At 64.8% G+C, this 115343-nt stretch carries 97 protein-coding genes, 1 tRNA gene and 1 pseudogene; 48 read left to right on the forward strand and 51 right to left on the reverse strand.

The features are described 5' to 3' along the window. Nucleotides 1-37 precede the first annotated feature (37 nt). The 8 genes from G5V65_RS14785 to G5V65_RS14820 form a co-directional block, all read right to left on the reverse strand. Nucleotides 38-595, reverse strand: coding sequence for a glycosyltransferase (locus G5V65_RS14785; RefSeq protein WP_165051528.1), 558 nt, complete (start codon nucleotides 593-595; stop codon nucleotides 38-40). Next, nucleotides 592-1584 carry a glycosyltransferase gene (locus tag G5V65_RS14790; RefSeq protein ID WP_165051530.1) on the reverse strand — a complete coding sequence of 331 codons (993 nt, stop codon included), beginning with the start codon at nucleotides 1582-1584 and terminating at the stop codon, nucleotides 592-594. The genes G5V65_RS14785 and G5V65_RS14790 overlap by 4 nt, the downstream gene beginning before the upstream one ends. Further along, nucleotides 1584-2855, reverse strand: coding sequence for a Vi polysaccharide biosynthesis UDP-N-acetylglucosamine C-6 dehydrogenase TviB (gene tviB / locus G5V65_RS14795; RefSeq protein ID WP_165051532.1), 1272 nt, complete (start codon nucleotides 2853-2855; stop codon nucleotides 1584-1586). Before tviB ends, G5V65_RS14790 begins: the two co-directional genes overlap by 1 nt. After that, the gene (locus G5V65_RS14800; RefSeq protein WP_165051534.1) at nucleotides 2848-3660 is read right to left on the reverse strand and encodes a glycosyltransferase family 25 protein; all 813 of its coding nucleotides are present in this window, start codon (nucleotides 3658-3660) and stop codon (nucleotides 2848-2850) included. The genes tviB and G5V65_RS14800 overlap by 8 nt, the downstream gene beginning before the upstream one ends. A gap of 4 nt (nucleotides 3661-3664) precedes the next feature. Beyond that, nucleotides 3665-4696, reverse strand: a complete 1032-nt coding sequence (locus tag G5V65_RS14805; protein ID WP_165051537.1) for an NAD-dependent epimerase/dehydratase family protein — start codon at nucleotides 4694-4696, stop codon at nucleotides 3665-3667. A 174-nt stretch (nucleotides 4697-4870) separates the two neighbouring features. Beyond that, entirely contained in the window at nucleotides 4871-5656 is a 786-nt protein-coding gene (locus G5V65_RS14810; RefSeq protein ID WP_165051539.1) for a YdcF family protein, read from the reverse strand. Next, entirely contained in the window at nucleotides 5653-6771 is a 1119-nt protein-coding gene (locus tag G5V65_RS14815) for a glycosyltransferase family 4 protein (RefSeq protein ID WP_165051541.1), read from the reverse strand. Before G5V65_RS14815 ends, G5V65_RS14810 begins: the two co-directional genes overlap by 4 nt. 61 nt (nucleotides 6772-6832) lie before the next feature. Next, complete coding sequence (locus G5V65_RS14820; RefSeq protein ID WP_165051543.1) at nucleotides 6833-7732, reverse strand: ExeA family protein; 900 nt, start codon at nucleotides 7730-7732, stop codon at nucleotides 6833-6835. Between the two features lie 126 nt (nucleotides 7733-7858). Between G5V65_RS14820 and xrtD the strand changes: the two genes are divergently transcribed. Then, nucleotides 7859-9493 carry a VPLPA-CTERM-specific exosortase XrtD gene (gene xrtD, locus G5V65_RS14825; protein ID WP_165051545.1) on the forward strand — a complete coding sequence of 545 codons (1635 nt, stop codon included), beginning with the start codon at nucleotides 7859-7861 and terminating at the stop codon, nucleotides 9491-9493. Nucleotides 9494-9500: 7 nt separating this feature from the next. Here xrtD and G5V65_RS14830 read toward each other — a convergent pair whose 3' ends face one another. Continuing rightward, complete coding sequence (locus G5V65_RS14830; protein ID WP_165051548.1) at nucleotides 9501-10265, reverse strand: DeoR/GlpR family DNA-binding transcription regulator; 765 nt, start codon at nucleotides 10263-10265, stop codon at nucleotides 9501-9503. A gap of 278 nt (nucleotides 10266-10543) precedes the next feature. Here G5V65_RS14830 and glpD point away from each other — a divergent pair, with 278 nt between their 5' ends. The 10 genes from glpD to G5V65_RS14880 all read left to right on the forward strand — a co-directional run bounded on the left by glpD (nucleotide 10544) and on the right by G5V65_RS14880 (nucleotide 21581). Then, nucleotides 10544-12139 (forward strand): glycerol-3-phosphate dehydrogenase, encoded by a 1596-nt coding sequence (gene glpD, locus G5V65_RS14835; RefSeq protein ID WP_343162853.1) that lies wholly within the window; start codon nucleotides 10544-10546, stop codon nucleotides 12137-12139. 9 nt (nucleotides 12140-12148) lie between these two features. Next, nucleotides 12149-13237, forward strand: coding sequence for an ABC transporter ATP-binding protein (locus tag G5V65_RS14840; RefSeq protein ID WP_165051552.1), 1089 nt, complete (start codon nucleotides 12149-12151; stop codon nucleotides 13235-13237). A gap of 4 nt (nucleotides 13238-13241) precedes the next feature. Beyond that, entirely contained in the window at nucleotides 13242-14324 is a 1083-nt protein-coding gene (locus G5V65_RS14845) for an ABC transporter ATP-binding protein (RefSeq protein WP_165051554.1), read from the forward strand. Next, nucleotides 14324-15196 (forward strand): carbohydrate ABC transporter permease, encoded by an 873-nt coding sequence (locus tag G5V65_RS14850; protein WP_165051557.1) that lies wholly within the window; start codon nucleotides 14324-14326, stop codon nucleotides 15194-15196. Before G5V65_RS14845 ends, G5V65_RS14850 begins: the two co-directional genes overlap by 1 nt. Nucleotide 15197: 1 nt before the next feature. Then, on the forward strand, nucleotides 15198-16001 hold the full coding sequence (locus tag G5V65_RS14855) for a carbohydrate ABC transporter permease (protein ID WP_165051559.1): 804 nt from the start codon (nucleotides 15198-15200) through the stop codon (nucleotides 15999-16001). A gap of 2 nt (nucleotides 16002-16003) precedes the next feature. After that, nucleotides 16004-16459 carry a hypothetical protein gene (locus G5V65_RS14860; protein WP_165051561.1) on the forward strand — a complete coding sequence of 152 codons (456 nt, stop codon included), beginning with the start codon at nucleotides 16004-16006 and terminating at the stop codon, nucleotides 16457-16459. A 134-nt stretch (nucleotides 16460-16593) separates the two neighbouring features. Continuing rightward, nucleotides 16594-16857: a DUF2160 domain-containing protein gene (locus tag G5V65_RS14865; protein ID WP_241250592.1), complete on the forward strand. Its 264-nt coding sequence runs from the start codon at nucleotides 16594-16596 to the stop codon at nucleotides 16855-16857. A gap of 92 nt (nucleotides 16858-16949) precedes the next feature. After that, nucleotides 16950-18677, forward strand: coding sequence for an ABC transporter substrate-binding protein (locus tag G5V65_RS14870; protein ID WP_165051565.1), 1728 nt, complete (start codon nucleotides 16950-16952; stop codon nucleotides 18675-18677). Nucleotides 18678-18825: 148 nt separating this feature from the next. Beyond that, nucleotides 18826-20310 (forward strand): glycerol kinase GlpK, encoded by a 1485-nt coding sequence (glpK, locus tag G5V65_RS14875; RefSeq protein ID WP_165051568.1) that lies wholly within the window; start codon nucleotides 18826-18828, stop codon nucleotides 20308-20310. Nucleotides 20311-20441: 131 nt separating this feature from the next. Beyond that, complete coding sequence (locus tag G5V65_RS14880) at nucleotides 20442-21581, forward strand: iron-containing alcohol dehydrogenase (protein WP_165051570.1); 1140 nt, start codon at nucleotides 20442-20444, stop codon at nucleotides 21579-21581. A 123-nt stretch (nucleotides 21582-21704) separates the two neighbouring features. Here the strand turns inward: G5V65_RS14880 and galE are convergent, their stop codons facing one another. Then, entirely contained in the window at nucleotides 21705-22682 is a 978-nt protein-coding gene (gene galE, locus G5V65_RS14885) for a UDP-glucose 4-epimerase GalE (RefSeq protein WP_165051572.1), read from the reverse strand. A gap of 35 nt (nucleotides 22683-22717) precedes the next feature. Next, nucleotides 22718-22846 (reverse strand): hypothetical protein, encoded by a 129-nt coding sequence (locus G5V65_RS22720; protein ID WP_277602961.1) that lies wholly within the window; start codon nucleotides 22844-22846, stop codon nucleotides 22718-22720. 16 nt (nucleotides 22847-22862) lie between these two features. On the opposite strand from G5V65_RS22720, the gene G5V65_RS14890 reads away from it, so the two are divergent. Beyond that, nucleotides 22863-24170: a DUF2793 domain-containing protein gene (locus tag G5V65_RS14890; protein ID WP_165051575.1), complete on the forward strand. Its 1308-nt coding sequence runs from the start codon at nucleotides 22863-22865 to the stop codon at nucleotides 24168-24170. Between the two features lie 130 nt (nucleotides 24171-24300). Then, nucleotides 24301-25605 (forward strand): UDP-glucose dehydrogenase family protein, encoded by a 1305-nt coding sequence (locus G5V65_RS14895; RefSeq protein WP_165051577.1) that lies wholly within the window; start codon nucleotides 24301-24303, stop codon nucleotides 25603-25605. A 165-nt stretch (nucleotides 25606-25770) separates the two neighbouring features. Here the strand turns inward: G5V65_RS14895 and G5V65_RS14900 are convergent, their stop codons facing one another. The 12 genes from G5V65_RS14900 to G5V65_RS14955 all read right to left on the reverse strand — a co-directional run bounded on the left by G5V65_RS14900 (nucleotide 25771) and on the right by G5V65_RS14955 (nucleotide 34508). Then, nucleotides 25771-26547 (reverse strand): succinate dehydrogenase iron-sulfur subunit, encoded by a 777-nt coding sequence (locus tag G5V65_RS14900; RefSeq protein ID WP_165051579.1) that lies wholly within the window; start codon nucleotides 26545-26547, stop codon nucleotides 25771-25773. Between the two features lie 3 nt (nucleotides 26548-26550). Further along, the gene (locus G5V65_RS14905) at nucleotides 26551-26847 is read right to left on the reverse strand and encodes a hypothetical protein (RefSeq protein ID WP_241250586.1); all 297 of its coding nucleotides are present in this window, start codon (nucleotides 26845-26847) and stop codon (nucleotides 26551-26553) included. Beyond that, nucleotides 26844-27284: a hypothetical protein gene (locus tag G5V65_RS14910; protein WP_241250587.1), complete on the reverse strand. Its 441-nt coding sequence runs from the start codon at nucleotides 27282-27284 to the stop codon at nucleotides 26844-26846. The genes G5V65_RS14905 and G5V65_RS14910 overlap by 4 nt, the downstream gene beginning before the upstream one ends. Then, on the reverse strand, nucleotides 27284-29086 hold the full coding sequence (gene sdhA, locus G5V65_RS14915; protein WP_165051581.1) for a succinate dehydrogenase flavoprotein subunit: 1803 nt from the start codon (nucleotides 29084-29086) through the stop codon (nucleotides 27284-27286). Before sdhA ends, G5V65_RS14910 begins: the two co-directional genes overlap by 1 nt. A 14-nt stretch (nucleotides 29087-29100) precedes the next feature. Next, the gene (gene sdhD / locus G5V65_RS14920) at nucleotides 29101-29472 is read right to left on the reverse strand and encodes a succinate dehydrogenase, hydrophobic membrane anchor protein (protein ID WP_165051583.1); all 372 of its coding nucleotides are present in this window, start codon (nucleotides 29470-29472) and stop codon (nucleotides 29101-29103) included. A 14-nt stretch (nucleotides 29473-29486) separates the two neighbouring features. Beyond that, nucleotides 29487-29870 carry a succinate dehydrogenase, cytochrome b556 subunit gene (sdhC, locus tag G5V65_RS14925; RefSeq protein WP_165051585.1) on the reverse strand — a complete coding sequence of 128 codons (384 nt, stop codon included), beginning with the start codon at nucleotides 29868-29870 and terminating at the stop codon, nucleotides 29487-29489. Nucleotides 29871-30065: 195 nt separating this feature from the next. Beyond that, complete coding sequence (locus G5V65_RS14930; protein ID WP_165051587.1) at nucleotides 30066-30872, reverse strand: DUF4344 domain-containing metallopeptidase; 807 nt, start codon at nucleotides 30870-30872, stop codon at nucleotides 30066-30068. 56 nt (nucleotides 30873-30928) lie between these two features. Then, nucleotides 30929-31960, reverse strand: coding sequence for a MaoC family dehydratase (locus G5V65_RS14935; protein ID WP_165051589.1), 1032 nt, complete (start codon nucleotides 31958-31960; stop codon nucleotides 30929-30931). Between the two features lie 35 nt (nucleotides 31961-31995). Next, nucleotides 31996-32199, reverse strand: a complete 204-nt coding sequence (locus G5V65_RS14940) for a DUF1737 domain-containing protein (protein ID WP_165051591.1) — start codon at nucleotides 32197-32199, stop codon at nucleotides 31996-31998. 15 nt (nucleotides 32200-32214) lie between these two features. Beyond that, nucleotides 32215-32763, reverse strand: coding sequence for an NnrU family protein (locus tag G5V65_RS14945; protein ID WP_165051593.1), 549 nt, complete (start codon nucleotides 32761-32763; stop codon nucleotides 32215-32217). Between the two features lie 40 nt (nucleotides 32764-32803). Continuing rightward, nucleotides 32804-33667, reverse strand: coding sequence for an HpcH/HpaI aldolase/citrate lyase family protein (locus G5V65_RS14950; protein WP_165051596.1), 864 nt, complete (start codon nucleotides 33665-33667; stop codon nucleotides 32804-32806). Nucleotides 33668-33758: 91 nt separating this feature from the next. Then, nucleotides 33759-34508, reverse strand: coding sequence for a sulfite exporter TauE/SafE family protein (locus tag G5V65_RS14955; protein WP_165051598.1), 750 nt, complete (start codon nucleotides 34506-34508; stop codon nucleotides 33759-33761). Nucleotides 34509-34681: 173 nt separating this feature from the next. Here G5V65_RS14955 and mdh point away from each other — a divergent pair, with 173 nt between their 5' ends. The 12 genes and pseudogenes from mdh to lpdA all read left to right on the forward strand — a co-directional run bounded on the left by mdh (nucleotide 34682) and on the right by lpdA (nucleotide 48082). Next, nucleotides 34682-35644, forward strand: a complete 963-nt coding sequence (gene mdh / locus G5V65_RS14960; protein ID WP_165051600.1) for a malate dehydrogenase — start codon at nucleotides 34682-34684, stop codon at nucleotides 35642-35644. 76 nt (nucleotides 35645-35720) lie between these two features. Next, the gene (locus G5V65_RS14965) at nucleotides 35721-35888 is read left to right on the forward strand and encodes a hypothetical protein (RefSeq protein WP_165051602.1); all 168 of its coding nucleotides are present in this window, start codon (nucleotides 35721-35723) and stop codon (nucleotides 35886-35888) included. Nucleotides 35889-35905: 17 nt separating this feature from the next. Further along, on the forward strand, nucleotides 35906-37108 hold the full coding sequence (locus G5V65_RS14970) for a hypothetical protein (RefSeq protein ID WP_165051605.1): 1203 nt from the start codon (nucleotides 35906-35908) through the stop codon (nucleotides 37106-37108). A 283-nt stretch (nucleotides 37109-37391) separates the two neighbouring features. Continuing rightward, nucleotides 37392-38624, forward strand: a complete 1233-nt coding sequence (pepT, locus tag G5V65_RS14975) for a peptidase T (RefSeq protein ID WP_165051607.1) — start codon at nucleotides 37392-37394, stop codon at nucleotides 38622-38624. Further along, a complete protein-coding gene (locus G5V65_RS14980; protein ID WP_165051609.1) occupies nucleotides 38621-39283 on the forward strand; it encodes a class I SAM-dependent methyltransferase in 663 nt (220 codons plus the stop codon). The genes pepT and G5V65_RS14980 overlap by 4 nt, the downstream gene beginning before the upstream one ends. Before the next feature lie 268 nt (nucleotides 39284-39551). Continuing rightward, nucleotides 39552-40745 (forward strand): ADP-forming succinate--CoA ligase subunit beta, encoded by a 1194-nt coding sequence (gene sucC, locus G5V65_RS14985; RefSeq protein ID WP_165051612.1) that lies wholly within the window; start codon nucleotides 39552-39554, stop codon nucleotides 40743-40745. Between the two features lie 4 nt (nucleotides 40746-40749). Next, the gene (sucD, locus tag G5V65_RS14990) at nucleotides 40750-41634 is read left to right on the forward strand and encodes a succinate--CoA ligase subunit alpha (RefSeq protein ID WP_165051614.1); all 885 of its coding nucleotides are present in this window, start codon (nucleotides 40750-40752) and stop codon (nucleotides 41632-41634) included. Between the two features lie 23 nt (nucleotides 41635-41657). Further along, nucleotides 41658-41798 (forward strand): hypothetical protein, encoded by a 141-nt coding sequence (locus G5V65_RS14995; protein WP_165051616.1) that lies wholly within the window; start codon nucleotides 41658-41660, stop codon nucleotides 41796-41798. A 64-nt stretch (nucleotides 41799-41862) separates the two neighbouring features. Further along, complete coding sequence (locus tag G5V65_RS15000) at nucleotides 41863-44829, forward strand: 2-oxoglutarate dehydrogenase E1 component (protein ID WP_165051618.1); 2967 nt, start codon at nucleotides 41863-41865, stop codon at nucleotides 44827-44829. Between the two features lie 67 nt (nucleotides 44830-44896). Beyond that, a pseudogene (odhB, locus tag G5V65_RS15005) lies at nucleotides 44897-46126 on the forward strand (2-oxoglutarate dehydrogenase complex dihydrolipoyllysine-residue succinyltransferase); the annotation flags it as partial. 85 nt (nucleotides 46127-46211) lie between these two features. Then, nucleotides 46212-46607 carry an MAPEG family protein gene (locus G5V65_RS15010; RefSeq protein WP_165051621.1) on the forward strand — a complete coding sequence of 132 codons (396 nt, stop codon included), beginning with the start codon at nucleotides 46212-46214 and terminating at the stop codon, nucleotides 46605-46607. Between the two features lie 86 nt (nucleotides 46608-46693). After that, nucleotides 46694-48082 carry a dihydrolipoyl dehydrogenase gene (gene lpdA, locus G5V65_RS15015; RefSeq protein ID WP_165051623.1) on the forward strand — a complete coding sequence of 463 codons (1389 nt, stop codon included), beginning with the start codon at nucleotides 46694-46696 and terminating at the stop codon, nucleotides 48080-48082. Nucleotides 48083-48204: 122 nt separating this feature from the next. Here the strand turns inward: lpdA and G5V65_RS15020 are convergent, their stop codons facing one another. Genes G5V65_RS15020 through G5V65_RS15030 form a run of 3 tightly spaced genes read right to left on the reverse strand, consistent with a single transcriptional unit; the run spans nucleotide 48205 to nucleotide 50709 of the window. Beyond that, a complete protein-coding gene (locus G5V65_RS15020; RefSeq protein WP_165051625.1) occupies nucleotides 48205-49332 on the reverse strand; it encodes an MFS transporter in 1128 nt (375 codons plus the stop codon). A 7-nt stretch (nucleotides 49333-49339) separates the two neighbouring features. Continuing rightward, nucleotides 49340-49990 carry a GntR family transcriptional regulator gene (locus G5V65_RS15025; RefSeq protein WP_165051627.1) on the reverse strand — a complete coding sequence of 217 codons (651 nt, stop codon included), beginning with the start codon at nucleotides 49988-49990 and terminating at the stop codon, nucleotides 49340-49342. Between the two features lie 32 nt (nucleotides 49991-50022). Beyond that, the gene (locus G5V65_RS15030; protein WP_165051629.1) at nucleotides 50023-50709 is read right to left on the reverse strand and encodes a M48 family metallopeptidase; all 687 of its coding nucleotides are present in this window, start codon (nucleotides 50707-50709) and stop codon (nucleotides 50023-50025) included. A 152-nt stretch (nucleotides 50710-50861) separates the two neighbouring features. On the opposite strand from G5V65_RS15030, the gene G5V65_RS15035 reads away from it, so the two are divergent. Further along, complete coding sequence (locus tag G5V65_RS15035; RefSeq protein WP_165051631.1) at nucleotides 50862-51197, forward strand: TIGR02300 family protein; 336 nt, start codon at nucleotides 50862-50864, stop codon at nucleotides 51195-51197. A gap of 106 nt (nucleotides 51198-51303) precedes the next feature. Further along, nucleotides 51304-51379: transfer RNA gene (locus tag G5V65_RS15040), tRNA-Ala, on the forward strand. Nucleotides 51380-51640: 261 nt separating this feature from the next. Here G5V65_RS15040 and G5V65_RS15045 read toward each other — a convergent pair. Together G5V65_RS15045 and G5V65_RS15050 are read right to left on the reverse strand one after the other, a co-directional pair. Next, entirely contained in the window at nucleotides 51641-52759 is a 1119-nt protein-coding gene (locus G5V65_RS15045) for a hypothetical protein (protein ID WP_165051633.1), read from the reverse strand. A 98-nt stretch (nucleotides 52760-52857) separates the two neighbouring features. Continuing rightward, a complete protein-coding gene (locus G5V65_RS15050) occupies nucleotides 52858-53454 on the reverse strand; it encodes a polysaccharide biosynthesis/export family protein (RefSeq protein WP_165051634.1) in 597 nt (198 codons plus the stop codon). Between the two features lie 525 nt (nucleotides 53455-53979). Here G5V65_RS15050 and G5V65_RS15055 point away from each other — a divergent pair. From G5V65_RS15055 to G5V65_RS15070, 4 genes are all read left to right on the forward strand, one after another. Continuing rightward, nucleotides 53980-60312 (forward strand): type I polyketide synthase, encoded by a 6333-nt coding sequence (locus G5V65_RS15055; RefSeq protein WP_165051636.1) that lies wholly within the window; start codon nucleotides 53980-53982, stop codon nucleotides 60310-60312. Between the two features lie 14 nt (nucleotides 60313-60326). Continuing rightward, a complete protein-coding gene (locus tag G5V65_RS15060) occupies nucleotides 60327-64904 on the forward strand; it encodes a MupA/Atu3671 family FMN-dependent luciferase-like monooxygenase (protein WP_165051638.1) in 4578 nt (1525 codons plus the stop codon). A 71-nt stretch (nucleotides 64905-64975) separates the two neighbouring features. Continuing rightward, nucleotides 64976-65560 carry a 4'-phosphopantetheinyl transferase superfamily protein gene (locus G5V65_RS15065; RefSeq protein WP_165051640.1) on the forward strand — a complete coding sequence of 195 codons (585 nt, stop codon included), beginning with the start codon at nucleotides 64976-64978 and terminating at the stop codon, nucleotides 65558-65560. Next, entirely contained in the window at nucleotides 65557-66507 is a 951-nt protein-coding gene (locus G5V65_RS15070; protein ID WP_165051642.1) for a hypothetical protein, read from the forward strand. The genes G5V65_RS15065 and G5V65_RS15070 overlap by 4 nt, the downstream gene beginning before the upstream one ends. 37 nt (nucleotides 66508-66544) lie before the next feature. Here the strand turns inward: G5V65_RS15070 and G5V65_RS15075 are convergent, their stop codons facing one another. Next, nucleotides 66545-68101 (reverse strand): hypothetical protein, encoded by a 1557-nt coding sequence (locus tag G5V65_RS15075; protein WP_241250588.1) that lies wholly within the window; start codon nucleotides 68099-68101, stop codon nucleotides 66545-66547. Between the two features lie 148 nt (nucleotides 68102-68249). Beyond that, entirely contained in the window at nucleotides 68250-69737 is a 1488-nt protein-coding gene (locus G5V65_RS15080) for a UbiA family prenyltransferase (protein ID WP_165051644.1), read from the reverse strand. A 338-nt stretch (nucleotides 69738-70075) separates the two neighbouring features. On the opposite strand from G5V65_RS15080, the gene G5V65_RS15085 reads away from it, so the two are divergent. Next, nucleotides 70076-71872, forward strand: a complete 1797-nt coding sequence (locus G5V65_RS15085) for an ATP-binding cassette domain-containing protein (RefSeq protein ID WP_165051647.1) — start codon at nucleotides 70076-70078, stop codon at nucleotides 71870-71872. 26 nt (nucleotides 71873-71898) lie between these two features. Here the strand turns inward: G5V65_RS15085 and G5V65_RS15090 are convergent, their stop codons facing one another. Next, nucleotides 71899-73443 carry a hypothetical protein gene (locus G5V65_RS15090; protein WP_165051649.1) on the reverse strand — a complete coding sequence of 515 codons (1545 nt, stop codon included), beginning with the start codon at nucleotides 73441-73443 and terminating at the stop codon, nucleotides 71899-71901. Between the two features lie 304 nt (nucleotides 73444-73747). Between G5V65_RS15090 and G5V65_RS15095 the strand changes: the two genes are divergently transcribed. The 3 genes from G5V65_RS15095 to G5V65_RS15105 all read left to right on the forward strand — a co-directional run bounded on the left by G5V65_RS15095 (nucleotide 73748) and on the right by G5V65_RS15105 (nucleotide 76651). Beyond that, nucleotides 73748-74731, forward strand: a complete 984-nt coding sequence (locus G5V65_RS15095; RefSeq protein ID WP_165051651.1) for a glycosyltransferase family 2 protein — start codon at nucleotides 73748-73750, stop codon at nucleotides 74729-74731. Nucleotides 74732-74739: 8 nt separating this feature from the next. Continuing rightward, nucleotides 74740-75723: a glycosyltransferase family 2 protein gene (locus G5V65_RS15100; RefSeq protein WP_165051741.1), complete on the forward strand. Its 984-nt coding sequence runs from the start codon at nucleotides 74740-74742 to the stop codon at nucleotides 75721-75723. A gap of 76 nt (nucleotides 75724-75799) precedes the next feature. Next, on the forward strand, nucleotides 75800-76651 hold the full coding sequence (locus tag G5V65_RS15105) for a glycosyltransferase family 2 protein (protein ID WP_343162854.1): 852 nt from the start codon (nucleotides 75800-75802) through the stop codon (nucleotides 76649-76651). Here G5V65_RS15105 and G5V65_RS15110 read toward each other — a convergent pair. Next, nucleotides 76648-77532 carry a class I SAM-dependent methyltransferase gene (locus G5V65_RS15110; protein WP_165051653.1) on the reverse strand — a complete coding sequence of 295 codons (885 nt, stop codon included), beginning with the start codon at nucleotides 77530-77532 and terminating at the stop codon, nucleotides 76648-76650. The two genes, G5V65_RS15105 and G5V65_RS15110, sit on opposite strands and share 4 nt — an antisense overlap. A gap of 201 nt (nucleotides 77533-77733) precedes the next feature. Here G5V65_RS15110 and G5V65_RS15115 point away from each other — a divergent pair, with 201 nt between their 5' ends. Next, complete coding sequence (locus G5V65_RS15115) at nucleotides 77734-78657, forward strand: hypothetical protein (RefSeq protein ID WP_165051654.1); 924 nt, start codon at nucleotides 77734-77736, stop codon at nucleotides 78655-78657. Nucleotides 78658-78663: 6 nt separating this feature from the next. Here G5V65_RS15115 and G5V65_RS15120 read toward each other — a convergent pair whose 3' ends face one another. The 3 genes from G5V65_RS15120 to G5V65_RS15130 are packed head-to-tail and all read right to left on the reverse strand — an operon-like array spanning nucleotide 78664 to nucleotide 81821. Further along, a complete protein-coding gene (locus G5V65_RS15120; RefSeq protein WP_165051656.1) occupies nucleotides 78664-79581 on the reverse strand; it encodes an NAD-dependent epimerase/dehydratase family protein in 918 nt (305 codons plus the stop codon). Between the two features lie 12 nt (nucleotides 79582-79593). Further along, nucleotides 79594-80571: a polysaccharide deacetylase family protein gene (locus tag G5V65_RS15125; RefSeq protein ID WP_165051659.1), complete on the reverse strand. Its 978-nt coding sequence runs from the start codon at nucleotides 80569-80571 to the stop codon at nucleotides 79594-79596. Then, a complete protein-coding gene (locus tag G5V65_RS15130) occupies nucleotides 80568-81821 on the reverse strand; it encodes a glycosyltransferase (protein ID WP_206526815.1) in 1254 nt (417 codons plus the stop codon). Before G5V65_RS15130 ends, G5V65_RS15125 begins: the two co-directional genes overlap by 4 nt. A gap of 254 nt (nucleotides 81822-82075) precedes the next feature. Between G5V65_RS15130 and G5V65_RS15135 the strand changes: the two genes are divergently transcribed. Then, nucleotides 82076-83236, forward strand: a complete 1161-nt coding sequence (locus G5V65_RS15135; protein WP_165051661.1) for a glycosyltransferase — start codon at nucleotides 82076-82078, stop codon at nucleotides 83234-83236. 34 nt (nucleotides 83237-83270) lie between these two features. Here G5V65_RS15135 and G5V65_RS15140 read toward each other — a convergent pair whose 3' ends face one another. The 3 genes from G5V65_RS15140 to G5V65_RS15150 are packed head-to-tail and all read right to left on the reverse strand — an operon-like array spanning nucleotide 83271 to nucleotide 86730. Next, the gene (locus G5V65_RS15140) at nucleotides 83271-84095 is read right to left on the reverse strand and encodes a tyrosine-protein kinase family protein (RefSeq protein ID WP_165051663.1); all 825 of its coding nucleotides are present in this window, start codon (nucleotides 84093-84095) and stop codon (nucleotides 83271-83273) included. A gap of 11 nt (nucleotides 84096-84106) precedes the next feature. Beyond that, entirely contained in the window at nucleotides 84107-85663 is a 1557-nt protein-coding gene (locus G5V65_RS15145) for a GumC family protein (protein ID WP_165051666.1), read from the reverse strand. Further along, entirely contained in the window at nucleotides 85660-86730 is a 1071-nt protein-coding gene (locus G5V65_RS15150; RefSeq protein ID WP_165051668.1) for an ExeA family protein, read from the reverse strand. Before G5V65_RS15150 ends, G5V65_RS15145 begins: the two co-directional genes overlap by 4 nt. A 673-nt stretch (nucleotides 86731-87403) precedes the next feature. Between G5V65_RS15150 and G5V65_RS15155 the strand changes: the two genes are divergently transcribed. Then, on the forward strand, nucleotides 87404-87634 hold the full coding sequence (locus tag G5V65_RS15155; protein ID WP_165051670.1) for a hypothetical protein: 231 nt from the start codon (nucleotides 87404-87406) through the stop codon (nucleotides 87632-87634). Between the two features lie 74 nt (nucleotides 87635-87708). Here G5V65_RS15155 and G5V65_RS15160 read toward each other — a convergent pair whose 3' ends face one another. Next, complete coding sequence (locus G5V65_RS15160; RefSeq protein WP_165051672.1) at nucleotides 87709-88401, reverse strand: sugar transferase; 693 nt, start codon at nucleotides 88399-88401, stop codon at nucleotides 87709-87711. A 790-nt stretch (nucleotides 88402-89191) separates the two neighbouring features. Here G5V65_RS15160 and G5V65_RS15165 point away from each other — a divergent pair. Beyond that, the gene (locus G5V65_RS15165) at nucleotides 89192-91192 is read left to right on the forward strand and encodes a calcium-binding protein (protein WP_165051674.1); all 2001 of its coding nucleotides are present in this window, start codon (nucleotides 89192-89194) and stop codon (nucleotides 91190-91192) included. Nucleotides 91193-91241: 49 nt separating this feature from the next. Here G5V65_RS15165 and G5V65_RS15170 read toward each other — a convergent pair whose 3' ends face one another. The 7 genes from G5V65_RS15170 to G5V65_RS15200 all read right to left on the reverse strand — a co-directional run bounded on the left by G5V65_RS15170 (nucleotide 91242) and on the right by G5V65_RS15200 (nucleotide 98548). Then, on the reverse strand, nucleotides 91242-92048 hold the full coding sequence (locus tag G5V65_RS15170) for a WecB/TagA/CpsF family glycosyltransferase (RefSeq protein WP_165051676.1): 807 nt from the start codon (nucleotides 92046-92048) through the stop codon (nucleotides 91242-91244). After that, on the reverse strand, nucleotides 92048-92917 hold the full coding sequence (locus G5V65_RS15175) for a hypothetical protein (RefSeq protein ID WP_165051679.1): 870 nt from the start codon (nucleotides 92915-92917) through the stop codon (nucleotides 92048-92050). The genes G5V65_RS15170 and G5V65_RS15175 overlap by 1 nt, the downstream gene beginning before the upstream one ends. 14 nt (nucleotides 92918-92931) lie before the next feature. After that, nucleotides 92932-94041: a Gfo/Idh/MocA family protein gene (locus G5V65_RS15180; protein WP_165051680.1), complete on the reverse strand. Its 1110-nt coding sequence runs from the start codon at nucleotides 94039-94041 to the stop codon at nucleotides 92932-92934. Nucleotides 94042-94410: 369 nt separating this feature from the next. After that, a complete protein-coding gene (locus G5V65_RS15185) occupies nucleotides 94411-95928 on the reverse strand; it encodes a tripartite tricarboxylate transporter permease (RefSeq protein WP_165051682.1) in 1518 nt (505 codons plus the stop codon). A 1-nt stretch (nucleotide 95929) separates the two neighbouring features. Then, nucleotides 95930-96418, reverse strand: coding sequence for a tripartite tricarboxylate transporter TctB family protein (locus G5V65_RS15190; RefSeq protein ID WP_165051685.1), 489 nt, complete (start codon nucleotides 96416-96418; stop codon nucleotides 95930-95932). Next, a complete protein-coding gene (locus G5V65_RS15195) occupies nucleotides 96415-97359 on the reverse strand; it encodes a Bug family tripartite tricarboxylate transporter substrate binding protein (RefSeq protein ID WP_165051688.1) in 945 nt (314 codons plus the stop codon). Before G5V65_RS15195 ends, G5V65_RS15190 begins: the two co-directional genes overlap by 4 nt. A 97-nt stretch (nucleotides 97360-97456) precedes the next feature. Continuing rightward, the gene (locus G5V65_RS15200; RefSeq protein ID WP_165051690.1) at nucleotides 97457-98548 is read right to left on the reverse strand and encodes an ABC transporter substrate-binding protein; all 1092 of its coding nucleotides are present in this window, start codon (nucleotides 98546-98548) and stop codon (nucleotides 97457-97459) included. A 73-nt stretch (nucleotides 98549-98621) separates the two neighbouring features. Here G5V65_RS15200 and G5V65_RS15205 point away from each other — a divergent pair, with 73 nt between their 5' ends. Further along, complete coding sequence (locus tag G5V65_RS15205) at nucleotides 98622-99296, forward strand: response regulator transcription factor (protein ID WP_165051692.1); 675 nt, start codon at nucleotides 98622-98624, stop codon at nucleotides 99294-99296. Further along, nucleotides 99293-100681 carry a sensor histidine kinase gene (locus G5V65_RS15210; RefSeq protein ID WP_165051694.1) on the forward strand — a complete coding sequence of 463 codons (1389 nt, stop codon included), beginning with the start codon at nucleotides 99293-99295 and terminating at the stop codon, nucleotides 100679-100681. Before G5V65_RS15205 ends, G5V65_RS15210 begins: the two co-directional genes overlap by 4 nt. 18 nt (nucleotides 100682-100699) lie before the next feature. On the opposite strand, the gene G5V65_RS15215 is transcribed toward G5V65_RS15210, so the two are convergent. Both G5V65_RS15215 and ade read right to left on the reverse strand, forming a co-directional pair. After that, nucleotides 100700-101359, reverse strand: coding sequence for an exopolysaccharide biosynthesis protein (locus G5V65_RS15215; protein WP_165051696.1), 660 nt, complete (start codon nucleotides 101357-101359; stop codon nucleotides 100700-100702). Between the two features lie 89 nt (nucleotides 101360-101448). Next, complete coding sequence (ade, locus tag G5V65_RS15220; RefSeq protein WP_394352249.1) at nucleotides 101449-103161, reverse strand: adenine deaminase; 1713 nt, start codon at nucleotides 103159-103161, stop codon at nucleotides 101449-101451. Nucleotides 103162-103268: 107 nt separating this feature from the next. On the opposite strand from ade, the gene G5V65_RS15225 reads away from it, so the two are divergent. Continuing rightward, nucleotides 103269-104189: a DMT family transporter gene (locus G5V65_RS15225; RefSeq protein WP_165051699.1), complete on the forward strand. Its 921-nt coding sequence runs from the start codon at nucleotides 103269-103271 to the stop codon at nucleotides 104187-104189. Between the two features lie 30 nt (nucleotides 104190-104219). Here G5V65_RS15225 and ettA read toward each other — a convergent pair whose 3' ends face one another. After that, nucleotides 104220-105875, reverse strand: coding sequence for an energy-dependent translational throttle protein EttA (gene ettA / locus G5V65_RS15230; RefSeq protein ID WP_165051701.1), 1656 nt, complete (start codon nucleotides 105873-105875; stop codon nucleotides 104220-104222). Nucleotides 105876-105989: 114 nt separating this feature from the next. Here ettA and G5V65_RS15235 point away from each other — a divergent pair, with 114 nt between their 5' ends. After that, a complete protein-coding gene (locus G5V65_RS15235) occupies nucleotides 105990-106586 on the forward strand; it encodes a nicotinate-nucleotide adenylyltransferase (RefSeq protein ID WP_165051703.1) in 597 nt (198 codons plus the stop codon). 73 nt (nucleotides 106587-106659) lie between these two features. Beyond that, nucleotides 106660-108135 carry a D-alanyl-D-alanine carboxypeptidase/D-alanyl-D-alanine endopeptidase gene (gene dacB, locus G5V65_RS15240; protein WP_165051705.1) on the forward strand — a complete coding sequence of 492 codons (1476 nt, stop codon included), beginning with the start codon at nucleotides 106660-106662 and terminating at the stop codon, nucleotides 108133-108135. A gap of 6 nt (nucleotides 108136-108141) precedes the next feature. On the opposite strand, the gene G5V65_RS15245 is transcribed toward dacB, so the two are convergent. Continuing rightward, on the reverse strand, nucleotides 108142-108561 hold the full coding sequence (locus G5V65_RS15245) for a tellurite resistance TerB family protein (protein ID WP_165051707.1): 420 nt from the start codon (nucleotides 108559-108561) through the stop codon (nucleotides 108142-108144). Between the two features lie 150 nt (nucleotides 108562-108711). On the opposite strand from G5V65_RS15245, the gene G5V65_RS15250 reads away from it, so the two are divergent. From G5V65_RS15250 to G5V65_RS15260, 3 genes are all read left to right on the forward strand, one after another. Further along, nucleotides 108712-110292: a lysine--tRNA ligase gene (locus tag G5V65_RS15250; RefSeq protein ID WP_165051710.1), complete on the forward strand. Its 1581-nt coding sequence runs from the start codon at nucleotides 108712-108714 to the stop codon at nucleotides 110290-110292. Nucleotides 110293-110370: 78 nt separating this feature from the next. Continuing rightward, nucleotides 110371-110772 carry a DUF4864 domain-containing protein gene (locus tag G5V65_RS15255; protein ID WP_165051712.1) on the forward strand — a complete coding sequence of 134 codons (402 nt, stop codon included), beginning with the start codon at nucleotides 110371-110373 and terminating at the stop codon, nucleotides 110770-110772. Nucleotides 110773-110853: 81 nt separating this feature from the next. Continuing rightward, the gene (locus tag G5V65_RS15260) at nucleotides 110854-113142 is read left to right on the forward strand and encodes a glycosyl hydrolase family 28-related protein (protein ID WP_165051714.1); all 2289 of its coding nucleotides are present in this window, start codon (nucleotides 110854-110856) and stop codon (nucleotides 113140-113142) included. Between the two features lie 3 nt (nucleotides 113143-113145). On the opposite strand, the gene G5V65_RS15265 is transcribed toward G5V65_RS15260, so the two are convergent. Then, nucleotides 113146-113634 (reverse strand): pyridoxamine 5'-phosphate oxidase family protein, encoded by a 489-nt coding sequence (locus G5V65_RS15265; protein WP_165051716.1) that lies wholly within the window; start codon nucleotides 113632-113634, stop codon nucleotides 113146-113148. 78 nt (nucleotides 113635-113712) lie between these two features. Here G5V65_RS15265 and G5V65_RS15270 point away from each other — a divergent pair, with 78 nt between their 5' ends. Continuing rightward, nucleotides 113713-115338, forward strand: coding sequence for a SulP family inorganic anion transporter (locus tag G5V65_RS15270; protein ID WP_165051718.1), 1626 nt, complete (start codon nucleotides 113713-113715; stop codon nucleotides 115336-115338). Nucleotides 115339-115343 lie beyond the last annotated feature (5 nt).

Genomic DNA, 115343 nt, shown 5'->3' on the forward strand with positions numbered 1-115343 from the left:
GCCGTCAACGCCATGATTTATATGCGAAATATCACGATTACGACAGCGAAATCAGCGACTTACTTGGAGAATGTGGGGCAAAATCATCAGTCGGAATGGGCAACAGAACCTTCAGCAAGGCCGCCCTGATTGCCGTGCAGCATCCCGCGATGTATCGGTTTGAGTCCGACCCCGTCACACGGATATTCCCCAACTGCGTGACGTTGCTGTGGTTCAATTCCCCGTCCGTGATGATCATGTCATTGATCGTCACCATCAGCTTCGGATCAGCCCGGAATTCCGCCTCTACCGTCGCCAGCTTTTCGGGCAGCCAGACATCGTCCTGATCGCTCAGGAAGATCACCTCGCCCGAACACAGCGACAGCGCCTTCTCGAAGTTGCGCGCGAAACCCAGATTCTCCGGGTTGCGGATCACCCGCACGGCAAAGGGGGCGGTGGCGGCAAAGGCATCGAGGATCGCCAGCGTGGCATCCTTCGATCCGTCATCGCAGACGACCAGTTCATCGGGCAGCCTTGTCTGGGCGCTGAAACTGTCCAGTTGCTCGCGCAGGAATTTGGCCCCGTTGTAGGTGGCCATGGCGATGGAGATTTTCATTTGTATAGCCGCATCGTTCTGAACCGTGTTTCCGCAAGCCATGCCATGGCGTAGGCAGGGAACCGCATCGACGCCAGACCTTTCCAGAAGGCCGCGCGGTCCGTGAGGTAGTCCCGCTGCGCACCAAGCCGCCAAAGCCTGTGCCGCAGCATCCTTGCGATGGTCTGGCGGTCCGGATGCTCCGACCGATCAAGATCGGCCAGCCTTTGGGAAAGCGTCGCGATACGGCGCGTCATCAGCCTGACGCGCTGCGCGCGCCAATCCGGCTGCTTCCTGCTCTGAACGAAAGACACCCCGACATCGGTTCGATACAGGACCAGAGGCTCGTCAATGTATCGCAATCCCCCGACCAGCGCCGCCCGAAAGCCGAGGATGATATCCTCATAGGTCTCGACATGGACGATAGGACCGAACCGCTGGAAGAAATCCCTGCGAAACGCGCCGGTCGCGCCGATGTAGATGGCCATTGCATATGCCAACTGGCGCGGATCGGGATCGTCGCTCTGCACGGGCGGCGCGAATGGCCCCCCCTGTTTTCCCGCCGCGTCAATGGTTTGCGTGCTCGAATGAACCAGCACGGCGCGCGGGTCTTCCTGCAACCGACGCACCAGAGTTGCCGTGCGCTGCGGCAGGGAAATGTCATCTCCCGCCGCAAACACGATGATCTCTGCCTCGACCATGCCGAAAACCAGATTGTAATGCGGGATCACCCCCATGTTCTGCGCGTTCCTGCGCAGGATCACGCGGTGCGGGCCGCGATAGGCATCAACCAGATCCTGCATGATCTCGAAGGTGCGATCCGTCGAACAATCATCCGACAGGATGATCTCCAGCGGCTGATAGGTCTGGGCAAAGGCACCCAATACGGCGTCGCGAATGAAGGCTTCCTGATTGTAGGCAAACAGCGTCATCGTGACGGTCGGATTGCGGGGTGGCGGCGCAGCCTCGCGCGCGCCAGTGCCGCCGTTCTGATCGCCGGAACCGCCCATCACAACCTCAGATCGCTTTCATCCGCCCCGAAGACGGATTTCAGGTCGCAGAACACATGCGCCGCGCGGCCATGGGCGCGCAGCGCCGCCGGGCCGCGCTTGCGATATTCCTCATGCGCCACGGCCAGCAGCACGCCGTCATAGGCCCCGGGCGCGGGGTCTGCCAGCGGCTCCAGCCCGTATTCCGCCCGCGCCTCAGCCGGATCGACCCAGGGGTCATGCACATCGACCGCGATGCCGTAATCCTGCAATTCGCGGATCACATCCACCACGCGGGTGTTGCGCAGGTCGGGGCAGTTCTCCTTGAAGGCCAGCCCCAGCACCAGAACCCGCGCCCCTTCCACCTGGATGCGCCGCTTCAGCATGGCCTTGACCATGCGCCCCGCCACATAGGCCCCCATCCCGTCATTGATCCGCCGCCCGGCCAGGATGACCTGCGGATGATAACCCAGCGCCTCGGCCTTGTGGGTCAGGTAATAGGGGTCCACCCCGATGCAATGCCCGCCCACCAGCCCGGGCCGGAAGGGCAGGAAGTTCCACTTCGTCCCCGCCGCATCCAGCACCGCCCCGGTATCCAGCCCCATCCGGTTGAAGATGATCGCCAGTTCGTTCACCAGCGCGATGTTCAGGTCGCGCTGGGTGTTCTCGATCACCTTCGCGGCCTCGGCCACCCGGATCGAGGGCGCGCGGTAGGTGCCCGCCGTGATGATCCCGGCATAAAGCGCATCCACCGCCGCCGCCGCCTCGGGCGTCGATCCCGATGTCACCTTGCGGATCGTGGTCAGCCGATGCGCCCGGTCGCCCGGATTGATCCGCTCGGGGCTATAGCCGCAGTGGAAATCGCGGTTGAAGCGCAGGCCCGAGGCGCGTTCCAGCACAGGCACGCAATCCTCTTCCGTGGCGCCCGGATAGACGGTGGATTCATAGATCACCAGATCACCCGGCTTCAGCGCCCGCCCCACGGTTTCCGACGCCCGGAGGAGCGGCCCCAGATCAGGCCGCTTGTGGCTGTCGATGGGCGTGGGCACGGTCACGATGAAGATCCGCGCCGCCCGCAGCGCCGCAGGATCCGCGCTCAGCGTCAGGTGCCGCGCCTCAGCCAGTTCCGCCGCCTCCACCTCGCGCGTGTGGTCCTGCCCGGCGGCCAGCGCCGCGATGCGGGCGGGGTTGATGTCAAAGCCGATCACCGCCCGCTTCTTGCCGAACTCCACCGCCAGCGGCAGCCCGACATAGCCCAGCCCGATCACGGCAAGGGTCGCCTGATCATCCATGCGGGTGCCCCCCTGCGGGAAATCTCGGGTTCGCGGCCAAGAGCGGCGAGGGCGCGTCCGAGACGATGATGTTGCGGCTGTGGATCTGCCGCAGCAGCCAGCGCCGCACCGCCACGATGCTGGAGACAAGCGGGATCCGGTTCGCGGCATCGGTGATGCGCCGCTTCAGCGTCCTTGCGCGGAAATGTTCAAGCGAGGATGGGAAAGGCCGCACCGAACAGGGGGTCGGATGCAGGATTCTGACATGGTTGATCATGCCCTCGTCATGGAAACCGCGAAAATCATCGGCCAGATACCGCACCGGCATGTTGCCCGCCGCGATCCCGGCCGCCGCGGCCCGTTCGATGACATAGGCCGCCGCCGTCCGCACATCCGCCATGTCGAAGGGCACCAGCAGATCCAGCCCGCGCCTGCTCGTCAGGGCCTCATGGCGCGAAAACGCGGTCTTCACCATCACCGGGTTGTAAAGCGAGATGACCTCGCCCAGCCGCAGCTTGCCGCCGATCTCGGCCACGATCGCATCGAAATCCGGCGGCAGGACGATGTCATCCTCCACCACCACAGCCCAGGGCAGCCCTTCCTCCACGATCCGCCGACAGGCCGCCACATGCGACAAGGCGCAGCCGATCTGCGGCGAGGGATAGGCCTTCTCATGCCGCCCGTCCCCGCCCGGATCATCGCGGTTCAGCCGCGTGCCATCCACGCCGATGACCTCGCTCGGCAGTCTCGATATGCGGGCGACATGGGCAATGACATAGCGATGTCGCTCTGCCAGTCGCGGTATGGCGGCGATAAAGACCTTCATCCCCTCATTTCCCGTAATAGTCGCGGAACCAGTCCACGAAACGCCCGATGCCGTCGCGGAAATCGGTCCGGGGGCGATAGCCCGTCAGGCGTTGCAGCAGGCCCGCATCCGCCCAGGTCGCGGGCACGTCGCCCATCTGCATCGGCATGTAATTCCGCCGCGCCTTCCGGCCGAGGCAATCCTCGATCGCCTCGATGAAATCCAGCAGCCGCACCTTCTCGGAATTGCCGATATTGACGATGCGGAAGGGGGCAACGGGGGAAAGACTGTCGCCCTCGGCCACCGCATCGCCCGCTGCGGGGCGCTCCGGCACGGCGTCGATCAGCAGCCGGATCGCGCGCACCAGATCATCGACATAGGTGAAATCGCGATACATCTCGCCATGGTTGTAGATGTCGATGGGCCGGTCCTCGAGGATCGCATCCACGAATTTGAACAATGCCAGATCAGGCCGCCCCCAGGGGCCATAGACGGTGAAGAAGCGGAACATCGTCGTGGGCAGGGTCCACAGATGGGCATAGGCATGGCCCATGCTTTCCGTGGCCTTCTTCGTCGCGGCATAGATCGTCAGCTGGGTATCGGCCTTCTCGGTCTCCGAAAACGGCATCTCCTCATTCGCGCCATAGACGGATGAGGTGGAGGCCATCAGCAGATGCCCCACCTGCAGCCGCCGCGCGGCCTCCATCACGTTGAAGGTGCCGATGACATTGGCATCCAGATAGGCGCGCGGATTCTCAAGGCTGTAGCGCACCCCCGCCTGGGCGGCGAGGTGGATGATCACCTCGGGGCGAAAGGCATCGGCCACCGCATCGAAACGCGCCTGATCCTCCAGCAGGGCCTCATCCGCCGAAAACTGCGGATGCTGCAACAGCATCGCATGGCGGCGCTGCTTCAGCGCGACGTCATAGTAGTCCGTCATCCCGTCATAGCCATGGACGCGAAAGCCCTCGGCCAGCAGAAGCCGCGCCAGATGAAAGCCGATGAACCCGGCCGTCCCCGTGATCAAGACCCGCTTGCCCGCCGCCGCATCCGCCATGCCTGTCCCGCCGTCCCTCCGGCCCGCCCCATCCGGGGCGACCGAGTAATTAACATGAATTAATTCTTGCTCAGCCTCTTAACGGCGACCGGGGCATGAGTCTATCGGCCAGCCGCCCGGCATCGCGGCAAGCCGCCGCCGCATGGCGGGAAAGGCGCAGTTGCGGGCGGTGCTTCAGGGCGCGGCCAGCCGATAGGCGGCCAGCGCCACCCATTCCCGGATCGCCAGGTTCAGCAGCGCAAGATTGCGCAGCGGCTCCCAGCCGATCCCGTCGGCAAGCCCCGTGCTGCGGAAATCCACGGGCCAGGCCACCAGGCCCGGCCAGCCCTCCGCGCCAAAGCGCGGCAGCGCGCGCGGCATGTGAAAGGCGCTGGTGACCAGAATCCAGGTCTCCTCCGGGCGCGGGTCGGCCAAAGCCAGGCCCAGCCGGGCATTCTCGGCCGTGTTGCGCGATCCCGTCTCGGCCAGAAGCCGCCCCGGCGCGATGCCCTGCGCGGCCAGGAACCGCGCGGCCACCTCGGCCTCGGCCGGGCCGGACCGCCCCGCCCCGTCGCGCAGCCGCCCGCCCGATCCCAGAAGCACCACCCGCGCCTCGGGAAAGCGTCGCGCCAGCATCGCCGCCGCCGCCAGCCGCTCACCCGCCTCGCCCAGTTGCGCCCCGCCCCAGCGGTCCGTCGCCGCCATGTCCTCGGCCCCGCCGGGCACCAGAATGCCGTCCACCCGCTCCAAAGCAGGCGCGGCGGGAAAGCGCGCCTCCAGCGGGGCCAGCAGCCAGGATCCCAGCGGCAGCACCGCCACCACCAGCGCCCCGACGATCAGCCCCGCCAGCAGGTGCCGCGCCTGCGCCAGCCGTCCCCGCCGCAGCGCAAGCCAGGCCAGCACCAGCAGGGCAAAGCCCCAAAGCTCCACCCGCAAAAGCGCCCCCGCCACCTCGCTCAGCACAAAGAACGCGCCGTTCATCGCCCCGGCAGCCCGGCCAGCGCCTGCCGATAGGCGGCCACGACGATGGCCTCGTCGAATTCGCGCTCCATCTTGGCACGCGCCGCCTGCCCCATCCCCTCCTGCGCCGCCCGTGGCAGCGCCAGAAAGCGCCGCATCGCCGCAGCCAGGCTTTCCGCATCGCGCGGCGCGCAGAAGAGGCCCGTCACCCCATCCTCCACCACCGCGCGGCAGCCCGGCACGTCGGTGGCGATCACCGGCCGCCCCATGGCCGATGCCTCGATCAGCGTGCGCGGCGCGCCCTCGCGGTAAGAGGGCAGCACGACACAGCTTGCCGCCCGCAGAAAGGGCCGCACATCCTCCTGCGTGCCCAGATAGTCGATCACGCCCGCGCGCTGCCAGGCCGCCACATCCGCCGGCCCGATGGCCGTGCGGTTGTCCGCCCCCGCCGCGCCGATCAGCTGAAACCGCGCCTCGGGCCGCTCGGCCCGGATGCGCCGCGCCGCCTCGACATATTCCAGCACGCCCTTGTCGCGCAGCAGGCGCGCGATCATCAGAAAGACCGGCGCCGCCTCTTGCGCCCCGGTCCCGCCCGGCATCGGGCGGAAATGATCCAGGTTGATCCCCGATCCCGGCAGCACCCGGTCCTGCCCCGGCGCGACCAGCCCCCGATCCAGGAACAGCGCCCGGTCATCCTCGTTCTGGAAGAACACGACCGGCAGCCCCGCAAAGGCCCGGCGATACAGCCCCTCGGCCACCAGCTTCAGCATCCCCCCCGACAGGAAGGCCGTGCCCAGCCCGGTGACATTGGGCAGGAACGCCACCCCCGCCCGCCGCGCGGCGATGGCCCCGAAGATGTTGTTCTTGATCGTGAAACCCAGCACGGCATCGGGCCGCTCGCGCCGGAAGATCGCCTGGAACCGGCGCATCAGGCCCAGATCGGCCAGCGGGTTCAGGCCCTTCACGCTCATCTCCAGCGGCAGGAACCGGCAGCCCGCCGCCTCCAGCGCGGCGACGCTGTCATCTGGCGGGGCCAGCACCGTCACGCCATGCCCGTCGGCCAGCAGCGCCTCGACCAGCGGCCGCCGGAAATGCCAGACATTCCAGGCCGCATTCACGGTGATCAGGATGTTCATGTTCCCGGTCCACAGCCCCCGGCCGCCCCCGGCAATCGACCGCCCGCGCCTTCCATCCGCCTCAGTCCTTCGATGCGGTCCGCATCCGCGTCACCGGTACCACCGGCTCCGCCGCCGGCGGCAGCACCACCTGCCCGCCAAAGAACACGCCGTCCTTGATCACCTGCTGCACGGTCATCCGGTCGATCCGGTCATTGCCCTTGCTGAAGGCATAGACCATCGCGAAATCGCAAAGCTGGTTCACCTGCCGCGCGATGCCCGTCGTGCGTTCATGGATCAGTTCCACCGCCTCGTCCGAGAACAGGTCGACATCCCCCCCCACGGCCTGCAGACGGTGGCGGATATAGTCGCCCGTCGTCTCCACATCCATCACCGGCAGATGCGACGCCGCCCCGATCCGATGCGCCAGCGGCTGCAGTTCCGGCGCGACGATCCGGTCGCGCAGGCCCGACAGCCCCACGAGGAAGACCTGCAGCAGTTCATCCGTGCCGGTATTCATGTTGGTCAGCGTGCGGATCTGCTCCAGCGCATTGTCCGACAGGTTCTGCGCCTCGTCAAAGACCAGAACCACCCGCCGCCCGGCGGCATATTCCCGGATCAGCCGCGCCTCGAAGCGGGCGAAAAGCTCTACCATCGTATCGGTCGGGGCCGCCTGTTCGCCCAGCGCCAGCAGCACCCAGGGCAGCACATCCTCGGCCGCGCCCCGCACCTGCGACACCACGCCAAAGACCACGTCATCCCCCACGCTGCGCAACATGTGCTGGATCAGCAGGGTCTTGCCGGTGCCCACCTCGCCCGTCACCAGCGTGATGGGCGCCTTGGTCACGATGGAATATTCCATCAGGGAATAGGCCCGCCGATGGCTCGACGACCAGAACAGAAGCCCGGGATCCGGGGCTATGGCAAAGGGCCGGGCCTTCAGCCCGAAATAGCCCGTGTAGATGTCAAGGATCGTTCCCATCCGCGAACATACCTCTTCTTGATCTTGACTGCGGTCACGACGATTCCCCCCCACCTATTTACAACGGCGCGGTTGTCGCATGTAGTATCGTAAATTTAACACAGACTAACGAAGAATGCCCGCCGGATGCACAGCCGCCAGATCACCTCTGCCCCGACGACCCGCCTGCCCCTGAACTGGGCGGGCCTTGCCTGGCTTGCGCTGGCGCTGGTTGGGGCGGCGCTGCTGTTCTGGCCCGGCATCGCCCTTCTGCTGACCGTCTGGCAGACCCCCGATTACAGCCATGGTCCGCTGATCCCCGTCCTCTCCGGCCTGCTTTTCCTGCGCCAGCTGAAGACCGAGCCGGTCCTGCATGGCCCCGTCAACCGCTGGCCCGGTCTTGTGCTTCTGGTCCTGTCGGTCACCTTCGGCCTTCTGGGCCAGATGGTCGACACCCCCATGGTCACCGCCATCGCCCTGATCGTCTGGTTCGGCGCAATCCTGCTTGTCTGCTTCGGCTGGGACCAGGGCCGCCGATTCTGGCCGCCGATCCTGCATCTCTGCTTCATGCTGCCGCTGCCCGGCACGATCTATTACAAGATCTCGATCACGCTGCAGCTCATCTCGGCCGAACTGGGCGTCTGGCTGCTCCGGCTGGCCGATGTCCCGGTCTTCCTTGACGGCTACATCATTGATCTGGGCGTGCTGAAACTCCACGTGGCCGAGGCCTGTTCCGGCCTGCGCTATCTCTTCCCCATCCTCAGCTTCTCCTACATCTTCGCGATCCTCTTCCAGGGTTCGCTCCTGACCAAGGGGATCATGCTGCTCTCCGCCGCCCCCATCGCGGTGCTGATGAATTCGGCCCGCATCGCCATCGCAGGCATGATCGTGCAGTATCAGGGGGCCGAGCATCTGGAGGGCTTCTCGCATTTCTTCGAAGGCTGGGTCATCTTCCTTCTGTCCATCATCATGCTCTTCGGCCTGGCCCGGCTGCTTCTGATGTTCCGCCGGGACCGGATCACGCTGGTCGATGCGCTGGATCTGGATTTCTCGGGCCTCATGCCGCAGGCCCGCCGCATCGCCCTGATCGAACCCAGCCGCGCCTTCGCAGCCTTCGCCATCCTCACCTTCGGCGCGGCGGCGCTCTGGCAGGTCTTCCCCACCGTGCGCAGCGTCGAACCCCCGCGTGCCGAATTCGCCTCCTTCCCCGATCAGATCGGCGATTGGGTGGGCGGCAGACGGCTGGCCCTCGATCCCGAGGTAGCCCGCGCCCTGGGCGCGCAGGACTATGTCCTTGCCAATTTCACCAATTCCCGCAGCGAGCAGGTCGAACTCTTTGCCGCATGGTTCCGCGACCAGACCCTCAGCGGCGCGCATTCGCCCGAGGTCTGCCTTCCCAATGCCGGCTGGGAATTCGCCGCCTTCGACAGGCGCGACATCGGCGCCGAACTTGGCCTCGACAAGCCCTTCCCGATCAACCGCGCCATCGTCCAGAACGGCGAACAACGGCTTCTCGTCTATTACTACTTCGTCCAGAACGGCCGCCAGATCGCCTGGGATTTCGGCTCGAAGCTCTGGCTCTTCTGGGACAGCATCCGCCACGGGCGCAAGGATGGGGGGCTGATCCGTCTGGTCACCGCCATCCCCAAGGGCGAACCCGTCGAAACGGCGGACCGCCGCCTTCAGGACATGGCCCGCGAACTCGACCAGCGCCTTGCCCGCTTCTTCCCCGCGGCCGATGCACGCGCCCAGCCGCAGATGACGCCCATCCCTGCGCCCTGAGGCCCGCTCAGGCCGGGGCGACAACCACCTCCGTGCCCCATTCCAGGCATTTCCGCTCCAGGTCCGCGGGCAGGGGCCGGTCGGTGAACAGCACCGTCACCTCGGCCAGCGAGGCAAGCCGCGCCGGCGCGCTCCGATCCAGCTTGGAATGATCGCAGACCAGAAACACCTTCCGCGCCTGCCGGATGATCGCCTTCGACACCCGCACCTCGGCCAGGTCGAAATCCAGCAGATCCCCGTCCCGATCCAGCGCCGAGGCCCCGATCACCGCATAATCCACCTTGAACTGTTCGAAGAACTGCGTCGTCAGCTCCCCCACCAGCCCGCCATCCGACCGGCGCAGCGCGCCGCCCGCCACCATGATCTCGCAACCCGGATTGGCGGCCAGCGTATTGGCCACGTTCATGTTGTTCGTCACGACCGTGATGTTGCGATGCGCCAGCAATTCCTGCGCCACCGCCTCGGTCGTGGTGCCAAGGTTCATGATCAGGCTGCAATTCTCGGGGATCGCCGCCGCGCAGGCGCGCGCAATGGCGGCCTTCGCCCCCTCGTTCATCCGCCGCCGCTGCTCATAGCCCAGATTGGCCACCCCGGTCTTCGGCACCGCGCCGCCATGCACGCGGTCCAGATGCCCCATATCGGCCAGTTCCGAAAGATCCCGCCGGATTGTCTGCAGCGTCACATCGAAGCGCTGCGCCAGATCCTCCACCACCACCCGCCCCTCGGCGCGCGCCAGTTCCAGAATCTCGCTCTGCCGAAAGCTCAGCGCCATCGCGCGTTCCTTTTCCTTCGCCGGATAACCGCGCAGTTTCGTTATCCCGCGCGACCCGATCAAGCCGGAAAATTCTCTGCGCGCGCAGGCAGAAACCTTGCCGCAGCGCAGCGCGAAAATGCGCGCTTTAGCGGCAATCCCTTGATAATCAGCACTTTACGCAAGGTCACTTGCGCGCCAATGTTCGCTTTCTATAAAATCGCGCAAAAGCGAAAAAAGTGGATTGACCTATGAGTAAGATTCGTAACACCCTCTCAACCGCTAGGGAGGAGACTGGCGTGACCACAGGGCAACGGCCTGAAACGGCTGACCTCTTCATCATCGGCGGCGGCATCAACGGCTGCGGCATTGCGCGCGACGCCACGGGGCGCGGCCTCTCGGTCGTGCTGGCCGAACAGAACGATCTTGCCTCCGCCACCTCCTCCGCTTCGACCAAGCTCTTCCACGGCGGGTTGCGCTATCTCGAATATTTCGAATTCCGCCTCGTCCGCGAAGCGCTGGAGGAACGCGAAACCCTCCTCGTCGCCATGCCCCACATCTCGTGGCCCATGCGCTTCGTCCTGCCCTACCACCCCGACATGCGCTTCGAAGGCGACACGCCCACGGGCCGCCTCCTCTCGCGCATCATGCCGTGGATGAAGGGCCGCCGCCCCGCATGGCTCATCCGCCTTGGCCTGTTCCTCTATGACACGCTGGGCGGCCGCAAGATCCTGCCCGCCACCCGCACGCTGGACCTGACGCGCGATCCGGCGGGCAAGCCGCTGCAATCCCGCTTCCACCACGCCTATGAATATTCCGACTGCTGGGTGGAGGATTCCAAGCTCGTCTCCCTCAACGCCCGCGACGCCGCCCAGCGCGGCGCGACGGTGCTGACCCGCACCCGCGTCACCTCGGCCACACGGGCAGGCGATCTGTGGGAAATCGTGACCGAAGGCCCCGAAGGCAGCCGCACCCACCACGCCCGCGCGCTGGTGAATGCAGGCGGCCCCTGGGTCGAAGACGTGATCCGCAACGTCGCCCGCATCAATTCCTCCGAAGGCGTCCGCCTCGTGCGCGGCTCGCATATCGTCACGAAGAAACTCTACGACCACGACCGCTGCTATTTCTTCCAGGGCACCGATGGCCGCATCATCTTCGCCATCCCGTATGAGCAGGACTTCACCCTGATCGGCACCACCGACAAGGACCACAAGGCCGCCCCGAAAGACGCCACCTGCACGGATGAGGAACGCGATTACCTGCTGAAATTCGCCTCGCAATACTTCGCCAAGCCCGTCACCGTGAAGGACGTGGTCTGGACTTATTCCGGCGTCCGTCCCCTCTACAACGACGGCGCGAAATCCGCGACGGCGGCGACCCGCGACTATGTCCTCTCGCTCGACGGCAACGGCGCACCGCTTCTGAACGTCTTCGGCGGCAAGATCACGACCTACCGCCGCCTCGCCGAATCCGCGCTGGAGAAACTCCAACCCTTCTTCCCGCAGGCCACCGGCCCCTGGACCGCCCGCGTCGCCCTGCCGGGTGGCGATTTCGCCCATGACGCCGTCCCCGCCCTGACCGCCGCGCTGAAATCGCGCTTCCCCTTCCTGACCGATTACTGGGCCGCCCGCCTGATCCGCGCCTACGGGTCCGAAGCGGAAACCCTGCTCGGCAACGCGCAAACCGCCGCCGACCTCGGCCGCGACTTCGGCGCCACCCTGACCGAGGCCGAGGTGCGCTGGCTCATGCAGCACGAATTCGCCCGCGCCGCCGCAGACATCGTCTGGCGGCGCACCAAACTCGGCCTTCGCCTGTCGAAGGACCAGATCGCTGCGCTTGACGCTTACATGTCAGGCGCCGCAACCCACGGGGCGGTCAGCCCCGCGGCGGAATGAGGGGGACCTATGGCGCTTGAACTACAAGCCGTCAGCCGTGTCGTGAAGGGGCAGGTGCATATCGCCCCCACGACGCTGACGCTGGAAAAGGGGACGATGAACGTCCTCCTCGGCCCCACGCTGTCGGGCAAGACCTCGCTGATGCGCCTGATGGCGGGGCTGGATGCCCCCACCACGGGCCGCATCCTCTGGCACGGCACCGACGTGACGGGCGTCCGCGTGCAGGACCGCAAGGTCGCGATGGTCTATCAGCAGTTCATCAACTACCCCGGCCTGACCGTCTATGAAAACATCGCCTCGCCCATGCGCCTGATGGGCAAGGACCGCGCCGCGATCGACCGCGCCGTCCGCGAAACGGCGGAAATGCTGAAACTCACCCCCATGCTCGACCGCAAACCGCTGGAACTTTCCGGCGGCCAGCAACAACGCTGCGCACTCGCCCGCGCGCTGGTCAAGGGCGCGGGCCTCGTCCTGCTCGACGAACCGCTGGCAAACCTCGACTACAAGCTCCGCGAAGAACTCCGCGCCGAAATCCCCCGCATCTTCGAAGAATCCGGCGCGATCTTCGTCTACGCCACCACCGAACCGGAGGAAGCCCTCCTCCTCGGCGGCAACACCGCCACGCTGTGGGAAGGCCGCGTCACCCAATTCGGCCCCACCCCCACCGTCTACCGCCAACCCGCCGACGCCACGACCGCGCGCGTGTTCTCCGATCCGCCGATGAACTTCGTCTCCTGCTTCAAGCAAGGCCACCGCATCAACTTCGGCGGCAACGCCAACGCCCCCGCAGACGGCGCCTTCGCGTCACTGCCGGATGGCCGCTACACCGCAGGCTTCCGCGCCAACCACCTGCACCTGAACACCCATTCCGGGCAGGCCGTGGAATTCCGCTGCACCCTCGGCGTCACGGAAATCACGGGCTCCGAGACCTTCCTCCACCTGACGCATGGCACCGACCGCTGGGTCGGCCTCGTCCACGGGGTCCACGACCTGGCACCGGGGTCCGAGGTCAGCGTCTGGCTCGACCCCACCCATGTCTACATCTTCGACGCCGAAGGACGCCTTGCCGCGCCCGCGGCCTATGCGGCGGCGGCCTGATCCCATGTCCCAGATCACCCTCAAGAACCTCGCCCACAGCTACCACGCCAACCCGCGCGGCGAACAGGACTTCGCGCTGAAGGAGATGGACCACGTCTGGGACGACGGCGGCGCCTATGCGCTGCTCGGCTCCTCCGGCTGTGGCAAGACCACGCTCCTCAACATCATCTCCGGCCTCCTGCGCCCAAGCCAAGGCCGCGTCCTCTTCGGCGACCGCGACGTGACCGACGCCGAAACGGCGGAAAGGAACATCGCGCAGGTCTTCCAGTTCCCGGTCGTCTACGACACCATGACCGTGCGCGAAAACCTCGCCTTCCCGCTGCGCAACCGGGGCATGGACGCCGCCTACATCAAGGCCCGCGTCACCCAGATCGCCGCCATGATCGGCATGGACCACATCCTCGACCGCAAGGCGCGCGGCCTCACCGCCGACGCCAAACAGAAGATCTCCCTCGGTCGCGGCATGGTGCGCGAAGACGTCAACGCGATCCTCTTCGACGAACCGCTGACCGTCATCGACCCCCACATGAAATGGGAACTCCGCACGCAGCTGAAACAGCTGCACCGCGAATTCGGCCATACGATGATCTACGTCACCCATGACCAGACCGAGGCGCTGACATTCGCCGACAAGGTCGTCGTCATGTATGACGGCCGCGTCGTGCAGATGGGCACGCCCGAAGAACTCTTCGAAACCCCCGCCCATACCTTCGTGGGCTATTTCATCGGCTCGCCGGGCATGAACCTTCTGCCCGCCGAAATACGGGGCGGCACCGCGCAGCTGCAAGGCGCCGCCGTCCCGCTGGGTGCGGCCTACGGGCCAATTTCGGGTCGCACCCAGATCGGAATCCGCCCCGAATACTGCGTCCTGACCGAAGGTGACGGCCTGCCCATCACCATCAAACGGGTCGAGGATGTGGGCCGCCACCGCATCATCCGGGGCGATGTCGCGGGCAGCACGGTCAACGTGATCGCGCCCGAAGGCATGGCCGTCGGCGCGTCCCTGACCCATGTCCGCTTCACGCCGGACCGCATCAACGTCTATGCCGACGACTGGCGCGTCGCACCGATCGGGGGGGCCGTCTGATGGACAAGACCCAGAACAACAAGGCGTGGTTCCTTGTCCTTCCGGTCCTCGTGATCGTCGCCTTCTCGGCCATCATCCCGCTGATGACGGTCGTCAACTACTCGGTCAACGACACCTTCGGCGACAATCAGTTCTTCTGGGCCGGGCTGGAATGGTTCGAGGAAATGGTCACCTCCGACCGCCTGCACGAAGCGCTTGGCCGCCAGATCCTCTTCTCCGCCATCATCCTCGCGATCGAGGTGCCTCTGGGCATCTACATCGCGCTCAACATGCCGAAAAAGGGCTTCTGGGCCTCGGTCTGCCTCGTCCTCATGGCGCTGCCGTTGCTCATTCCCTTCAACGTCGTCGGCACCATCTGGCAGATCTTCGGCCGCGTCGATATCGGCCTCCTGGGCCATTACCTCGCGGAACTGGGCATCGACTACAACTACACCAACGATCCGCTTGACGCCTGGATCACCGTCATCGTCATGGATGTCTGGCACTGGACCAGCCTCGTTGCGCTTCTGTGCTACGCAGGCCTGCAATCCATCCCCAACGCCTATTATCAGGCCGCCCGCGTGGATCAGGCCAGCCGCTGGGCCGTCTTCCGCTACATCGAACTGCCCAAGATGGCGGGTGTCCTGCTGATCGCGGTCCTTCTGCGCTTCATGGACAGCTTCATGATCTATACCGAACCCTTCGTCGTCACCGGCGGCGGGCCGGGCAATTCCACCACTTTCCTGTCCATCGACCTCGTGAAGATGGCGATCGGCCAGTTCGACCTCGGCCCCGCCGCCGCCTTCTCGATCATGTATTTCCTCGTGATCCTGCTGGTGTCCTGGGTCTTCTACACCGTGATGACCAATCTCGACAAAGAGGAGGGCAAGTAACATGCGCCTGCGCGGCTCCGCCCTTGTGATGACGCTCTACCTCTTGTTCCTGCTGATCCCGATCTACTGGCTCGTGAACATGAGCCTGAAAACCAATACCGAGATCACCTCGACCTTCACCCTCTTCCCCAATGACCTGACCTTCCGCAACTACGCGGTGATCCTCACCGATCCGTCCTGGTACATGGGCTATGTGAACTCGATCATCTATGTGGTGATGAACACGGTGATCTCCATCACCGTGGCCCTGCCCGCCGCCTACGCCTTCTCGCGCTACAGCTTCATGGGCGACAAGCACCTCTTCTTCTGGCTGCTGACGAACCGCATGGCCCCTCCGGCCGTCTTCGCCCTGCCCTTCTTCCAGCTCTACTCCTCGGTCGGCCTTTTCGACACCCACATCGCCGTGGCACTGGCACACTGCCTCTTCAACGTGCCGCTCGCCGTCTGGATCCTCGAAGGCTTCATGCGCGGGGTTCCGAAGGAAATTGATGAGACCGCCTATATCGACGGCTATTCCTTCGGGCATTTCTTCCTCAAGATCTTCACCCCCCTGATCGCAAGCGGCATCGGCGTCGCGGCCTTCTTCTGCTTCATGTTCTCCTGGGTGGAACTGCTGCTCTCGCGCACGCTGACCTCCGTCAACGCCAAACCCATCGCCGCCACCATGACCCGCACCGTCAGCGCCTCGGGCATGGACTGGGGCGTGTTGGCCGCCGCGGGGGTGCTGACCATCATCCCCGGCGCGCTCGTGATCTACTTCGTCCGCAACTACATCGCCAAGGGCTTCGCCCTGGGAAGGGTGTGATCATGGATTGGCTCACAGAGGGGGTTGGGATCGCCATAGCTTCAATCTTGAGCAGCAGTATTGTCGCTGCAATTATTTCTAACCGAGCTGCCTACAGGTCGATTGCTGTAGAGGCGATCACAAAGGAAAGAATCGTTTGGTTGGATGAACTGCGTGAAGTTGCGGTTGAGTTAACCACGAAACTTGCCGCACTAAACCGCCAAGATTTTGAAGCGACGGCGGGAGAGATCGAAGCAGCCGATCGATTGATTGCACGCCTTGAACTGCACCTGAACCCTGATGGTAGCAAAGAGGCGCAGATAATGAGGCTCTCTGAAGAACTCAGAGCGTCAGCCGAGAGGAAGTCGGAGTATCGATCAATAGAGAAGGCCTTCATGCGAGCAGTAAGGGACCTGCTTAAGGAAGAGTGGGAAAAAGCCAAAGCGGAAGCAGGCGTAAAAAAAAAGGTGAATTCATGACCGCCTCTCGCTGGACCACCATCTACCTCGTCACGGGCGGCATCCTCGCCGCCATCCTCGCGGCGCTCATCGCCTCCGTCCCCCGCACGGAAGACGGGATCGACTGGTTCGCCCCCCTCATCCCCGGCGGCTGGATGGCCTGGACCTTCCCCGTCGCCCTCTTCTTCTTCGTGATCGCCTGCCTGCTGATCCTCTTCACCCTACTCGCGATCCGCTTTCCCGAAACCCCGCGCCGCGGCGTCCTTCGCATCGAAACCACGCGCGGCGACCGGCTCTTCATCTCGCTCTTGGGCTCGGCCTTCCTCTGCGTGGGCTGGCTCTTCTTCTTCGGCGCTCCCCTCTGGGGCGCGCTGATCGGTTGCCTGATCTATGCCGCAGCGGTCTTCCGCTGGGTCTGATCCAAGGCATGACAGCGCCGGGGGGGGCGGATGCGACCCCTCTCCCCCGGCAGAACGAAGACAGGACGTCTCACATTCTGGGAGGAAAACGCATGAGACTCAGACAGACAGCAACCGCGATGGCGCTTGCGCTGATCGCCTTCGGCTCGGCCCCGGCCTGGGCCGACATGGAGGCCGCCAAGGCCTTCCTCGACGCGGAGATCGGCGATCTCTCCACCCTCTCCCGCGCCGATCAAGAGGCCGAGATGCAGTGGTTCATCGACGCCGCCGCCCCCTTCGCCGGGATGGAGATCAAGGTGGTGTCGGAAACCATCACCACCCATGAATACGAAGCCAAGGTCCTCGCCCCGGCCTTCACCGCCATCACCGGCATCAAGGTCACCCATGACCTGATCGGCGAAGGCGATGTGGTGGAAAAGCTGCAGACGCAGATGCAGTCGGGCGAGAACATCTATGACGCCTATATCAACGACTCGGATCTGATCGGCACCCACTGGCGCTACCAGCAGGCCCGCAACCTGACCGACTGGATGGCCGGCGAAGGTGCCGCCGTCACCAACCCGAATATCGACATGGCCGATTTCATCGGCCTGAAATTCACCACCGGCCCGGATGGCAAGGTCTACCAGCTGCCCGACCAGCAATTCGCCAACCTCTACTGGTTCCGCTACGACTGGTTCAACGACCAGAAGACCAAGGACGACTTCAAGGCCAAGTATGGCTACGATCTCGGCGTCCCGCTGAACTGGTCGGCTTATGAGGATATCGCGGAATTCTTCACCGGCCGCGACATGTCCTATGCGGGCGGCCCGGCCACCGGCGTCTATGGCAACATGGACTACGGCAAGAAGGACCCGTCGCTGGGCTGGCGCTACACCGATGCCTGGATGTCCATGGCCGGCATGGGCGACGTGGGTGAACCCAACGGCCTTCCGGTCGATGAATGGGGCATCCGCGTGAACGAGAACTCGCAGCCCGTCGGCTCCTGCGTTGCCCGTGGCGGTGCCACGAACGACGCCGCCGCCGTCTATGCCGTGACCAAGGCCATCGACTGGCTGCAGCGCTTCTCCCCGCCCGAAGCACAGGGCATGACCTTCGGCGAGGCAGGCCCCGTCCCGGCACAGGGCAACATCGCCCAGCAGATGTTCTGGTACACTGCCTTCACCGCCGACATGGTCAAGCCCGGCCCCGTGATGAACGAGGATGGCACGCCGAAATGGCGCATGGCCCCCTCGCCGCATGGCGCCTACTGGCAGGAGGGCATGAAGGTCGGCTATCAGGACGCCGGCTCCTGGACGCTGATGAAGTCCACCCCCGTCGACCGCGCACAGGCCGCATGGCTCTATGCGCAGTTCGTCACCTCCAAGACCGTGGATGTGAAGAAGTCCCATGTGGGCCTCACCTTCATCCGTGAATCCACGATCCAGCACCAGTCCTTCACCGACCGCGCGCCGCAACTCGGCGGTCTGGTGGAATTCTACCGCTCGCCCGCCCGCGTCCAGTGGTCGCCCACCGGCACCAACGTGCCGGACTATCCGAAGCTGGCGCAGCTGTGGTGGCAGAACATCGGCGACGCCATGTCGGGGGCCAAGACCCCGCAGGAAGCGCTCGATGCCCTCTGCGAAGAGCAGGAAAAGGTGCTGGAGCGTCTGGAACGTGCCGGCGTGCAGGGCGACATCGGCCCGAAGATGAACGAACCGCAGGATCCGCAGGTCTGGATCGACGAACCCGGTTCGCCCGTCGGCAAGCTGGAGAACGAAAAGCCCGCAGGCGAAACGATCTCCTATGACGAGCTGATCAAGTCCTGGCAGCAGGGCTGATCCATCAAGGCGGGCGTCCCCAAGGACGCCCGCCCCTTCTTTCTGGCCGAGCCACTCCCCCGCGGACCGCGCGTCCCGCTTGCGCCGCTCCCTGCGCATGGGCGAGTGTCTCCGCCAGCAAGAAGAAACGGACCAAGGGGGACAACCCATGACCCATATCCTCGCCATCGACCAAGGCACCACCTCCTCCCGCGCCATCATCTTCGACGCGGGCCTCAAGGTCCGCGCAGTCGCACAAGAGGAATTCCCCCAGCACTACCCCGCCTCCGGCTGGGTGGAACATGACCCGTCGGACCTCTGGTCCACCGTCGCAGGCACCGCCCGCGCCGCCATCGAAAAGGCAGGGATAGGTGCCGACAGCATCGCCGCCATCGGCATCACCAACCAGCGCGAAACGACCCTGATCTGGGACCGCGCCACCGGCGAGCCCATCCACCGCGCCATCGTCTGGCAGGACCGCCGCACCGCCGACACCTGCGCCGCGCTCAAGGCGGCGGGCCATGAAGCCATGATCACCGCCCGCACGGGCCTGCTGCTCGACCCCTATTTCTCCGGCACCAAGATCAAGTGGCTGCTGGATCACGTCCCCGGCGCCCGCGCCCGCGCGGCCAAGGGCGAACTGGCCTTCGGCACCGTGGACACCTTCCTCATCTGGAAACTCACGGGCGGCAAGGTCCACGCCACCGACGCCACCAACGCCGCCCGCACGCTGATCTACAACATCGCGCGCGGCGAATGGGACGCCGACATCTGCGCGCTGCTCGACATCCCCATGTCGCTGCTGCCCGAGGTGAAGGACTGCGCCGCCGATTACGGCACCACCCGCCCCGACCTCTTCGGTCGCGCCATCCCCATCCTCGGCGTCGCGGGCGACCAGCAGGCCGCCACCGTCGGACAGGCCTGCTTTGCCCCCGGCATGATGAAATCCACCTACGGCACGGGCTGCTTCGCGCTCCTGAACACCGGCGCCGACATGGTCCCGTCGAAGAACCGCCTGCTCACCACCATCGCCTACCGGCTCGACGGGCGCACCACCTATGCCCTCGAAGGCTCCATCTTCATCGCGGGGGCCGTGGTCCAATGGCTCCGCGACGGGCTCAAGATCATCCGCGAGGCGAAGGAGACCCAACCCCTCGCCGCCTCTGCCGATCCGTCGCAGGACGTCGTCCTCGTCCCCGCCTTCACGGGCCTCGGCGCGCCCTATTGGCGCCCCGACTGCCGCGGCGCGGTTTATGGCCTGACCCGCAATTCCGGCCCCGCCGAACTCGCCAAGGCCGCCCTCGAAAGCGTCGGCTACCAGACCCGCGACCTCTTGGAGGCGATGCGCTCCGACTGGGGCGCCGCCGCCGACGGCATCCTGCGCGTGGACGGCGGGATGACCGCGTCGGACTGGGCCATGCAATTCCTCTCCGACATCCTCGGCGCGCCCGTCGATCGCCCCGTGGTGACGGAAACCACCGCGCTGGGTGCCGCCTATCTCGCAGGCCTCAAGGCAGGTCTCTGCCCCGCCCCCGACGAATTCCAGACATCATGGGCGCTGGAACGCCGCTTCACCCCGGCGATGGACGACCGCACCCGCAACGCGAAATACGCCCGCTGGGGCCGCGCCGTCGCCGCCACCATGACCGTCTGACCCCCTCCCCGACCCTCCCCCGCCCGCGGGGGAGGGAGAAGTCAGCCCACCCCGCCGCCACCTTCCCCCTCCCCCACCTTTGGGGGAGGGTCGGGGAGGGGGTCCACACCAGAATGAAACCGGAGCCCCCCATGCCCCCCTTCGCCATCGCCATGCCCCAGCGCATCCTCTTCGGCCGGGGCGAGGCGCAGAAGGCCCCCACCCTCCTCGCCCCCTTCGGCCCGCGCGGCCTGATCATCCACGGCGCCTCTGCCGCCCGCGCGCAATGGCTCCTCGACGCCCTCCACGCCGCAGGCATCGAAACCCTCGCCCTCCCCTGCCCGTCAGAACCCACCCTGCCGATGCTGGACGCAGCCCTCGCCCGGTCCCGCCCCTTCGCGCCCCTCTGGGTCGCGTCCCTCGGCGGCGGCGCGGCGCTCGACCTCGGCAAGGCGCTCGCCGCCCTCATCCCCGCCTCCACCCACCCGCTCGACCATCTGGAACTCGTGGGCAAAGGCCTCCCCCTCGCCGCCCCGCCCCTCCCCTTCATCGCCATCCCCACCACCGCAGGCACAGGGGCCGAGGCGACCAAGAACGCCGTCATCGGCCTCCCCGATCACGGCCGCAAGGTCAGCCTCCGCGACGACCGCATGCTCGCCCGCCTCGCCATCGTCGACCCGGCGCTGACCGACCACACCCCCCGCGCCACCACCCTCGCCTCCGGCCTCGACGCCATCACGCAGGTCATCGAACCCTACGTCTCGTCCAAGGCCACCCCCTTCACCGACGCCCTCACCGCCCCCGCCATCCCGCGGGGCCTCGCGGCCCTCAAACGCCTGATGGAAGCGGAAGACCCCGACGCCCGCGACGCCCTCGCCCACACCTCCCTGACGGGCGGCATCGCGCTCGCCAATGCAGGCCTCGGCGCCGTCCACGGCCTCGCCGGCGTCATCGGCGGCCTCACCCCCGCCCCCCATGGCGCGATCTGCGGCGCGCTCCTCGCCCCCATCCTCCGCCTCAACCGCGCGCAGGCCACGGGCGAAACCGCCCGCCGCCTCGACACCGTCTTCCACCACATCGCGCAAACCTTCGGCGGCACGCCGGACACCGCCCCCGAAACCCTCGCCCGCTGGGCGCGCGCCTCCGGCCTGCCCGGCCTCACCGCCCAGGGTCTCCCTGCCTCACTCCACGAAGAAACGGCCCAGGCCGCCCTCGTCTCCTCCTCGATGAAGGGCAACCCCGTCCCGCTCACCGCGCAAGACCTCACCGCCGCCCTGCGCTCCGCAGCCTGACCCGCCCCTTCGTCCCGGCCCAAATACCCCGGGGTCCGGGGCAGCACCCCGACGCTCGCCACCTGCAGGACCACCCTCTCCCTCCCCCTTCTTCAGGGGGAGGGTCGGGGAGGGGGTCGCCTCTCAGAAACCCCGTCCCTGCGACCAGCGCCAGGCATCGCGGATCATCGCGTCCAGTCCCCGCTCCGGCGCCCAGCCCAACTCCTCGCGCGCCCGCGCCGATCCGCAGACCAGCGCCGCCGCATCGCCCGCGCGCCGCGCGCCCTCGACAATGGGCACGGCGCGGTTCGTCACCACCCGCGCATGGTCGATCACCTCGCGCACCGAATAGCCCGTCCCCGTCCCAAGGCAGAAGACCCGGCTCCCCCGCCCGTCCTGCAACCAGCGCAATCCCCGCACATGGGCCTCGGCCAGATCCGTCACATGCACGTAATCCCGCAGGCAGGTGCCATCCGCCGTCGCATAATCCGACCCGAACACCGTCAGCGCCGCGCGCTTGCCCTCCACCGCATCCAGCATCAGGGGGATCAGATGCGTCTCCGGCTCATGCCTTTCCCCCACCTCGCCCTCCGGGTCCGCCCCCGCCACGTTGAAATAGCGGAAGATCACCGATTGCAGCCCATGGCTCGCCCCGAAATTCCCCAGCATCTGCTCGATCGCCAGTTTCGACGCGCCATAGGCATTGATCGGGCGCTGCGGCGTCTCCTCGTCCAGCACGACACCATCCTGATCGCCATAGGTCGCGCAGGTGGAGGAAAAGACGAACCGCCCCACCCCTTCCGCCAGACAGGCCTCGATCAGGTTCAGCGCGCCGCCCACATTCACCCGCCAGTATCGCCCGGGATCGGTCATGGAGTCCCCCACCAGCGACAGCGCCGCAAAATGCATCACCGCCACCGGCTTCCAGCGCGCAAGCGCCGCCCTGATCGCGGCCGCGTCCATCAGATCGCCCCGCTCCAGCGGCCCGAACTTCACCGCCGCTTCCCAACCGGTGCTGAGATTGTCGAAACAGACCGGCACATAGCCCGCCCGTGCCAACGCCTTGCAGGCATGCGCCCCGATATACCCTGCCCCACCCGTCACCAACACATGTTCCGGCACGTCCCGTCACTCCCGCACAATCTTCCGCCCGGATGCTAGCCAAGCGCGGCCCGGATGGTAAGGCCCGCCCGCGCTTTTTCCGCGCGCCCCCCCGCCCCGGCCACCGTGCGGCGCGTTTCCCCCGCCTTCATCCCTTCGCCCCAGCCTGCCCTGTGATCACCCATGGCCAAAGGTTGCACGATGCCGGACGATACCCCCCTCCTCTCCCTTCCCCTGCTTCAGCCCGCACAGGCCCAGAAGCACGTCACCCATAACGAGGCGCTGCGCCTCCTCGACCTGCTGACGCAGCTTGCCGTGGCGGATCGCAGCCGCACTACCCCCCCGCCGCTTCCCGCCGAAGGCGACCGGCACCTCGTCGCCGCCCCCGCCAGCGGGGCCTGGCAAGGGCAAGAGGGCCGGATCGCCGCCTTCTGGGATGGGACTTGGGTCTTCCTCGCCCCGCGTCCGGGCTGGCAACTCTGGGTCGTGGCCGAAAACACCGCCCTTGCCTTCAACGGCACCGGCTGGGTCGCGCCCGCCCAGACGCCCGAAACCCTGCCCCGGCTCGGCATTTCGGCCACGGCGGATACGGTGAACCGGCTTGCCGTCGCCTCCCCCGCCACGCTCTTCAATCACGCGGGCCAGGGTCATCAGCTCAAGATCAACAAGGCCGCTCCGGCCCAGACGGCCAGCCTGCTGTTCCAGACCGCCTTCTCCGGCCGCGCCGAGATGGGCCTTGCCGGCTCGGATGCCTTCGCCATCCGCGTCAGCGCCAATGGCACCACCTTCACCACCGCGCTTTCCGTCGATCCCGCCACGGGCCAGACCAGCTTTCCCGCCCCGGCCATCCTGTCGCCCCTGGCCGCCGATCCGGCCAGCCCGGGCAATGGCACGATCTGGCATCACGGATCTGACGCGCATCTGCGCGCCCGGCTGGGCGGGCGCAGCGTGATCCTTGACGGCCAGCAATGCGTGCCCTGCCTGGTCCCGCCCGCGGGCGAACTGGTGCAATCCACCGTCGGCACGGGCGGGGCGGCCACGGTCAATGTCGCGGGTGCCGCGAACCGGATCGACATCTTTCCCTTCCTGCCGCGCGCCGATCTGGGCGTCGATGCCCTCCTCCTCAACTGCACCACGGCGCAGCCGGGCGCGCAGGCCCGCCTGCTGGTCTATTCCGCCGATGCCCAGGGCCGGCCCGCGGCGCGGCTGCATCAGACGGGCCTCATCGACCTGTCCGATACGGGCGCAAAGACCGCCGCCCTCACCCTCACGCTGCCGCAGGGGGTGACGGTCTGGCTCGGCCTGCACCATTCCGCCAATGCCACGGTCTCGGCCTGGCCCGGTTCCGCCTCGCCCGACCTGAACGGCGGCACCCTGCCAGCCACCACCGCGCGCAAGGCGCTGCGCCGCTTCGTGGATTTCGCCGATGGCGGCCCGGTCACCTGGGGCTACACCGCCGCGGAAATCGTGGGGGGCAACGTCCCCGCGATCTGGCTTCGCATGGCCTGACACCCCCCGCACCCGCCCCTGCCCCCAAGGGGGCAGGGGCAACCCGCATCACCCGCGGCGTTTGACAGGGCGAATCGCCCTGCCCTAAACAGGCAGCAGCGACCGATGTTCGGCCAACGGGTGAAGAGTCATGAAGATTGCGATGATCGGGACAGGCTATGTCGGCCTCGTCTCGGGGGTGTGTTTCTCGGATTTCGGCCATGACGTGATCTGCGTCGACAAGGATCCCGCCAAGATCGACCGCCTCCGCGCGGGCGAGATCCCGATCTTCGAACCCGGCCTGCAGGACCTGATGGCCAAGAACGTGGCCGCAGGCCGCCTCTCCTTCTCCCTCGATCTGGCCGAGGCGGTGGCCGGGGCCGATGCCGTCTTCATCGCCGTGGGCACGCCCACGCGCCGCGGCGACGGCCATGCCGACCTGCGCTATGTCATGGCCGCGGCCGAGGAAATCGGCCGCGCCCTCACCGGCCATGCCGTCATCGTCACCAAATCCACCGTCCCCGTCGGCACCAACCGCAAGGTGGCCGAGGCCGTCCGCGCCTCCAGCCCCGATGCCGATTTCGACATCGCCTCCAACCCCGAATTCCTGCGCGAAGGCGCGGCCATCGACGATTTCATGCGCCCCGACCGCGTGGTGGTGGGGATCGAGAATGACCGCGCCAAGAAGGTCATGTCCGATATCTACCGCCCGCTCTTCCTGCGCGACTTTCCCATCGTCTTCACCGACCTCGAGTCAGCCGAGATGATCAAATACGCCGCCAACGCCTTCCTCGCGACCAAGATCACCTTCATCAACGAAATCGCAGCACTCTGCGAACGCGTGGGGGCGGATATCAAGTCCGTCTCAAAGGGCATCGGCCTCGATGGCCGGATCGGCAACAAGTTCCTCCATGCAGGCCCCGGCTATGGCGGATCGTGCTTTCCCAAGGATACCAAGGCGCTCGCCCGCATCGGGCAGGAACATGCCGTGCCCATGCAGATCGTGGAAACCGTCATCAAGGTGAACGATCAGGTCAAGCAGCGCATGCTCGACAAGATCGTCGACCTTCTCGATGGCAGCATCAACGGCAAGACGGTGGGCATCCTCGGCGTCACCTTCAAGCCCAATACCGATGACATGCGCGATGCGCCCTCGCTCACCATCGTGCCCGCGCTGGTGGGGGCCGGGGCCAAGGTCCGCGTCATGGATCCCCAGGGCCAGCACGAGGGCGAGGCGCTGCTCCCCCATGTCCGCTGGGTGGAAAACGCCTATCACGCCGCGCAGGCCGCCGATGTGCTGGTGATCCTGACGGAATGGAACGAATTCCGCGCGCTCGATCTGGCGAAACTCGCGCGCAAGATGAACACCCCCCGCATGGCCGACCTGCGCAACATCTACAACCGCGAAGACGTGCTGGCGGCGGGTTTCGAAACCTATGTGGGCGTCGGGCGGTAAGGCAAAAGGCCCGGGCGCGCGCGCGCGCGCCCAATCCCGAACCCTCCCCCCGCGCCCCATCTCTGCAAGGACAGGGGGGTGCGGGGGGACGACCGTCCCCCCGCTGCAACGCAAAAAGCCCGGACGCCGGGTCCGGGCCTTCCAGGGCAGGGTGCAAGGGGCGGATCAGACCACCCGCTCCACCATCATCTTCTTGATCTCGGCAATCGCCTTGGCGGGGTTCAGCCCCTTGGGGCAGGTCTTGGCGCAGTTCATGATCGTGTGGCAACGATACAGCTTGAACGGATCCTCAAGCTGGTCCAGCCGCTCCGGCGTCGCCTCGTCGCGGCTGTCGATGATCCAGCGATAGGCATGCAGCAGCGCCGCAGGCCCCAGATACTTGTCGCTGTTCCACCAGTAGCTCGGGCAGGACGTGCTGCAGGACGCGCACATCACGCATTCATAAAGCCCGTCCAGCTTCTTCCGATCCTCGATCGACTGCCGCCACTCCTTGGCCGGGCGGTTCGTCTTCGTCTCCAGCCAGGGCATGATGGACGCATGCTGGGCGTAGAAATGCGTCAGGTCCGGGATCAGGTCCTTGATCACCGGCATATGCGGCAGGGGATAGATCTTCACATCCCCCTTCACCTCATCCAGCCCATAGATGCAGGCCAGCGTATTGATCCCGTCGATGTTCATCGCGCAAGACCCACAGATCCCCTCGCGGCAGGACCGGCGGAAGGTCAGCGTCGGGTCGATCTCGTTCTTGATCTTGATCAGCGCGTCCAGAACCATCGGCCCGCAGGTATCCATATCCACGAAATAGGTATCCACCCGCGGATTTTCCCCGTCATCGGGGTTCCAGCGATAGATCTGGAACTTCCGCACATTCTTCCCCGCAGGCTTCGGCCATGTCTTGCCGGTGCGGACCTTGCTGTTCTTGGGAAGCGTGAACTGAACCATTTCCTATCCCCTCCATTCCGGGAACGAATAAAGCGGCCGCGTCGGCGGCTCGCCCGATTTCTGATAGACACAGGCGTCGAAGACCGCCGAAGGATCGCGCCCCATGATGTAATCGGACGAGATCTGCAGCTTCAGCCCCGCCTTCGCATCGCCACTCGATGTCGCCCCGACGCTGACCATCCCGCGCGGCTTTGCCGCCAGACGCGCCCGGTCAAGGCATTGCTGCTCCGCCCGGTCCACCGGGATCGGCCCGCAGGCCGCCAGCATCGCCACCGGGATCAGCCACAGCCCCCGCATCATGCCCCCAGCGCCACGCCAGCGGCGGCGAGGCAGGATTGCGTCTCGCTCCGCGCCACGATCGCCCAGACCACAGCCTCGGTCGAGGTGCCTGCATAGACACCCACATCCCGCGCAAGGCTCTGCACCTCGGCGGCGCTGGCATTCTGCACCACGCAGCGCGTCGCCGCATCGGCCTGTGGCCCGGTCAGGCGGTTGTCCACAATGGGCCGCACCACGGTTTCCGCCGTGCGGCGGCCGATCTTGTCGGCCATATCCTGCGGCGAACAGGCGGCAAGGGTCAGGGGCACAAGGGCAAGCATCAGGGCGGCGCGCATGGGGAAAACTCCGGTTGCAGACGATGCCTGCATCCTGCCACGCCCCGGCAGTGCCGCGCAGCCCCGCCGCGCCATGGCGCGACCGGGGCGGCGCATCCCCGCCGATGCAAGCCCGTTCCCCATCAGAACTTCCGCTCCGCAGGCGCGATCTTCTTCAGGCTGATCCCGCCTTCCGCTTCCGTGGTCAGCGGGTCCACATGCACGCCGCGATAGCCCAGCGTGACCTTGTTCCCCTCGACCCATGCCAGCGAATGCTTGCGCCAGTTGGCATCGTCGCGGTTCGGGTAATCCTCATGGGCATGCGCCCCCCGGCTCTCCGTCCGCGCATGCGCGCCATAGATCGTGGCCAGCGCATTCGGCATCAGGTTCGCCAGTTCCAGCGTCTCCATAAGGTCGGAGTTCCAGACCAACGACCGATCCGTGACCTTCAGATCGCCCATCTTCCCGGCAATCGCCGTCATCTTCCGCTCGCCCTCGGCCAGCGTCGCCTCGGCCCGGAACACGGCAGCGTCGGACTGCATGGTCTTCTGCATCTCCAACCGCAGCTCCGCCGTCGGCACCGCGCCATTGGCATGCCGCATCGCATCGAACCGCGTCAGCGCCTTGTCCACTTCCGTCCGGTTCACCGGCGCGACGGGGGCCTTCGGATCCACGATCTGCCCCGCCCGGATCGCCGCAGCCCGCCCGAACACCACAAGGTCGATCAGACTGTTCGACCCCAGCCGGTTCGCCCCATGCACCGAGGCACAGCCCGCCTCGCCCACGGCCATCAGACCGGGGAAGACCGCATCGGGGTTATCGGCGGTGGGGTTCAACACCTCGCCCCAATAATTCGTGGGAATCCCGCCCATGTTGTAATGCACGGTGGGCAGGACCGGGATCGGCTCCTTCGTCAGGTCCACGCCCGCAAAGATGCGCGCCGATTCCGAAATCCCCGGCAGCCGCAGCTCCAGCGTCTCTTTCGGCAGGTGGTTCAGGTGCAAATGGATATGGTCGCCATTGGCACCAACCCCACGCCCCTCGCGGATTTCCAGCGTCATGCAGCGGCTGACATAATCGCGCGGCGCCAGATCCTTGTAATGCGGCGCATAGCGCTCCATGAACCGCTCGCCATTGGCGTTGGTCAGATAGCCACCCTCGCCCCGCGCGCCTTCGGTAATCAGGCAGCCGGAGCCATAGATGCCGGTCGGATGGAACTGCACGAATTCCATATCCTGCAGCGGCAGGCCAGCCCGCGCCACCATCCCGCCGCCATCCCCGGTGCAGGTATGGGCAGAGGTCGCGCTGAAATAGGCCCGCCCGTAACCGCCCGTCGCCAGCACCACCATCTTCGCGTTGAAGACATGGATCGTGCCATCATCCAGCTTCCACGCCACGACGCCCGTGCAGGCCCCATCCGTGATGATCAGGTCCAGCGCGAAATATTCGATGAAGAATTCCGCGTTGTTCTTCAGGCTCTGACCATAAAGTGTGTGCAGGATCGCATGCCCCGTCCGGTCCGCCGCCGCACAGGTGCGCTGCACAGGCGGCCCCTCGCCGAACTCCGTCGTATGCCCGCCAAAGGGGCGCTGATAGATCTTGCCCTCTTCCGTCCGGGAAAACGGCACCCCGTAATGCTCCAGCTCATAGACCGCCTTCGGGGCCTCGCGCGCCAGATACTCCATCGCATCCGTGTCGCCCAGCCAGTCCGACCCCTTCACGGTGTCATACATGTGCCACTGCCACGAATCCGGCCCCATATTCCCAAGGCTGGCGGCAATGCCGCCCTGCGCCGCCACCGTATGGCTCCGCGTCGGGAAAACCTTCGTCACGCAGGCCGTGCGCAGCCCCTGCTCCGCCATGCCCAGCGTCGCGCGCAGACCCGCGCCGCCCGCCCCCACCACGACCACGTCATAGTCATGCACTTCATACGGATAAGCCGTCATCTCAGCCCCAGTTCTCAAAGCGCGATGCGGACAAGGGCATAGAACCCCGTCGCCATCACCACGTAGGAAAGCGAAATCGCCGCGATCACGAGGGCCTTCTTCGTATGCCCCCGCGCATAATCCTCGATCATCATCTGCGCGCCCTTGGCGAAGTGGCGCATCGACACGAACAGCACCAGCCCCGTCACGATCGCCGGAAATGGCCGCGCGAATGTGGCCATCACCGCCTCATGCCCCTGCCCCAGGGCGCTGCCGAAGATGTAAACCCAGACGGGCAGCAGGAAGGCCAGCGCCACCGCGCTCACCTGCATGTACCAGTGATGCTCGGTCCCGCTATGCCCCGCGCCCTTGCCCACGGCGCGCTTGCGGTCGGTCAGATAACGCATCCTCCGCCCCCCCCTTACACGATGACGATGGTAAGGACGGTCAGCACGACCGATCCGATGATGCAGGCCCAGCCCAGCTTTTCCGCCGTCGGGATGTCCAGCCCGCGGCCCGCATCGTAAATCAGGTGCCGGATGCCAGCCAGATAGTGATACCACAGCGCCCAGGCCGACAGCGTGAAGACCAGATCGCCGAACCAGCTCGTCGCCACCGCATCCGCCACCGCGAAATATTCGGGCGACACCGCCGCCGACAGCAGCCACCACACCGCCAGCATCGTCCCCACGATCAGCCCGTTCCCCGTGATCCGCGTCAGGATCGACGTCAGCATGGGCAACTGCCACCGATAAATCTGCAAGTGCGGAGAAAGGGGCCGTTCGACCCGCTTCACATCAGCCATCTCGGTTCCCTTCGTCGCTGGCTTGCCCGTCCAGTCGGACCGGCGGGCGCGCGTTCTTGGCTTATGACGTGTTTGAATAGCGGATTTTAGCGGCAAGTCACGCTCTACGATGCCGCAGGCGCAGCATGTTGGCGCTAAAATGACTAAAAACTTCGCTTTGTGATCACGCCCGGAAAATTTGTGATCACGCTTCCGTCACTCAGCCGGATAGGTGGATTCGATATAGGCCGCCATCTCGCTGCACATGGTGATCATCTTCGCCTCCGGGTCATAGAAGGCATTCGCCTCTTCGCAGGCGGCCACCTGCACGCCCACCGGTTCCGGCAGGGTCCAGATCGAATTCAGATAGTCCACCTCTTCCAGGATCGCCGCCGAAACGAAATCCCCGGGCGCGGCCTCGCCCTGCCAGACCAGGCTTTCCCCCGGCCCCGCCGCCTCCAGCTCATCCAGGAACACGCCCCAAGAGGCAGCGGCCAGATCGAATTCGTCCGGGCAGGTCGCGGCGCGATCCTCGGGCAGGCCGAAATCAATCGCCAGCGCCTCGCGCTCGTCCGGTGCGCCGCCGTAATACAGGCAAAGATAGGTGAAATAGCGCCGCTCATCCGGCGAATGCACGCCCCAGAAGGCGGGCTCATAGCCCGCCTGCGCCGATTCCACCGCGCTCGCCGCCCAGAAACTCGCCGCCGCTGCCACCTTCGCTTCCGAGGATTCGGCATCCCAGATGCGGTCGATCATCACCACCGACAGCACATCCGCCGCGTCTTCTTCCAGCCCCAGAACCGGCAACTGCATCACGTCGATCAGCGCATGGCCCAGTTCGTGGTAAAAGATCGCCAGCATCACGTCGCGGACATGCCATTCCGCATCGGTCAGCTCCAGTTCCTCACCGGCCAGCGCTTCGCCTGCCCCGCCCTCCGCCGGACCCTTGTAGCCAAGACCCTCTGCCGCCGCCCCGAAGGCCAGCGAAAGGAAAACAAGCAGGGCACCGATCACACGCGACATGGCCCATATCATGCCGAAAGAAATCCGCCGATCAAGCCCGATCTTGTGATCACAAATCACATCGGCACCAGCGCCCAGCAATCCAGATCCAGCAGAACCTCGGGCAGGTATTTCCCGTCCTCGCCCTTCAGGGCGAAAGGCGCGGCCCCGTCCTTCACCGCCACCAGCCGCAACCGCAAGGCCCCCACACCGGGCGCCCCCGTCTCGGCCTTGTCCAGCACTTCCGACCACGCCCGCACCGTATCCCCGGCAAAGCAGGGGTTCGCATGCGCCCCCGCATTCAGCGCCACGATCATCTGCGCATTGGCCAGCCCGTTGAAACTCAACGCCCGCGCCAGCGAAATCACATGGCCCCCATAGATCAACCGCCGCCCATCCGCGCGCTGGGTCACGTCGAAATGCACCTTGCTGGTGTTCTGCCACAGCCGCGTCGCCAGCAGGTGATCGGCTTCCTCCACCGTCACCCCATCCACATGGTCGATCCTCTCGCCGACCGTGTAATCCCCCCAGCGATGCCGCTCTCCCGCCAGCGCGAAATCATAGCGCGAAAAGTCGAGGCCATCCGGCACCACCAGCGCCTCGGGCGCGACCACCGGCGACAGCACCGGCACCACCGCCTCGGGCGCGGGCGCGTCCAGACGCGCCTTCTTCACCATCACCCAGCGGACATAGTCCAGCACCGCCTCGCCCCGCTGGTTGATGCCCCTCGTCCGCACATAGACGACACCCGACTTGCCGTTGGAATTCTCCTTCAGCCCGATCACGGTCGATTCCGACCGCAGCGTATCGCCGGGCCAGACCGGGGCCAGCCAGCGCCCCTCGGCATAGCCCAGATTGGCCACCGCGTTCAGGCTGATATCGGGAACGGTCTTTCCAAAGACCACATGGAAGGCGATCAGGTCATCCACCGGCGCGGCAGGCAACCCGCAGCCCCGCGCGAATTCATCCGATGAATAAAGCGCCCCGCGCGCCGGATAAAGCGCATGGTACAGCGCCCGCTCCCCGCCCGAAACCGTGCGCGGCACGGCATGGGTGATCGTCTCGCCCAAGCGGTAATCCTCGAAGAACCGCCCCGGATTGGTCTTCATCGCCGTCTCTCCTGCAAGTGGCCCGAAGGCCACCCCTATTGCTCGCCCAGTTTCACCTCCGGGCTATAGTCGCCCGGCACTTCCTTCACCACCGCCTGCCCGCAGCGCATCACACCGCGCGCGGCGTCGAAGGCATAGCTGGGGGAACCATGCAGTTCCCACCCCTTGTTCAACGCCGCCGTCACCTTGTGACAGAAGGCCGAGGTGTCATCCTCCGACAGGAACCGATAAAGCTTCATGCCCGCCTCCCCCGATCAGCCCCAGGGCTGATAGCCCAGCCAGTTGTGGATCAGCATGATCACGACCGTCACGATCACCGTCCCCAGGATGGCCTTCACCTCTGCCCCGGGCTTCGCCACAGGCGGCACCCAATCCCTTTGCGCCCGGTTGATCACGATCACCGAAACCACGGCCCAGGCCAGCAGCCCGCCGAACAGCACGACCGACGGCAGATCGCCATTCACCAGCAGATGCGCCAGCGCCCAGACCTTCACCGCCGTCAATTGCGGATGCCGGATGCGCCGCGCCAGCGCGGCCCGCGTGCCGGACACCGCATAAAGATAGACGGCAAAGACCATCAGCAGGTTGTTGATCCCCACCAGCGCGGGGTTGCGCCCCCACCAGACATCCGCCGTCTCCTTCGCCGCGCCATAGCCGAAATACATCAGCACGACCGAGGCAAGGATCGCCACCGCCGCGACGCCCTTCCCGGCATTGCCCATCCGCGCCCGCGCCTCCGGCGCCACGCGCTTGAACAGATGCGCCGCCCACCACAGCGCCAAACCAAGGATCAACAGGGTCATCGCTCACACCTCCCGGCAATTGACGCCGCGCAGCCTGCCCTCAATCGGCCCCGACCGCAATTCGCTGTGCGTCAATCGCCGCGGCCTTGGCCAGCACCGCCTGCGCCGTCACCACATGCAGGTTCTCCACGATCCGCCCGTCCAGCACCGCCACGCCCTGCCCCTCGGCCTGCGCCGCGTTGAAGGCCGCGATCTGCCGCCGCGCCAGATCGACCTCTTCCGCGCTCGGCGCAAAGGCCGCGTTGCAGATCTCCAGCTGCGCCGGATGGATCAGCGTCTTGCCGTCAAATCCCATGTCGCGCCCCTGTGCGCATTCCGCGGCCAGCCCCGCCTCGTCCTTGAAGGCGTTATAGACCCCGTCCACGATCACACGGCCATGGGCCCGCGCCGCCAGCAGGCACAGCCCCAGCCCCGCCTGCAACGGCAGGCGATCCGCCCGGAACCGGCAGCCCAGTTCCTTGGCCAGATCGTTGGTCCCCATGACCATCCCCTCCAGCCGCCCATGCCCGGCAATCGCCGCCGCATTCAGCATCCCCGCCGCCGTCTCCATCATCGCCCAAAGCGGCTTTGCCCCCGCCACCGCCGCCACGGCATCCAGATCGGCCGGCCCGTTCACCTTGGGCACCAGCACCGCATCCGCGCCCGCATGCCCGGCAAAGGCCGCCGCATCCGCCCGCCCCCATTCCGTGTCGAACCCGTTGATCCGCACGATCCGGTAGCGCGGCGCGTAATCCACTTCCTCCAGGAACCGCGCCAGCGTCTCGCGCGCCGCCGCCTTCTCATCCGGGGCGACGGCATCCTCCAGATCGAAGATGATCGCATCCGCCGCCAGCTCGCGCGCCTTCTCCAGCGCCCGCGCCTTCGAACCCGGGATATACAGCACCGAACGGAAAGGTCGCGTCATCTGAGTCGTCCTCGCGAAAGATTCTTTCGCCCAAAGGCACGATTTCAAAAGTTTCGGCAAGCCCAAAAATGCCGCATCGCAGCAAACGCCCTCACGTCACCCCTCCCAGCCCGTCCCAGATCAGCTTCAGCGATATCGCCAGCAGCGCCCAGGTCACCGCCTTGAAGAACAGCGCCTCGGGCAGCACCCGCACCAGCCGCACCCCGGCAAAGACCGCAGCCGCCGCCACCGGCATCAGCAGCACCGCCACATGCAGGTTCTCGGGCGAAAACTGGCCCAGCGCCCAATAGGGGATCAGCTTCACCGCATTGATCACCGCAAAGGCGATGGTGGACGTCCCCGCAAAGACCGTCTTCGTCATCTTCAGGGGCAGCGTATACACCTGATAGGGCGGCGCGCCCGAATGGCTCACGAAACTGGTGAACCCCGTCACCGCCCCCCAGAACAGGCCCGGCGCAACCTCGGCCCGCTTCGGCGCGGCATCCGGCCTGGGTCGCAGGATCAGGTTCAGCGCGAAGACCAGCCCGATCAGCCCGATCATCGCCGTCACCACCGCCTCGGACACCAGGCTCGCCGTGGCCCAGCCCAGCGCGATCCCCGCCACCGCCCCCGGCAGCAGGATCGCCAGCACCCGGCCGTCGTAATCCCGCCGATAGGCCCACAGCCCGAACATGTCCGACACCACATAGACCGGCAGCAGCAGGCCCGCCGCCGTCACCGGGTTGATCGCCAGCGCCAGCACCGGCACGCCCAGCATCCCCACCACCGGGATCCCGCCCTTGCCCGCGCCCACAACGACCGCCGCCGCCACCGCCGCCGCCCAGAATGCCAGCCCGTCCATCGCCGCCCCCTCTGCCCCACGCCGCCTTTAGCGCAAACAATGCCCCGCCACCACCGCTCCCTGCCGCATTTGCCGCATGCCATTGTATACAATACCCGGTTCACAACGCTTGCCAGACGGCGCTTTGGGGCGTAGCAAACCACCCGACTCATCTCAGACGGAGGATCCGGACCATGGCACGACCCAAGATCGCCCTCATCGGCGCCGGCCAGATCGGCGGCACGCTCGCCCATCTCGCCGCCATCAAGGAACTCGGCGATGTGGTGCTTTTCGACATCGCCGAAGGCACCCCGCAGGGCAAGTCGCTGGACATCGCGCAGTCCGGCCCGTCGGAAGGCTTCGATGCCGTGATGAAGGGCACCAATGACTATGCCGATATCGCGGGCGCCGATGTCTGCATCGTCACCGCTGGCGTGCCGCGCAAGCCCGGCATGTCGCGCGACGATCTTCTGGGCATCAACCTCAAGGTGATGAAGTCGGTCGGCGAAGGCATCAAGGCCCATGCCCCGAAGGCCTTCGTCATCTGCATCACCAACCCGCTTGATGCGATGGTCTGGGCGCTGCGCGAGTTCTCCGGCCTGCCCCACAACATGGTGGTGGGCATGGCCGGCGTGCTGGACTCCGCGCGCTTCCGCCACTTCCTCTCCGTCGAGTTCAACGTCTCCATGCGCGACGTGACGGCCTTCGTCCTCGGCGGCCACGGCGACACGATGGTCCCGCTGACCCGCTACTCCACCGTCGCAGGCATCCCGCTTCCCGATCTGGTCCAGATGGGCTGGACCACGCAGGAACGTCTCGACGCCATCGTCCAGCGCACCCGTGACGGCGGGGCGGAAATCGTGGGCCTCCTGAAAACCGGCTCCGCCTTCTACGCCCCGGCCACATCGGCCATCGAAATGGCCGAAGCCTTCCTCAAGGATCAAAAGCGCCTCCTGCCCTGCGCGGCCTATGTGAAGGGCGCCTATGGGCTTGACGGCATGTATGTGGGCGTTCCCACCATCATCGGCGCGGGCGGGATCGAACGCGTCGTGGACATCAAGCTGAACGCCGCCGAACAGGCGATGATGGACAAGTCCATCGACGCCGTGAAGGGCCTCGTCGCCGCCTGCAAGGGCATTGACCCGTCGCTGGCCTGATCGCCAAACCCGTGTTAACCAGCAGGGGCGTCCCGCCACGGGACGCCCCTTCTTCTTTCCCTGAAAGGCCCCGACGATGGACTACGGCAAGAACGGCAACCCCAAGATGGCCAAGGACAGCCACCACCCGCTCGACCAACCCCGCCGCGGCGCGCCCAAGGGCGATGATGCAGCGGCGAAGAAAAAGGCCGAACTGCTGGCCCGCATGAAGGCCGCAGCCGAGGCGCGCAAGTCCAAGGATTGACCTGACCGGAGGCACCCATGCCCCTTTCCCTTTCCCCCAAAGCCCTTTTCCTGACCGCCCTTTCCCTCGCCCCCCTGCCCGCCACGGCGCAGGACCTCTCGGCCGAAGTTGCCACCTCCGGCCTCGCCGCGACTGTCGCGCGCCTCGAAACCCTCGCCGCGCCCACCGAGTCCGACCGCTTCGCCCTGGGTGGCCTCCGCTTCCTGCGCGCGGTAGAGACCACCTATCAGACCCGCTGGCGCACCGGCCTTGACGATCCCTCGGGCATGATCCCCCTGCTGCGGCTCGAACAGGGCGTCTCGCCCACGGCCGCCTCCACCCCCGGCGATGTGGCCGGCCTCTTCGCGCAGGCCGCGCAGGACATGGAAGCCGCCCGCGCGCCCTTGCACGGCCTCGCCACCGGCCCCGAATTCTCCGTCGAAATCCGCCTCGCCGACCTCTGGTTCGACGTGAACGCCGATGGCACCCGCACGCCGGATGAAGACCTGATGCAACTCCTCGGCCCCACCCTGATGGGCTGGCGCTGGTTCGACCGCGACCCCGCTGCCCCCGCCCCGACGATCCGCTTCGACCGCGCCGATGCCGCATGGCTCTCCGCCTATACCCACCTGCTCGAAGGCGCAGCCAAGACGATCCTCGCCTATGATCCGACCGATGCCCTCACCCGTGCCGCAGCCGCCCGCGACGCGATGGAGGCCATCTCGCCCCCCTATGCCGAAGAGATCTTCGTCATCCGCCCCTGGGTCGATGCGCTCTGGGTCATGCTCGATGCGCTGGACCAGCAGCCCGATGCTGCCCGCCTGACACAGGCGCAGAACCATTTCCTCTCCGTGATCGCAGAGAACCGCGCCTTCTGGACCGCGGTGGAAGCCGAATCCGACAACGATGCCGAATGGCTCCCCAATGCGCGCCAGACCTCTGCGCTTGGCCTGACGCTGCCGCCGGAAACCGGCCCCACATGGCTCGCCGTGCTGGCCGATGGCGAGGCGCTGCTCAAGGGCGAGAAACTCATCCCCTACTGGCGCCTCGGCGATGGCGGCGGCGTCAACCTCGCCCGCATGTTCACCAACCCGGCCCCGATCGACGTGAAGGACTGGATCCAAGGGTCCGGTGCCCTGCCCTATCTGGAACAGGGCGCAACCGTCAGCGCCGAAAGCTGGCGCGCCTTCGAAGCCATGATGGGCGGCGAGGCGATGCTGATGTCCATCTGGCTGAACTGACCGGGGGCGGCGGGGTGAACCCCGCCCTACAGCACCCTGCCCCCCGCCCGAAGGCCCCGGATCACGTCCGGGGCGGGGTCATCCTCTGTGCGTCGGCGCACCCTTAACCACGAACCCGCGCCCCGCCCTCTCGGGATTTGTATGCACAGCCGTCTGCACTGCGCTGCTGCACTGCGCCGCTGAACGCCTCAAATCCGCAATCCCCCGGAATTGCACAACAATCCGCCCGCCATTGACAAGCCGCGCGCCCCACGGTCCCATCCCGGCAAAGGGGACATACCGCATGACCACACGCACCGAAGACCTCGCCGCCCGCCTGATGCGCTACTGCGCCGTCGACACCCAATCCGATGCCGACAGCCCCAGCCAGCCGTCAACCGCGATCCAGCTGACCCTCGCCCGCATGCTGGTGCAAGAGCTTGAAACCATTGGCGCATCCGACATCACCCTCACCGATTACGGCACCGTCCTTGCCACCATCCCCGCCACCGCGCCGGGGCCGACCATCGGCTTCCTCGCCCATATGGACACCGCCCCCCAGTTCAACGCCACCGGCGTCAAACCCCGCCTGATCCCCGGCTACAACGGCGGCGCGATCACCTATCCCGACAACCCGGCCCTGACGCTCACCCCCGAAACCTCGCCTAACCTGTTGAAAAAGCTGGGCCACGACATCGTCACCGCCTCCGGCACCACGCTTCTGGGCGCCGATGACAAGGCCGGCATCGCCATCATCCTGCATACCGCGCAAACCCTCCTGAACGACCCCAGCATCCCCCACGGCCCCATCCGCCTCGCCTTCACCCCGGACGAAGAAATCGGCCGCGGCGTCGACAGACGCCTCCCCAAGGACCTCAACGTCGACTGGGCCTATACCTTCGACGGCGGCGAAGCAGGCGAGATCGAGTATGAAACCTTCTCCGCCGACGGTGCCGAAATCCGCATCGAAGGCGTCTCGATCCACCCCGGCCTCGCCAAGGGCAAGATGGTCAACGCCATCCACCTCGCGTCCAAGATCATCGCGGCGCTGCCGCAGCATACGATGCTGCCCGAACTCACCGATCACCGCGACGGCTTCATCCACGCGACCGACATGACAGGCGGCTCCTCCGCCATGACACTCCGCTTCATCCTGCGCGATTTCGAACGCGAAGGGCTTGAGGAAAAGGGAAAAATCCTCCGCGCCGTCTGCGACGCGGTGCAGGCAACCGAACCCCGCGCCACCATCACCTGCACCATCACCCCCCAATACCGCAACATGCGCTACTGGCTGGAAAAGGACATGCGCCCCGTCGAACTGGCGCAAGCCGCCTGCCGCGACATCGGGCTCGCCCCCGTCTCCGTCCCCATCCGCGGCGGCACCGACGGCTCGCGCCTCACGGAAATGGGCGTCCCCTGCCCCAATCTCTTCACCGGCATGCAGGAAATCCACGGGCCGCTGGAATGGGTATCCGTACAGGACATGGAACGCGCCAGCGACCTGATGCTCGCCATCCTCCGCCGCGCGGTCCAGTGACCCATCCTTCCCCCTATGCCGCCCCCGGCTTCTACGACGACGCCCTGCGCAAGGGCCGCCACCGCGATATCGTCGGCGGCCGCTGGGATGAAACACCGCGGATCGTGCTGCCCCTGCTGGCGCAGCACGGCCTTTCCGAAACCGACCACCTGCTGGATATCGGCGCAGGCGCGCTGCGCCTGGGCCGCCACCTCGCCCCGATGGTCACGGAATACTGGGCCACCGACGCCTCCCGCGCCCTGATGCTTAAGGGTTGGGAAACCGAACTGGACGAGGCTACCCGCAAACGCCTCCCGCAAGACCACCTGATCGAAGACGCAACCTTCGCCTATCCGCAGATCCCCGACAGCATCACCGCCGCCCTCGCCTTCGCCGTCTTCACCCACCTGCCCGCCCGCAGCCTTCACGATGCCTTAACCAACCTCCGCCCCCGCTTCCCCCACCTCCGCCACGTTTTCTTCACCCTCTTCCTCTGCCCCGAAGGCCATACCGGCCCCCATCGCCAGAAGGATGGCGTCGTCACCCATCCCGACCGCTTCCCCTGGCACATGACCGAAACCCAGGCGCTGACCATCGCCGAAACCGCAGGCTTCCCCGCCACCGCCCAGCCCCACCGCCTGCCCCGCGGCCAGATCCTGTTCACCGCCCAGCCCCTCTGAAACCCCGTCCCGGGCCTGACCCGGGACCTCCGGGAAGACCGGCTGGCACAAGGCCCCGGGTCAGGCCCGGGGTCAGGCCCGGGGCGGGGTCGCCCGACGAATCAGCCTTTATCGCTAACAGATTACAACTTGTGATCACACGTTTTCGGCGTGTGATCACAAAATGTCGATTTTTGCCCCGAAACTCCGGTATACCGTAGAATACCGTTTCAACGCTGCCCATTTCCATGGCAATAGGCCCCAAAACCACAATGATGGGACGGTTGCGATGAACATCCACGAATATCAGGCCAAGGCGCTGCTGCGCTCCTACGGCGTCCCGGTATCCGATGGCCGCGTGGTGCTGAAGGCCGAAGAGGCCAAGACAGCGGCCGGCGAACTTGATGGCCCGCTCTGGGTGGTCAAGGCCCAGATCCATGCCGGCGGTCGCGGCAAGGGCCATTTCAAGGAACCCGAAGCCGGCGAAAAGGGCGGCGTCCGCCTTGCCCGCTCGGTCGAAGAGGCCAACCAGTTCGCCCGCCAGATGCTGGGCCGCACCCTCGTCACCATCCAGACCGGCCCGGCAGGCAAGCAGGTCAACCGCATCTATATCGAAGACGGCTCCGACATCGCGCGCGAGCTTTACCTCGCCATCCTGATCGACCGGCAGACCTCGCGCATCTCCTTCGTCGCCTCCACCGAAGGCGGCATGTCGATCGAGGATGTGGCCCATGACACGCCCGAAAAGATCGTCTCCTTCTCGGTCGATCCCGCCACGGGCCTGTCGGATTTCCACGGCCGCCGCGTCGCCTTTGCCCTGAAACTCGAAGGCCAGCAGGTCAAGCAATGCGTCGCCATGGTGAAGAACCTCTACCGGCTCTTCATCGAGAAAGACATGGAGATGCTGGAGATCAACCCCCTCGTGGTGATGACCGACGGCAACCTGAAATGCCTTGACGCCAAGATGGGCTTTGACTCGAACGCCCTCTACCGCCACGCCGACATCGCCGCCCTGCGGGACGAGACGGAGGAAGATCCCAAGGAACTCGCCGCCTCCAAGTTCGACCTGAACTACATCGCGCTGGACGGTGAAATCGGCTGCATGGTCAACGGCGCGGGCCTTGCCATGGCCACGATGGACATCATCAAGCTCTACGGTGCTGAACCCGCCAACTTCCTTGATGTGGGCGGCGGCGCGACGAAGGAAAAGGTGACCGAGGCCTTCAAGATCATCACCTCCGATCCCAACGTCAAAGGCATCCTCGTCAACATCTTCGGCGGCATCATGCGCTGCGACATCATCGCCGAAGGCGTGATCGCGGCGGTCAAGGAAGTGGGTCTCAAGGTGCCGCTGGTCGTCCGGCTTGAGGGCACCAATGTCGAACTCGGCAAGGACATCATCAACAAATCCGGTCTCAACGTGATCGCCGCCGACAACCTGTCGGACGCCGCCCAGAAGATCGTCAAAGCGGTGAAGGGGTAATCCAATGGCCGTTCTCGTCAACGAAAACACCCGCGTCATCTGCCAGGGCTTCACCGGCAGCCAGGGCACTTTCCACTCCGAACAGGCCATCGCCTACGGGACCAAGATGGTCGGCGGCGTGACCCCCGGCAAAGGTGGCACGACGCACCTTAACCTTCCGGTATTCGATTCCGTGCATGAAGCCAGGGCCATGACCCAAGCCAATGCATCCGTGATCTATGTCCCCCCGCCCTTCGCTGCGGATTCGATCCTCGAGGCCATCGACGCCGAGATGGAACTGATCGTCTGCATCACCGAAGGCATCCCGGTGCTGGACATGATGAAGGTCAAGCGCGCGCTGGAAGGGTCGAAATCCCGCCTGATCGGGCCGAACTGCCCCGGCGTCATCACGCCCGATGCCTGCAAGATCGGCATCATGCCCGGCCATATCCACAAGCGCGGCTCCGTCGGCGTGGTCTCCCGCTCCGGCACCCTCACCTATGAGGCGGTCAAGCAGACCTCCGATCTCGGCCTCGGCCAATCTTCCGCCGTGGGCATCGGCGGCGACCCGATCAAGGGCACCGAACATATCGACGTGCTGGAAATGTTCCTCGCCGACCCGGAAACCCAGTCGATCATCATGATCGGCGAAATCGGCGGCAGCGCCGAAGAAGAAGCCGCGCAGTTCCTGAAGGATGAGGCGAAGCGCGGCCGCGCCAAGCCCTGCGCGGGCTTCATCGCGGGCCGCACCGCGCCCCCCGGCCGCCGCATGGGCCATGCTGGCGCGATCGTTGCAGGGGGCAAGGGCGACGCGGAATCGAAGATCGAGGCGATGCGCTCCGCAGGCATCGTGGTGGCCGACAGCCCCGCGACGCTGGGCGAGGCGGTGATGAAGTCGCTGGGCAAATGACAGGCCGGGCCATGGAGACCGGGATGATGGATGCACGCACCAAAACAGTCATCGCCTCTTTCATGGCCCTCTTCGGCATTCTCGCCCTCGCGGCCTGGGCCTCGCTGAACCAGGCACAGCCTAATGCGGCGCTCACCCGCGCCGTATTCGGACAGACGGAATAGAAGATCCCATCCCGGCGGCAGGAGACGTCCTGCCGCCTTTCCCATGAAGGGGAGACGAAAGTTAATGACCGAGCATTCGCCGAACGACCAGTTCCACGCCTCCAGCTTCCTGCAAGGCCACAACGCCGAATATATCGACCAGCTTCAGGCCCGCTACGCCGCCGATCCGAACACGGTCGATGCGCAATGGGCCGAATTCTTCCGCGCCCTCGGCGACAGCGAGATGGACGCCAAGCGTCAGGCCGCAGGCCCCTCCTGGGCGCGCGCCGACTGGCCGCCCGCCCCCGCCGATGACCTGACCGCCGCCATGACCGGCGAATGGCCCGCCGCCCCGGTGAAAGAGGCCCGCGCCGCCGCTGCCAAGATCTCCGACAAGGCCGCCGAAAAGGGCGTCTCCCTCTCCGACGCGCAGCTTCAACGCGCCGTGCTGGACAGCATCCGCGCCCTGATGATCATCCGCGCCTATCGCATCCGGGGCCATCTGGTGGCCGATCTCGATCCGCTGGGGATGCGCGAAACGACGCCCCACCCCGAGCTTGACCCCGCCTCCTACGGCTTCACCGAGGCCGACATGGACCGGCCAATCTTCATCGACAAGGTGCTGGGTCTGGAAACCGCCTCCATGCGGCAGATCATCGACATCGTGAAGCGCACCTATTGCGGCACTTTCGCCCTGCAATACATGCACATCTCCGATCCCGAACAGGCCAGCTGGCTGAAGGAGCGGATCGAAGGCTACGGCAAGGAAATCGCCTTCACGCGTGAAGGCCGCCGCGCCATCCTGAACAAGCTGGTCGAGGCGGAAGGTTTCGAAAAATTCCTCCATGTCAAATACATGGGCACCAAACGCTTCGGTCTTGACGGGGGCGAGGCGCTCATCCCCGCGATGGAACAGATCATCAAGCGGGGCGGCGCGCTCGGCGTGAAGGAAATCGTCATCGGCATGCCCCACCGGGGCCGCCTGTCGGTGCTGGCCAATGTCCTGGCCAAACCCTATCGCGCCATCTTCCACGAATTCCAGGGTGGCTCCTACAAGCCCGAGGATGTGGATGGATCGGGTGACGTGAAATACCATCTCGGCGCCTCCTCCGACCGCACCTTCGACGGCAACACCGTCCACCTGTCGCTGACCGCCAACCCCTCGCACCTTGAGGCGGTGAACCCCGTCGTCCTCGGCAAGGTCCGCGCGAAGCAGGATCAACTGGGCGACCAGACCACCCGCTCCTCCGTCCTGCCGATCCTGCTGCACGGCGACGCGGCCTTCGCGGGCCAGGGCGTGGTGGCCGAATGCTTCGGCCTGTCGGGCCTGCGCGGCCACCGCACCGGCGGCACCATGCATATCGTGGTGAACAACCAGATCGGCTTCACCACCGCGCCCCACTTCTCGCGCTCGTCGCCCTATCCGACGGATATCGCGCTGATGGTCGAGGCCCCCATCTTCCACGTCAACGGCGACGACCCCGAGGCCGTGGTCCACGCCGCCCGCGTGGCCACCGAATTCCGCCAGAAGTTCCACAAGGACGTGGTGCTGGACATCTTCTGCTATCGCCGCTTCGGCCATAACGAAGGCGACGAGCCGATGTTCACCAACCCGGCGATGTATACCCGCATCAAGAAGCAGAAGACGACGCTTCAGCTTTACACCGAACGCCTCGTGAAGGACGGCCTCATCCCGGAAGGCGAGATCGAGGATATGAAGGCCGCCTTCCAGGCCAAGCTCAACGAAGAGTTCGAGATCGGCAAGAACTTCAAGCCGAACAAGGCCGACTGGCTGGATGGCCGCTGGTCCGGCCTCGATCGCGAGAAAGAGGAATACCAGGCCGGCCAGACCGCGATCAAACCCGAAACCATGAAGGAAATCGGCGCGGCCCTGACGCGCATCCCCGAAGGCTTCGACATCCACAAGACCGTGGCCCGCCAACTGGAGGCCAAGTCGAAGATGTTCGAAACCGGCAAGGGATTTGACTGGGCCACGGCCGAGGCGCTGGCCTTCGGTTCGCTTGCGACAGAAGGCTTCCCCGTCCGTCTGGCCGGGCAGGACTGCACGCGCGGCACCTTCTCGCAGCGCCACTCCGCCTTCATCGACCAGTCGACCGAGGAACGCCACTATCCCCTGAACCACATCCGCGCGGGTCAGGCCCGGTATGAAGTCATCGACTCGATGCTCTCGGAATATGCGGTCTTGGGCTTCGAATACGGCTACTCGCTGGCCGAACCCAATGCCCTCGTGATGTGGGAGGCGCAGTTCGGCGATTTCGCCAACGGCGCGCAGATCATGTTCGACCAGTTCATCAACTCGGGCGAACGCAAATGGCTGCGGATGTCGGGCCTTGTGATGCTGCTGCCCCACGGCTTCGAAGGCCAGGGTCCGGAACATTCCTCCGCCCGCCTCGAACGCTTCCTGCAGCTTTCGGCCGAGGATAACTGGATCGTCGCCAACTGCTCTACCCCGGCGAACTATTTCCACATCCTGCGCCGCCAGATCCACCGCAGCTTCCGCAAGCCGCTGGTGCTGATGACGCCGAAATCGCTCCTGCGCCATCCGATGTGCATCTCGGATGCCGATGATTTCACCACCGGCTCCACCTTCCACCGCGTCCTCTGGGACGATGCGCAAAAGGGCCATTCGGACCTGAAGCTGAAGGCGGATGCCAAGATCAAGCGCGTCGTGATCTGCTCGGGCAAGGTCTATTACGACCTGCTGGCGGAACGCGACAAGCGGGGCCTTGACGATGTCTACCTGCTGCGCCTCGAACAGTTCTACCCCTTCCCGGCCATGTCCATGGTCAAGGAACTGGAACGCTTCAAGGGCGCGGAAATCATCTGGTGTCAGGAAGAACCCAAGAACCAGGGGGCCTGGACCTTCGTCGAACCCAATCTCGAATGGGTGCTCACCCGCATCGGCGCAAGGAACAAGCGCGCCGCCTATGCCGGGCGCGCCGCTTCGGCCTCGCCCGCAACCGGCCTCGCCTCGCGGCACAAGGCCGAACAGGACGCGCTGGTGAACGAAGCCCTTGGCACAACCGCCTGAACCTATCGCGCCCGCGCCAGATCGGGCGCGGGCCACCCAGATCAGCAAGCCGCCAGAGGCGGCGCGGAGGAAGAAGATGACCGATGTTATGGTGCCCGCCCTCGGGGAAAGCGTGTCCGAGGCCACGGTGTCGACCTGGTTCAAGAAGCCCGGCGACTTCGTGAAACAGGACGAGATGCTCTGCGAACTTGAAACCGACAAGGTCTCGGTCGAAGTGCCCGCCCCCGTCTCGGGCGTGCTGGCCGAAATCATCGCCCCCGAAGGCGCGACCGTGGCCGCCAATGCCCGCCTCGCCATCATGACCGAAGGCGGCGCCGCTGCCGCGCCCGCCCCCAAGGCCGAAGCCGCGCCCGCCGCAGCCGCCCCCGCGCCCGCGCCTGCGGCCAAGGATGTGGAAGATGCCCCCGCCGCCAAGAAGGCGCTGGCCGAGGCCGGCCTGTCGCGTGATCAGGTGCAGGCCACCGGCCGTGATGGCCGCGTGATGAAGGACGATGTCGCCCGCGCCGTGGCAGGTGCCGCAGGCGCCGCCGCCGCAGCAGCGGCCCCCGCGCCTGCGCCCGCCGCCATCCCCCGCGCCCCCGTCCCCGCCGACGATGCCGCCCGGGAAGAGCGGGTCAAGATGACCCGCCTCCGCCAGACCATCGCCCGCCGCCTGAAAGACGCGCAGAACACCGCCGCGATGCTCACGACCTATAACGAGGTCGACATGTCCGGCATCATGGAACTCCGCAACACCTACAAGGACGCGTTCGAGAAGAAGCACGGCGTCAAGATGGGCTTCATGTCCTTCTTCGTGAAGGCCTGCACCCATGCCCTGAAGGAAGTGCCCGAGGTCAACGCCGAAATCGACGGCACCGACGTCGTCTACAAGAACTATGTCCATATGGGCGTGGCTGTCGGCACGCCCTCCGGCCTCGTCGTCCCGGTGGTGCGCGACGCCGATCAGATGGGCTTTGCCCAGATCGAAAAGAAGATCGCCGAACTGGGCATCCGCGCCCGCGACGGCAAGCTCAGCATGGCCGAGATGCAGGGCGGCTCCTTCACCATCTCGAACGGCGGCGTCTACGGCTCGCTCATGTCCTCGCCGATCCTGAACCCGCCGCAATCGGGCATCCTCGGCATGCACAAGATCCAGGACCGCCCCGTGGTCGTGAACGGCCAGATCGTCATCCGCCCGATGATGTATCTCGCCCTCTCCTACGACCACCGGATCGTGGACGGCAAGGGCGCGGTGACCTTCCTCGTCCGCGTGAAAGAGGCGCTGGAAGACCCGCGCCGCCTGCTGATGGACCTGTGAGGAGCGGCGGGGTGAACCCCGCCCTACCGCGCCATCGTAGGGCGGGGTTAACCCCGCCTTACGCCGCCGCAAGGAACCCGATCCCATGACCCCCGAACTCACCGCCCTCACCCTCGCAGGCCTGCTGCAAATGGTGCAGTTCATCCTCTTCGCGGTCCCCGCCAATATGGAGCTTGGCACCCGCTACACCTCCGGCCCCCGCGACCGCGCGCCGGAACGGCCCTTCTCCACCCTGACGGGCCGCCTGCAACGCGCCATGAACAACCATTTCGAAGGGCTGATCCTCTTTACCCTCGCGGTCGTGGTCGTCACCCTTTCGGGCCAGTCCAGCGCTGCCACCGCCACCTGCGCCTGGGCCTATCTCGTGGCCCGCCTCCTCTATATCCCGGCCTATGCCTGGGGCTGGCGCCCCTGGCGCTCCGCCATCTGGGCGGTGGGCTGGTTCGCCACGCTCGGCCTCATGCTGGCCGCGCTGATCTGACATGACAGGTATGCACAGCCGTCTGCACCGCACGCTGCACCAACCGCTGCACGCTGCAAATGGCCCCGAACAGAAGGAAACGACCCATGGCTGAGTTTGACGTCATCATCATCGGCGGTGGCCCCGGCGGCTATGTCTGCGCCATCCGCTGCGCGCAACTCGGCCTGAAGACCGCCGTGGTCGAAGGGCGCGAAACGCTGGGCGGCACCTGCCTGAACGTGGGCTGCATCCCGTCGAAGGCGCTGCTGAATGCCACCCACCACCTGCACGAAGCCCATGAAAACTTTGAAAAAATGGGCCTGATGGGCGCGAAACCCACGGTCGATTGGGCGCGCATGCTGGGCTACAAGGACGATGTGATCGGCCAGAACACCAAGGGCATCGAATTCCTGTTCAAGAAGAACAAGGTGACATGGCTCAAAGGCTGGGGCAGCATCCCCGCCCCGGGCCAGGTCAAGGTGGGCGACGAGGTTCACAGCGCGAAAAACATCGTGATTGCAACGGGTTCCGAATCCTCCCCGCTGAACGGCGTCACCATTGACGAGAAAACCGTCGTCACCTCCACCGGCGCCCTGACATTGGAAAAGGTCCCCGGCAAGCTTGTGGTGATCGGTGCAGGCGTGATCGGCCTTGAAATGGGCAGCGTCTATGCCCGCCTCGGGGCCGAGGTGACGGTTGTCGAATATCTCGACGCCATCACCCCCGGGATGGATGCCGAAGTGGCCAAATCCTTCCAGCGCATCCTGCAGAAACAAGGGCTCAAGTTCATCCTCGGCGCGGCTGTGCAGGGCGTGGACGTCTCGAAGAAGGGCGCCAAGGTCCGCTACAAGCTCCGCAAGGATGACAGCGACGCCACGCTCGACGCCGACACCGTCCTCGTGGCCACCGGCCGCCGCCCCTATACCGCCGGTCTGGGGCTGGAGGCGCTGGGGGTCGAGATGCTGCCCCGCGGCCAGGTCAAGACCGACGCGCATTTCTCCACCAATATCAAGGGCCTCTATGCCATCGGCGATGCCATCACGGGCCCCATGCTCGCCCACAAGGCCGAGGATGAGGGGATGGCCCTGGCCGAAATCCTCGCCGGCAAGGCGGGCCACGTGAATTACGGCGTCATCCCCGGCGTGATCTATACCACGCCCGAAGTCGCCAGCGTCGGCAAGACCGAAGAGCAACTGAAAGAGGAAGGCCGCGCCTACAAGGTCGGCAAGTTCTCCTTCATGGGCAACGGCCGCGCCAAGGCCGTGTTCCAGGGCGAAGGCTTCGTCAAGCTCCTGGCCGACAAGGCAACCGACCGCATCCTCGGCGCGCATATCATCGGCCCCGCGGCAGGCGACCTGATCCACGAAATCTGCGTCGCCATGGAATTCGGCGCCTCCGCTCAAGATCTTGCGCTAACCTGCCACGCCCACCCCACCTATAGCGAAGCGGTGCGCGAGGCGGCCCTTGCCTGCGGCGACGGCGCCATCCACGCCTGACCGGAACCACAGGGTCAGGCCCCTTCGTCTCGGCCCGAATACCCAAATCCCGGCCAGCAATCCACGGCAAGGCCCGGAACATGCGCCAAGGGGGGTGCGGGGGGACGCCTGTCCCCCCGCCCTTACCTCTGCCGCAGCGCATCCCCCAGGGCAGGCAGCACACAGGCGGCCGCCAGCACCGCACATGCGGAAAACCCCCATCCCGCCTCCACCCAGCCGAAGAGCGGCGTCGCGACGAACATCGCAAGATAGGTCACCCCGGAATTCAACCCCAGAACCGCCCCCCGCCGCGCCGGATCAAGGCCCGCCAGCCGCCCCACGATCAGGTTCAGCCCCAGATGGTTGATCATCCCCCAGCTCAGGCACCCCGCCACCAGCGCCCAGCCCTGCCCGGCGACCGTGGCCAGCACCAGGTATTGCAAGACCAGAACGCCATAGACCCAGGGGGCCACCCGCCGCGCCCCGAACCGGTCGATCCACGGATCGCCCAGCGAGGCCAGCCCGAACCCGATCCCATAGACCAGCGGCACCGTCCCGACCATCCAGACAGCCCAACCAAGCCCTGCCTGCAGATGCGGTGCGACATAGGCATAAAGCCCATAGAACGCCGCCATATAGCCCCCCGCCACAGCCAGCGCCGACCCGATCCCCGGAACGCGCAGGCCCGCCCAGGGACTGGCCCCTTGCGCGGCCCGCACCTCTCCCATCCGCGGCGACACAGCCAGCGCCAGCAGCACCAGCAGCCCCAGCCCGGCCAGAACCCCATGCACGGCCCGCCACCCCGCGACATCGGCGATCAGCGCAGCGGCCGAGGCGCCAAAGACCAGCGACAGGGTCCACCCCATCAGGACCCGGCCCAGAAAGGTGCTTTCGCGTCCCTTCGGCGCGATCTCGGCCGCCAGCCCATAGGTCGCGGGCAGCGCCACACCCGAGCCCAGCCCCGCCACGGCCTGCGCCATCCAGACGACATGCAATGTCGGCGCGGCAGCCGTTCCCGCCATCCCCAGGACAAGCACGCAAAGGGCGATTGCCAATGCCCGCGACAGGCCGATCCGGTCCGCGAAAGGCGCAATCCCCACCGCCGCGCCCGCCGTTCCCGCCCCGAAAAGGGATGCGGCGACAAGCACCTCCTGCGCCTGTGCCCCACCGAAACCGCGCCCGATCTCCAGCGCGATGGGCGACAGGGCCAGCGAATTGGATCCCACGATGGTGACAGCCGCCATCAGCAGCAGAAGCGGGGGAAAGCGCATGTTCAGATCATCCTGCCAGATGCCGCAGCCCTTGCGTCACATCCGTTCGAACCGCCAGCCGCAACCCCGGTTCGTCCCCCGCCTTCAGCGCGGCAAGGATCATGCGGTGATGCTGCGGCGGCTCCTTCCGGCGCAGCCGGGAATAGAGGGCACGCATCGTGGGCCCAAGCTGCAGCCAGACGGTTTCGCAGATCGCCAGCATCGCCGGGGCCTGCGCCCGCAGGTAAAGCGTCCGGTGAAACTCCAGATTGGTGCGCACATAGGCCACGGCATCCTGCTTCACCACGGCCTCTGCGTTCAGGGCATTGATCGCGGCCAAACGCTCGATCAGCGCGAAATGCGCGCGCGGCAAGGCGCGCGCGGCCATTTCCGGCTCCAGCAGCGCCCGGATCGCGGCAAGTTCCTCGATCCTTTCGGGTGTCAGTTCGGGCGTCGAGATCCGCCCCGACGAAGACAACGTCAGCGCGCCCTCCGCCACAAGGCGCCGCACCGCTTCCCGGGCGGGCGTCATGCTGACGCCGAACTGCTTGCCAAGCCCGCGCAGGGTCATCGCCTGCCCCGGAGGCAGTTCGCCATGCATCACCTGCTGTCGCAGGGTGCGGTAAAGCCGCTCATGTGCGGCGGCGTTCGGATCGGTCTGACGCGGGGTTATCGGCATGGATGCAGCCAAGCATCGGCAGGCCGAAGAAATCAATCCCCGAAACGATACTGGTGCAGCGCCTGGCCAGAGGAATGCAGCCATTTCCGCTGCTCCTGCCAGCCGGGGCAAAGCCTTTCGACCACCGCCCAGAAATCGGCGGAATGGTTCATTTCCACCATATGCGCCACTTCATGGGCAGCCACGTAATCCAGCACTGTCGGGGGCGCCATGACAAGCCGCCACGAATACATCAGCGCCCCGTCCTGCGCACAGGATCCCCAGCGGGAACGCGTGTCGCGCAGGGTGACGCGCTCGACCCGGCGTCCGATCAGGGCGGCGTAACGGTCCGAAGCGGCCACCAGCCTTTCCCGCGCCAGGGCGCGCAGAAAGGCCCCGGTCCGCGCCCCGATCTGCCCGGGATCGCCAGGCACCAGAAGCGAATCGCCTTCGCGGCGCACCGTCCGCCCCGCCGCGCTTTCCAGTCGCAGGAACTGCCCTTCGACCGGCACCACAGACCCGATCCCGACCCCCTCGCGCAGCGGAATCTCGGCCAGGGCAGACCGGATCCACCCTTCTTGCGAACGGGCAAAGGCCATGGCTTCCGACTCCCGCGCCCGCAGGGGCAGCGACAGCGTCACCCGACCGTCAAGCCGCGACACGCGCAAGGAAAACCTTCGCGCCTGCGCAGACCGCTTCAACCGGATCTCGACCGGGGGGGCCCCGGGAAGGACAGGCATTCGCCACCTCTTGCTTGTTGCGTGCAGGATAACCACTTGCCCCTTGCGCGCAACGCTGCAAAAGCCTTTGACACCCGCCTTGCCTTGTGGCAAGCGACCTCGACTCCGGACCTACCATCCGACCAACGACCAGCCTGAACAAGGGGACGACAATGCCCAATCCTGAATGGGGCACGAAGCGCATTTGCCCGACGACCGGCAAGCGTTTCTATGACCTGAACCGCACGCCCATCGTTTCGCCCTATACCGGCGAAGTGGTCGATATCGAATCCGCGCGCCGCAAGATGGCGGCAGCGGTGATCAGCCGTGCCGTGCCGGAAAAGGACGATGACGTTCTCGTCGATGATCTGGAAGCGGATGATGATCTGCTGGAAGCCGGCGTGTCCGACGATGCGGAACTGGACGATGATCTGCTCGAAGACGACGCGGATGACAACGTCTCCCTCGACGATCTGGCCGATGTCGCCAGCGACGAGGAAGAAGTCTGAACACTGGCTGTAAGGGCGCGGAAAAAGGTGCGATTTTCCCCTTGCACCCCACCGCGCCCTCCACTAGACAGCCCTCATTGAAGCGGTAACGCTTCAGACCTCCGGTGGGGCCATAGCTCAGATGGGAGAGCGCTTGAATGGCATTCAAGAGGTCGGGAGTTCGATCCTCCCTGGCTCCACCAATTCATCCCTTGATGTGAATCTCTGGCGATCATGGCCAGATGGCGCCTTCCGGGCGCTGCACACCCTGGCCGCGCAGGCCTGCTGAGCTGCAGCGTTTCACCTGTCCGTCAGCCAGGTAGCCGCAGGAAAATTCCGTCAGATCAGGAGTTGCGCGACGTGCTGGCCGTGGCCCTTGGGGGCTTGATCAGCCTTCAGCGACATGTGGAAGACCATGGGCTTGCGCGTGGTTGGCTGGGGGCCCTCACAGGGCCCCCGCAGGCTCAGAAACTCTGCCCCAAGGCAAGGAAGACCAGGGGCGATGTCGCCCGCCCGCCGGCATCATCCCGCGTCCGATAGCGCAGGCCAACGTCCAGGGTCGCCCGCTCGGCCACAAGACGGCTGTAGGTTGCCCCGACTTCGGTCTCTTCGACCCGCTCCGATGGCGCGTCGCTCACTTCCCAGCTGAAATCCAGAAGCATGGAAGACTGCGCATTGATGCTCCGCTCCCAGGCGAGGGCAAGCGACGTGTCGACGGTCGTCTCGGCGGCGGCAGCGTCGTATGAGACCGCCCGCGCGACGGACAGGGTTACTTCTCCGTCAGGAAGCTCCTGCGTCAGGTCCAGTCCACCGATCACATCGGTTCCGCCCAGATCCGAATTGGTTGCCCCGATCCGGGCCACCAGAACGGCGCTGGGGAAATCGTAGCTGCGCGAAAGCTCAAGCGTCGTCCTGTCTTCGGTATCGCCGGTGTCGAAGGTCAGCACGGCCGAAGCGGTGCCGGTTGGCAACAGGAAATCCAGCCCGGCTGTCGTGGTCGTGGTGTCCGTCACGACGCCGCTATCTTCCACCTCACGCGTGCTGCCCAGGCTCAGCGTGCCGGTCAGCACTTCGGAAAAGCGCAGGCGCGAACCAAGGGTCAGGCCAAGCGTATCGCTTCCGATCAAGCCGGGATCGACCGTGTTTTCATACTCGGTCGCATCATAGGTCCCCACCACGAAGATGCTGACGGGCGATGTCCGCAGCGCCTCGTAGGTGATTGTCGCACCATAGTCGATCTGCGTCCCCACGGCATCGGCATCGGCCAGATCATCTGTCAGGTCCGCGACATCGCCACGCAGATACCGGCCCGTCACGCCAAACAGGGCATCGGGGATTTCGCGGGTATAGGCCACTGTCACTTCGGGGCGGTCGAACTCGACCTCCGTTCCCGTCGTGGAGGGGGAATTCTCGATCACCAGCGCGCCGGAAGCGGTAAAGGCGAAACGGTCCAAAGGCGTCTCGCTCAGGATGCCGAAGGTCAGCGTCGTCGCCGAAATGGCGCTGGACCCGTCGGCAGGCACCGCAAGATCCACGTTCCGCCCGTATTCAAAGCGCTGTTCCACATCAAAGGTGAACCGCACGCCACCGGCATCCTGCGCATGCAGCGGGCCTGCCAGAAGGCAGGCCGTTGAAAGCAGAAACGCGCCGCGAAGGGATGTCCTTGCCTGCATGGCCCCGATTACTCGAACAGGCGGCGTTGCGGAACGACGATCACATCGCCATCGACAAGCCGGGTCGAACCGAAGTTCGAAGCACCCCGTTCGATCGCATCATAGTCGACGGGATAGATCTTCTCGTTCCCCGCCTTGTCCACGCGGCGCAGCTGGATCCGCTTTTCGGCCGCGAAGGGCGACAGGCCACCGGCCGCCGACAGCCCCTGCAGCAAGGTCGACCCCGGCGGAACCTCTACCCGGCCGGGCGTGTTTGCCGCACCAAGGATGAAGATGTCGATGGTCCGCTCCGGACGGTCAATGCGCTCGGCCAGCGAGGCCAGCGACACATAGACCGTGGGCGGCGTGGCAAAGCTGGGCGACAGCCGGGCTGCCACATCTTCCTGCACTTGCTGCAGCGTGCGACCTGCAGCGCGGACAGAGCCGATCTGCGGGATCGAGATCTGCCCGTCCGGAAGGATCAGCGCCTGCCTCGTAAGGCTGCCGTCCTCCAGAACCTCGATCTGGATGCTGTCCCCGCGCTGAAGACGGTAATCTTGTGCAACAGCCTGAGATGCAAGAAGCGGCATCATCAGGACCGCCATCAACGTCTGCAGAATCTTCATCTTGCTTCCCTTCCCTACTTCCGGGCGCGACTTGCTTGGATCGTCCCGCTCCGGGCAATTGGCAACCTGCCGGATCCTAGATCAGGCAATAGCCCTTCCGAAGCCCGGGCAAAAGTTTTTTTTAACACTTTCTAACCGCACAGGGGCCAAAGTCCGATGCACTGCGCCCCCAAAGCCGCATTTCCGCGCGACCGAGGGCTCGGACCAGCCCGCAGCCTTGGCCGGACTTGTGGCGCATCATGCCGCAATGCGGCAATTGTGCCCCCGAAATGCACCTGTCCTGCCTTGCTGAGGGCTACCTTCGCGACGTAAACTCACAACCGGACTTGCTCTCGCGGAGTGGGGCAACACCAGTTCCGCGCTCTTTTTCCTGACGGAAGGCGGTCATCATTCCGCCATAGAGTATCGGCATTTCCACCGCCCGTCGGGCAAGTACCGTGTCGTATCAGTTTTCTCCGTTTACCCAGTCTTCAATGTGATGCCTGCCGCCCCCTGCAGGCATTTGGGAACGATCAGAAGGTTCATATGGATACGGGTGAAACCCACATCGCCATCGTCGGGATGGCGGCGCATCTTCCGGGCGCACCGGACATCGGTCGCTATTGGGAAAACCTGCGCGAAGGGCGCTCTGCCGTCCGCCGCCTGTCGGAGGAAGAGTTGATCGCCGCCGGCGAAAGCCCGGCCATGCTGAAGAACCCCGCCTATGTGCCTTTCGCAGCACCGCTCGAAGGTTTTGATCGTTTCGACGCCGAGTTCTTTGGCTTTTCCCCGAAGGAAGCCGCGATCCTTGATCCTCAGCACCGCCATTTCCTCGAAACCGCCTGGGAGGCGCTGGAAACGGCCGGCCATCCGCCTGAATCCTTCAAGGGGCGCATCGGTGTCTTTGCCGGCTGCGGGATGGGCAGCTATTTCTATTTCAACCTGTGTTCGAACCGGTCTCTGGTTGAAAGCACCGGGATGTTCCTGTTGCGCCATACGGGCAATGACAAGGACTTCCTTTCTACCCGCGTCAGCCACATTTTCGATCTGAAGGGACCGTCGCTGTCGCTTCAGACGGCGTGTTCAACCTCTCTCGTCGCTGTCCATTACGCCACCCAGGCCCTGCTGAACGGCGAATGCGACATGGCCCTTGCCGGCGGCGTGACGATCGAACTGCCGCAGAACCGCGGCTACATCTACAAGGAGGGCGAAGTCCTTTCGCCCGACGGAATGTGCCATGCCTTCGATCATCGCGGTCAGGGAACGGTCTTCGGATCCGGCGCGGGCACCGTCGTACTGCGCCGTCTGGAAGACGCGATTGCCGATGGCGATCACATCTGGGCTGTCATCCGGGGAAGCGCCGTCAACAATGACGGGGCCGCCAAGGCGGGCTACCTTGCCCCCTCGGTCGAGGGGCAGGCAGCCTGCATCGCCGAGGCATTGCAGATCAGCGGCGTGACCGCCGACACGGTGGATTACATCGAATGCCACGGGACCGGCACCTATCTGGGCGACCCGATCGAAGTCGCAGCCCTGACCGAAGCCTTCCGCCGCACCACCGCCGAGACCGGCTTTGCGCGTATCGGCAGCGTCAAGACGAATATCGGCCATCTGGACACCGCCGCGGGCGTCGCCAGTCTGATCAAGGCCACCCTGTCGCTGCATCACCGCCAGTTGCCGCCCAGCCTGAACTTCGAAAAACCCAATCCGGCCATTGATTTCGACAACAGCCCCTTCCGCGTGAATGACCGCCTTTCCGACTGGCCGCGCCGCAAGGGGCCGCGTCGGGCCGGGATCAACTCGCTCGGGGTCGGCGGCACGAATGCCCATGTGATCCTCGAAGAGGCGCCAGAGGTTTCCGCCTCCGAACAAAGCGACTGGCCCTTCCAACTCCTGACCCTGTCCGCCCGAACGCAGACAGCCCTGAACGAGGCCTCGCAGCGGCTGGCCGCCCATCTGCGCGCGCATCCGGAACAGCCATTGGCCGATATTGCCTACACCCTGAAGGAAGGTCGCCGCGCTTTCGAACATCGCCGGGTCATCGTCGCCGCAGATCACGCCGAAGCGGCTGCGATGCTCGAAGCCGCAGATCCGCGCCGCGTCTTCACGCAGCGCCGCGTGGGGGATCATCCCGACGTTGTCTTCATGTTCCCCGGCGGCGGCGCGCAATACCCCAACATGGCGCGCGATCTTTATGAAACCGAGCCGGTCTTCGCAGAATGGATGGACAAGGGGCTCGACATCCTCGCCGGTCTGACGACCGAGGATATCCGCGCCCTCTGGCTGCCGGAACCCGGGGCCGAGTCTGCCGCAGCCGAGCGGTTGCGCCGTCCCTCCCTGCAACTGCCGCTGATCCTGATCGTGGAAATCGCGCTGGCCCGGCTTTGGGAAAGCTGGGGCGTTCGCCCGGCTGCCCTGATCGGCCATTCCATGGGCGAGAATGCCGCGGCCTGCATTGCTGGCGTGATGACGCTGGAAGGCGTGATCGGCCTCGTCCATCTGCGCGGCAAGCTGTTCGATACCGTTCCCGCGGGCGGCATGCTTTCGGTGCCGCTTTCCGAAGCGGCCCTTGCCCCCTATCTTGGCGCTCTCGACATTGCATCGGTCAATGCGCCCGAACTTACCGTGGTGTCCGGTCCGGATGCCGGTCTGCAATCGCTGGCCGAACGCCTCAAGGCCGACGGGATCGACACCACGCGCATCGCCATCGACATCGCCGCGCACAGCAAGATGCTGGAGCCGATCCTTGCGGATTTCCGCGCGCATCTTGCTGGCATGACGCTTTCAGCCCCGCGCATTCCGATCATCTCCAACCGCACGGGCGAACCGCTTACCCCGGCCGAGGCAACCAGCCCTGATTACTGGGTCGCCCATCTGCGCGGCACGGTGCGCTTTGCCGCCGGGATCGCGACGCTGCGGAAGACCGCGGATCGCGTCTACCTCGAGGTGGGCCCCGGCCGGGCGCTCTCGACGCTGGCGCAGGCAAATGGCGTGATGGGGGGGCAACCCGTTCCGTCCAGCCTGCGGCATCCGGATGACAAGACATCGGATGATCGGCATTTCATCGCGACGCTCGGTCGCCTCTGGGCCTGCGGGGCAAATCCCGACTGGTCGCAGATCTGGGGGGAGGCCCGCCGCCGTCGGGTGCCGCTACCCACCTATCCGTTCCAGCGCGCGCGCTATTTCGTGGAACCCAGCCAGCAGACCACGATCGAAGTGGCCGATGTCCTGCCTGCCCGCCATTCCAGCGTGGCCGATTTCGGCTATCGCCTTGCCTGGCGCGCGGCTCCGTCCAACTGCCTTGTGGACGTGGAAACCGATCTTGGTCCCGCGCTCACATGGCTTGTCTTTGCCGATGACGCGGGTCTGGCGCGCGGGGCCGTGCAGCGGCTGCGGTCTGCGGGGCATCGTGTCATCACGGTGCATGCAGGAGACGCGTTTTCCCGCACCGGCGAAGGCACCTATACCCTGGCGCCCGAGCATGGGCGAGAAGGCTATGATGCGCTGCTGGCCGATCTGGCGATGCGCGAACTTGTGCCGGACCGGATCGCGCATTTCTGGCTGGTCACCGATGCCGAGACGTTCCGTCCCGGCTCCAGCTTCTTCCACAGGAACCTTGAACAGGGCTTCTGGAGCCTGTTCTTCCTGGGTCAGGCGATGGGCGAGGCCGGGCTGAAACCGCTGCCGCACCTGTCCGTCTTCACGTCTGGCGCGATGCAGGTGCGCAACGAGGCCCTGCCCTATCCGGAAAAGGCCACCATCGCCGGCCCGACCCGCGTCATGCCGCGCGAATTCCCGGGGCTTACGGCGACGCTGCTTGATGTCGGCATGCCGAAGGACAAGCGCGGCATCCCTGCGGAAACGATCTCCTTCGTGCTTGAGGAAATGCTGGCCACGCCAGGCAACAGCGTGGCCGCCTTGCGCGGATCGCGCCGATATGAAACGCGCCTGACTCGTGACGCGCTGCCCGATCCGGCAGAGATCCCGGAAGGATCCGTCTGGGTTGTCACCGGCGGCTTCGGTGGCATCGGCGTCACGATTGCCGAACGCCTCCTGCGCGAAAGAAAGGCAAAGATCGCGCTGATCGGCCGGTCGCTTCCCGCGCCCGAAAGCCTGCGCGCGGGCGTCCTGTCACGGCTGCAACGACTGGGCGAGGTCGCCCCCTTCGCGGCGGATGTCTGCAATCCCGAAGACATGCGCAGCGCCCTTGATCAGATCCGCGCGCGGTTCGGCCAGATCCATGGCGTGATCCACGCCGCTGGCACCGTCGATGATGCGCCGCTTCTGGGCAAGGATGCAGGTGCGGCCGAGGCGGTGCTTTCGCCAAAGGTCCACGGCACCAAGCTGCTGGACAATCTCTTCCCGGATGGCAGCATCGCGCATCTCGTGCTGTTTTCCTCGACCTCCACCGTGATCGCACCGGCAGGGCAATCCGATTACGTGGCCGCGAACGAATATCTGAACGCCTTTGCCAAATCGCGCAGCGGCGGCAAGACCAGGGTGACCGCGATCGACTGGGGCATCTGGTCCAGCATCGGCATGGCTGCCGACGCCGCCGCGCGGCGGCAGGGCGAAGCTGCCGCCGAGTCCCCCTTGCCCGGGCTGCCGATCCTGGAACGCATGGCCCGCACGCCGGAAGGCGCGCGTTTCTCGACAAGCCTCTCCACTGCCCAATGGGTGATGGATGATCACCGCCTGAAGGATGGAACGGCCATCCTGCCGGGGGCAGCCTGGCCTGAAATCGTGGCAGAGGCACTCTCTTCCATGGAAGAGGGCACCGCCTTCACCCTGACGGGACTGACCGTCTTCCGCCCCATCCGGCTCGAGGCAGACGCCCCCCGCGATCTGCGCGTCACACTACTGCGCGAAAAAGGCGGACAACACCGGCTTGAGGCACGGACGCGCGAAACCGCAGGCTGGGCCCTTGCCGTCGAAGCCGAGATCGCCCCCGCTGCAACCCGCGCGGACAGTCTTGATCTGGCGGCCATCCTCCTGCGCTGTCCGAACCGGCAGCTGGCACGCGATGGCGTCGCCCTGCCCAGCGCGCAGGAAGACCGGCTTGCCTTTGGTCCGCGGTGGCAGGTCCTCCGCAGCACCGCCCTTGGCGAAGGAGAGGGACTCGCAACCCTGTCCCTGCCCACCCATGCCACGGCAGACACGGCAACCTGCGCCTTGCATCCTGCACTTTATGACATTGGCACGGGCTGGGGGCTTGCCATGCTGCCCGACGCCCCCGAAGGCGAGATCTGGGTTCCGGTCACATCGGGAACGGTAACGGTTCTGGCACCCTTGCCCGCCGAGATCCGCAGCTGGGCGCGCCTCAAGGGCCAACCCGGGCAGGATACCGCCAGCTTTGACGTGACGCTGACCGATCCTTCAGGCCGTATCCTTGTCGAAGTCGAAGGGATCACCTTCCGTTCGGTGGCCGCAGAACAGGTTCTTGCCCGCCCGGCAGCCCCGACACCTGCCGAAGTGATCGCCGATGGGGATGGCCCACGCGCGCAATCGCCCGCTGAACTGCGGCTGCTTCAGGCGCTCGAAGATGGCATCCGTCCTGCGGAAGGGGCCGAAGCCTTCCTTCGGGCTCTGACCGTCGGTCAACCGCAGGTGCTTGTGTCTTCCCTGGATCTGGCGGCCCTTGTGCAGCAGGCAGATCAGGCCGAACGCCCGGCCGAATCCGAAGGGCCCGGCTTTGCAAGGCCGGAACTTGAGACCGCCTATGTCGCCCCCCGGACCGAAGTCGAACGCACGCTCGTCGGTTTCTGGTCCGATCTTCTTGGGGTTGGAGAAGTCGGGGTCGAGGACGATTTCTTTGCCCTTGGCGGCCATTCCCTGATTGCCGTGCGCCTGTTCGCGATGATCCGCAGGCAGTGGAAGCTGGAATTCCCGATCTCGATCCTGTTCGAGGCCCCGACGATCGCCCGCTGTGCGGCCCTGATCGCCGAACGCATCGGACCCGAGGATGAGAAAGCCGCAGATCCGACGGCGAAAGCCAATCCCGCCGGGCCGAAGTTCACGCATCTTGTCGCCATGCATGGCGGCGAGGGTGGCAAGAAGACGCCCTTCTTCCTGGTCGCCGGGATGTTCGGAAACGTGCTGAACCTGCGCCATCTCGCCCATCTTGTCGGGGCAGAGCGTCCCTTCTACGGCCTGCAGGCCCGCGGCCTCTTTGGTGATGCGGCCCCCCATGACACATTGGTCGAGGCGGCCACCGATTGCATCGCCGAACTGCGCCAGATCCAGCCGCACGGCCCCTATCTTCTGGGTGGCTTCTCGGGCGGTGGCCTGACGGCATGGGAAATGGGGCGGCAGTTGCGTGCCGCAGGCGAAGAAGTCGCGCTGGTCGTCCTTCTCGACACGCCGATGCCGGTGCCGCCACCTCTCAGCCGTGCGGACAGGGCGCTGATCAAGCTGGCCGAGCTGCGCGAAGGCGGCCCGCGCTTCATCGCCGAATGGGCGCGCCGCCGGATCGAGTGGGAACGCTCCAAGAAGGCGCGTGCCGCGGGCGAGCCTGATCCCACGGTGCCCTCTTTCCACAATGCGGCCATCGAGGCCGCATTCCGACGCGCGATCGGTGTCTATCAGCTTGAGCCATGGCCCGAAGGCAATGTGGTTCTTTACCGCCCGCCCCTTGATCGTCACTGGAAGGTGACGGGCGGGAACTGGGTGAACCGGGAACGCGACTATGTCTTCGCCGACAACCAGTGGACAGCCTTCGCCCCCCGGATCGACGTGATCGAAGTCCCCGGCGACCATGATTCCATGGTTCTGGAGCCGAATGTAAGGGTGCTTGCCGCACGGCTTCGCGCAGCCCTCGCCCAGGCCGAAAGCGGCCAGACTGCCGGATCCGACGACCAACGCAAGCTTGCTGCTGAATGACAGGACAAGACCAGATGCCCCTTTCCGCTCTTCTCATCGGGAATGAAAGCCTCACCGCCGAATGCGGGAACTCCTGGCAAGACCGGGGTCACACCATCAGCGCGGTGATCACCCGAGAGCCGAAGGTCGCCGAATGGGCGACCGGGCATGGCATCCGGGTGATTGCGCCTGGGGCAGGGCTGGCAGGACGTGTCGCCGGGCTGGCGGTGGACTGGGTGCTGTCGGTTGCCAATCTGTCGCTCGTTGCGCCCGAGGTTCTGGCCTGCGCCCGCCAAGGGGGCGTCAATTTCCATGACGGCCCGCTGCCGGGATATGCCGGGCTGAATGCGCCTGTCTGGGCGATGCTTGCCGGAGAGACGCAGCATGGCATCACCTGGCACCTGATGACCGCCGGCATTGACGAGGGCGAGGTGCTTGCAACCCGAATGTTCGACCTTGCCCCGGACGATACGGCCTTCACGGTGAATGCGCGCTGCTTTGCGGCCGCGGTGGAAAGCTTTCCCGAAGTCATGGCCGCGCTGGAAGCCGGTGGTCATCCCCGCCAGCCGCAGGCCGCGGGGCAGCGTCGGGTCTTCTATCGGGCGGATCGCCCCGCCGCTGCGGCGCGACTGGATTTCAACCAGCCGGCAGAGGCCGTAATCCGCATGCTGCGCGCGCTTGACCATGGCGGATACCGCAATCCGCTTGCCGTTCCGAAGATCGAGGTTTCGGGAAGGGTGCTGGCAATCGGTTCGGGCGAAGTCGAAACCGGCGCAGGCCAGCCCGGCGATGTTCTGGAGGCGACCGAGGCCGGTCTTGTCGTGGCCTGTGCAAGCGGCGCTGTGCGCCTTTTCGGGCTGTGCGACATGGGCGGCGCGCCTGTCTGCCCGCGAACCCTGAGGGTGTCGCGGATCGATTCGCCCACGGACGAGGCAGCGCAGCGCCTGACCGCCATTCTGCGCCCGATTGCAGAGGCCGAACAGCATGCCCGCAGCCTGCTCTTGCGCAGCGATCCGCTGGACCTTGGCTCTGCACCGGGTGCGGCCGCAGACTGGCATGCCGTCCCGCTTGATCTCGCCGGGGCGAGTGTCGCGCGCGCGTCCCTTGCCCTCTTGCGCGCAGCAGGCAGGACCGGGGGCGATCTCGTCGCTTCCGCCGGGCCGTCGCCTGCACCCGGCTATGTTCTGCCATGGTATCCCTTGCGACTGGTCGCCAGCGGCGCTGCAGGCGCGGCCGAGGCCGCCGCCACGCGGGCCATTGACGCGGCACTGAAGGCAGGGGGACTCGCCGCCGATCTCGCCCTGCGCGAGCCTGGCATCGGGACGCTCGCCCCCTTCCCGGTTGGCCTTTCGTCGATGGATGCGCCTGTGGAAGGCACGGCACTGACCCTGTCCTTCGGCCCCAAGGGTGCAACCCTCTGGCATGATGCGTCCCGGATGGATGCCGCGCAGGCCGGGACGATTGCGCAACGGGTGACGCGGCTTTCTGCCGCCATTGCCGCTGCGCCCGATGGCGAGCTTGCGGCGATGTCCGCCCTTGCACCGGAAGAACTGGCCGCCTTGTCAGGCGCCCTCGCTGCAACCGCCAAGGACTATGATCGCAACCTGACGATCACCGCCGCCGTCCTGGCCGAAGCGGCGCGCCGTCCGGCCCATGTGGCCGTGATCGCAGGCGGCACCAGACTGACCTATGCCGAGCTTGTCTCCCGCGCTGCGCGCATCGCACATCTTCTGCGTGGCATGGGCGTGAAACGGGGCACGCTTGTCGGCCTGGCCTGCCACCGTGGCGCGGACATGATCGCCGCCGCGCTGGGCATCCAGATGGCTGGCGGTGCCTATGTGCCAATGGATCCGGCCTATCCTGCCGATCGCCTCGCCCTTTACGCCGAAGATTCCGGCGCGCCCGTGATCGTGACGGAATCCTCGGTCGCCCCAGCCCTTCCCGAAGGCCCGGCGCGACTGATCCTCGACACCGATACCCGCTTGTCGGTCGCGCCCGAAATCCCGCCATCCGAGGGGCCGCTGGCCGAGGATCTGGCCTATGTCATCTATACTTCAGGCTCCACCGGGCGCCCCAAGGGCGTGATGGTGACCCATCGCAACGTGATCAATTTCTTTGCGGGAATGGATGACGCCGTGGGAAGCGAGCCCGGGACATGGCTTGCCGTAACGTCGATGTCCTTCGATATCTCCGTGCTGGAACTGTTCTGGACATTGACCCGCGGCTTCACCGTCGTTGTTGCGGATGATGCCGCAAGGCTCAGCCCTTCGGGCGGGCCGGCGGTGGAAGTCTCGGATCGCGGGATGGAATTCAGCCTGTATTACTGGGGCAATGACGGTGGGTCGGGCCCCAAGAAATACGAACTCCTGCTGGAAGGCGCGAAATTCGCCGACAGCCACGGCTTCTGTGCCGTCTGGACGCCAGAGCGCCACTTCCACGCCTTTGGCGGCCCCTATCCGAACCCCTCTGTCACCGGGGCCGCAGTCGCGGCGGTGACGCGGAACATCGGTGTGCGCGCGGGCAGCTGCGTGGCCCCCCTGCATCACCCCGCCCGGATCGCCGAGGAATGGGCCATCATCGACAACCTGACCAATGGCAGGGCGGGCCTTGCCATCGCCTCCGGCTGGCAGCCGGACGATTTCGTCCTGCGCCCCGAGAATACCCCTCCCGCGAACCGGCAGGCCATGCTCGACTCGATCACCACCCTGCGCCGCCTTTGGAAGGGCGAAGCGGTGGAATTCCCGCGCAAGGATGGCAGCCCCTTTGCCGTCGTCACCCAGCCGCGCCCGGTTTCCCCTGACCTGCCGGTCTGGGTAACCACCGCAGGCAACCCGGAAACCTGGCGCGATGCCGGGCGCCTGGGCGCGAATGTGCTGACCCACCTTCTGGGACAGTCGATCGCCGAGGTGGGCGACAAGGTGAAGATCTACCGTGCGGCCCTGGCAGAGGCGGGCCACGATCCTTCGGCGTTCAAGGTAACGCTGATGCTGCACACCTATATCGCGGCAGATCGGGAAGCCGCTCGGGAAACGGCGCGCGGCCCGATGAAGGATTACCTGCGCAGCGCGGCCACGCTGATCAAGCAATACGCCTGGGCCTTTCCGGCCTTCAAGAAACCGCAAGGCATCGCCAATCCGATGGAAATCGACCTTGGCTCCCTGGATGCCGAGGAGTTGGAAGCGATCCTCGACTTCGCCTTCCAGCGCTATTTCGAGGAGTCCGGTCTGTTTGGAACGGTCGAGGATTGCGTGACCCGCGTCGAAGAGGTGAAGGCGATCGACGTGGACGAGGTCGCCTGTCTGATCGACTATGGCATTCCTTCCGCCAAGGTCCTGGAAGGGCTGATCCCGCTGGCCGAGGTCCTGCAGCGCGCCAATGGATCCGCCGCGTCCGACGGGTCGCTGGCCGGGCTGATCCGCACGCATCGGGTGACGCATATGCAATGCACGCCCTCGATGGCGCGCATGCTGTCCGAAGATGACGGCGCGCGCTCGGCCCTGCAGGGGCTCAGACGCCTGCTCGTCGGCGGCGAGGCCCTGCCCGGCCGGCTGGCAACGGATCTCTCCCGATTGATCGACGGACCTGTGCTGAACATGTACGGCCCGACCGAAACCACCATCTGGTCGTCGGTGGAAAGCACAAGCGGCGCGGAAGGGACGGTCAATATCGGGCAACCCATCGCCAATACGGCGCTGTATGTTCTGGACCAGGAGGCCAACCCCGTGCCGGAGGGTTCGGAAGGGGAACTGTGGATCGGCGGTGAAGGCGTCGCCGCCGGTTACTTCAAGCGTGATGACCTTACCGAAGAACGCTTCCGCCCCGATCCCTTCGCAGGCCGCGGGAAGATGTATCGCACCGGAGATCTCGTGCGGCGGCGGCCGGATGGACGGCTCGATTTCCTCGGACGGGCGGATCATCAGGTGAAGATCCGCGGTCATCGCATCGAACTTGGCGAAATCGAAGCCGCGCTTGATGCGGCGCCCGGCATCCGCCAGGCCGTCGTGATCCCCCGCGAAGATGTTCCGGGGGACGTGCGCCTAGTTGCCTATGTCACGCATGATGGACCGGTGGATGAAGCCGCCCTTCGTGCAAGGCTTGCGGAAAGCCTGCCAGACGTGATGGTTCCCGCACATGTCGTCGCGCTGGATGCCTTCCCGCTTACGCCGAACCGCAAGGTTGATCGAAAGGCCCTGCCTGCCCCTGCCCTGCACCGGCCTGCAGCCCCGCCGCCAGAAACGGCGCTGTCTCCGGGCGACAGTGTCGAAGCGGCCATCGCGGAAGTCTGGGCAAAGGTTCTGGGGATTCCCTCGGTCGGTCGATCCGACAATTTCTTCAGTCTGGGCGGCCACTCCCTGCTGGCGGTGCAGGCACATCGCGAACTCAAGGTGCGGCTGAACTCTTCGCGGCTGGCAATCACGGATATCTTCCGCTTTCCGGTCCTGTCCTCGCTGGCGGCGCATCTTGGTCAGGCAAGCGCGCCGGTCCAGGCGGTTGAACCCGCAGGACGGCTCGAGACCATCGGGGCATCCCCGGCGACGGCGACCCCGGATCGAAGCGACGCCATGGCACGCCGGAAAGCCATGCGCGAAGCCCGCGAAAAGGCACAAGGCTAGGGGTGGAAATATCCCCGAAGGCACAGGCACTCATTGCCGCCCTGACGGAGCTTTTTCCGCAGGGCGTGGCCGTGGCCGCCCTGCCGGTTGCGGATACATATCCGGCCCTTCACGGATCCGAGGCCGGGGCGATCGCCGGTGCCGTGCCCTCTCGCCGGGCTGAATTCACCACAGGCCGGACCGCCGCGAGGCTGGCTCTGGCCCAACTCGGGCATGGCGCGACGGCGATCCCCGCCGCGCCTGACCGCCTTCCCATATGGCCGACCGGCATCTCCGGCAGCATTGCGCATTCAGCGGGATACGCGGTTGCCGCCGTCCGGCATGGCGCATCTCTCGGCCTTGATATCGAGGCGGAGGCGGGGCTTGAATCGGACCTCTGGCCCCTTATCTGCAATAAAGATGAACTAGACCTTTTGCCGATCGATGCGCGGGGCTGGTTCGTCCTTCAGATATTCTCGGCCAAGGAAGCCGCCTACAAGGCGGTGTATCCCTTGACCCGCAAGGTGATCGGTTTCGATGCAATGACAGTCAGGCTGAACGGGGACAGGTTCATCGCGCGTCTCGAACGGTCGCTGGGGCACTTTTATGCCGGGCACGAGTTCCACGGCCGTCTGCGCCGCGTCGAAGGGATGATACTGACCGGGGTCGCGCTATGAAGAACCCCGCCCTTCTTGTCGCCGGTGCGGCGCTGCTTGCAACCGTGGCGGGCGCCTTGTGGTGGCGTATGGGATCGCCCGCGCCCATCCCTGTCCTTGCCGGCCTTGACGATGCGAAGATGGCATCCCTCTATGCCAGCCCGCTTCCCGTCATCGACCGCCCCCTGTCGGTCTTCCATATCGGGCACAGCCTGGTAAACCGCGACATGCCCGCGATGCTGGCGCAACTTGCCGGAGAAGGGCATCGGTACGAAAGTCAGCTTGGCTGGGGCGCGCAACTGCAATCGCACTGGGGCGACAGCCCCGTGAACGGATTCGAGGCCGAGAATGCCCATCCCCGCTATCGCGATGCCCGCGAGGCGGTGAACAGCGGCGATTACGATGCGATCGTCCTGACCGAGATGGTCGAGATCCGCGATGCCCTGCGCTATTTCGACAGCGCAAGGTATCTCGCCCAGTTCGCAGAATCCGCCCTTGCCGCAAGGCCGGATGCAAGAATCTACCTGTATGAAACCTGGCATCCGCTCGATGATCCTGAAGGCTGGCTGGAGCGGATCGATGCGGATCTCGCGCGCTATTGGGAAGCAGGCATCCTGCGTCCGGCGCTCTTGCACCTGCCCGAGGGCAGCCGGATTCAACTGATCCCGGCGGGCCAGGCCTTGGCGGCGCTGGTCCGCACCATCGAAGCCGAGGGAGGCGTGGGCAATGTGACCGACCGGCGCGATCTCTTTTCGGACCAGATCCACCTGAATGATCTGGGCAACTACTTCATCGCCCTGGTCCACTACGCTGTCCTTTACGGAAGTTCACCGGAAGGATTGCCGCATGAATTGAAGCGGGCCGATGGCACGGCCGCTGATGCGCCTGCGCCGGAAACAGCCCGCCTGATGCAACAGATCGCCTGGCAGGTGGCGCGCTCCACCCCGCTTACCGGCCTCGCACCCTGACAAGGCGGCAGGGCATCCCCTGCCGCAATCTGCCGTCTCAGGGCGCACCGCGCCGCTTGAGGACCGCAAGATTGATCTCCGGTTGATGCGTTACAACCTCGAAGACCTGGTCGAAATCGTTCTTCTCCACCCAGCGGGCAATCCCGTGCCAATCCGCCAGATAGATGATCTGGCTTTTCGAAACGTAGTTGAGGATGTCACCCTCTGTCTGCAAGGCAGCGAGGGCTTCGGGATTGACCTTTCCGTCCAGGTTGATCGTGCGGTCATGCCAATAGCCCAGCGTTCCGGTCTGAACCGCCCCGACCCAGACATCGGAGGGCACGTTGGCCTCGATCCAGTCGACAACCTGGAAATGCCCCTGCCCATTGGCCCCGGGAAGGAAAGGCCGTCCCAGAAGCGCCACGGACAGCACCACCGCCGCTACAGAGGCAAGCCGAAGGACCGTGCGCCACCGCTCACCCGTCACCGCACGGAACAGGTCCATCCCGCACCAGAGCGCGGCAATGATCAGAAGCGGGGCAAGAACGGAAAGATAGCGGCTTACGAAATGCGGGGCGCCGAAGTTCAGGCCGTAATAGGCCGACAGGGCTATTCCATGCAGGACATAGGCGATCACCACAAGCCGGATCGTGCCACCCTTGATCCAGACGGCCCGAAGAAACCATCCCATTACGCCAAGCACCACGGCCGCACATCCCCAGATCACGAAGGGCGAATTCTCCATGCTGGTGGGAACCGGCAGCATCGGGAACATGTGTTCGAAAAGCTTGATCGGTATCAGGTGCAGGTTCTGCCCGAAGGTCGCGCCAAAGGCCTGCGACCAGCCACTGATCGGCACGATGGAGCCGAAGTTCACCTTGTTGTTGATCAGCCAGGGCGCGGCGATCAGAAGGCTCAGCACACCGGGGGGGACCAGTCGTCCCACGGTGCGTGCAATGCCAATACCCTGCCGGAACAGGCTGTCCAGGGCCCAGACGGCAAAGATCGCCGTCACGAGGAACGCGCCATCGTTGCGCGCAAGGAACGTGATCCCTGACAAGGCGCCCAGTGCCAGGCAATCCCGCATCGAGACAGTGGCACCTTTTTCCAGAACCTGCGCAAACTTCAGAAGCGCCAGAACGGCGACGAAGGTATAGATGCCGGTTTCAAGCGCGTTCATCGTGTGGTCCAGCAACAGCGGCCCGACGAACCACAGCAGCGCAACAAGCCATGGCCAGACCGGATCATCGTCGCGCGGCGCCAGCACGCGGGCAGCAAGGGCCCTTACGACGAAGACCCCCCCGACGGCGGCCGATGCAGCGATAAGGTGGATGCCCACAAGACTTTGCACCTTGTCGCCCCCGGTCAGCCAATAGGGAACGGCGAAGAGAAAGGTCGCCAAGGGCTGCACCCCGTTTGTGGGGATCGTGCCATCGGAAACCGACATGCCCAGACCGATGGCCATGTTCCGGGCCACGGTCAGCATCAGATAGCCATCTTCGGTCATGAAGAACTGGGAAAGATAGGGCTGCCCCGCCACGATGGGAAACAGTCGATAGACCAGCCCCAGGATCAGGCCAGCATAGATGAAGGACATGAGAGAACGGTCAGACATGGAACCCCACAGAAGGTCGCAGAACGTGAACGGCAAAAAGCCCGTTAATCATGGTTTCTAAATGACGGCCGCATGGCCCAATCCGAACCATCGACGGGAAACTGCGCCCCAATCGGCAGGCTTGGCTGTTGGAGCTGGACCTGAACCCTCATGACCAGACCCCTGCACCGATCACGATCCCCACGCTCAGCAGGACAACCAGCCAGCTTGGCCAGTCGCGGGCGGCAAACACGATCGGATCATCCGCCATCCAGCCGCGGTGCGTCATCAGGACCATTCGTCCGATCCAGTACAGCAACAGCGGACAGATCAGCCAGAGCATCTCGGGCATGCTGTAAAGCCGGAGAACATCCTCGCTGCTGATATACAAGGCAAACACCACAACCGCGGAAAAGCCCGAAACCAGAGCGATCTCGCGCAGCAAGGGCAGGTCTCCGGCTTCGTAGCCCCGTGCCGCTGGTTTTGTTCCGGGGGCCTGCTGCACAAGTTCGGCCTGACGCTTCACGGCAGCCAGGGCCAGGAACAGGAACATCGAAAACCCGAGCATCCATGGCGAAAGCCCGACGCCGGATGCCGCTGCCCCGGCGACAATCCGCGCGGTGTAAAGACCGGCCAGTGTCAGCACATCCACCAGTGCCTTCCGCTTCAACCAGAAGGAATAGGCGAAGGTGACAAGGTAATAGGCAAGCAGACTCGCCAGAAACACGGGTGGCGTCCAGATCAGCGCGATCAGCACCGCCAGCACGACAAGAACAGGGGCCAGCACCACGCCAAGGGAAATCGGCAAGGCACCCGAAGCGAAAGGCCGCGCCCGCTTGCGGGGATGCGTCCGATCCGCCTGAAGATCCACAAGATCATTGATCAGATAGACACTCGAAGCCGTCAGGCAGAATGCCACAAAGGCTGCAAGGGCCGCGGGCAGGGCTGTTACATCATGGGCTGCCAGCATGGGCAGGAAGATCAGCACATTCTTCGACCATTGATGCGGTCGCAGGGCCTTCATCAACGCGCGCATCCGGTCCAGGCCATTCGACGGCGAAAGATGCAGAACGTTCGGATTGGCCGCCTCTGCCGCCTGCCGCAAGGCGCCTCCCGCGCCCAGCGTCACCGCGATGCGGGCGGCCGACCAGACGGACAGATCCGTCCGGGCGTCGCCGACATAGTCAAAGCCCTTCTGACCATAGCGCCGAACCAGAAACTCTGCCTTGGCCTCCCCGCCAAGATTGCGCCCCCCTGACGCCTCTCCGGTTCCATATGCGTCGTCGAACAGCCCCAGATGGTCTGCGACGGCGTCTACCTGTCTCTGTTCGGATGCCGATACAAGTGCCGTCCGGCGGCCTTCCTGGCGGGCATCCTGCAAGATCTCCAGCACGGTCGGATCATAGGAAAGCCCCTGCCCCGGCGTGACATGAAGCTGCGCAACCTTGCGCTTGAAGGCTGCCTTGCCCTGAAGCAAGGCTGCAATGACGCCCGGGATATGTGCGGGCCTTCTGGTGACCAGATTGACCAGGCTTTCGTGCAGCGTGTCCGTGCGGCTCAGGGTTCCATCAAGATCGACAACCAGAACCGGGGCACCCACATCCCCACCGACTGCAGGTTCCGCCCTTGGCCGGACCGCCGTGTCGTCATTCTTCATTACACCTGCCGCTCCGAAACCACATTTGACCGCCCGCCTTTAGCACGCACACGGCCTTGTGATAACAATTATTAACTCACGCGCGCCACATCCGGCCCCTTGGTCGATGCGGTGGCGAAAAAGCTTCATTTTCAAGCACGGTTTCGGCCAAACCACGCGATATGACGCCAGACATGCCAGTTCGGCCCAAAGGTCGCCCGGTTTCGGCGGCCCGCGCAACGAAGGCAGGCACAACCTCTGGATCACGCACAGGTCATGCCACGGCGAAGCGCCACTGTGGCCTTTCCTTTGCCAAAATGGTTAATCAAGTTGAATGCGATTGGCATGGAGTGCCCCGAGTGATCGACGTCTTCCGCAAAGTCTTCCTGCTTCTCACGGAGAGGGAACGAAAGCGTTTCTGGCTGCTGACGCTGGTCCTTATCTGTGTCGCCTTGGTCGAGGTTGCCGGCGTTTCCTCGGTTCTGCTGCTTTTGCAGGTGCTGGCCGATCCCGGAGTGGTTGACCAGAATCGCACCCTGTCCGCGATCCATGCCTGGTTCGGTTTTGAAAGCGATTTCCAGTTCCAGCTTACCCTTGCGCTGATCGTGACGGGAATCGTTGTCGGCGGCCTCATGATCAAGGCGGCGGGCACCTATGCCATCCTGACCTATTCCTTCCGTCGCGGGGCCGCGATTTCGCGCCGGCTTCTGGGCGCCTATCTTTCCCAGCCCTATGCATGGTTCCTGGATCGCAACAGCGCCGAGATCGGCAAGAATGTCCTGACCGAAGTCGATGGCCTGGTCTCCCGCGTCCTCACGCCTCTGCTGCGCCTTACAGCCAATACTTTCCTTGTCATTGGCACGATGAGCTTTCTTCTCATTGTCGACCCCGCGGTCACCCTGCTGTCCGGGACGGTCCTCGGTGGCAGCTATGCCCTGATCTACCTGCGTCTGCGCGGCAAGCTGCATCGCAGCGGGGAAGAAATGCTCGCCGCGCTCGCCCAGCGTTTTCGCATCGCACAGGAGGCGACGGGCGGGATCAAGGATGTCAAGCTGATGGGGCTTGAGAACAGCTATACGACCCAGTTCGAAAAGGCCGCCAACAGTTGCGCCCGGGCTCTGATGCGGGTCGGGATCATGTCAGAGCTTCCCCGCTTCCTCCTCGAGTCGATTACCTTCGGTTCCTTGCTTGGCCTCGTGCTTGTCCTGCTTGTGCGCAATGATGGCGATATCGCCGGGATCGTCCCGACGCTGGGCATCTTTGCCTTTTCCGTCATGCGGCTGCTTCCTGCATTGCAGCAGATATACCATGGCCTTGCCACGATCAGGGGCGGGAAGGCAGTTCTCGACGCGATCGTTGCCGACTACGTCGCCGCCCCCCGCTTTGATCGCCAGGCAGGGGCCGATGCGCCTGCGCTGAAACTGGATCAAGGGCTGGAACTGTCAAAAGTCTCTTTCCGCTATGCCAAGGCAGAAAGAACCGCGCTGGACAGGTTGGACATGAATATTCCGGCGCGAACGACAGTCGGCCTTGTCGGCGGAACCGGGGCGGGAAAGACCACGCTTGTCGACCTGATCCTCGGGCTTCTGTCGCCCGATTCAGGCGAAATCCGCGCCGATGGCATCAAGCTGACGGACGAGAACATGGTGCTCTGGCAAAAGAGCATCGGCTATGTGCCACAGTCCATCTACCTGACCGACGATACGATTGCGGCGAACATCGCTTTCGGCATTCCAAAAGACCAGATCGACATGTCGGCCGTCGAACATGCAGCCCGCGCTGCGGCCTTGCATGATTTCGTGATCGCCGAACTGCCCCAGGGTTATGCAACCATGGTCGGCGAGCGTGGCGTCCGTCTTTCCGGCGGCCAGCGACAGCGCATCGGCATCGCCCGCGCCCTGTACCGCAAGCCGTCTCTGCTGATCATGGACGAAGCGACAAGCGCCCTCGACAACATCACCGAACGGGTGGTGATGGAGGCCGTGCAGAACATCCGGGCGGATACGACCATCATCCTGATCGCGCATCGCCTGACCACGGTAAAGGACTGCGACCAGATCTTCCTGATGGAAAAAGGCCGCATCGCCGCCCAGGGCACCTATTACGAACTGGTCTCCGGCAACGAAACCTTCCGGAACATGGCCGTCGGGGAGTGATGTCCCCTTTTCGGGCCTGGCCGGTTCTACCCGGCCTGCCGCTTGCTTCGGCCCTTTCGCCCGCTCTTCTGCATCCAGCCGCCCGGATCACCAGCGGCAGGCCTGGGCGGGTCCATCGCTGGTGTCCCGCGATCAGAGACCATGCCCCAGTTTCTCTTGGGTCGCGACTGGCCGGTCTGGGCTGATACGTCAGCGTCTGGCACGTCGCGGCGCGCGTAGAAACCCGCCAAGGCACCACTGATCAGCCAGGTGACAGGGCCCATCGTCGCATTCGGGATCAGATCGACAAGATTGACGACCATCACCAGCGCAAGGCCCGCCGTCGCCGGTGCGATCGGCACCTTTCTTCTGCCAAGCGCGATCAGGAGGATGGGCAAGGTCATCAAGCCGAACTGCGCCAGATAGCCCAGCCAACCATAAGTCCCGATCAGAAGGATCCATGCGCCATCGACAATGCTCTGGTCCTGGCCGGTCTCCGGATCGAAGATGAGATTGCGCCCCCACGACCCCCAGCCACCCCAGGGCTTCTCGGCGGCACGTTCGGAAAGCGCATCCTCGTTTCGCAACCGGAATTCCAGCGAGGCGGCCCGCTCTGCGCTGACCGATTCCGCAAGTGACAGGATGTCATCCACCGGCACGATCTGTGCGCCCCGCAGGATCGGATACACAAGCACGGCCCCCGCGAGAACTGCCGCGACCAGCACCTGTCCCCGCGTCCCCAGCAGAACCGCCACCGGAATGATCATGACCGCAATGACCAGGGCGCCAAGGCTGTTGGAAAGCGCCAGCACAATGAGAAGATAAAGCGCGGCAAAGATCCAGTGACCGGCGCGCTTGCCCTCGAACAACCGGTGCTTCCACAGGGCGAGCGCCGCCGTCACGGCCATGGCAAAGATGATTGCAAGCCAGAGCCCGTGCAGAAGGAAGACAACGGGACGAAAGCCGCCATCGCGCATGTGCTGCAGGAACTGGTGCGGGAAGAATCCGTAGAAGGTCACATTCAACTGCGGGCTCATCCTGATCTCGAACAGCGTCGGAAGGGAATAGATGAGCATGGCCAGCACCAGTGCCTTGAGCAGCACCACATGACTTTCCACCGTTGCAAAGTGCCTTTGTGCTAGCAGGAAGGGCAGCAGGCCGAAGACGAACCCCCCGATGATCGAGATGGCATCATAGGGCCGCAGCGCCGGCAGGATCAGCGGCCCGTATTGCAGGACTTCGGGGTTGGTGAAGACCGTGATGAAAGGCGATGTCAGCATCACCAGCATCAGCACGGCGATTGGAATTGGCATCTTCAGGCCAAGGGCATCGGCAACGCCATTGAACCGTGCCCTTCCCGTCGCCGCGGCTCCCACCCCAAGAACGACCATCAGCACGACACTGAGAGATGTCAGGCTCTGCTTGTCGATGGGAGGAACCGCCGGAAGGTCAAATCCTGCGCGTGTCGGCAGAAGCAGATAGCCCCCAAGGATCGACCAGATGATCGCCTCGTGGAACGGCAGCCTGCGAAACAGCAGGTAGACGACCACCGGCCAACTGAACAGGACGGCAAAGGCAAAGGCATTGGGCATCGGGCTGGTCGACCTGCCATCTGGCAATTTTAACGAACATTTCCATCATCGCATCAAAGGCTGGCCCCCGTCCACCCTGCTCGCTCCATCGGTGCAGCCATGCATTGTCTGGAAACGGTGAAGGCCAGAAAGGGATCATGTTGCTGCATCCGCAACATGAGGGGCCCGGATTCATCTTAACATTTGCAAATTTCCTGATGCCGACGTCATCTGCGCCAGCGATTCCCGGCAGTTCCCTTGCCGGATTGGCTTGTGCCTGCGGCCCGGCAATCTTCGGGCGGATTTTGTGAAAGGAATTTTTTCGATGCGCACGGACATTGCCGTTGTCATCGTGAACTACGGCACGGCAGACATGGCCATCGCCGCTGTCGACAGTGTGCTGGATCGCGCGGCAGACGGACTTGGCGTCGAAATCCACCTTGTCGACAACGCTTCGCCGGGCAACGATGCCGCCATCTTCATGGAAACGGCGAAGCGCTGGCCGGATACCGTCTTCCTTCACCTGGAATCCGAAAACCACGGCTTCGGACGGGGCAACAATGTGGTTCTGCGAAAACTTGCCGAACGCCAGAACCCGCCTGACAAGGTCTACCTCCTCAACCCCGATGCGCGCCTTGTCACCAATGCCGTGGCAGAACTCGCCGCCTTCCTTGATGCGCATCCGAAGGCTGCCGTCGTCGGCAGCAGCATCCTGCACGAAACGACACTCGAACCGGTGGTCTGCGCCTTCCGTTTCCCGGGCGCGATATCCGAATTCGAAGCCAGCGTCAGCTTCGGCCCGGTCACGCGCCTGTGCAAGGAACACCTCGTCGCCTTTCCCCCCGGCATGGAAACCCGCGAGGTGGACTGGGTCTCGGGTGCTTCCATGATGGTCAGGCTGGATGCTGTCCGAGAGATCGGTTTCTTCGATCCGGATTACTTTCTCTATTTCGAGGAAGTCGATCTGATGCATCGGCTCAAGAAGCGTGGATGGCAGGTCTGGCATCTGGCTGACGCAAAGATCATTCACGTTGCCGGGGCCTCGACAGGCGTAAGCACGGCCAACCTCGATCGCCCCCCGATGCCTGCCTACTGGTTCGACAGTTGGCGACACTACTATGTAAAGCAGCATGGTCGCGCGGGCGCGATCCGGATCTGGCTGGCCCGTTGGTCGGGAACGATCATCGGGAACCTGCTCAGCCGCCTTCGCGGAAAACCGTCCCAAAATCCCCGCAACTTCGCTGCCGACTTTCGCCGTTTCGTGCTGGTGCCGCTTGTGAGCGGCACCGCCCGGACGGACAGATCCTGAGTCTGCCGATGTCGCAGGCCGATCCGATCAAGATCCCCAACCCGCCGCCGCGCATCGCGGCCGTGCTGATCGGTCGAAACGAAGGACGCCGCCTGCTGGATGCGCTTGCCGCGATCCCGGCCGAAGTTGCACCCGTCATCTATGTGGACTCCGGCTCGACAGACGGATCCGTGGCAGCGGCACAGGCAGCCGGGGCGATTGTCATCGAACTCGACATGACCAGGCCCTTCACGGCCGCCCGCGCAAGGAACACAGGATTCGCCGCCCTTGCCGACCATCGCCCGGATTATGTGCAGTTCATTGATGGCGATTGCGCCCTTGCGCCCGGCTGGATCGAAACCGCCGCCTCCTTCCTTGACGTCAACCCGCAGGTCGGCGCGGTCTGTGGTCGCCGTCGGGAGAAGTTTCCCGAAGCCTCCGTCTGGAACCGCCTTTGCGATGAGGAATGGAACACGCCCGTCGGCAAGGCGCTTGCCTGCGGCGGCGACGTGATGATGCGCAGCGCGGCCTTTGCAGCGGTCGGCGGGTTCAATCCGGGCCTGATTGCCGGTGAAGAACCGGAACTCTGCGTTCGCCTCCGGGCTGCCGGATGGGAGATCTGGCGCCTTGATGCAGAGATGACAAGGCATGACGCCGCAATGACGCGTTTCGCGCAGTGGTGGAAAAGGATGCGGCGCGGCGGTCACGCCTTCGCCGAAGGGGCAGCCCTGCATGGCGCCCCGCCTGAACGCCACTTCATGGCCGAAACCCGGCGTGCGATTGTGTGGGGCGGGCTTTTGCCGCTGATCGCGGTCGCGGGAACAGTGTTGACCCCGTACTCGCTGTTTCTTCTGCTTGCATGGCCCCTGCAGGTCATCCGGCTTTCGCCGCGCTTCGGTATGACGCGGGCCTTCTTTCTGACTCTGGGCAAGATCCCCGAAGCGATAGGTGTGGCAGAATACTGGATGCGGCGCTTGATCCACCGACCCGCCGGATTGATGGAGTACAAGTGAAAAGGCCTGTCTTCCCCAAAAGCGCCGATCAGGCCCGGACCGGGGGCGCCATTGCCGGCCGTCAGAGGGCGGATGAATGATGGACCAGACAGCCCCGCCTGCGATCAGCATCCTGATCGCAGCGCGCAACGAGGAAGCCTATATCGGCACCTGTCTTCAATCGCTGCTGGCCCAGGTGTTTCCCATGGCAGGCGGATTTGAAGTCATCGTCGCGGCGAATGCCTGCACGGATGCCACCGTCGAGAAGGCCCTCGGCTTTGCCCGATCCTTTGCCGATCTTGGACATCGCCTCAAGGTGCTGAACCTTGCCGAAGGCGGCAAGCTTGGGGCCCTCGCCGCCGCAGAAGCCGCCGCAGAAGGCCGGGTCATTGCCTATCTGGACGCCGATGTGACATGCGACCCCACCCTTCTGGCAGAGATCGTGGGCGTTCTTGACCATGAAGTTCCCCTTTACGCGACAGGCACGCTGCATGTCGCGAAGGCCGCAACGGCGATCACGCGCATCTACGCCCGTATCTGGGTGCGCCTGCCATTCGTTCAGGGCGGGGCCGTCGGCGCCGGCTTCTTTGCCATGAACCGGGCGGGGCGCGCGCGCTGGGATGCCTGGCCGCGCATCATCTCGGACGATACCTTCGCCCGCCTGAATTTCCTCCCGGCCGAGCGTATCGAGGTCAGCGCAAGGTATCACTGGCCGATGGTCGAGGGTTTCGGCAACCTCGTCCGGGTCAGGCGCAGGCAGGATGCCGGCGTGGCGGAAATCGCGCGCCTCTATCCGGGCCTGCTGAAGAACGAAGCGAAGGCACCGATCACCAGGGCGATCCTCGCGCGCCTTGCCATGACGGATCCCTTGGGACTTGCGGTCTATCTTTCCGTCCATGTGGCGGTCCGCCTGCGCCGCAAGACAGGCGAATGGACGCGCGGCCGCTAGCTCCGAACCGGTTTGCGCGCACGAAAGAACACTTCTCCGTCAAGCGGCTGCGGCGGAACGGCCAGATCAAACCCGGCCTTCTGCAACAGACTCCGCATCGCGCGGCGTGACGGATAGACGGGATAGGACGTCGAAACCTTCTTGCGCCGAAAGATCAGACGGCGTCCCAGCAGCATGTAGGCGGCGGTGTTCACGATGGTAATGACATAGCCCTTGGCCGATCCGGCGCCGCCCATCAGGCTGTGCGCCTGCCCGAAAAGAAACCTGCTCCACGACCCGGATATGAGAAGCACCTCGCCTCCGGGCCTGAGAACGCGGTAGATCTCCTGCAGGGCGGGCTGGATGTCGAAATACTGATGTGAGGACACGCAAAGAACCGTGTCGAACTTGTCACTTTCGAACGGGATGCGCTCTGCCGCTCCGGCTACGGCGCGGATGGACTCCAATCCTTCAACCTCGGCGAAGATGGCCCCCATCTGACGATAGGCTTCGATCGGTTCAATCCCGATGGCCGCAGTTCCCAACCGCGCCAGGGACATCAGGTTTATCCCGCTGCCACTGCCGATCTCCAGGACCGACCGCCCGCTGAGCAACTGCGAAACGATATCCGGCGCGGCCTTGGCGAACGGCAGTTCGCGGTCCCGCTCGCGCCAGAACATGTATTCCCGAAAGGAATCCGCTGCAGCCCATCCCTCGGACGTCAGCCTTTGTCCAGCAGGCTCGATCCACCCCATCGACCGCGCAAGGGCATTGATCTTCTCTGTGCCAGGCGGCTCCGGTCCGCCCAGTTGAAGGGTCGCCATGTAGCGCGCAACTGAAAGCGGATCATGCTCTCTCAGGGCTTGCCTTACCCGCCCTTCAGTCTGCGCAGTCAGTTCCATTCAACCATCCGAATGCAGAAACAAAGCCCGTATCCATGCTGTCCCTGCACCAGCGATAAATGCGTCCCATCCCTGGTCCGGGGGGTTGACGTTCACGGTCGGGATATAAACCTTAGTTAAGATGGTCACCGACCGGGCGCGCAACAAGAGTTAAGTTCCCGAATTGGCCGCTTGTGCAATTGTATTTCGGAGAATTGCCTGATGACATCCCGTCTGTACGGTGGAATTGCCGCCGCGCTGTTCAGTGTCCTTGCCCTGTCGTCCGGTCCGGCCCTGGCGCAGGAACCACTTCCGCCTCGTGAAGCAAGTCCCCTGACGGTCAGGCAGATCCATAGCGGCCACAGCTTGTCGGATACCTATATGGCCAATCCCTGGCCAGGACGGCTCATCCTTGCCACCGAAACGCAGCGCGGATCACGGCCCCATGATACCATCTTCAATTCCGCCATTCCCGGGGCGCCGATGCATTGGCGCTGGAACAACCCGACGGCCTATCCGGACGCCCGACAGAACATCGACGAGTTCGAACTTCTGGTGATCACCGAAAGCGTGCCCCTGCAGGTCCGGGAGGATTACTTCAAGGCCGATACGCTGGACTGGATCGACCGCTGGGTCGACCATGCCTGGAAAGAGGGCAATGGCGGCAAGGGTGCCGAGGTGATGCTCTACACGTCATGGATCTGGTGGCAGCATTCCGGAACACCGCCCGAATATGATCAGGAGGCGGACATTCCCTTTCGTGAACGCCTGGATATCGACGGCGCCCGCTGGGAACGCATTCAGGATCACGCCAATTCCAACCGGCCCGAGGGCATGCCGCCCATCTACATGATCCCCGGTCATCGGATGCTCATGCGGATTTATGATGACATCGAAGCAGGCAAGGCACCCGGGCTTTCCTCGATTGGGGAAATCTTCGCGGATGACATCCACCTCAACCATATCGGCCAGTATGCCATCACCACGCTGGTCTATGCCGTGATCTATCAACGCAATCCACGCGAACTGCCTGATCGCCTTGCCGTACCGGACGATCGCCTCAGCGCTGCCCAGGCACGCTATTTCAAGCAGATCGCCTGGGAGATCGCGACCAGCTACAACAGGACCGGCGTTCCCCCGACCTGAAGGCGCTCAGTCCCGCCCCAGCAGGATGGACAAGCCCTTCTCAAGCGGGACATGCGCGCTTGCGCCCAGCAGGGATGCTGCCCGCGCGGGATCGCCGAGTGAATCGCGGATATCGCCGACACGTGCCTCGCCATGCCGAACCTCCGGCGTGATCCCGTGCAGGCGGCCCAAAATTCCGATCAGGTCCAGAAGGGTGGTCGTCCGTCCCGTGCAGATGTTGAACACCTGCCCCGCAGCCGCATCCGCATGGGCCATTCCGGCCAGGAGAAAGGACACGACATCCGCAACAAAGACAAAGTCCCTTGTCTGCATCCCGTCCCCGAAGACCGTCACTGGCAGGCCGCGGCCAATGCGATCATTGAAGATCGAAATCACCCCCGAATAGGCCGAGGAAGGGTCTTGCCGCGGCCCGTAGATGTTGAACGGCCGGAAGCCCACCGTCGAAAGCCCATGCACCCCATGCGCGATGCTTCCGTGCAGCTCCGATCCAAGCTTGTCCGCCCCATAGGCTGTCATCGGACGTGTCGGCCGTGTTTCCGCAATCGGACCCGCGCCCGCATCACCATAGACCGCCGCCGATGACGTATAGACGACGGGGATATGTCCGGCCCGCGCGGCTGCCTCGAAAACCGTCACGGATCCGGTCTGATTGGTCAGATGCCCCTCTCGCCAATGTTCGTTGCAATAGGCAACCGATGCGATCCCGGCCAGATGGAACACCCCGACGCATCCCTTGATCGCGCCGGATACCGCATCCGGATCAGAGACATCCCCCTCGACGACGCGGACCGACGCATCAAGATTGCCCCGCTTTCCGGTCGACATGTTATCCAGCACGACCACGTCATCGCCACGCAGCAGCAGGGCGTCCGCAAGGTGCGATCCGACAAAGCCGCATCCACCCGTGATGAGGTATCTTGCCATTCTCTTTTCCCTTCAGAAGCCCATCATCCGCAACCGCAGGCGCGCGGCATCGTCATGCCGTCCGACGCCGACCCGCGGGATGGCAAATCGGTCATCCCCCGCCCGCCAGAGGCCGCCATCCAGCGCCACAGCCGTTTCAAACCCGATCTCGCGTGCCGCATCCCGCAAGGCGGCGGAATGATTGCCATTTGGCCAGGCAAAATGCGCGATCTCCTGCCCCGTCCATTCGCGCAGCAATTCGGCGGATCGCGCCATGCTGGCGCGCGCCTCTGCAACGGGGATCTGGTCCAGCAGATTGTGACAATGGCTATGCGCCCCGATCATCACCCAGGGACTCGCCGCAAGGGCCTGCAACTCCGTCAGGGTCATGGGCCCCATCGGTGCGCGCCCATCCGGCAAGGGATGCACGGACAGGATGGCATCCGCCATCTCTTCACGCGTTGCGGGATCCACGCGCTTCATCGCCTCTAGCAGATCGCCCAAGACGGCCCAGCGCGTGTTGCCGGGCCGGGCCGGAATATCCCAGTGCCCCAGGCCCTTGACATCCACGCTTCGCGCACCCTCGCCCAATGCGCCCATGATCCGGTCAAACCAGTAGGCCCGCCCGGTTTCGATCTGGGCAGTGGCCACATATACGGTGACCGGAACACGCAGGTCATCCAGCATGGGCAACAGATGGCGAAACAGCCCGGCCTCGCCATCATCAAAGGTCAGAACGACACGCGGGCGCCTGCTGCCCGGTCGCCCAGGCTGATCGTGAACCGCCGTCGCCAGCGGCACGATATCATAGTCTTCGGCAATCATCTCCAGATGGGCCTGAAGATCCGTCGCACGAAGCACGGTCCATGCATCCGGTCCGCCCCTGTCCGGGCCGATCGTATGGTAGCAAAGGACGGTCAAGGGATCGCCCGACAGCGCACGCCTCTGGATGACCCGGCGCACCGGACCAAACGCAAGAACGGCCCTTGCCGCCTGCTTCAGGCCGCTCAAGGCGCCCCTCCCCCCACGAACAGGGCGGCAAGTCGCGCGGCCTCGGTATCGACATGATGCCGCTCCCGCGCGCGCACCATGCCCGCCCGGCCCATGGCGGCAAGCTTTTCCACCGGGCAATCGAGGGCCTCGACAAGCGCCTTCGACAGGCTCTCGACATCTCCGGTCGGCACCAGCCAGCCCGTCCGGCCCGCTTCGACCAGTTCCGGTATCCCGGCCACGAATGTCGAAATGACGGGCCGCCCCTGGGCCATTGCCTCCATCAGCACGACGGGCAGCCCTTCCATCAGGCTGGGCTGCACGACCACTGTCGCCTCGGTGATCAGCCGGCGGACTTCGTCGCTGCCGATCCAGCCCGTCACATGCACCTGCGCGCCCAGACCAAGCGCCCGGATCCGCGTGTCGATCAGATCGCGGAATTCGCCGTCCCCGGCAAAGACCAGCCTGACATCGGGGCGGCCCAGTCGGGCAAAGGCATCGAGCAGCGTCAGGTGGCCCTTCTCGGCACAAAGCCGCCCGATGCAAAGCAATACGGGGCTTGCAGGGAACGGGGCGGGCTCTTTTGCGAAGAACCCCTCGTCCAGGCCACAGTGAACCACCTTCAGCTTCGGCCAGTCGGCAGCCGGCAGAACACGCATCAACTGGGCGCGCGTATAGCTGCTGACCGTAACCACGAAACGCGCCGCCGCCGTCTTGCGCGGAAACGAGAGCGCGCGCGCGTTGTCGGATTCATCCGCGCCATGCACGGTAAAGCTGTATCCCGGCCCTCCCAGCAGATGCAGAAGATGGGCCACATCGGCAGAGTTGGTTCCGAAATGCGCATGCAGATGGGTTACCCCCTCTGCCTCCAGCCACAGGCGCAACTGGCAGGCATGCGCGAACCAGATCACATGATAGGGCCACGGGCGGACAGATCGGCGCGACATCGCAAGTGCGGCCTTCAGCGCCCGGAAGGCGGCGCCCGGCTGTCGAAGAAATGTCCGCAAGACAGCCTTTGCCAACCCGCCGAGCCCGTCCTTCAGCACGAAACGGGTCTTGGTGCGCTCTTCCTGATCCAGAGGATCCACAACCTCGGCATCCCAACCCCGGATGGCGAAACGCCTAACCGTCACCCCCATCCGCTCCAGGGCCAGAATTTCCCGGCGGATGAAGGTATGGCTTACCTTGGGATACTGGTTGACCAGATAGGCAACCTTCAGATCCCGCAGGTGGGTGGTGCTGTCCAAAGCACGGTCTGTCGCATCCAGCACGTCAGGCTCCATCTCCCGCCGACCAGAGCGGCCAGGACGAATTTAACTTGTGTTAGCATTCCTCACCGCAGGAACGGCAGAGGGCCAGGCCTCTGAACACGATAACCTTGGTAAATATGTGGCGCAGGAGGCGCACTCCCGGGCATCTGACAGGCAAGAACGGGGCGGGCCTTCCCCAATCAAAACCTGGCTATTCCCCCATCGTTCATTCAGGTAAACGCATGTGGCGCGAGCTGCTGCAAACTGAAAGACCCATGATGCCCAGCCTCCTGATGATTGCCCCGGCACCCGTCATTGTTCGCGGTGATGTCGTTCTGCTTGACGTGAAGTTCGCCGAAGGCATGGCAGCCCAGGCGGCCGAATGGAACGGGCGGATGGACTGCATCCTCTGGGAAGGTGCCGAGCGGATCGCCTTTCCGGTTGAGATGAGGCGCTCTGATCTACCCTGGGGACTTGTGACCCTCTCCCCGGGCGCGGACTTGCCGATTGATGCGGGCAGGGATCATGATCTTGTCTTTGCATCTGCCGACATGCACGAAACTCTCATGATTGCCGCGCAGGGCCGGACCCCCGTGGTCTATACCGTCGAATACTCGCATCGGACGCGCCTCGACATTCTTGCCCTCGAAACAGCGCGCAATCCCCTGCGCAGGCTTCGCCGCCGCCTCTGGCTGGAACAGCAGGAGCGGCGGCGCAAGCGTGCCTTTCAGGCGGCGGCGGCCATTCAATCCAACGGCTATCCCTGCGCCCGGGCCTATGCCCATCTGACGTCGGACATGCATCTCTATCTCGACAATCGGATGACGCCGGACCGGTTCGTCACCGATACGGAATTGAACGGCAGGCTGGAGCGTCTCGCACAGGGAAAGCCTCTTCGGATCGTCTATTCAGGCCGCCTCGATCCGATGAAGGGCACGCAGGATCTTGTTCCCCTTGCAAAACGTCTTCATGGCCGAGGTTTCGCATTCGAACTGGACATTTTCGGAGACGGCATCCTGTCCGCAACCATGCGCGAGCAGATCTCGGCGCTGGGGCTTTCGGATCATGTCCGCCTGCATGGCAATGTCGATTTCGCAAGCGAACTGGTGCCCTGGCAGCGCCAGATCCCGGACATCTTCCTCAGCTGTCACCGCCAGGGCGATCCATCCTGCACCTATATCGAAAGCATGGGCTGCGGTCTGCCGATCGTCGGCTACGCGAACGAGATGTGGCAACCCCTCTGCGAGGCAAGCAGGGGCGGTTGGCATGTTCCCGTAGCCGATATCGGCGCCTTGGCCGATCGCATCGCGACCCTGCCCCGTCAGGACATCGCCCAAGCGGCCGTGGCGGCAGCAGCTTTTGCCCGCGCGCATGACTTCCAGACCGAGTTCACGGGCAGGATGGCCCATCTGAAACGTGTTGCCGCCCGCAGCTGAGGTATCGTCGCATGCCCGGTGACGGCGCCCCTGATCAACGCGGGCTGTAGTCGTAGCCGTAGCCCTCGCCTTCGTCCATGTAGCGGCACTTGTTCAGCACGACGCCCAGAACCGCCGTGTGATCGGCCAGTTCCTTGCCCGCCCTGTCGATCTCGGCCACGGTGCTTTGCTCGCTGGCAGCAACCATCAGCGCGCAATCGACCTGATCGAGGAAGGAAAGCGTGTCATCGGTCACCAGAACCGGCGGCATGTCGAAAAGCATCACATCCGGACGATAGCGCTCCTCGATGGCGTCAATGGCCGCGCCCGTCTGCGTCGAAGACAGGATCTCTGCCGAATTCGCGACCGCCTTCGTATTGACCCCGAATGCCAGATTCGCGCCGATCCGCACCAGCCCATGTTCCGGCGGCTCTTCTCCGGAAAGGACATCCGGCAGATGGGGCGCGCGGTTCAGACCCAGCGCCCGCATGATGTTGGGACGGCGCAGGTCCAGATCCAGCACCACGATCCTGAGTTCTGTCTGCCGCGCCAGGCTGAAGGCAAGGTTCAGGCAGGTCGTCGACTTGCCGCACCCACCGCTGGGCGAGGTGATGGCAACCCTTGTCCATGAGTTTTCGCGCAGGTGGCGCATCATGTTCGTGCGGACCAGGTCAAAGGCCGTGGCGGCCGGGCCGGGCACATGCGCGACGATGCGCGCCTCTTCAAAGACCTGGCGGTTGAACGGCGCCTCGCCCAATGTTGCCCAGGCCGCCGTGACACGACCGTCATCCTTGGCAACGGGCAGTTTGGCAGGCTGGATCGTCGCCAGTTGCTGGCGCGCGGCACGTCCCTTGGCGATTGCGGTCTGGATACGCTCCATGGTCAGTTACCTCAATTCTCGGCCGGGGCTTCGGCGGCAGATGACGGGGCGGCCCCTTCGACGCTGGTCGTCTGGGTGGCCGATGGCATCATCAGATAGATGGCAACGCCGATCAGCACCGGCAGCAAGACCCCGGCGATGATCATCGTTCTCCTCGTCAGCGCGCGTTGTCTGCGCTCTTCCTCGCGGGTGGTGATGTAGGGAATGGTGCCGAATGGCGTGATGCCCAGCGCCGTCACCAACTCGGCGGGCCGCCGGACAGTGCGATTCAGCAGATCGGTCAGGAACAGCATCGCCATGATCCCGACAAGGCCGACGGCAAAGCCCCCCAGCAGGATCAGGTTCCGGTTCGGCGCAGCCGGCTCCGAAGGCGGAATGGCCGGATCGACGACGATGATGCGTTGGCCCCGTGCGGTCACCTCGATCCTGTCGCCCATGCGGGCATCGGCAAGGCTCTGGACGGCCTGATCATACTGAACGCGCAGGTTCTCGAAATCGCTTTGCAATTCGCCCAGGGCGATGGCATTCGCCGGGGTCGCCTCGATGGAAACCGCAAGATCCTCCAACTCCCTTTCCAGCAGCGACTTCTGCTCTGCCAGAAAGTCGATCTGACCGTCGATATCCGCAATCTGCAGATCGAAGGCACTCAGCGTGCCCGTCCCGGTTCCGCCACCGATCTGCTGCCGGACCGCCTGTTCAAGGGCGGCCACCTGTGTCTGCAGGGCGCGAACGCGGGGATTATCCGGGGAGTAGATCACCAGGGCCGAAGCCAGTTCCTGCCGCAGTTCTTCCAGCCGGACCTGCTCCGGGCTCAGCCCGTCAAGGGTCGGCCCAAGGCGCCCGGTCTGTTCATAGAGATCCGCAAGGCGCTGACGCCGGTCGCGCAATCCGGCCAACTCGCGTTCCACCTGCAGCAGACGCTCTTGCTGGGCCGATTGGCGGCTGCGGCGGAACTCCAGGCTTTCCGGCAGGGCATTTCGGTTTGCCTGCTCGAACTCCAGGATGCGCGCATTCTGCGCGCCGATCTCCTGGCTCAGGCGCTTTACCTCCTGCTGGAAGAAATCCAGCGTCCCGCCCGATGCCCCCGTCCGCAGCTCCACGTTCTGCCGCAGGATCTGCTCCACGATCTCATTCGTCACGGCAGCGGATTCGCCCGGCGTCGGCGCCCCGAAGGAAACGGTCACAACCCCCGTGCGCAACTCCATTCCCGGCAGCGCCATGGTGATCCGGTTGCGCATGTCCGCCACGATGGCGTCTTCCGGCATGCCCGTCGCTTCGGCATGGATGCCGAACTTGCGCGACAGGTCCAACAGGTTGGAATGGGTCAGGATGCGTTGCTGGATGGCCAGCAGGATCTCTGTCGCGGTGGAGCTGACGGTTGATGCCGCCAGTTCATCAGGGATCTGCGGGTTCTCGACCAGAAGCCGCGCCTCGGCCCGATAGACCGGGGGCAAGGTATAGGCCAGCACGATCCCGGCAACCGTCGACAGGGCAAGGATGGCAAGCGCGTAGTGCAGCCGCCGACGCAGCAACGAAAGGTAGAAGCGATAGTCGAAAGTCATGTTCATGCGTCACCCTTCGGATCACTGGCATCGGTCATGGGAATGAATGATCCGTCGTTCAGAACTTCAGAGACGATGCCCCGGTCAACCTGCTTGCGCCCGGCGGTAAAGGCATAGACCAGGGACAGATCGCAAAGCCGGTTCACCAGCCTCGGCACGCCGCCCGTCTTTTCATGGATCAGCTGGATCGCGTCAGCCGTGAACAGGCGCCTCTCGCGGCCGGCCACCTTCAGACGATGCGCGACATAGTTCTTGACCGTCGGCAGGTCCATCGCGGGAAGGTGGAACAGGGCACCGACGCGCTGCGCAAACTGGCGCATGTCACGCCGGGAAATCATGTCGCGCAATTCGGGCTGCCCCACCAGTACAAGCTGCAGCAGGACATCGCGGCCCGTATTGATGTTGGTGTACATGCGCAATTCCTCGAGCGCTTCCCGATCAAGGTTCTGCGCCTCGTCGAAGATCAGGATCACCCGATGACCTTGCGCATATTCATCAATCACATAGGCCTGGAAGCGAGAGAACAGGTCGACATAGGTTTCCTCCGGCCGCGCCGGCTGATCGAGGGCCATCAGAACCCAGCGGATCAACTCGGCCCGCGATCCATGCGGATTGGAAATCAGCCCGACCTTCACCTCTGGCACCAGCGACCGAAGCATGTGCTGCAGCAGGGTCGTCTTGCCTGCCCCGACCTCGCCGGTGATCAGGGTGATCGGCGCATGGGTCATTACCCCGTATTCCAGCATCGCATAGGCGCGCTTGTGCGCGGCTGACCAGAACAGGAAGTCCGGGTCGGGCGTGATCGAAAACGGCTGCGCCGTCAGGCCGAAATGTTCGGTATAGATATCCAGCGCCTCAAGAACCGGTACAGGGGCCGGGGGCGCGCTTTCCGCGATCTTGCCGCGCGGCTTGCGCCGTCCGGCAACGCTGGGAAGCGGGGGAATCTCATCCGGTGTCGGCGTGCGTGGCACGGGGGGTTCGGACCGTGGCACACGGTCATCCTGCCCGGCAGCCCCCTGCCCGCCCCAACCGCGCCCGACAAATCGGCTCAGGCCGGGAATGACGTTCCACATCTGCACTCTCCTCATGACCCGTCCGCGCGCCGGGCCAACGGACGCGCCAGAACCATCCATGCCGATCCGGCCATGGTTGACTTCCGAAAGAGAGAGACCGTCACGTTCTCAGGCAAAGGCAGCACGCTGTTCATCGAGGTTGATCGCGTCAGTCCGGGCATGCTGCGCCGCGTTGAAGGGTTTGTGCGGCCCGCTGCCCGCATTCCCTTACCCACCCTGTGCGTCGAATCATCCCAGACCATTCGGCTTCAACGTTTGTTAACACTTCTTTTAGAGCAGGATTACCCTCCTGATGGGTCCAGTTCACTAACAATAGTTAAGATTGCGGCGTCACGTCGTCGCTCCGGTGGCAGCGCAAAGACATAGTGACACGATGATCAACGGCGCGACCGCGCCTCGGATCGGGTTCGGCATCTCATGACATGCGCGCGCCCGATGCGGCGGAAACCCGCCATCGTCCCTCGCCAAGGATCCGAACATCGGGCCAAGGCGCATGAAAGACGACCGCCTTCATCCGTCCAGATCCAGAAATCCCTCGCCTTTCCATGGCGTTGCGAAAGCTTGGCCGAATCTTGCCTGTTTGCTTGCACCCTATCGCCCTATTTTTGCCACGAATCGACGTGACAGTTAGCTTCATTGGTGCCCAGGGGCTGTGGTGCAGGGGAACGCGACAATGCTGGCCGGAATGTTGATCTTTGCCATGGCATCGGGTGGTGTTGCAGCGGGTATGGCCGTGGCGATGTCCATGCCGTTCTGGGCCGTCCTTGGCATCTACTCCCTTGCCGGCATGATTGCCTTGCTTCTGGCAGGTGCCTTCGTGGGTATCGGCGGAGGCACGCGTCAGGAACGTCCGACCCTGCGTCACGCCGGTCTTGTCGCCTTTCCCCTTCGCGCGCGCCACTGACCTCCGGCACCTCCTGGATTTCCCTGCACTGTCCCTGAACCGCTCGGCCCGACAAGGGCCGCCCGAAGGGCTGCTTACTGACCGGTTCCGCGCAGAACCACGCCCACGGTCGCAATGATCAGCCGTACATCCATGCCCAGCGACAGCTTCGCCTCGTAGGTTGCGTCGAAATCGGCGCGTTGCGCAAAGGTAGATGCGTTCCGATCCGACACCTGCCACAGCCCCGTCAGACCCGGGCGCAGGGTGTAATAGGCATTGCCGATGTAAAGCGACCGCTGCTCAGGCATCATCGGGCGCGGCCCAACCAGGCTCATGTCGCCTTTCAGCACGTTCCAAAGCTGCGGGATCTCGTCGATCGAACTCTTGCGCAGGAAATGGCCAATGGGCGTGATCCGGGGATCATTGCTCAGCTTCTGATAGGCATCCCATTCCCGGCGTGCCTCTTCATTTCCGGCCAGATACTGCTCCAGATGCGCCTTTGCATCCGGAACCATCGTCCGAAGCTTCCACAGGCCGAAGATTCGCCCGCCACGACCGATGCGCTCCTGCCGGTAGAACGGTGAATGCCCGTCCAGCGCAACCAGAAGCGCCAGGACGACAACCAGCGGAAGGATGATCGGCAGCGCCAAGACCACCAGGGAAATATCAAGCACCCGCTTGCCAATGCCACGATACAGGCCAATCCGCTTTGGCTTGGCTACGGTCGCACGGGTTGCCACGGTGGGCTGATCGAAATCTCTTACAGTATCGTGAACGCGTACGCTCATCTTGAATGCCTCCAGCAACGAACCTTGCGAACCGTCGGTCCGGATCTCGGGATCCGGCCTCGGTCGTTTCAGATGCAGGGTGTCGGATCATCCTCCGACGCCCTGACGATGAAGCGCTTATGTGAGGCGCTTCACCCGTTGCTGCGCGGCAGAGCGCAGGTTCGCGACCTGACCGGGCAGCTCGGTCGTCTGGTCGTCGATTGAAAGAAGATGCAGCATGTCATTCCTACTTGCAGAGTCGGGTCGTTTGTTTCGACCGCGTTCCAATGCCCCCACTTGTTAACCTATCTTAATTTGGGCGGCGGTCTAAACGAAAGTTTGTATCCTGCCGCCTTTCGGCCTTAGTTTCGCCGCGATTACCCATTCGGAACGCTTTCAATTCAACGACTTACAGGGATACTGTTGCCAGATTGGCGACAGTTTCGAAATTTGTGTTCCCGAACTTGGTCGAAACTGCGGCAGAAGTTTGACGCGCCTTCCGATGGAATTCACCCTTGGGTTGAGCGGCCCAAAACAGCCGAAACCGATGGTTATTCTGCAGGTGAAAATTGATTCGCGCGAAAACCCGCCCATTGCGAAACAAGTCGTGATTTCAGCCAAAACCCGCCTGTCACAGTCACCATTTCCACCCGCCCCCAGGCTTGCGGCGACCCGAGGCCGGATCCGGCGCGCAACGCTTCGTGCTTTGGTCCGACCCTTCTCGGAAGTTGGTCCAATCGACCCGCCCCGGGGAATGCGCTAGGCTTCAGGCCATTGAACCGGCCCCCAGGGGCGGAAAAGAGGTAGCGTCATGATCTTCGGCACCCAACCCGCACGGACCCTGGGAAAGGCGGTTGCCCTGGCGTTCATGTCGCAAACGGCAGTCCTGCCCACGCTGGCCCAGGACGCGTTCGGTGTCGACGATCCCGCCGTGGCCTATGGCCTCGCGGGGCTGTCAGACTGGGATACAGGCGCCCAGCTCCTCGATCTTGCCCGATCGATGCGGCCCTTCTTCGCGTTCAAGGGCGACACCTGGGAAAGCCTTGATCATGCCGCGCTGCGGGCCGGTGGCCATCTCGATGCCAACGGCTATCCGAAGCACGTTCCCCCCGGCCATAGCGGCATCCGCACCATCTGGGGCTGGAGCGAGGAATTCGGCAAGGAGGGCCGCACCGGCACCTACATCCTTACCTATGCCGGCACGGCCAAGCTCGCCCTCGGCGGGGCGGCCCGCACGATCAGCGCCGTCCCCGGCCGGATCGTCTTCGAAAACCCGACGGGCACGGGCTTCTGGCTCGATATCACGGGGATCGACCCGAACGATCCCTTCCGCAGCCTTTCCGTCATCAAGGCCGAGAATGTCGCGCTGGCCGAAGCAGGGGCCGTGTTCGATCCGAAATGGCTGTCTCTGGTCGCGGATGCCCGCGAATTGCGCTTCATGGACTGGATGCGCACCACGGACTCGGCCGCGCGCAGCTGGGCGGATCGCCCCACTCTGCAGGGCGCCACCTGGACGGATTCCGGTGCGCCCGTCGAACTGATGGTGCGGCTCGCGAATGAAACCGGCACGGATCCCTGGTTCACCATGCCGCACCAGGCCGATCCGGACTATGTCCGTGCCTTTGCAACCTATGTGCGTGACAATCTCGATCCCCGGCTCAAGGCGCATGTGGAATATTCCAATGAACTCTGGAACGCGGCCTTCCAGCAGTTTCACTGGCTGCGCGAACAGGCCATCGCCGCCTGGGGCGAAGAGGTAAGCGATGACTGGGAGGCGATCTTCGCCTATCACAGCAAACGCGCGACCGAGGTCGCCCTGATCTGGCAGGATGTCTTTTCGGGCACGGATGCGGATCGACTGATCAATGTGCTGGGCACGCAGATCGGCCATGTCTGGCTGTCGGAACTGCAACTGACCGCCCCTGAATGGGAACGGCGCGAACCCGACGCCTATGTCGCCCCGCATGAGGTGTTCGAGGAACTCGCCGCCACCACCTATTTCGGCGTCTCCCTCATTACGGATGAGGCACTTCGCGCCGAAATGATCTCGCGCTTCGAAAGCTCGGGCGACAGGACCTTTTCCTGGCTCTTCGAAAAGATCGCCATCCCCGGCGCGATCGAGGATTCGATCCCCGCGGTTCTCGAAGGACTGGGCAATCAACGGGCACTGGCCGATGACTATGGCCAGCGCCTCGTTCTCTATGAAGGCGGGCAGCACGTTCATCATACCTTCTTCGTCGATGGCATCTCCGAAGAAGAGGCCAACGACATCGCCCGCCATCTGGGGGAATTCGTCCGCAGCCCGGAAATGGGCGCGCTCTACAGCCAGATCTGGGATGGCTGGCGCGAGATCGGACAGGGCCCCTTCATGCAGTTCAATGATGTCTCCATGCCGACGCGCTGGGGATCCTGGGGCATGCTGGCATTCCCCGACGACCAGAACCCGCGCGCCTCTTTCATCATGGACCGCGCCGCGCAGGGCGGATCATGGTGGGGCGAAGGCGGGGGGCCACAGTATTTGCAGGGCGTCATCCGTTTCGGATCGGAAGGGGCGGATACAATTTCGGGGACCGTCGAGGAAGACTATCTGGTCGGGCTGGGCGGGGATGACACCTTCCTCGCAGGCCCGGGGTCCGACGGGATCAATGGCGGCTCCGGTCAGGATATCGCGATATTCCCCGGACAGCCCGGGGAATACACCGTGTCGGCCAGCGGGCCGGGCCATCTGGTGACGGGGCCTTCGGGGGCGACGTACCTATTTGCCGTCGAAACCATCCGCTTTGGCGATGGTACGGAACAGGCACTGGACTAAGCCGATCCCGGGGCCCATGCGCCCCGCATCCGCCCGCAGGGCGCGGGCGCTACCCCTTGTCAAAGGGGTTGCGATAGATGCCCAGTTTCTGCTTCAGCACCGCCCAGACAAAGGGCGGCTCATGGATGACATAGCGGTGAAACCGCGCGCGCGGCTCACGGATCAGGCGATAGAGCCATTCGAAACCCGCCTCGGTGATCCATGACGGCGGCCTCGGAAAGCTGCCGCTTTCATAGTCGATCGTGCCACCCAGGGGCAGCCACAGCCGCACACCGGGCATCCGGTCGCGGTATTTCATGATCCATTTTTCCTGCCGTCCACCGCCCAGCCCGACAAGGCAGACCGTGGCGCCGGAGGCATTGACCGCGTCGATCATCCGGTCCACCTCACCCGGGCGCGCCTCGAAGTCGAAGGCCGGGGCATAGGTCCCGATGATCATCTCGCGCCCGACCTTGGCATTCACATTCTGCGCCGCCAGATCCGCGATGCCCGGCTTGCCGCCCAGCAGGAAGACCGTCACCGAAGGATCATCCTTGTAGCGCATGTAGAACTTCGGAAAGTAATCCGAACCCGACACCCGTTCCCGCACTGGCGTTCCCAACAGCTTGGTCGAGAAATACATGATCTGGCTGTCGCAGGTGATCACGTCGAACTGGTCAAGCAGCGCATGGAACTCGCGATCCTGCTGCAGCTTCATGATCATGTCGACATGCAGGGTCAGCATCACGCCTTCGCGGAAATTCTCCACGATGTCATCCATGCTCACGTCATGGACCCAGGCATTGAGGATCGGCACCACCGGATAGGCGGCCTTCCGCGCCGCCGCCGCATTCTCGACCGAGGATCCGTCCGCCATCACGCCACCTGCCCCATGTATCTGTCCACCAACGCCTTGGTCCCCCGGATGTTCCCGGCGGAAGAAGCGCCGAAGACGATGGACTCCACCCCCGGCAATTCGCTGATCCAGTGGATCGCCTCATCCGCCGGAATGGCACCGCTGGCATAGACCGACATCGCGATCGCCCGCACGCGCCCCGATTTCAGCGCATCCAGATAGGCATCGAACCCGCCCGACATCCGGAAACCGATCTTGTTGATGTTCGAACAGATGATCGGCCTTTCGATCCCTTCCTTCTCCAGCATCTCAAGAAGCATGGGCATGTTCATGGTGATATAGGCCGGCTCCGCGCCGTATTTCTCGCGGACATGGTCGTGAAAGATCCGGAAGGCCCGCGAAAAACCCATGCCCAGCAGCAGGTCGGTAAAGACGTTCTGGATAAAGATCACCGGGGCCTTCGTGCCCTGGAACATCTTCATCTCCATGTCGATCAGCACCTTGGCGATACCGTCCACCTCCTTGGTGGCCAGCGCCTTGCCCCCGGCAAGCGCCGTCGACAAGAGGCCATCCGAAGGCATGAACTGCCGCAGCGCCCCGACCATGCCATGTTCGGTGACGGCATTGGCGTATTTGTGCGCATAGGGCATGCAGGGATAGAAGGTGAAGTCGGCATAGCGGGCCGGATTGGCGCGCACGCGATCCGCCACTTCCGCGATCCGGTCATGGGTCGTGCACATGAAGGTGCGGATGCCCGCATCATAGGCCGTATCCAGCACTTCCATGATCGCATCGGTCTTCTGAAAGCGCATGGCCTGGGCGCGCGCCTTCTCCTCGGACATGTGGTTCACGCCGAAGAACTGGTTGTCGCCGAATAGAAGCCTGTCCATCTGTTCCATCTTCCCTATGCGCGCCCGAACCAGCCCCGCTTCTTCGGGGCCTCCACCGCGCGCGCCTGGGCCGTGCCGACCGGCTGGCCTGTCTCTGCATTGTCGATGATCATCGCCAGCGTGCGATCCGTCTGCGTGGCCGAGGCAAAGTCATTCTCCGCCGCCCGGCCCTTGCCCGCATGGACGCTTTCGATGAATTCGGCCAGTTGCGCGGAATACTCCTCGCCGCGAAGGTAGAATCCCACCTCGTCGGTCAGCTCGGTGGTGTATTTCACCGTCCAGCCCTTGCCATATCCCGCCAGCGCCGGATGCGGCTCGCGCAGGTAAAGCTGGCATTCCTGCCGGTCGGCATAGAGGCGGCCATTCGTGCCGATCATCGACACCTTGGTCGACATCTTGCGATGGCTCTCGTCCGACCAGTTGACCGAAAGCTGCGCCGTCGGCCCTTCATTCCATCTCAGCGTCGAAAAGACCTGATCATCGGTCCCTTCCGAAAAGACATGCCCCAGGACCGAGCCCGTCACCTGATCCGGCGTGCCGAAGAACCAGTTCAGCAGGTTCAGCGGATGCGCGGCATAGTCGTAAAGGCAACCGCCGCCCTCTTCCCTCTGGGTGCGCCATGTCCCGCGCTTCGGCCGCAGGACGACCGGCCCATAGGCCTCGGCCGTCACATGCGTGACCGTTCCCAAGGCGCCCGTATCGAGAATCCGCTTCATCTCGCGGAACGCGCCGACATAGCGGTAATGGTATCCCACTTGCGCGACCCTGCCCTTGGATGAGGCCAGATCCGTCAACCGCTCGCTGTCCTGCCAGTTCAGGCAGAAGGGCTTTTCGCAAAAGACATGCAGCCCCTTTTCCAGCGCCGCCGTCACCATGGGCGCATGCAGCCGCGACGGCGTGGCGATCACCACGGCATCCAGCGGCTCTTCCGCCAGCATCCGGTCGAAATCCTTGTAGATCGGCGTCGCGATGTTCCTGGAAAGCACATCCACCATGAACCCAGCACCATCGCAGGCCACTGTCCGTGCCAGAGGATGGGCGTTTACCATGGCAAAATGGGACAATCCCATCTTTCCAAGCCCGACCACCCCGATCCGGACTCCGCCCGATTGCCCGTCCTGCATTCCACATTCCTCTCACGCGCACAAACAAGTGCTTGTCACACACGAAAGGTACACAAGACGCACGATGCTGCAGTGCGGCTATCGCTGCGGTTCTCACCGATGGCCTAGACAGAAGGCAAGGCCATTCTACGACAACAATCAGGAATTTCGGCGGCGACGGTCGGGGCGGAACGGCCAGACTGTCGCCATTATGGACCACAATCCTTCAACCCGATGGCGCGCAGAAGACAGGCCCAGCGCTTCCTCCGGATGCCGCCCCTGCAAAGGAAAGCGGCCCCCTGCCCGATCTGGCAGGGGGCCGCCCTCTTGCGGTCCGGCATTCACAAATCGTGCGGCCCTGCCCCCGACCCGGGCACTTGGCCTGAACGATCAGTCCTCTGCCGCGCCGATCTGCGACAGGGCATCCCCACGCCCCCGGGCGCGCAGGATCATCGGCACGATCAGCGCAACGGCGGCCAGCAGCAGCAGCACGGCCGCGATGGGCGATTGCACAAGCGTGGTCCAATCCCCCTGCGAGATCGACAGCGCGCGGCGCAGTTGCTGCTCCGCCATGGGCCCCAGGATCAGCCCCACCACGACCGGCGCGATCGGATAATTGAACAGCCGCATCAGGTAGCCCATCGTTCCGAAGATCACCAGCATCGCCAGTTCCACCGGCGACGGGTTCACCCCCAGCGTTCCCAGCGTCGCAAAGACAAGGATGCCGCCGTAAAGCCAGGGCTGCGGGATGCGCAACAGCAGGATCCAGAACCGGATCAGCGGCAGGTTCAGCACAAGCAGCATCACATTCGCCACCAGAAGGCTCGCGATCAGCCCCCAGACAAGCTGCGGCGCCGAGGCGAACAGCAGCGGCCCCGGCTGCAATCCGAATTGCTGGAAACCGGCCAGCATGATGGCCGCCGTCGCCGTCGTCGGCAGGCCCAGCGTCAGCAGGGGCACCAGCGTCCCCGCGGCCGCCGCGTTGTTCGCGGCCTCGGGCCCGGCGACGCCCTCGATAGCGCCCTTCCCGAACTCCTCCGGATGCTTGGTCAGATTGCGTTCCGCTGCATAGGACAGGAACGAAGCGATATCCGCACCGCCCGCAGGCATCGACCCGATGGGAAATCCGATCGCCGTGCCGCGCAGCCAGGCTTTCCACGACCGCGCCCAATCCTGCACCGTCATCCTGACCCGGCCCTTGATCGCGAGGATCCCCGGCCCCCCGTCCGGCCCCTGCGCCGCGACAAACAACGCCTCGCCCAGCGCGAACATAGCCACGGCCAGCGTCGTGACCTCGATGCCATCCAGAAGCTGCGGCACGCCAAAGGCAAGGCGCGTCTGTCCCGTCAACTGGTCGATGCCCACCATCGCCAGCGCAAGGCCGATGAACAGCGACACAAGCCCCCGCAGCGCGCTTTCTCCGAAGGCGGCTGACACCGTGACAAAGGCAAGCACCATCAGGGCGAAATATTCTCGCGGCCCGAAGACCAGCGCCAGCTTCACGACATGCGGCGCCAGAAAGGCCAGCATCAGCGTTGCAATCAGCCCCGCCACGAAAGACCCGATGGCCGCTGTCGCCAGCGCAGGCCCGCCCCGCCCGGCCCGGGCCATCTTGTTGCCCTCCAGCGCCGTGATGACGGATGCACTTTCGCCGGGCGTGTTCAACAGGATCGACGTCGTCGATCCGCCATACATGCCGCCATAATAGATGCCCGCAAACATGATCAGCGACCCCGCGGCATCCAGCCCATAGGTCACCGGCAGAAGAAGGGCCACCGTCAGCGCAGGCCCGATCCCGGGCAGCACGCCGACCGCCGTTCCCAGCGTCACCCCGATCAGCGCATAAAGCAGCATCATCGGTTCAAAGGCCGTCGCCAGCCCTTGCAGAAGAAATGCGAAAGTATCCATCTCAGCGCCCGAAGATCAGCATTTCAATCGGCCCTGCCGGCAGGTTCAACTGCAGCAGGACATCGAAGACCAGATAGATGAACAGGCCCAGCCCGATCCCGGAAAGGATGGCCCGGACAAAACGTCGCTCCCCGAAGGCTGCGGCGGCACAGGTGAACAGGATGGTGGAGCCGATCACGAAACCGACGCTGTGAATGCTTGCCACCATGACGATCATGCCGCCCAGAAGCCAAAGCAGGGGCACCGGTTGCTGCCGGGGCCTGCGTGGCCCCGGATTGCGCCAGCCCTGAACCCCGGTCGCAAGGCCAAGAAAGACCAGCACGGCCCCGATCAACCGCGGCACATCACCCGCACCGACACCCGAATAACCCGCCTTCGACGGAATGCGCGACCCGTCCCAGATCAGCAGGATGCCCAGCCCGATCAGAAAGACTGCGATGGCAACCGCCGCCCGATCCGGGCGGCGCTCCATGGTGTCTTGCGGTGTCATTGCACCAGACCGATGTCCTTGAGGATGGCCGATGTCGACTCGATCTCCTTGGCAAGCTGCGCCTCGAAATCCGCCCCGGCCAGATAGGTATCGGCCCAGCCCTTGTCGGCCAGCGCCTTCTGCCAGCCAGCGGATTTCGCCAGCTTGTCGATATCGGCCAGAACCTGCGCCTTCTGCTCGTCGCTCAGGCCGGGCGCGGCAGCAACCATGCGCCAGTTCTGCACCACGACATCATAGCCGGCTTCCGAAAGGGTCGGCGCATCCACGCCGTCAAGCCGGGCGTCCGAAGAGACTGCCAGAAGGCGCATCGTGCCGGCCTCGACCTGCGGCAGGAACTCGCCCAGCCCCGAAATCCCGGCCGTCACCTGGTTGCCCAGGATCGCCGCGGTCGCCTCGCCGCCGCCCGAGAAGGCGACATAGTTGATCTTGGTCGGATCAATGCCCGCGGCCTTTGCAAGCAGCCCCACCGTGATGTGGTCCACACCACCAGCCGACCCCCCGGCCCAGCTGACAGCACCGGGATCAGCCACCATTGCGTCAACCAGCCCCTTGATGTCCTGGATCGGCGATTCCGCCGGAACCACGATCGCGACAGCCTCGCCGGTAAGCCGCGCAACGGGCGTGACATCGGCCAGCGACACGGGCGAGGCATTGGTCAGGATCGCGCCCACCATCACATAGCCCCCGACGATCAGCTGCGACGGATCCCCCGAAGACGAGGCGACGAATTGCGCCAAGCCGACAGTCCCGCCCGCTCCGGGGACGTTCGTCACCTGAACAGAACCGGAAATGCCTTCGGCCTGCATGACTTCCTGCATCGTGCGCGCCGTGGAATCCCAGCCGCCGCCCGGGCTGGCCGGAGCCATGATCGTATAGTCATTGGCAAAGCCCGGCACCGCGGCCGCAGCAGCCAGGAACGCACCGATAAGGGCGTGTCTCATCTTGTCTTCTCCTCCCTGTCCCGGCCTCTGCCGGGTTGATGTCATCCGGGTGGCACCTCCTCGTGCCGACCGGTGGAAAGATGAACACAACAACCTGTCATCTACCTGACATGCCGCCGACAAGCGTTCCTTCCCGGATCGCGCTGTCCCACCGCCGCAAAAGCCGCTTTCGCTTTGCCTGGTCCAGATACACCAGCAGGCCGGGGCTGACGCCCACCGGTTGCAACTGTTCTCCCAGCACGGCCTGCATCATGCGCGCGCTGTTGGCATCGGAAACCTCTAGGGAAACGGCAGGCAGCCGCAACTTGCGCGACAGGACTTCCTGCCCTTCGCGGCTCATCAGGAAACCCAGAAAGGCCTCCCCCAGGTCAGGATTGCGCGCGGCGCGCGGCACCAGCGCCACGCGCGAAACGACCACCGTGTAATCCCTCAGAAGCACAAGACCAAGCTCCGGCTGCAGCCTCGCCTGATCGGCGGCATAGGATCCGAGGATGTTGTAGCCCAGCTTCAGACGACCATCCGCTACCCGTTCGATGATGTCCTGGCTGGTCGGAAAGACCTCCAGCCCGCCTGCCGCCATGGCACGGATCATGTCCCAGACATCGGCAAAACGCTCCTCGTCGCGCGCAAGGAAAAGATAGCCCAGCGCCGACCGGGTGATGTCATAGGTCCCGATCAGCCCCGTCGCCCCCCGCGGGGCCTGCGAAAGCCAGTCCATCAGGGCAAGCCTCGATTGCGGCGGGCCATCGGGGAAACTGGGGCGGTGATAGACCAGAACCGCCGGTTCGAATGTCAGCGCATAGGCCTTGTTCTGCCATTGCGCCCAATCCGGCCAGTCACGCGACCGCACCGAAAGGACTGGCCGCGCATAGCCGTCATTCGCAAGGCTCATCTGCAGGTCCATGCCGGACGAGAAGACGAAATCCGCCGTTTCGCCCTGCCCATCGGTCTCGGCCCGCACCCTGTCGCGGATCACACCGGTCAGCAGATCCTCGTAGCGGACGGCGACATCGGGGTTTTCCTCCTGAAAGGCACGGATCAAGGGGGCCGCCAACCCCTCGTCCAGCGTCGAATAGACGGTCAATTCCCGTGCGGTCCTGCCGGATGGTGGATCAAACAGGAAAAGCTCCGCCCCCGCGGGCGATGCCGCGCCGACAAGACCTGCCAGAAACACTCCGCGCCAGAACATGCCTTCAGCTTGCCCGATGGTCGCCCCGTTCACAACGCCGCAGTTCCAGCCTAGGCTGTCGGCCGGAGGACAGATGCGCATCATGCTTGTCGAGGACGACCTGCCCCTGGCCGAAGCGCTGACCGCGCTTCTGGTGCAGTCAGGCTATGCCGTAGACACGGTCCATGACGGCCCCTCGGCCGAGGCGCTGGGAACCGCCGAAAGGTTCGATCTGGTGATCCTCGACCTCAATCTTCCCGAAATGGACGGCCTCGCCGTCCTGCGCGCCATGCGTGCCAGATCGGATGATGCCGCCGTGATGATCCTGACCGCCCGGGGAACCCCCGAAGACCGCGTCCGCGGGCTCAATCTCGGGGCAGATGACTATCTGACCAAACCATTCGATGTCGCCGAACTCGAGGCGCGGGTCCGCTCGCTCCTGCGCCGCCAGGCCGGCCTGCGCGCTGCCGCACTGACGGTTGGCGATGTCACCTTGGACCTGGTCTCCCGCCGCTGCTTCACCAGCGCGGGCGCCCTTGATCTTCCCGCCCGCGAACTTGCGCTGCTCGAACTGCTGTTCACCCGCGTCGGCAAGGTCGTCAGCAAGGAAACCATCGTGCAATCCCTTACCTCTCTGGATGATTCGCTGTCGGACAACGCGATCGAACAATATGTCTCGCGCCTGCGTCGGCGACTCGCCCCGCATGGCGTGACATTGAGAACCGCCCGCGGGATCGGATACTACATAGACAAGGCCCCGGGCGGATGACCGATGCCCTGGCCACAACCGGCAACTGGTCCCTGCGCCGCAGGCTTCTTGGCTGGCTCTTCCTGTCAACGGCCCTTCTTGGCCTGATCGCCCTCGCCGATACCTGGCGCGAGGCAAGACGTACCGCCCAGGGGGTATCCGACCGCGTCCTCGCAGGCTCCGCCCTTGCCATCGCAGAACGGGCCAGCGTGGATCTGTCCGGCGAGATCGAGGTGGACATTCCCTATTCCGCGCTCGACATGCTGGCCTCCGCCGCCGAGGATCAGGTCTTCTACCGCGTCGACGGCCCGGATGGCTTTCTGACCGGCTACGAGACTCTGGCCATCGCCGCCGAGAATGCCGAAGCGAAGCTGTCATTCATTGACGGCCGGTTCGGAGAGACACCCATCCGCATCGCCACCTTCTACAGTCAGGTATCCACGGGCGATGGTCTCCTGCCCTTTTCGGTGACCGTCGCGGAATCCACCCGGGCAAGGGACGCGCTCGCGCAATCCATCCTGATCCGCTCGGCACTGCGGCTCGCAGGCCTTGCTGCGGGTGCCGCCCTGATCGTCTGGATCACCGTGACCATCGCGCTCAGACCGCTGGACCGGGTCGCCCGGACCCTGTCGCACCGCGCCCCGGATGATCTCAGCCCCTTGCGCGCCGATATCCCGCATGAGGTGGCAGGCCTGATCGACGCCATGAACCGCTTCATGCAACGGCTTGACGATGCCGTCGCCGCCCTGCGGAATTTCACCGGGAATGCAGGCCACCAGTTGCGCACGCCCCTTGCCACGGTGCGCGCACAACTTGCCCTCATCGCGCGGAACTCCGGGGCGGAAACCCGCGAAGGCATCGCCAAGGCCGATGTCGCGCTTGTCCGCGCCGAACGGGTTCTGGCCCAACTCCTGATGCTGGCCCGGATCGACGCCGCAGCAGCAAAGCTTGCGCTGCCGGAGATTGACATCGCCGCGATTGCCCGCAGCACCACCGCCGATGCAATTCCCGAAGCGGATCGCTTTGGCCACGACCTTGGCTTCGAAGGGGTGGGTCATCTGCCTGTCCGGGCCGATGCCGTTCTCTGCGCCGAACTGCTGACCAATCTCCTCGACAACGCAATCCGCTATGCCGGACCCCGGGCCAAGATCACCGTGCGCGCCCTGACAACGCCCGATGGTCCGGCCCTCGAAGTCGAAGACAGCGGCCCCGGCCTGCCGCCGGATGCCATCCCCGCACTTCTCGGGCGAAAGGACCTGCGCGCCGATCCCGCGCTTGGGGTCCATGGCCTGGGTCTTGCCGTCGTCGGTGAAATCGCGCGCCTGTTCGGGGCGACCCTGTCCTTCCAGCCTCTCAAGGATCAGCCCGGCCACGTGATCCGCTGCCAGTTTCCGCCCCAGGGCTGACTGCGCCGCGGCATTGGCTCAGAAGGCGTTGACGATCACGAAGATCAGCGCCTTTGCCAGCGCCCAGACGACACCCGAAACGATGACCAACGAAAAAACCCCGACCAGAACCCCGATGATCACCCAAAGGCCGTCTCGCTCCAGCACCCCAAGCGCCATCAGCGAGATCGCAAAGGCCGGCAGCATGTTTCCCAGCGGTATGGGCAGGGCCAGCACGATGGCCAGCGTCAGGCAGATTCCGCCGATGATCCGCTCGCCCGTCGCCGAAGTCACGAACAGCAGACGCGGCTTCAGAAGGCGTTCCGCCCGCGCCAGAAGCGGTGTCACGCGGCCGACAAAGGAATTGAAGTCAGACCGTGTCATCGACCTGTCCGCGATGATGGCAGGCAGCCATGGCAGCTTGCCCAGCATCATCTGGGCCGTCAGGTAAAGCAGCGGCAGCCCAAGGATGGATGACGTGCCGGGCGGCGTCGGCACGACATTGGGCAGCGCAAACAGCAGGATCAGCGCCGCGACGGCCCGCGCATCCATCGCCCGCATGAGGTCAGAGACCGAAACGCGCTCTCTCCGTTCATCCGCGCCGATTGCATCAAGGATCTGCGAGAACCGCTTCTTCCCTTCAGGCTGCGCAGCTTCGATCCCGGCAAAGCGCTTTGCGATCTTTCGTCCCCTGCCCATCGGGCGGCCTTCTCCCTGTCAGCCCCGGTCCTTTTCAAGGTCGGACAGCCGGTTCAAAACTGCAACCACGTAACAGCCGATCCCTCTGGCTATGGCATCACTTCAAAGCGATCCACATCCACCATCCCGTGATCGGTGATCTTCAGCCTCGGTATGACGGGCAGGGCCAGGAAAGCAAGTTGCAAGAATGGCTCCTCAAGCACCACGCCCAGCGATCTTGCCGCCGCCCGCAGGCCGACAAGATCATCCCGCACCGTCTCGAAGGGTTGCAGGCTCATCAAGCCTGCCATCGGCAAGGGAAGTTCCGCCAGAACCCTGCCCCCCTCGACCACCACGAAACCGCCCTCGATCTCGCTCAACCGGTTGGCCGCCAGTGCCATATCGGCGTAATCCGCCCCGACGACGGCGATATTGTGGTGATCATGGCAGACGGTCGAGGCGATCGCGCCGCGCTTCAGGCCGAACCCCTTCACAAAGCCCGTGGCCCGGTTCCCGTTCTTGCCATGACGCTCGATCACGGCGATGCGGATCAGGTCGCGCTCCAGATCAGGGCGCTTGTCCCCGTCCTGCGGTTCGATATCGAAGGTCAAATGTTCGGTGATGATCTTGCCGGTCAGGATCCCGATCACCGGCGTTTCCACCCGGTTTCCGCCACAGCGGAAATGCGCGGGCTCGATCCTGGGGGCCTTGACCGAATGCCGCGCCACTGGCGGGATCAGGGCCCGCCCGGCAAAGGCCTCGGGCGTGGCCTCCACACCTCCCGCAAAGACCCGGACCGCCCGGCATGAGGCCAGACCGTCAAGCACGACGATATCCGCCCGCTTGCCCGGCGCGATCAGCCCACGGTCCTTCAACCCGAAGGCCTCCGCCGCCGAAAGACTGGCCGCGCGGTAGACGGCCAGCGGCTCTGCCCCCATCGCGATGGCCGTGCGGATCATGTGATCCAGATGCCCATGCTCTGCGATGTCCAGCGGATTGCGGTCATCTGTGCAAAAGCAGAGATAGGGCGAATGCCGCTCTGTCAGCAGCGGGGCCAGCGCCACCAGATCCTTGCTGACGGAACCCTCCCGGATCAGCACGCGCATTCCCTTGCGCAGCTTTTCCAGCGCTTCCTCCGCAGATGTGGCCTCATGTTCCGTGCGGATGCCTGCGGAAATGTAGCCGTTCAGATCCTTGCCCCTCAGCAACGGGGCATGCCCGTCGACATGGCGCCCCTGCCATGCCGAAAGCTTGGCCATGCATCCTTCATCCTGCGAAAGCACGCCGGGAAAGTTCATGAACTCCGCCAGACCGACCACCCTGGGATGATCGCGCAGCGGGATCAGGTCCGCCGCCTCCAGCCGCGCCCCCGCCGTTTCCATATGCGTCGACGGCACGCATGAGGAAAGCTGCACCCGGATATCCATCAGCGTCCGCGCCGACGCATCGAGGAAGTATTCGATCCCCTCCATCCCGCAGACATTGGCGATCTCGTGCGGATCGCAGATAGCCGTCGTCACCCCCCGCGGCGTCACGCAGCGATCAAATTCGAAGGGCGTCACAAGCGAGGATTCGATATGCAGATGCGTGTCGATGAAACCGGGCACCAGAACCGATCCCGATACATCGACAATCTTCTTGCCCTCATATTCTCCGAAAACGCCGACAATCGTATCCCCGCAGATCGCCACATCGGTCTGGACGATGTCGCCCGTCACCAGATCAAGGACGGAACCACCCTTCAGAACAAGATCCGCCGGTTCCACGCCGCGCCCCTGGGCAATTCGGTCTGCCAGTGCGGCCTTCGGGGGGATCATCGCCATGTCGGTTACTCCTTTCCCCCAGCAAAGCCGAACCGACGATCCGGGTCCAGTCCCCTTGCACTGCCCGGGAAAGGATGGTCCAACTGGCACAACGCACAGAGGTTCCGATGCGCCCGCTTCGCGGCATTGCCCTGAAACTCGGATCCGTCCTTGTCTTCATCGTCATGGCTTCGATGATCAAGGCAACGGCAGATCACGTCCCGGCCGGCCAGGCCGTCTTCTTCCGTTCCGCCTTTGCCATCCCGGTGATCGTGGTCTGGCTGATCTGGCGGCACGAGCTTTCCACCGGCCTGCGCGCCGCCAGCCCCATCGGCCATGTCTGGCGCGGTTTCGCGGGCACCTGCGCCATGGGCCTGGGCTTTGCGGGCCTGGGCTACCTTCCCCTGCCCGAGGTTACCGCCATCGGCTATGCCGCGCCCCTTCTGACGGTGATCTTCGCCGCGATGTTCCTGGGCGAGGATGTCCGCCTCTTCCGCCTGTCCTGCGTCGCGCTTGGGCTGATGGGCGTGCTGATCGTCCTGTCACCGCGGCTGACAGTCCTCGACGGCCCCGCCAGCCATGCCGAGGCTTTCGGTGCCATGCTCGTGCTGGGCGGCGCGGTCTTCGCGGCCCTCGCGCAGGTCTTCGTCCGCAAACTCGTCCACACCGAAAAGACACCGGCCATCGTCTTCTACTTCTCGCTGACGGCGACGGTCCTGTCCCTTGCCACGCTGCCCTTCGGATGGGTCTGGCCAAGCCCGGCGGAATGGGGCCTTCTTGTCGGCTGCGGCCTGCTCGGCGGTGTCGGCCAGATCCTGCTGACCTCCAGCTACCGCGAAGCCGATGCCTCGCTGGTCGCCCCCTTCGACTATGCCTCGATGATCTTCGCCTTGGCCATCGGCTGGTTCGTCTTCTCCGAAATGCCGACACGCACCATGCTCATCGGGGCCGCCCTGATCATCCTTGCAGGCATCCTGATCATCTGGCGCGAACACCGCCTCGGCAAGGACCGCGCCCAGCAGCGCAAGGTCACCACCCCGCAGGGATAGCGGGCCGGGGCAATCCCGGCCCGACCGGGCCTATCGCGTGAACTTCTTGTATTTCACGCGCTTTGGTTCCACGGAATCCGGGCCAAGGCGGCGGATCTTGTCCTGTTCATAGGCATCGAAGTTGCCTTCAAAGAACTCCACATGCGCATCGCCTTCAAAGGCAAGGATATGGGTGCAAAGCCGGTCAAGGAAGAACCGGTCGTGCGAGATGATCACCGCGCAGCCCGCGAATTCCTCGATCGCCGCTTCCAGCGCCTGCAGGGTTTCCACGTCCAGATCGTTGGTCGGTTCGTCCAGCAGCAGCACGTTGCCGCCCGATTTCAGCAGTTTCGCCATGTGGACGCGGTTGCGTTCCCCGCCCGACAGGATGCCCACCTTCTTCTGCTGGTCGGAACCCTTGAAGTTGAACGACGAACAATAGGCCCGGCTGTTCACTTCGGCATCGCCCAGCTGGACGATGTCCAGCGCGTCCGTGATTTCTTCCCAGACGTTCTTGTTGGGGTCCAGCGCATCGCGCGACTGGTCCACATAGGAAAGCTGCACCGTATCACCCAGGGTGATCGTGCCGCTGTCGGGCTTTTCCTGCCCGGTGATCATCTTCATCAGCGTGGACTTGCCCGCGCCGTTCGGCCCGATCACGCCAATGATGCCGCCCGGCGGCAGCGAGAAGCTCAGGTTCTCGATCAGCTGCTTGTCACCCAGCGCCTTGGACACATTCTCGAACTCGATGACCTTGGAACCAAGGCGCGGCCCATGCGGGATGATGATCTGCGCGCGGCCAACCAGTTCCTTGACCGATTCATCGGCCATCTTCTCATAGGCCTGGATACGCGCCTTGGATTTGGCCTGCCGTGCCTTCGCCCCGGCGCGGATCCATTCCAGTTCCTTTTCCAGAACCTTCTGCTTGGCCTTGTCCTCGCGCGCTTCCTGCGCCAGCCGCTTGGCCTTGGCATCCAGCCAGGAGGAATAGTTGCCCTCATGCGGCAGTCCACGCCCGCGTTCCAGTTCCAGGATCCAGGTCGTGATGTCATCCAGGAAATAACGGTCGTGGGTGACCGTCAGGATCGTGCCCTTGTATTCGATCAGGTGCTTTTGCAGCCAGGCGATGGTTTCGGCATCAAGGTGGTTCGTGGGTTCGTCCAAGAGCAGCATGTCCGGCGCTTCAAGCAGCAGTTTGCACAGCGCCACCCGGCGGCGCTCGCCCCCCGACAGGGTTTCGACATTCGCATCATCCGGCGGGCAGCGCAGCGCCTCCATCGCGACGTCGATCTGGCTGTCCAGATCCCACAGGTTCTCGGCGTCGATCTGGTCCTGAAGCTGTGCCATCTCCTCGGCCGTCTCGTCCGAATAGTTCATGGCCAGTTCGTTGTAGCGGTCCAGCTTCGCCTGCTTCTCCGCCACCCCCAGCTTCACGTTCTCGCGCACGGTCAGGTTCGGATCAAGCTGCGGCTCCTGCGGCAGATATCCCACCTTCGCGCCCTTTGCCGCCCAGGCCTCGCCCTGAAAATCCTTGTCCCATCCGGCCATCACGCGCAGCAGCGTGGATTTCCCCGCACCGTTCACGCCGACGACGCCGATCTTCACGCCGGGCAGGAAATTCAGGCGGATGTTCTCGAACACCTTCTTTCCGCCCGGATAGGTCTTTGAAACGCCATCCATGTGATAGACGTATTGATACGAGGCCATCTTGCCGCTCCTGCGTGAATCCTTGGGAATGTTGCGGCGACATGTAGCGATAATGCTGGACAGTGGCAACGCAGGGTGCTTGGGCTTCCGCCCGGAAATGCAGTGGAGGGCGTCTTGCGGGCAGGATTTCCGTTGGCGCGGAAGGGAATGGTGATCGGGCTGCTGGGCGGAAGCTTCGATCCGGCCCATCGCGGCCATGTCCACATCACGCGCGAGGCGCTCAAGCGGATGGGTCTGGATCGGGTCTGGTGGCTGGTTTCGCCGGGCAATCCGCTCAAGGCCAGGGGCCCCGCCCCGCTGTCCGACCGCATGGCGCGCGCGCGCGCCCTCATGCGCGATCCCCGCGTCGCGGTGACAGATCTCGAAACCCGCCTCGGCACCCGCTTCACCGCCGAAACACTGGAACGGCTGCAGGCGATCTATCCCGGCGTCCGCTTCGTCTGGCTGATGGGGGCCGACAATCTGGGCCAGTTCCACCGCTGGGAACGCTGGGAAGACATCCTGCACATGGTTCCCGTGGGGGTTCTCGCCCGCCCCGGCTGGGGCGTGCGCGGGCGCATGTCCAAGGCCGCCCGTATCTATGGCGGCGATCTGGTGGACCGGGGCAAGATCCTGCGCCGCAAGCGCGCCCCGGCCTGGTGCTTCGTCAACCTGCCGATGGACGGCTCTTCCTCGACCGCGATCCGCGCCAGCGGCGCATGGCGGCGCTGACCAGCGACGCAAGCGCACTTGCCGCGAACCCATAGTCTTGGCTAGGCTCAACCGTCCTTGCGGGAGGGGTCGGATGGTTTCGCGGCGGTTTGTTCTTGGTGGCGTGCTGGCAGGTCTTGCCGCACCGGCCCTTGCCGAAGGTCTCGCCCTCAGCCCGCGCCCCCTCGCCCGCCCCATGGCGGATGCCCTGCCCGCCCGCGCGGCAGCCGATGCGCGCGACCTCATCGCCGGGGCAAAGCTTGGGGGGACCATCGGCTATGTCGTGGCCGACGCCCGCAGCGGAAAGATCCTCGAATCCGCCAATCCCCGCGATGCCCTGCCCCCCGCCAGCACGGCCAAGGCCATCACCGCGCTCTTCGCGCTGGAACGGCTTGGCCCCGGCCACCGCTTCACCACCCGCATCCTTGCGACAGGCCCGCTGCGCGGCGGCACGCTCGAAGGGGATCTGATCCTCGCAGGCTCCGGCGACCCGGAACTCGATACCGACAAACTCGGCGATCTCGCCGCGCGCCTGGCCGCCACCGGTATCCGGCAGGTGCGCGGGGCCTTCCTCTTCCACGACGGCGCGCTTCCTGCCATTTCCCGCATCTCCGACGACCAGCCCGATCACGTCGGCTACAACCCCGCGATTTCGGGCCTGAACCTCAACTACAACCGCGTCCATTTCGAGTGGAAACAGGCAAAGGGCGGCTATGGCGTCGCGATGGATGCGCGCGGCGAACGCTTTGCCCCCCCGGTCCGCCTCGCAAGGATGGAGGTCGTCCGCCGCGAATCCCCCCTCTTCACCTATCGTGAAAGATCCGGGGCCGAAGAATGGACCGTGGCCAGCAAGGCCCTCGGCAAGGGCGGCAGCCGCTGGCTGCCCGTCCGCAACCCGGGTGCCTATGTCGCCGAGGTGTTCCAGGTCCTCGCCCGCGCGCAGGGGATCAACCTGCCCGATGCGAAACGCACGGCCCGCCTGCCGCAGGGCGCGCAGATCCTCGCGGAATGGACGGGTGATCCCCTCTCCGATGTGCTGCGCCGGATGCTGCGCTGGTCCACCAACCTCACGGCCGAGGTGGTGGGCCTCTCCGCCTCCGGTGCGGGCGGGTTGCGGGCTTCGGGCGGGGCCATGTCGGATTGGGCAAAGTCACGGCTGGGCGCGACCGGGCGCTTCGTCGATCATTCGGGCCTTGGCGCCGAAAGCCGCATCAGTGCGGAACAGATGGTGCAGGCCCTTGTCGCGGCGCAGGCCACGCCGGCGGGGCGGGCGCTGAAACCCGTGCTGCGCGATCTCGGCATGCGCGACGGTGACGGCGGCGCGATCGAAAGCCCCGTCACCGTGATAGGCAAGACCGGCACGCTGAATTTCGTCTCGGCTCTGGTGGGCTATGTGCAGCCACCCTCGGGCCGCGACCTCGCCTTCGCCATCTTCTGCGCCGACCCGGATCGCCGCGACCGCATCCCGATGGCCCAGCGCGAACAGCCCGAAGGCGGCAAGTCCTGGACAAAACGCGCCCGGCGCCTGCAGGGGCAGCTTATCGCGCGCTGGGCGGGCCTCTACGCCTGACCCGCCTCAGGGCTTCAGATGCCGCACCCGCGCGCCCCATTCGATGGCGGCGGCGTGCAGGCGATCCACCTTCAGCTCTTCCCGCACCTCTTCCAGCATCCGAAGCTCCACTTCGTTATGCTTCCCGTCCGCCGTCACCACGTCGCAGGCCAGCGCATAGGCGGTTTCATTCAGCCGCTCGGGCAGCGCCTCGCGGATCAGCCCGAACAGCGCATCCAGCCCGTCCTCTTCCTCGAACAGGTCAAAGACGATCTGGCTGATGCGCCGGATCCTGTCCTGATCGTAATCGGCAAAGACCGGCATATGGTTGACCATACGCTGTATGGCCACCAACTCGGCCGTCCGCATGTTCTGGTCCGACGCGGAACAGGCAACCATGACGGCAACAAGCGCATCCTGCGGAGACATGGGAGAGGTTTCAGACATGGCGAATTCCTTGGGCGAATCCCTTGCAGGCAACAGATGTTCCGCGCCCTTTCTGAGCGGACATTATTGACGTGATGCAGGGGCGGCAATAGAGGACGGGGGTTTCCGGGGGCATGGGGCTCCCAGGCGACCACCAGAGGATGTGAAGCAATGTCTTCCCTGCGCGACGCGGCGATGAAATCGAAAGCCTGGCCCTTCGAAGAGGCCCGCGCCATCCTCAAACGCTACGAGAAGAAGGCCCCCGAAAAGGGCCATGTCCTTTTCGAAACGGGCTATGGCCCCTCGGGCCTGCCCCATATCGGCACCTTCGGCGAAGTGGCCCGGACAACGATGATCCGCCGCGCGTTTGAGGTGATCAGCGACATCCCCACCCGGCTGATCTGCTTTTCCGACGATCTCGACGGGATGCGCAAGGTTCCCGAGAATGTCCCCCAGCAGGACATGCTGCGCCAGCACATGCAAAAGCCGCTGACCAGCGTGCCGGACCCTTACGGCGAATATGACAGCTTCGGCCATCACAACAACGCCATGCTGCGCCGGTTCCTCGATACCTTCGGCTTTCAATACGAATTCATCTCGGCCACCGATTTCTACCGCTCGGGCCGCTTCGACGATACGCTGCGTCTGGCCACCGAACGCTATGACGCGATCATGAAGATCATGCTGGCCAGCCTGCGCGAGGAACGCCAGCAGACCTATTCCTGCTTCCTGCCGATCCATCCGGAAACCGGCCGTGTCCTCTATGTCCCGATGAAGAACGTCGACGCCGCGCGTGCCGAGATCACCTTCGATGATGAAGATGGCCGCGAATGGACGCTGCCCGTCACCGGCGGCAATGTGAAGCTGCAATGGAAGCCCGATTTCGGCGCCCGCTGGGCTGCGCTCGATGTCGACTTCGAGATGTATGGCAAGGACCACTCCACCAACACGCCGATCTATGATGGCATCTGCGAGGTGCTGGGCGGGCGCAAGCCCAACCACATGACCTATGAGCTGTTCCTCGATGATCAGGGGCAAAAGATTTCCAAGTCCAAGGGCAACGGACTGACCATCGACGAATGGCTCAGCTATGCCGCGACGGAAAGCCTGTCCTACTTCATGTATCAGAAACCCAAGACGGCGAAGCGGATGCATTTCGACGTCATCCCGCGCGCGGTGGATGAATACCATCAGCAACTCCGCGCCTATCCGGACCAGGATACCGACGGGCAGGTGAACAACCCCGTCTGGCACATCCATGGCGGCAACCCGCCCGAATCCCGGATGGTCGTTCCCTTCTCCATGCTTCTCAACCTTGCCAGCGTCGCCGGGGCCAAGGATGCCAAGGGGCTCTGGGGCTATATCCGCGCCTATGCGCCCGAAGCCTCGCCCGAAACCCATCCCGATCTGGACGCCGCCGCAGGCTTTGCCGTGCGCTACTTCAACGATCGCATCGCCCCTTCCCGGCAGTTCCGCGCGCCCGACGCCCGGGAACGCGCCGCGATCGAGGATCTGCGCGCCCGCCTGGCCGCATGGGAGGGTGGGGCAGATGCCGACGCCCTGCAAAGCATGGTCTTCGCGGTGGGCAAGGATCACGGCTTCGAACCCCTGCGCGACTGGTTCAAGGCGCTTTACGAAGTGCTGCTCGGTGCCAGCGAGGGGCCGCGCTTCGGCGGCTTCGTCGCGCTTTACGGCGTGCAGGACTCCATCGCCCTCATCGACCGTGGCCTTTCCGGGGAACTGCTGTCCTAAGGCCCCCTTGCGCAAGCATTGACGGCCCCTGCCTTCAAGCTACCCTTCCATCGGGGACGCTTGAACCAGGGGGCCGACATGCGCCGACTTGCCTTCGGATTTCTCACCGCCCTTCTGCTGGCCTCGCCGCTCGCGGCCCAGCAGGACCCGGTCCAGCAGACGATCCTCGACCAGATCGAGGCGTTCAAGGCCGATGATTTCGCCACCGCCTTCACCTTCGCCTCACCCACGATCAAGTCGATCTTCATGTCGCCCGAAAACTTCGGGATGATGGTCCGGAACGGCTATCCCATGGTCCACCGCCCCGGTTCTGTCCGCATGCTGGAACAGCGCGACGTGGCGGGCCGCCTCTGGCAGAAGGTGATGATCACCGATCAGGCCGGGCGCAGCCACATCCTCGACTACCAGATGATCGAGACCGAGTCCGGCTGGCAGATCAATGCCGTGCAGCTTCTGCCGGAACCCGGCGTCGGGGCCTGACATTGCCCGCACGGTGACATGACAGGCCGTTAACCCTTCATCGCCACCCTTTTCCCGATCGCATCTTCGACGAGGGAAAAGATGAACAAAGCAGTGACGGATGGCCTGGTCCTGATGCCGCCGGCCTTTGAAGCGGGCCTCAACCTGTGGTCGCGCGAAGATGGCCTGCCCGGCCAGGGCTCCTGGGCGGGTCAGCCCAACGCGGCCTTCGTGCCTGCCGATCAGGATTTCGGCGGCTGCCTCGAGGTGCAGAAGACAACCGCGACGCTGAAGCTGCGCTGCTTCCAGCAGATCCCGTTCCGGCCCGGAATGTATCTGCGCGTCACGGCGCGCGTGAAATGCCTGTCGGGCGCCTTCCCCTCGGTCCGGATCGCGGGCTTTGCCGCGGCGGCCAACGGCTCCAACGTGGCCGCGGCGGTGCAGATCTCGGCCCCGGTCGCCCTGTCGCAATACGGGCAGGTCGTCACCGTCAGCGCGATCATCGGATCGGGCAATCGCGGCGGGGTCGACATGGTCTGGGGCCCCAGCCCGGCCTATGCCCATCTCGGCCTCGATCTGATCGGGGCCACCGGCGGCGTCCTGCGGATCGACGACATCCGGATCGAGGATGCGACCGACGTTTTCCACCGCAACATGATGACATGGGTCGATGTGCGCGACTACGGCGCCAAGGGCGACGGGATCACCGACGACACCGCCGCCTTCGAGGCCGCCGATGCCGCGGCGGGCCAGCGCTCCGTCCTCGTCTCGCAGGGCACCTACCGGCTTGCGGGCAACGTCACCTTCGAAAGCGATGTCCGCTTCGAAGGCACGGTCACCATGCCGCAGAACATCCGCCTTGCCTGCACCCGCAACTTCGATCTCGATACCTATGCGGCGGCTTTCGGGGGCGAGGCGGCAGGGTTCCAGAAGGCGCTTCAGGCGCTTTTCTATTTCACCGATCACGTGGAATTCGATCTGTCCGGCCGCCGCGTCGCCCTGTCCGCCCCGATCGACGTGCAGGCCCTTGCCGGGCTGAACAGCTTCCACCAGCGCCGCATCCTCCGCAACGGCCAGCTCGAGGCGGTGGCCAACGCCGCCTGGACGCCGACCAGCGTCACCTCCGTCGCCACCTATTCCGTCTCCCAGCCAGACCGTCTGACAGCCGTCGCCAACATCGCCAACATCCCCGCAGGCGCACGCATCAGCGGCACCGGCGTCGGACGCGAGGTCTATGTCCGCTCCGTCAATGTCTCGGCGGGCACCCTTGAACTCAGCCAGCCCCTGTTCGGGGCGGCGGGGACGCGCACCTTCACCTTCCAGCGCTACCGCTACCTGATTGATCTCAGCGGTTTCGAAAACCTCAGCCGGATCGAATTCCGCGAAATCGAATTCGATTGCGGCGGCATCGCAAGCGGGCTGATGCTGCCCAAGGTCGGGCTCGCGCTCCGGGTCGACAATTGCGTCTTCAACCGCCCGCGCGACAGGGGCATCACCTCCATCGGTTCGGGCTGTCAGGGCCTGATGGTCGATACCTGCCAGTTCCAGTCGAACGAACTCGACATTCCCGCGCAGGACCGCACCACGATCGCGCTGAACGTCAACGCCAACGACTCCAAGATCCGTGGCAACCGCATCGTCCGTTTCGCGACCTTCGCCGTCATGGGGGGTACCGGGCATCTCTTTGTGGGCAACCACTTCTTCCAGGGCGATGATGCGACCGATGGCACCAGACGGGCCGGCGTCGTGCTGACCTCGCCCAATGTGAAGACACTGTTCACCGGCAATTACATCGACAACAGCTTCATCGAATGGTCGAACGAACATGACGCCCAGCCCGCCTTCAGCAGCGGCTTCTCCTTCGGCGGCCTCACCATCACCGGCAACATCTTCACCGTGAACGACGTCGCCGCGCATTTCCGCTGGCTGGTGATCACGCCGCGCGGGCCGGGCCATTACATCCATGGCCTGTCCGTCATCGGCAATGTCTTCCGCACGCTCAACGGCAATATCGACCGGGTCGAAAGGGTGGACGACACCTTCGCCACCCTCGACACGGGCCGCTACCGCGTCATCGACTTCAGCCAGAACGCCTTCCACGGCATTTCCCAGATCACCACAAGCCCGGTCATCCTGCAGCATGACCAGACCAGCAACGCCGATACCTGGACGGTGCAGGCAGGCCCCTTCATGCCCTTCGGCGCGCGCGCCCGCAACGTGACGGCGCTGGTCGCCGAAGGGGCGATCACCAATTCCTCCAATCAGGCGCAGTTCGCCTTTCCCAATGTCGTGCCGGAATCCGGCACCGACAGGACCAACGTGCTGGTCCGCTGGCCCTCTGCGGTGAAGGGTCGCATCCTGATCACGATCCGCGGCGACAACCCGACCTGAACCTCAGGCCAGATCCTCCGGCGTCATCCGATAGGCCCGCGCAAATCCCGCGTTCAGCAAGGCCGAACGCGGGATGAACCGCACGAAGGCGAAATCCGCGAAATCGACATAAAGCTTCGCCTTCGGGTGATGCCGCAACCAATGCGCGCGCAGGTCTGCCCGTTCGGGATCATCCAGCGGCACGAAGGCGGCGCGCGCCTTTATCATAAGGCGCGGATGGGTCAGGGGATCGGCCTTGTCCCCCACTTCGCCGACCATGATCGCACAATCCGGGTGGGCCTGCAGCGCCGCGAAATGCGGGGCCAGCGCCGAAACCAGCGTGACCATCCCGCGATCCGGCGCCAGGCCAAAGGCGATCCGGCTGATCCCCGGCGTGCCATCCTCGGGGTCGCGCCAGGACAAAGCGGCAAATCCCGCCCCGGCCAAAAGGTCGCGGGCCTGCCGCCTTGCCGCCTCATCCGCGGCGGCCACCGGGTCGGTTCGTTTGGTCATTCCAGGCGTTCCAGCAATTGACAGAAGGGTGTGGCGGGCGTTTGCTGCTGGCTCAGGCCAATGGCTACCACCCGGATCATGTCAGACACAACCCATCCCGCCAAAGAGGCCGAATTCCTTCCCAAGATCCTGACAGTCCTTCGCGAAGGATATGGCGCAAGGGATCTGCGCGCCGATGCCCTTGCCGGCCTGACCGTGGCCATCGTGGCCCTGCCGCTCTCCATGGCCATCGCCATCGCCAGCGGCGTCGGCCCCGAGCGCGGCCTCTACACCACCATCATCGGCGGCTTCCTCGTCTCGGCCCTTGGCGGATCGCGCTTCCAGATCGGCGGGCCGGCCGGGGCCTTCATCGTGCTGGTCTCGGCCTGCGTCATGGCCATCGGCGTGCAGGGGCTGATCCTTGCCACCTTCCTTTCGGGCCTCCTCCTCATCGCCGCCGGGGCGCTCCGCCTGGGCACCTATATCCGCTTCATCCCCTATCCCGTCACCGTGGGCTTCACGGCAGGCATTGCCGTCATCATCTTCGCCAGCCAGATCCGCGATCTCTTCGGCCTTACCCTTTCGGGCCCCGAACCGGGCGAGATCATCGAGAAGGTCGAATCCCTCTGGGCCGCCCGCGCCACCTTCACCCCGCAGGCCCTGATCGTCGCCGCGGGCGTGATCGCCGTCATCCAGGGGCTGAAGCGCTGGCGTCCCGGCGCGCCCGGCATGCTGATCGCGGTGATCCTCGCCTCGGCGGCAGTGGCGCTGCTGAATGTCCCGGTCGAAACCATCGGATCGAAATTCGGCGACCTGCCGCGCGTCCCGCCCGCCCCCATGCTGCCCGATCTTTCGCCGCCCGCGATCCTTGCCGCGCTGCCCTGGGCCATCAGCTTCACCCTGCTCGGGGCCATCGAATCCCTGCTCTCGGCCGTCGTCGCCGACGGCATGAGCGGGGCCCGCCACCGCAGCAATGCCGAACTGGTGGCCCAGGGCGCGGCCAATATGGGCTCGGCCCTCTTTGGCGGCTTCTGTGTCACCGGCACCATCGCCCGCACCGCCACCAATGTCCGCGCCGGTTCGCGCGGCCCCGTCTCGGGCATGCTGCACGCGCTGTTCGTCCTGGGCTTCATGATGGTCGCCGCCCCGCTGGCAGCCTATATCCCCCTTGCCGCGCTTGCCGGGGTGCTGGCCATCGTCGCCTGGAACATGGCCGAGAAGGAAGAGTTCCTCCACCTCCTCCGCTCCAGCCGCGCCGATGCCATGGTCCTGCTCGTAACCTTCCTGCTCGTGGTGTTCCGCGACCTGACCGAAGGCATCGTCATCGGCTTTGCCCTCGGCGGCCTCGTCTTCATCGCCCGCATGTCCGAAGCCGCCGAAGTGGCCGATCACGACAGCGCCCCCCTGCCCTCGGCGGATGGGGATCGCGTGGTCATCCGCCTGCGCGGGCCATGGTTCTTTGGCGCGGCGGCGCGGCTCGGCTCCATCCTCGAACGCATCGCCGACCGGCCGCGCGAATTCGTGGTCGATCTGACCGACGTGCCGATGATCGATTCCTCGGGCGCGCGCTCCTTCCTCCTGCTCGCCCGCCGCATGGCGCGGCGCGATGGCGTGCTGATCGTGATCGGCGCGCGCCCGCCCGTGCGCCAGGCATTGGAACATCAGGGCCTTGCCAAGCTGCCGGTCCGCTTCCTGCCCGACCTCGCCGCCCTTGACCAAGGCTGATCAGA

Source organism: Paragemmobacter kunshanensis (assembly GCF_011059185.1).
Taxonomy (GTDB): domain Bacteria; phylum Pseudomonadota; class Alphaproteobacteria; order Rhodobacterales; family Rhodobacteraceae; genus Paragemmobacter; species Paragemmobacter kunshanensis.

Coding starts and splice junctions, on each gene's coding strand:
- G5V65_RS14785 (WP_165051528.1), bottom strand. CDS start 595: ATGAAAATCTCCATCGCCATGGCCACCTACAACGGGGCCAAATTCCTG.
- G5V65_RS14790 (WP_165051530.1), bottom strand. CDS start 1,584: ATGGGCGGTTCCGGCGATCAGAACGGCGGCACTGGCGCGCGCGAGGCT.
- tviB (WP_165051532.1), bottom strand. CDS start 2,855: ATGGATGATCAGGCGACCCTTGCCGTGATCGGGCTGGGCTATGTCGGG.
- G5V65_RS14800 (WP_165051534.1), bottom strand. CDS start 3,660: ATGAAGGTCTTTATCGCCGCCATACCGCGACTGGCAGAGCGACATCGC.
- G5V65_RS14805 (WP_165051537.1), bottom strand. CDS start 4,696: ATGGCGGATGCGGCGGCGGGCAAGCGGGTCTTGATCACGGGGACGGCC.
- G5V65_RS14810 (WP_165051539.1), bottom strand. CDS start 5,656: ATGAACGGCGCGTTCTTTGTGCTGAGCGAGGTGGCGGGGGCGCTTTTG.
- G5V65_RS14815 (WP_165051541.1), bottom strand. CDS start 6,771: ATGAACATCCTGATCACCGTGAATGCGGCCTGGAATGTCTGGCATTTC.
- G5V65_RS14820 (WP_165051543.1), bottom strand. CDS start 7,732: ATGGGAACGATCCTTGACATCTACACGGGCTATTTCGGGCTGAAGGCC.
- xrtD (WP_165051545.1), top strand. CDS start 7,859: ATGCACAGCCGCCAGATCACCTCTGCCCCGACGACCCGCCTGCCCCTG.
- G5V65_RS14830 (WP_165051548.1), bottom strand. CDS start 10,265: ATGGCGCTGAGCTTTCGGCAGAGCGAGATTCTGGAACTGGCGCGCGCC.
- G5V65_RS14840 (WP_165051552.1), top strand. CDS start 12,149: ATGGCGCTTGAACTACAAGCCGTCAGCCGTGTCGTGAAGGGGCAGGTG.
- G5V65_RS14845 (WP_165051554.1), top strand. CDS start 13,242: ATGTCCCAGATCACCCTCAAGAACCTCGCCCACAGCTACCACGCCAAC.
- G5V65_RS14850 (WP_165051557.1), top strand. CDS start 14,324: ATGGACAAGACCCAGAACAACAAGGCGTGGTTCCTTGTCCTTCCGGTC.
- G5V65_RS14855 (WP_165051559.1), top strand. CDS start 15,198: ATGCGCCTGCGCGGCTCCGCCCTTGTGATGACGCTCTACCTCTTGTTC.
- G5V65_RS14860 (WP_165051561.1), top strand. CDS start 16,004: ATGGATTGGCTCACAGAGGGGGTTGGGATCGCCATAGCTTCAATCTTG.
- G5V65_RS14865 (WP_241250592.1), top strand. CDS start 16,594: ATGGCCTGGACCTTCCCCGTCGCCCTCTTCTTCTTCGTGATCGCCTGC.
- G5V65_RS14870 (WP_165051565.1), top strand. CDS start 16,950: ATGAGACTCAGACAGACAGCAACCGCGATGGCGCTTGCGCTGATCGCC.
- glpK (WP_165051568.1), top strand. CDS start 18,826: ATGACCCATATCCTCGCCATCGACCAAGGCACCACCTCCTCCCGCGCC.
- G5V65_RS14880 (WP_165051570.1), top strand. CDS start 20,442: ATGCCCCCCTTCGCCATCGCCATGCCCCAGCGCATCCTCTTCGGCCGG.
- G5V65_RS22720 (WP_277602961.1), bottom strand. CDS start 22,846: ATGGGTGATCACAGGGCAGGCTGGGGCGAAGGGATGAAGGCGGGGGAA.
- G5V65_RS14890 (WP_165051575.1), top strand. CDS start 22,863: ATGCCGGACGATACCCCCCTCCTCTCCCTTCCCCTGCTTCAGCCCGCA.
- G5V65_RS14895 (WP_165051577.1), top strand. CDS start 24,301: ATGAAGATTGCGATGATCGGGACAGGCTATGTCGGCCTCGTCTCGGGG.
- G5V65_RS14900 (WP_165051579.1), bottom strand. CDS start 26,547: ATGGTTCAGTTCACGCTTCCCAAGAACAGCAAGGTCCGCACCGGCAAG.
- G5V65_RS14905 (WP_241250586.1), bottom strand. CDS start 26,847: ATGATGCGGGGGCTGTGGCTGATCCCGGTGGCGATGCTGGCGGCCTGC.
- G5V65_RS14910 (WP_241250587.1), bottom strand. CDS start 27,284: ATGGGGAACGGGCTTGCATCGGCGGGGATGCGCCGCCCCGGTCGCGCC.
- sdhA (WP_165051581.1), bottom strand. CDS start 29,086: ATGACGGCTTATCCGTATGAAGTGCATGACTATGACGTGGTCGTGGTG.
- sdhD (WP_165051583.1), bottom strand. CDS start 29,472: ATGCGTTATCTGACCGACCGCAAGCGCGCCGTGGGCAAGGGCGCGGGG.
- sdhC (WP_165051585.1), bottom strand. CDS start 29,870: ATGGCTGATGTGAAGCGGGTCGAACGGCCCCTTTCTCCGCACTTGCAG.
- G5V65_RS14930 (WP_165051587.1), bottom strand. CDS start 30,872: ATGTCGCGTGTGATCGGTGCCCTGCTTGTTTTCCTTTCGCTGGCCTTC.
- G5V65_RS14935 (WP_165051589.1), bottom strand. CDS start 31,960: ATGAAGACCAATCCGGGGCGGTTCTTCGAGGATTACCGCTTGGGCGAG.
- G5V65_RS14940 (WP_165051591.1), bottom strand. CDS start 32,199: ATGAAGCTTTATCGGTTCCTGTCGGAGGATGACACCTCGGCCTTCTGT.
- G5V65_RS14945 (WP_165051593.1), bottom strand. CDS start 32,763: ATGACCCTGTTGATCCTTGGTTTGGCGCTGTGGTGGGCGGCGCATCTG.
- G5V65_RS14950 (WP_165051596.1), bottom strand. CDS start 33,667: ATGACGCGACCTTTCCGTTCGGTGCTGTATATCCCGGGTTCGAAGGCG.
- G5V65_RS14955 (WP_165051598.1), bottom strand. CDS start 34,508: ATGGACGGGCTGGCATTCTGGGCGGCGGCGGTGGCGGCGGCGGTCGTT.
- mdh (WP_165051600.1), top strand. CDS start 34,682: ATGGCACGACCCAAGATCGCCCTCATCGGCGCCGGCCAGATCGGCGGC.
- G5V65_RS14965 (WP_165051602.1), top strand. CDS start 35,721: ATGGACTACGGCAAGAACGGCAACCCCAAGATGGCCAAGGACAGCCAC.
- G5V65_RS14970 (WP_165051605.1), top strand. CDS start 35,906: ATGCCCCTTTCCCTTTCCCCCAAAGCCCTTTTCCTGACCGCCCTTTCC.
- pepT (WP_165051607.1), top strand. CDS start 37,392: ATGACCACACGCACCGAAGACCTCGCCGCCCGCCTGATGCGCTACTGC.
- sucC (WP_165051612.1), top strand. CDS start 39,552: ATGAACATCCACGAATATCAGGCCAAGGCGCTGCTGCGCTCCTACGGC.
- sucD (WP_165051614.1), top strand. CDS start 40,750: ATGGCCGTTCTCGTCAACGAAAACACCCGCGTCATCTGCCAGGGCTTC.
- G5V65_RS14995 (WP_165051616.1), top strand. CDS start 41,658: ATGATGGATGCACGCACCAAAACAGTCATCGCCTCTTTCATGGCCCTC.
- G5V65_RS15000 (WP_165051618.1), top strand. CDS start 41,863: ATGACCGAGCATTCGCCGAACGACCAGTTCCACGCCTCCAGCTTCCTG.
- G5V65_RS15010 (WP_165051621.1), top strand. CDS start 46,212: ATGACCCCCGAACTCACCGCCCTCACCCTCGCAGGCCTGCTGCAAATG.
- lpdA (WP_165051623.1), top strand. CDS start 46,694: ATGGCTGAGTTTGACGTCATCATCATCGGCGGTGGCCCCGGCGGCTAT.
- G5V65_RS15020 (WP_165051625.1), bottom strand. CDS start 49,332: ATGCGCTTTCCCCCGCTTCTGCTGCTGATGGCGGCTGTCACCATCGTG.
- G5V65_RS15025 (WP_165051627.1), bottom strand. CDS start 49,990: ATGCCGATAACCCCGCGTCAGACCGATCCGAACGCCGCCGCACATGAG.
- G5V65_RS15030 (WP_165051629.1), bottom strand. CDS start 50,709: ATGCCTGTCCTTCCCGGGGCCCCCCCGGTCGAGATCCGGTTGAAGCGG.
- G5V65_RS15035 (WP_165051631.1), top strand. CDS start 50,862: ATGCCCAATCCTGAATGGGGCACGAAGCGCATTTGCCCGACGACCGGC.
- G5V65_RS15050 (WP_165051634.1), bottom strand. CDS start 53,454: ATGAAGATTCTGCAGACGTTGATGGCGGTCCTGATGATGCCGCTTCTT.
- G5V65_RS15055 (WP_165051636.1), top strand. CDS start 53,980: ATGGATACGGGTGAAACCCACATCGCCATCGTCGGGATGGCGGCGCAT.
- G5V65_RS15060 (WP_165051638.1), top strand. CDS start 60,327: ATGCCCCTTTCCGCTCTTCTCATCGGGAATGAAAGCCTCACCGCCGAA.
- G5V65_RS15070 (WP_165051642.1), top strand. CDS start 65,557: ATGAAGAACCCCGCCCTTCTTGTCGCCGGTGCGGCGCTGCTTGCAACC.
- G5V65_RS15075 (WP_241250588.1), bottom strand. CDS start 68,101: ATGTCTGACCGTTCTCTCATGTCCTTCATCTATGCTGGCCTGATCCTG.
- G5V65_RS15080 (WP_165051644.1), bottom strand. CDS start 69,737: ATGAAGAATGACGACACGGCGGTCCGGCCAAGGGCGGAACCTGCAGTC.
- G5V65_RS15090 (WP_165051649.1), bottom strand. CDS start 73,443: ATGCCCAATGCCTTTGCCTTTGCCGTCCTGTTCAGTTGGCCGGTGGTC.
- G5V65_RS15095 (WP_165051651.1), top strand. CDS start 73,748: ATGCGCACGGACATTGCCGTTGTCATCGTGAACTACGGCACGGCAGAC.
- G5V65_RS15100 (WP_165051741.1), top strand. CDS start 74,740: ATGTCGCAGGCCGATCCGATCAAGATCCCCAACCCGCCGCCGCGCATC.
- G5V65_RS15105 (WP_343162854.1), top strand. CDS start 75,800: ATGATGGACCAGACAGCCCCGCCTGCGATCAGCATCCTGATCGCAGCG.
- G5V65_RS15110 (WP_165051653.1), bottom strand. CDS start 77,532: ATGGAACTGACTGCGCAGACTGAAGGGCGGGTAAGGCAAGCCCTGAGA.
- G5V65_RS15115 (WP_165051654.1), top strand. CDS start 77,734: ATGACATCCCGTCTGTACGGTGGAATTGCCGCCGCGCTGTTCAGTGTC.
- G5V65_RS15120 (WP_165051656.1), bottom strand. CDS start 79,581: ATGGCAAGATACCTCATCACGGGTGGATGCGGCTTTGTCGGATCGCAC.
- G5V65_RS15135 (WP_165051661.1), top strand. CDS start 82,076: ATGATGCCCAGCCTCCTGATGATTGCCCCGGCACCCGTCATTGTTCGC.
- G5V65_RS15140 (WP_165051663.1), bottom strand. CDS start 84,095: ATGGAGCGTATCCAGACCGCAATCGCCAAGGGACGTGCCGCGCGCCAG.
- G5V65_RS15145 (WP_165051666.1), bottom strand. CDS start 85,663: ATGAACATGACTTTCGACTATCGCTTCTACCTTTCGTTGCTGCGTCGG.
- G5V65_RS15150 (WP_165051668.1), bottom strand. CDS start 86,730: ATGTGGAACGTCATTCCCGGCCTGAGCCGATTTGTCGGGCGCGGTTGG.
- G5V65_RS15155 (WP_165051670.1), top strand. CDS start 87,404: ATGCTGGCCGGAATGTTGATCTTTGCCATGGCATCGGGTGGTGTTGCA.
- G5V65_RS15160 (WP_165051672.1), bottom strand. CDS start 88,401: ATGAGCGTACGCGTTCACGATACTGTAAGAGATTTCGATCAGCCCACC.
- G5V65_RS15165 (WP_165051674.1), top strand. CDS start 89,192: ATGATCTTCGGCACCCAACCCGCACGGACCCTGGGAAAGGCGGTTGCC.
- G5V65_RS15170 (WP_165051676.1), bottom strand. CDS start 92,048: ATGGCGGACGGATCCTCGGTCGAGAATGCGGCGGCGGCGCGGAAGGCC.
- G5V65_RS15175 (WP_165051679.1), bottom strand. CDS start 92,917: ATGGACAGGCTTCTATTCGGCGACAACCAGTTCTTCGGCGTGAACCAC.
- G5V65_RS15180 (WP_165051680.1), bottom strand. CDS start 94,041: ATGCAGGACGGGCAATCGGGCGGAGTCCGGATCGGGGTGGTCGGGCTT.
- G5V65_RS15185 (WP_165051682.1), bottom strand. CDS start 95,928: ATGGATACTTTCGCATTTCTTCTGCAAGGGCTGGCGACGGCCTTTGAA.
- G5V65_RS15190 (WP_165051685.1), bottom strand. CDS start 96,418: ATGACACCGCAAGACACCATGGAGCGCCGCCCGGATCGGGCGGCGGTT.
- G5V65_RS15195 (WP_165051688.1), bottom strand. CDS start 97,359: ATGAGACACGCCCTTATCGGTGCGTTCCTGGCTGCTGCGGCCGCGGTG.
- G5V65_RS15200 (WP_165051690.1), bottom strand. CDS start 98,548: ATGTTCTGGCGCGGAGTGTTTCTGGCAGGTCTTGTCGGCGCGGCATCG.
- G5V65_RS15205 (WP_165051692.1), top strand. CDS start 98,622: ATGCGCATCATGCTTGTCGAGGACGACCTGCCCCTGGCCGAAGCGCTG.
- G5V65_RS15210 (WP_165051694.1), top strand. CDS start 99,293: ATGACCGATGCCCTGGCCACAACCGGCAACTGGTCCCTGCGCCGCAGG.
- G5V65_RS15215 (WP_165051696.1), bottom strand. CDS start 101,359: ATGGGCAGGGGACGAAAGATCGCAAAGCGCTTTGCCGGGATCGAAGCT.
- ade (WP_394352249.1), bottom strand. CDS start 103,161: ATGGCGATGATCCCCCCGAAGGCCGCACTGGCAGACCGAATTGCCCAG.
- G5V65_RS15225 (WP_165051699.1), top strand. CDS start 103,269: ATGCGCCCGCTTCGCGGCATTGCCCTGAAACTCGGATCCGTCCTTGTC.
- ettA (WP_165051701.1), bottom strand. CDS start 105,875: ATGGCCTCGTATCAATACGTCTATCACATGGATGGCGTTTCAAAGACC.
- dacB (WP_165051705.1), top strand. CDS start 106,660: ATGGTTTCGCGGCGGTTTGTTCTTGGTGGCGTGCTGGCAGGTCTTGCC.
- G5V65_RS15245 (WP_165051707.1), bottom strand. CDS start 108,561: ATGTCTGAAACCTCTCCCATGTCTCCGCAGGATGCGCTTGTTGCCGTC.
- G5V65_RS15250 (WP_165051710.1), top strand. CDS start 108,712: ATGTCTTCCCTGCGCGACGCGGCGATGAAATCGAAAGCCTGGCCCTTC.
- G5V65_RS15255 (WP_165051712.1), top strand. CDS start 110,371: ATGCGCCGACTTGCCTTCGGATTTCTCACCGCCCTTCTGCTGGCCTCG.
- G5V65_RS15260 (WP_165051714.1), top strand. CDS start 110,854: ATGAACAAAGCAGTGACGGATGGCCTGGTCCTGATGCCGCCGGCCTTT.
- G5V65_RS15265 (WP_165051716.1), bottom strand. CDS start 113,634: ATGACCAAACGAACCGACCCGGTGGCCGCCGCGGATGAGGCGGCAAGG.
- G5V65_RS15270 (WP_165051718.1), top strand. CDS start 113,713: ATGTCAGACACAACCCATCCCGCCAAAGAGGCCGAATTCCTTCCCAAG.